The 113,039-nt window shown below is 67.0% G+C and carries 104 protein-coding genes, 1 other RNA gene and 1 pseudogene (2 of these 106 only partly in view); 53 read left to right on the forward strand and 53 right to left on the reverse strand.

What is annotated here, in order from left to right:
• Positions 1-75, reverse strand: partial view of a phosphatase gene (locus tag E3C22_RS10455; protein ID WP_134761975.1) — the 5' end (the start) only. 471 nt of this gene lie to the left of the window's left edge; 75 of the gene's 546 nt are visible here — the first part of the coding sequence; it begins with the start codon at positions 73-75; its stop codon lies off the left edge, out of view.
• 595 nt (positions 76-670) lie between these two features.
• On the opposite strand from E3C22_RS10455, the gene E3C22_RS10460 reads away from it, so the two are divergent.
• From E3C22_RS10460 to E3C22_RS10480, 5 genes are all read left to right on the forward strand, one after another.
• On the forward strand, positions 671-1,555 hold the full coding sequence (locus E3C22_RS10460) for a DMT family transporter (protein ID WP_134761976.1): 885 nt from the start codon (positions 671-673) through the stop codon (positions 1,553-1,555).
• A gap of 298 nt (positions 1,556-1,853) precedes the next feature.
• Complete coding sequence (pyc, locus tag E3C22_RS10465) at positions 1,854-5,315, forward strand: pyruvate carboxylase (protein ID WP_134761977.1); 3,462 nt, start codon at positions 1,854-1,856, stop codon at positions 5,313-5,315.
• A 269-nt stretch (positions 5,316-5,584) separates the two neighbouring features.
• Entirely contained in the window at positions 5,585-6,085 is a 501-nt protein-coding gene (locus E3C22_RS10470) for a cupin domain-containing protein (protein WP_245514910.1), read from the forward strand.
• Positions 6,086-6,330: 245 nt separating this feature from the next.
• Positions 6,331-7,788, forward strand: coding sequence for a peroxidase family protein (locus tag E3C22_RS10475; protein WP_167591728.1), 1,458 nt, complete (start codon positions 6,331-6,333; stop codon positions 7,786-7,788).
• A 144-nt stretch (positions 7,789-7,932) separates the two neighbouring features.
• Positions 7,933-8,829: a sulfotransferase domain-containing protein gene (locus E3C22_RS10480; RefSeq protein ID WP_134761980.1), complete on the forward strand. Its 897-nt coding sequence runs from the start codon at positions 7,933-7,935 to the stop codon at positions 8,827-8,829.
• A gap of 168 nt (positions 8,830-8,997) precedes the next feature.
• On the opposite strand, the gene E3C22_RS10485 is transcribed toward E3C22_RS10480, so the two are convergent.
• From E3C22_RS10485 to guaA, 3 genes are all read right to left on the reverse strand, one after another.
• Positions 8,998-10,683 (reverse strand): SWIM zinc finger family protein, encoded by a 1,686-nt coding sequence (locus tag E3C22_RS10485; protein WP_245514912.1) that lies wholly within the window; start codon positions 10,681-10,683, stop codon positions 8,998-9,000.
• Between the two features lie 11 nt (positions 10,684-10,694).
• A complete protein-coding gene (locus E3C22_RS10490; protein WP_134761981.1) occupies positions 10,695-11,105 on the reverse strand; it encodes a DUF3024 domain-containing protein in 411 nt (136 codons plus the stop codon).
• A gap of 234 nt (positions 11,106-11,339) precedes the next feature.
• Positions 11,340-12,896 (reverse strand): glutamine-hydrolyzing GMP synthase, encoded by a 1,557-nt coding sequence (gene guaA / locus E3C22_RS10495; RefSeq protein WP_134761982.1) that lies wholly within the window; start codon positions 12,894-12,896, stop codon positions 11,340-11,342.
• 163 nt (positions 12,897-13,059) lie between these two features.
• Here guaA and E3C22_RS10500 point away from each other — a divergent pair, with 163 nt between their 5' ends.
• Entirely contained in the window at positions 13,060-13,548 is a 489-nt protein-coding gene (locus E3C22_RS10500) for a YciE/YciF ferroxidase family protein (RefSeq protein WP_134761983.1), read from the forward strand.
• Positions 13,549-13,678: 130 nt separating this feature from the next.
• Here the strand turns inward: E3C22_RS10500 and E3C22_RS10505 are convergent, their stop codons facing one another.
• From E3C22_RS10505 to E3C22_RS10520, 4 genes are read right to left on the reverse strand one after another with little or no spacing between them, the layout of a single operon-like run.
• Entirely contained in the window at positions 13,679-14,326 is a 648-nt protein-coding gene (locus E3C22_RS10505) for a 5'-methylthioadenosine/S-adenosylhomocysteine nucleosidase (RefSeq protein ID WP_134761984.1), read from the reverse strand.
• Positions 14,327-14,338: 12 nt separating this feature from the next.
• Complete coding sequence (locus E3C22_RS10510; protein ID WP_134761985.1) at positions 14,339-14,788, reverse strand: TspO/MBR family protein; 450 nt, start codon at positions 14,786-14,788, stop codon at positions 14,339-14,341.
• Positions 14,785-15,126, reverse strand: a complete 342-nt coding sequence (locus tag E3C22_RS10515) for a hypothetical protein (RefSeq protein WP_134761986.1) — start codon at positions 15,124-15,126, stop codon at positions 14,785-14,787. Before E3C22_RS10515 ends, E3C22_RS10510 begins: the two co-directional genes overlap by 4 nt.
• Positions 15,123-16,427, reverse strand: a complete 1,305-nt coding sequence (locus E3C22_RS10520; RefSeq protein ID WP_134761987.1) for an RsmB/NOP family class I SAM-dependent RNA methyltransferase — start codon at positions 16,425-16,427, stop codon at positions 15,123-15,125. Before E3C22_RS10520 ends, E3C22_RS10515 begins: the two co-directional genes overlap by 4 nt.
• 1,135 nt (positions 16,428-17,562) lie before the next feature.
• Between E3C22_RS10520 and E3C22_RS10525 the strand changes: the two genes are divergently transcribed.
• Positions 17,563-18,087, forward strand: coding sequence for an endonuclease domain-containing protein (locus E3C22_RS10525; protein WP_134761988.1), 525 nt, complete (start codon positions 17,563-17,565; stop codon positions 18,085-18,087).
• A 63-nt stretch (positions 18,088-18,150) separates the two neighbouring features.
• On the opposite strand, the gene E3C22_RS10530 is transcribed toward E3C22_RS10525, so the two are convergent.
• The 8 genes and pseudogenes from E3C22_RS10530 to E3C22_RS24890 all read right to left on the reverse strand — a co-directional run bounded on the left by E3C22_RS10530 (position 18,151) and on the right by E3C22_RS24890 (position 28,156).
• Positions 18,151-18,354, reverse strand: a complete 204-nt coding sequence (locus tag E3C22_RS10530) for a hypothetical protein (protein WP_167591729.1) — start codon at positions 18,352-18,354, stop codon at positions 18,151-18,153.
• A 498-nt stretch (positions 18,355-18,852) separates the two neighbouring features.
• Positions 18,853-19,215, reverse strand: a complete 363-nt coding sequence (locus E3C22_RS10535; protein WP_245514914.1) for a translation initiation factor 2 — start codon at positions 19,213-19,215, stop codon at positions 18,853-18,855.
• A gap of 429 nt (positions 19,216-19,644) precedes the next feature.
• Positions 19,645-20,781 (reverse strand): pyrroloquinoline quinone biosynthesis protein PqqE, encoded by a 1,137-nt coding sequence (gene pqqE / locus E3C22_RS10540; RefSeq protein WP_134761990.1) that lies wholly within the window; start codon positions 20,779-20,781, stop codon positions 19,645-19,647.
• Positions 20,778-21,823 (reverse strand): annotated as a pseudogene (pqqC, locus tag E3C22_RS10550) (pyrroloquinoline-quinone synthase PqqC). The gene pqqE and the pseudogene pqqC overlap by 4 nt, the downstream one beginning before the upstream one ends.
• Complete coding sequence (pqqB, locus tag E3C22_RS10555) at positions 21,820-22,734, reverse strand: pyrroloquinoline quinone biosynthesis protein PqqB (protein ID WP_134762460.1); 915 nt, start codon at positions 22,732-22,734, stop codon at positions 21,820-21,822. Before pqqB ends, pqqC begins: the two are co-directional and overlap by 4 nt.
• A 42-nt stretch (positions 22,735-22,776) precedes the next feature.
• Positions 22,777-22,854: a pyrroloquinoline quinone precursor peptide PqqA gene (pqqA, locus tag E3C22_RS24960; protein WP_134762461.1), complete on the reverse strand. Its 78-nt coding sequence runs from the start codon at positions 22,852-22,854 to the stop codon at positions 22,777-22,779.
• A gap of 290 nt (positions 22,855-23,144) precedes the next feature.
• Positions 23,145-27,398: a peptidoglycan-binding protein gene (locus tag E3C22_RS10565; protein WP_134761993.1), complete on the reverse strand. Its 4,254-nt coding sequence runs from the start codon at positions 27,396-27,398 to the stop codon at positions 23,145-23,147.
• 110 nt (positions 27,399-27,508) lie between these two features.
• A complete protein-coding gene (locus E3C22_RS24890) occupies positions 27,509-28,156 on the reverse strand; it encodes an OmpA family protein (RefSeq protein WP_280987614.1) in 648 nt (215 codons plus the stop codon).
• Between the two features lie 459 nt (positions 28,157-28,615).
• On the opposite strand from E3C22_RS24890, the gene E3C22_RS10575 reads away from it, so the two are divergent.
• Positions 28,616-29,413, forward strand: coding sequence for an NYN domain-containing protein (locus E3C22_RS10575; RefSeq protein ID WP_425364968.1), 798 nt, complete (start codon positions 28,616-28,618; stop codon positions 29,411-29,413).
• Positions 29,414-30,000: 587 nt separating this feature from the next.
• Here the strand turns inward: E3C22_RS10575 and E3C22_RS10580 are convergent.
• Entirely contained in the window at positions 30,001-31,008 is a 1,008-nt protein-coding gene (locus tag E3C22_RS10580) for an asparaginase (protein WP_134761996.1), read from the reverse strand.
• 95 nt (positions 31,009-31,103) lie between these two features.
• Between E3C22_RS10580 and E3C22_RS10585 the strand changes: the two genes are divergently transcribed.
• Entirely contained in the window at positions 31,104-31,850 is a 747-nt protein-coding gene (locus E3C22_RS10585; protein WP_134761997.1) for a DUF3750 domain-containing protein, read from the forward strand.
• 33 nt (positions 31,851-31,883) lie between these two features.
• Here the strand turns inward: E3C22_RS10585 and E3C22_RS10590 are convergent, their stop codons facing one another.
• Both E3C22_RS10590 and E3C22_RS10595 read right to left on the reverse strand, forming a co-directional pair.
• Positions 31,884-32,186 (reverse strand): excalibur calcium-binding domain-containing protein, encoded by a 303-nt coding sequence (locus E3C22_RS10590; RefSeq protein WP_134761998.1) that lies wholly within the window; start codon positions 32,184-32,186, stop codon positions 31,884-31,886.
• 82 nt (positions 32,187-32,268) lie between these two features.
• Complete coding sequence (locus E3C22_RS10595; RefSeq protein ID WP_134761999.1) at positions 32,269-32,448, reverse strand: hypothetical protein; 180 nt, start codon at positions 32,446-32,448, stop codon at positions 32,269-32,271.
• A 134-nt stretch (positions 32,449-32,582) separates the two neighbouring features.
• Here E3C22_RS10595 and gcvA point away from each other — a divergent pair, with 134 nt between their 5' ends.
• Complete coding sequence (gcvA, locus tag E3C22_RS10600) at positions 32,583-33,494, forward strand: transcriptional regulator GcvA (RefSeq protein ID WP_134762000.1); 912 nt, start codon at positions 32,583-32,585, stop codon at positions 33,492-33,494.
• A gap of 7 nt (positions 33,495-33,501) precedes the next feature.
• On the opposite strand, the gene E3C22_RS10605 is transcribed toward gcvA, so the two are convergent.
• Positions 33,502-34,113 carry a thermonuclease family protein gene (locus E3C22_RS10605; protein WP_134762001.1) on the reverse strand — a complete coding sequence of 204 codons (612 nt, stop codon included), beginning with the start codon at positions 34,111-34,113 and terminating at the stop codon, positions 33,502-33,504.
• 177 nt (positions 34,114-34,290) lie between these two features.
• On the opposite strand from E3C22_RS10605, the gene E3C22_RS10610 reads away from it, so the two are divergent.
• Positions 34,291-34,785: a hypothetical protein gene (locus tag E3C22_RS10610; RefSeq protein WP_134762002.1), complete on the forward strand. Its 495-nt coding sequence runs from the start codon at positions 34,291-34,293 to the stop codon at positions 34,783-34,785.
• A gap of 2 nt (positions 34,786-34,787) precedes the next feature.
• Complete coding sequence (locus tag E3C22_RS10615) at positions 34,788-35,159, forward strand: type II toxin-antitoxin system VapC family toxin (RefSeq protein ID WP_167591730.1); 372 nt, start codon at positions 34,788-34,790, stop codon at positions 35,157-35,159.
• 44 nt (positions 35,160-35,203) lie between these two features.
• Here E3C22_RS10615 and E3C22_RS10620 read toward each other — a convergent pair whose 3' ends face one another.
• The 5 genes from E3C22_RS10620 to E3C22_RS10645 form a co-directional block, all read right to left on the reverse strand.
• A complete protein-coding gene (locus E3C22_RS10620) occupies positions 35,204-36,223 on the reverse strand; it encodes a sensor histidine kinase (RefSeq protein ID WP_134762004.1) in 1,020 nt (339 codons plus the stop codon).
• 116 nt (positions 36,224-36,339) lie between these two features.
• The gene (locus E3C22_RS10625) at positions 36,340-36,756 is read right to left on the reverse strand and encodes a response regulator (protein ID WP_206026953.1); all 417 of its coding nucleotides are present in this window, start codon (positions 36,754-36,756) and stop codon (positions 36,340-36,342) included.
• A gap of 26 nt (positions 36,757-36,782) precedes the next feature.
• Positions 36,783-38,270: a sensor histidine kinase gene (locus E3C22_RS10630; protein ID WP_134762006.1), complete on the reverse strand. Its 1,488-nt coding sequence runs from the start codon at positions 38,268-38,270 to the stop codon at positions 36,783-36,785.
• A gap of 185 nt (positions 38,271-38,455) precedes the next feature.
• The gene (pbpC, locus tag E3C22_RS10635; RefSeq protein WP_134762007.1) at positions 38,456-40,549 is read right to left on the reverse strand and encodes a penicillin-binding protein 1C; all 2,094 of its coding nucleotides are present in this window, start codon (positions 40,547-40,549) and stop codon (positions 38,456-38,458) included.
• Between the two features lie 690 nt (positions 40,550-41,239).
• Positions 41,240-46,720 carry an alpha-2-macroglobulin family protein gene (locus E3C22_RS10645; protein WP_245514918.1) on the reverse strand — a complete coding sequence of 1,827 codons (5,481 nt, stop codon included), beginning with the start codon at positions 46,718-46,720 and terminating at the stop codon, positions 41,240-41,242.
• Positions 46,721-46,963: 243 nt separating this feature from the next.
• Between E3C22_RS10645 and E3C22_RS24475 the strand changes: the two genes are divergently transcribed.
• The 4 genes from E3C22_RS24475 to E3C22_RS10665 all read left to right on the forward strand — a co-directional run bounded on the left by E3C22_RS24475 (position 46,964) and on the right by E3C22_RS10665 (position 49,729).
• Positions 46,964-47,182 carry a hypothetical protein gene (locus E3C22_RS24475; RefSeq protein ID WP_167591731.1) on the forward strand — a complete coding sequence of 73 codons (219 nt, stop codon included), beginning with the start codon at positions 46,964-46,966 and terminating at the stop codon, positions 47,180-47,182.
• A 458-nt stretch (positions 47,183-47,640) separates the two neighbouring features.
• Positions 47,641-47,859, forward strand: coding sequence for a hypothetical protein (locus E3C22_RS10655; protein WP_134762010.1), 219 nt, complete (start codon positions 47,641-47,643; stop codon positions 47,857-47,859).
• A gap of 213 nt (positions 47,860-48,072) precedes the next feature.
• Positions 48,073-49,092: a LacI family DNA-binding transcriptional regulator gene (locus tag E3C22_RS10660; RefSeq protein ID WP_134762462.1), complete on the forward strand. Its 1,020-nt coding sequence runs from the start codon at positions 48,073-48,075 to the stop codon at positions 49,090-49,092.
• Positions 49,093-49,273: 181 nt separating this feature from the next.
• The gene (locus E3C22_RS10665; RefSeq protein ID WP_134762011.1) at positions 49,274-49,729 is read left to right on the forward strand and encodes a hypothetical protein; all 456 of its coding nucleotides are present in this window, start codon (positions 49,274-49,276) and stop codon (positions 49,727-49,729) included.
• Between the two features lie 125 nt (positions 49,730-49,854).
• On the opposite strand, the gene E3C22_RS10670 is transcribed toward E3C22_RS10665, so the two are convergent.
• Positions 49,855-51,144: a polysaccharide biosynthesis/export family protein gene (locus E3C22_RS10670; RefSeq protein ID WP_167591732.1), complete on the reverse strand. Its 1,290-nt coding sequence runs from the start codon at positions 51,142-51,144 to the stop codon at positions 49,855-49,857.
• Between the two features lie 578 nt (positions 51,145-51,722).
• Here E3C22_RS10670 and cysQ point away from each other — a divergent pair.
• From cysQ to E3C22_RS10695, 5 genes are all read left to right on the forward strand, one after another.
• Entirely contained in the window at positions 51,723-52,532 is an 810-nt protein-coding gene (gene cysQ / locus E3C22_RS10675; RefSeq protein WP_134762013.1) for a 3'(2'),5'-bisphosphate nucleotidase CysQ, read from the forward strand.
• Positions 52,533-52,614: 82 nt separating this feature from the next.
• Complete coding sequence (gene cysD, locus E3C22_RS10680; protein ID WP_134762014.1) at positions 52,615-53,541, forward strand: sulfate adenylyltransferase subunit CysD; 927 nt, start codon at positions 52,615-52,617, stop codon at positions 53,539-53,541.
• On the forward strand, positions 53,541-55,430 hold the full coding sequence (cysN, locus tag E3C22_RS10685) for a sulfate adenylyltransferase subunit CysN (RefSeq protein ID WP_134762015.1): 1,890 nt from the start codon (positions 53,541-53,543) through the stop codon (positions 55,428-55,430). The genes cysD and cysN overlap by 1 nt, the downstream gene beginning before the upstream one ends.
• Positions 55,431-55,666: 236 nt before the next feature.
• Positions 55,667-56,692, forward strand: a complete 1,026-nt coding sequence (locus E3C22_RS10690; protein WP_134762016.1) for a TAXI family TRAP transporter solute-binding subunit — start codon at positions 55,667-55,669, stop codon at positions 56,690-56,692.
• Between the two features lie 100 nt (positions 56,693-56,792).
• Entirely contained in the window at positions 56,793-58,820 is a 2,028-nt protein-coding gene (locus E3C22_RS10695) for a TRAP transporter permease (protein ID WP_134762017.1), read from the forward strand.
• A gap of 286 nt (positions 58,821-59,106) precedes the next feature.
• Here the strand turns inward: E3C22_RS10695 and E3C22_RS10705 are convergent, their stop codons facing one another.
• From E3C22_RS10705 to E3C22_RS10715, 3 genes are read right to left on the reverse strand one after another with little or no spacing between them, the layout of a single operon-like run.
• Positions 59,107-60,105 carry an Hsp33 family molecular chaperone gene (locus tag E3C22_RS10705; protein ID WP_134762018.1) on the reverse strand — a complete coding sequence of 333 codons (999 nt, stop codon included), beginning with the start codon at positions 60,103-60,105 and terminating at the stop codon, positions 59,107-59,109.
• Positions 60,098-61,051 (reverse strand): ornithine carbamoyltransferase, encoded by a 954-nt coding sequence (argF, locus tag E3C22_RS10710; RefSeq protein WP_425364969.1) that lies wholly within the window; start codon positions 61,049-61,051, stop codon positions 60,098-60,100. Before argF ends, E3C22_RS10705 begins: the two co-directional genes overlap by 8 nt.
• Position 61,052: 1 nt before the next feature.
• The gene (locus E3C22_RS10715; protein ID WP_134762020.1) at positions 61,053-62,264 is read right to left on the reverse strand and encodes an aspartate aminotransferase family protein; all 1,212 of its coding nucleotides are present in this window, start codon (positions 62,262-62,264) and stop codon (positions 61,053-61,055) included.
• Between the two features lie 422 nt (positions 62,265-62,686).
• Between E3C22_RS10715 and E3C22_RS10720 the strand changes: the two genes are divergently transcribed.
• From E3C22_RS10720 to E3C22_RS10735, 4 genes are all read left to right on the forward strand, one after another.
• The gene (locus tag E3C22_RS10720; RefSeq protein WP_134762021.1) at positions 62,687-63,238 is read left to right on the forward strand and encodes a GcrA family cell cycle regulator; all 552 of its coding nucleotides are present in this window, start codon (positions 62,687-62,689) and stop codon (positions 63,236-63,238) included.
• A gap of 142 nt (positions 63,239-63,380) precedes the next feature.
• Positions 63,381-64,520, forward strand: coding sequence for an alpha-D-ribose 1-methylphosphonate 5-triphosphate diphosphatase (locus E3C22_RS10725; RefSeq protein ID WP_134762022.1), 1,140 nt, complete (start codon positions 63,381-63,383; stop codon positions 64,518-64,520).
• Between the two features lie 69 nt (positions 64,521-64,589).
• Positions 64,590-64,865 (forward strand): ribbon-helix-helix domain-containing protein, encoded by a 276-nt coding sequence (locus E3C22_RS10730; protein ID WP_134762023.1) that lies wholly within the window; start codon positions 64,590-64,592, stop codon positions 64,863-64,865.
• A complete protein-coding gene (locus E3C22_RS10735) occupies positions 64,862-65,149 on the forward strand; it encodes a type II toxin-antitoxin system RelE/ParE family toxin (protein ID WP_134762024.1) in 288 nt (95 codons plus the stop codon). The genes E3C22_RS10730 and E3C22_RS10735 overlap by 4 nt, the downstream gene beginning before the upstream one ends.
• A gap of 74 nt (positions 65,150-65,223) precedes the next feature.
• Here E3C22_RS10735 and E3C22_RS10740 read toward each other — a convergent pair whose 3' ends face one another.
• The 14 genes from E3C22_RS10740 to E3C22_RS10800 all read right to left on the reverse strand — a co-directional run bounded on the left by E3C22_RS10740 (position 65,224) and on the right by E3C22_RS10800 (position 79,513).
• The gene (locus E3C22_RS10740) at positions 65,224-66,153 is read right to left on the reverse strand and encodes a S66 peptidase family protein (RefSeq protein WP_342635624.1); all 930 of its coding nucleotides are present in this window, start codon (positions 66,151-66,153) and stop codon (positions 65,224-65,226) included.
• Between the two features lie 10 nt (positions 66,154-66,163).
• Positions 66,164-66,904 (reverse strand): SDR family NAD(P)-dependent oxidoreductase, encoded by a 741-nt coding sequence (locus E3C22_RS10745; protein WP_134762025.1) that lies wholly within the window; start codon positions 66,902-66,904, stop codon positions 66,164-66,166.
• Between the two features lie 265 nt (positions 66,905-67,169).
• Positions 67,170-68,621: an amidophosphoribosyltransferase gene (gene purF, locus E3C22_RS10750; protein WP_134762026.1), complete on the reverse strand. Its 1,452-nt coding sequence runs from the start codon at positions 68,619-68,621 to the stop codon at positions 67,170-67,172.
• A 122-nt stretch (positions 68,622-68,743) separates the two neighbouring features.
• Positions 68,744-69,382 carry a CvpA family protein gene (locus tag E3C22_RS10755; RefSeq protein ID WP_134762027.1) on the reverse strand — a complete coding sequence of 213 codons (639 nt, stop codon included), beginning with the start codon at positions 69,380-69,382 and terminating at the stop codon, positions 68,744-68,746.
• Positions 69,383-69,478: 96 nt separating this feature from the next.
• A complete protein-coding gene (gene radA / locus E3C22_RS10760) occupies positions 69,479-70,879 on the reverse strand; it encodes a DNA repair protein RadA (protein ID WP_134762028.1) in 1,401 nt (466 codons plus the stop codon).
• Between the two features lie 88 nt (positions 70,880-70,967).
• Positions 70,968-71,246 (reverse strand): BrnA antitoxin family protein, encoded by a 279-nt coding sequence (locus tag E3C22_RS10765; protein ID WP_206026940.1) that lies wholly within the window; start codon positions 71,244-71,246, stop codon positions 70,968-70,970.
• A gap of 23 nt (positions 71,247-71,269) precedes the next feature.
• A complete protein-coding gene (locus E3C22_RS24480) occupies positions 71,270-71,422 on the reverse strand; it encodes a hypothetical protein (protein WP_167591734.1) in 153 nt (50 codons plus the stop codon).
• A complete protein-coding gene (locus E3C22_RS10770) occupies positions 71,403-71,801 on the reverse strand; it encodes a hypothetical protein (protein WP_134762029.1) in 399 nt (132 codons plus the stop codon). Before E3C22_RS10770 ends, E3C22_RS24480 begins: the two co-directional genes overlap by 20 nt.
• A complete protein-coding gene (gene alr / locus E3C22_RS10775; protein WP_134762030.1) occupies positions 71,792-72,946 on the reverse strand; it encodes an alanine racemase in 1,155 nt (384 codons plus the stop codon). Before alr ends, E3C22_RS10770 begins: the two co-directional genes overlap by 10 nt.
• Positions 72,947-73,558: 612 nt before the next feature.
• Complete coding sequence (locus E3C22_RS10780) at positions 73,559-75,046, reverse strand: replicative DNA helicase (protein WP_134762031.1); 1,488 nt, start codon at positions 75,044-75,046, stop codon at positions 73,559-73,561.
• Positions 75,047-75,299: 253 nt separating this feature from the next.
• Positions 75,300-76,010 carry a nucleotide exchange factor GrpE gene (gene grpE / locus E3C22_RS10785; RefSeq protein WP_245514919.1) on the reverse strand — a complete coding sequence of 237 codons (711 nt, stop codon included), beginning with the start codon at positions 76,008-76,010 and terminating at the stop codon, positions 75,300-75,302.
• Between the two features lie 163 nt (positions 76,011-76,173).
• A complete protein-coding gene (gene hrcA / locus E3C22_RS10790; protein ID WP_134762032.1) occupies positions 76,174-77,286 on the reverse strand; it encodes a heat-inducible transcriptional repressor HrcA in 1,113 nt (370 codons plus the stop codon).
• 119 nt (positions 77,287-77,405) lie between these two features.
• Complete coding sequence (locus E3C22_RS10795; RefSeq protein ID WP_134762033.1) at positions 77,406-78,638, reverse strand: NAD(P)/FAD-dependent oxidoreductase; 1,233 nt, start codon at positions 78,636-78,638, stop codon at positions 77,406-77,408.
• Positions 78,639-78,766: 128 nt separating this feature from the next.
• Positions 78,767-79,513, reverse strand: a complete 747-nt coding sequence (locus E3C22_RS10800; protein ID WP_134762034.1) for a Uma2 family endonuclease — start codon at positions 79,511-79,513, stop codon at positions 78,767-78,769.
• 69 nt (positions 79,514-79,582) lie between these two features.
• Here E3C22_RS10800 and E3C22_RS10805 point away from each other — a divergent pair, with 69 nt between their 5' ends.
• From E3C22_RS10805 to E3C22_RS10860, 12 genes are all read left to right on the forward strand, one after another.
• Entirely contained in the window at positions 79,583-79,912 is a 330-nt protein-coding gene (locus E3C22_RS10805) for a DUF6364 family protein (RefSeq protein WP_134762035.1), read from the forward strand.
• Complete coding sequence (locus E3C22_RS10810; protein WP_134762036.1) at positions 79,909-80,508, forward strand: hypothetical protein; 600 nt, start codon at positions 79,909-79,911, stop codon at positions 80,506-80,508. The genes E3C22_RS10805 and E3C22_RS10810 overlap by 4 nt, the downstream gene beginning before the upstream one ends.
• A gap of 305 nt (positions 80,509-80,813) precedes the next feature.
• Positions 80,814-81,536: a ribonuclease PH gene (rph, locus tag E3C22_RS10815; protein WP_134762037.1), complete on the forward strand. Its 723-nt coding sequence runs from the start codon at positions 80,814-80,816 to the stop codon at positions 81,534-81,536.
• Complete coding sequence (gene rdgB, locus E3C22_RS10820; protein WP_134762038.1) at positions 81,536-82,180, forward strand: RdgB/HAM1 family non-canonical purine NTP pyrophosphatase; 645 nt, start codon at positions 81,536-81,538, stop codon at positions 82,178-82,180. Before rph ends, rdgB begins: the two co-directional genes overlap by 1 nt.
• A gap of 10 nt (positions 82,181-82,190) precedes the next feature.
• On the forward strand, positions 82,191-83,393 hold the full coding sequence (hemW, locus tag E3C22_RS10825; protein WP_134762039.1) for a radical SAM family heme chaperone HemW: 1,203 nt from the start codon (positions 82,191-82,193) through the stop codon (positions 83,391-83,393).
• Between the two features lie 22 nt (positions 83,394-83,415).
• On the forward strand, positions 83,416-84,180 hold the full coding sequence (locus E3C22_RS10830; RefSeq protein WP_134762040.1) for a sulfite exporter TauE/SafE family protein: 765 nt from the start codon (positions 83,416-83,418) through the stop codon (positions 84,178-84,180).
• A 46-nt stretch (positions 84,181-84,226) separates the two neighbouring features.
• Complete coding sequence (locus E3C22_RS10835) at positions 84,227-84,457, forward strand: DUF4160 domain-containing protein (protein ID WP_134762041.1); 231 nt, start codon at positions 84,227-84,229, stop codon at positions 84,455-84,457.
• Positions 84,450-84,863 carry a DUF2442 domain-containing protein gene (locus E3C22_RS10840; RefSeq protein ID WP_134762042.1) on the forward strand — a complete coding sequence of 138 codons (414 nt, stop codon included), beginning with the start codon at positions 84,450-84,452 and terminating at the stop codon, positions 84,861-84,863. Before E3C22_RS10835 ends, E3C22_RS10840 begins: the two co-directional genes overlap by 8 nt.
• Positions 84,864-84,975: 112 nt before the next feature.
• Positions 84,976-85,440, forward strand: a complete 465-nt coding sequence (locus E3C22_RS10845; RefSeq protein WP_134762043.1) for a nuclear transport factor 2 family protein — start codon at positions 84,976-84,978, stop codon at positions 85,438-85,440.
• A gap of 102 nt (positions 85,441-85,542) precedes the next feature.
• Positions 85,543-86,112: a TetR/AcrR family transcriptional regulator gene (locus tag E3C22_RS10850; protein WP_134762044.1), complete on the forward strand. Its 570-nt coding sequence runs from the start codon at positions 85,543-85,545 to the stop codon at positions 86,110-86,112.
• Positions 86,113-86,196: 84 nt separating this feature from the next.
• Positions 86,197-87,090 (forward strand): 16S rRNA (cytidine(1402)-2'-O)-methyltransferase, encoded by an 894-nt coding sequence (rsmI, locus tag E3C22_RS10855; RefSeq protein WP_134762045.1) that lies wholly within the window; start codon positions 86,197-86,199, stop codon positions 87,088-87,090.
• Positions 87,087-87,479 carry a YraN family protein gene (locus tag E3C22_RS10860; protein ID WP_134762046.1) on the forward strand — a complete coding sequence of 131 codons (393 nt, stop codon included), beginning with the start codon at positions 87,087-87,089 and terminating at the stop codon, positions 87,477-87,479. The genes rsmI and E3C22_RS10860 overlap by 4 nt, the downstream gene beginning before the upstream one ends.
• A 122-nt stretch (positions 87,480-87,601) precedes the next feature.
• On the opposite strand, the gene betC is transcribed toward E3C22_RS10860, so the two are convergent.
• From betC to crtD, 3 genes are all read right to left on the reverse strand, one after another.
• Positions 87,602-89,116, reverse strand: coding sequence for a choline-sulfatase (gene betC / locus E3C22_RS10865; protein WP_134762047.1), 1,515 nt, complete (start codon positions 89,114-89,116; stop codon positions 87,602-87,604).
• A 141-nt stretch (positions 89,117-89,257) separates the two neighbouring features.
• Entirely contained in the window at positions 89,258-90,127 is an 870-nt protein-coding gene (locus E3C22_RS10870; protein ID WP_134762048.1) for a carotenoid 1,2-hydratase, read from the reverse strand.
• Positions 90,085-91,668, reverse strand: coding sequence for a 1-hydroxycarotenoid 3,4-desaturase CrtD (crtD, locus tag E3C22_RS10875; RefSeq protein ID WP_134762049.1), 1,584 nt, complete (start codon positions 91,666-91,668; stop codon positions 90,085-90,087). Before crtD ends, E3C22_RS10870 begins: the two co-directional genes overlap by 43 nt.
• Positions 91,669-91,767: 99 nt before the next feature.
• Between crtD and E3C22_RS10880 the strand changes: the two genes are divergently transcribed.
• The 12 genes from E3C22_RS10880 to E3C22_RS10935 all read left to right on the forward strand — a co-directional run bounded on the left by E3C22_RS10880 (position 91,768) and on the right by E3C22_RS10935 (position 104,271).
• On the forward strand, positions 91,768-92,997 hold the full coding sequence (locus E3C22_RS10880) for a methyltransferase (RefSeq protein WP_134762050.1): 1,230 nt from the start codon (positions 91,768-91,770) through the stop codon (positions 92,995-92,997).
• A 48-nt stretch (positions 92,998-93,045) separates the two neighbouring features.
• A complete protein-coding gene (bchC, locus tag E3C22_RS10885) occupies positions 93,046-93,987 on the forward strand; it encodes a chlorophyll synthesis pathway protein BchC (protein WP_134762051.1) in 942 nt (313 codons plus the stop codon).
• Positions 93,988-94,034: 47 nt separating this feature from the next.
• A complete protein-coding gene (locus E3C22_RS10890; protein ID WP_134762466.1) occupies positions 94,035-95,006 on the forward strand; it encodes a chlorophyllide a reductase iron protein subunit X in 972 nt (323 codons plus the stop codon).
• A gap of 10 nt (positions 95,007-95,016) precedes the next feature.
• Complete coding sequence (gene bchY, locus E3C22_RS10895; protein ID WP_134762052.1) at positions 95,017-96,594, forward strand: chlorophyllide a reductase subunit Y; 1,578 nt, start codon at positions 95,017-95,019, stop codon at positions 96,592-96,594.
• Positions 96,594-98,072 (forward strand): chlorophyllide a reductase subunit Z, encoded by a 1,479-nt coding sequence (gene bchZ, locus E3C22_RS10900; RefSeq protein WP_134762053.1) that lies wholly within the window; start codon positions 96,594-96,596, stop codon positions 98,070-98,072. Before bchY ends, bchZ begins: the two co-directional genes overlap by 1 nt.
• Positions 98,073-98,127: 55 nt before the next feature.
• Positions 98,128-98,355 (forward strand): hypothetical protein, encoded by a 228-nt coding sequence (locus E3C22_RS10905; RefSeq protein WP_134762054.1) that lies wholly within the window; start codon positions 98,128-98,130, stop codon positions 98,353-98,355.
• 89 nt (positions 98,356-98,444) lie between these two features.
• Positions 98,445-98,669 (forward strand): light-harvesting antenna LH1, beta subunit, encoded by a 225-nt coding sequence (pufB, locus tag E3C22_RS10910; protein ID WP_134762055.1) that lies wholly within the window; start codon positions 98,445-98,447, stop codon positions 98,667-98,669.
• A gap of 11 nt (positions 98,670-98,680) precedes the next feature.
• Positions 98,681-98,872, forward strand: coding sequence for a light-harvesting antenna LH1, alpha subunit (pufA, locus tag E3C22_RS10915; RefSeq protein WP_134762056.1), 192 nt, complete (start codon positions 98,681-98,683; stop codon positions 98,870-98,872).
• 117 nt (positions 98,873-98,989) lie between these two features.
• Positions 98,990-99,829 carry a photosynthetic reaction center subunit L gene (gene pufL, locus E3C22_RS10920; RefSeq protein WP_134762057.1) on the forward strand — a complete coding sequence of 280 codons (840 nt, stop codon included), beginning with the start codon at positions 98,990-98,992 and terminating at the stop codon, positions 99,827-99,829.
• A gap of 13 nt (positions 99,830-99,842) precedes the next feature.
• Entirely contained in the window at positions 99,843-100,826 is a 984-nt protein-coding gene (pufM, locus tag E3C22_RS10925) for a photosynthetic reaction center subunit M (protein ID WP_134762058.1), read from the forward strand.
• A complete protein-coding gene (pufC, locus tag E3C22_RS10930) occupies positions 100,823-102,496 on the forward strand; it encodes a photosynthetic reaction center cytochrome PufC (RefSeq protein WP_134762059.1) in 1,674 nt (557 codons plus the stop codon). The genes pufM and pufC overlap by 4 nt, the downstream gene beginning before the upstream one ends.
• A gap of 401 nt (positions 102,497-102,897) precedes the next feature.
• Complete coding sequence (locus E3C22_RS10935) at positions 102,898-104,271, forward strand: TrkH family potassium uptake protein (RefSeq protein WP_134762060.1); 1,374 nt, start codon at positions 102,898-102,900, stop codon at positions 104,269-104,271.
• Positions 104,272-104,338: 67 nt separating this feature from the next.
• On the opposite strand, the gene E3C22_RS10940 is transcribed toward E3C22_RS10935, so the two are convergent.
• The 7 genes from E3C22_RS10940 to E3C22_RS10970 form a co-directional block, all read right to left on the reverse strand.
• Complete coding sequence (locus E3C22_RS10940) at positions 104,339-106,132, reverse strand: Do family serine endopeptidase (protein WP_134762061.1); 1,794 nt, start codon at positions 106,130-106,132, stop codon at positions 104,339-104,341.
• Between the two features lie 196 nt (positions 106,133-106,328).
• The gene (locus E3C22_RS10945; RefSeq protein WP_134762062.1) at positions 106,329-106,514 is read right to left on the reverse strand and encodes a DUF2065 domain-containing protein; all 186 of its coding nucleotides are present in this window, start codon (positions 106,512-106,514) and stop codon (positions 106,329-106,331) included.
• A gap of 9 nt (positions 106,515-106,523) precedes the next feature.
• On the reverse strand, positions 106,524-107,726 hold the full coding sequence (hflC, locus tag E3C22_RS10950; RefSeq protein ID WP_134762063.1) for a protease modulator HflC: 1,203 nt from the start codon (positions 107,724-107,726) through the stop codon (positions 106,524-106,526).
• Positions 107,726-108,862, reverse strand: a complete 1,137-nt coding sequence (hflK, locus tag E3C22_RS10955) for an FtsH protease activity modulator HflK (RefSeq protein ID WP_134762064.1) — start codon at positions 108,860-108,862, stop codon at positions 107,726-107,728. The genes hflC and hflK overlap by 1 nt, the downstream gene beginning before the upstream one ends.
• A gap of 178 nt (positions 108,863-109,040) precedes the next feature.
• Positions 109,041-109,607, reverse strand: a complete 567-nt coding sequence (locus tag E3C22_RS10960) for a dihydrofolate reductase (protein ID WP_134762065.1) — start codon at positions 109,605-109,607, stop codon at positions 109,041-109,043.
• Positions 109,600-110,463, reverse strand: a complete 864-nt coding sequence (locus E3C22_RS10965; RefSeq protein WP_167591735.1) for a nucleotide-binding protein — start codon at positions 110,461-110,463, stop codon at positions 109,600-109,602. Before E3C22_RS10965 ends, E3C22_RS10960 begins: the two co-directional genes overlap by 8 nt.
• 29 nt (positions 110,464-110,492) lie before the next feature.
• Positions 110,493-111,287 (reverse strand): thymidylate synthase, encoded by a 795-nt coding sequence (locus E3C22_RS10970; RefSeq protein ID WP_134762067.1) that lies wholly within the window; start codon positions 111,285-111,287, stop codon positions 110,493-110,495.
• A gap of 273 nt (positions 111,288-111,560) precedes the next feature.
• Here E3C22_RS10970 and ssrA point away from each other — a divergent pair.
• The 4 genes from ssrA to E3C22_RS10990 form a co-directional block, all read left to right on the forward strand.
• Positions 111,561-111,927: a transfer-messenger RNA gene (gene ssrA / locus E3C22_RS10975) on the forward strand.
• 65 nt (positions 111,928-111,992) lie between these two features.
• On the forward strand, positions 111,993-112,556 hold the full coding sequence (locus E3C22_RS10980) for an SspB family protein (protein WP_134762068.1): 564 nt from the start codon (positions 111,993-111,995) through the stop codon (positions 112,554-112,556).
• Positions 112,557-112,568: 12 nt separating this feature from the next.
• Complete coding sequence (locus E3C22_RS10985) at positions 112,569-112,841, forward strand: DUF4169 family protein (protein ID WP_134762069.1); 273 nt, start codon at positions 112,569-112,571, stop codon at positions 112,839-112,841.
• On the forward strand, positions 112,838-113,039 hold the 5' portion of the coding sequence (locus tag E3C22_RS10990; RefSeq protein ID WP_425364970.1) for a ribbon-helix-helix domain-containing protein. The gene runs 56 nt beyond the window's last position; only the first 202 of its 258 coding nucleotides appear in the window; it begins with the start codon at positions 112,838-112,840; its stop codon lies beyond the right edge, outside the window. The genes E3C22_RS10985 and E3C22_RS10990 overlap by 4 nt, the downstream gene beginning before the upstream one ends.

The raw sequence follows: 113,039 nt of genomic DNA on the forward strand, positions 1-113,039 counted from the left end.
GACGATCGAGACGACATGGGTCGGAGCGAGGTCGGCATAGAAACGCCGTGCCTCCGACTGGCCGCAGATCAGCATGCGACAGGGCCATCCGTGAGGATGTGCATCCGCTTTCGCAAGGGAATGGTACGTCGCGACCAAAACACCCTCCAGAGGCTCCGCCGGACGATTGCGTCGCAGCAACTATGCACCCCGGAGGACGGCCGCGCCAAGACCGAAAAGCCTCGCTCGGTTAAAATCGGTTCTTGGGACCCGATCGCGACAACGCGTCAGGCTGCCCGCCTCGCCATCATCCACCTGCCGCGGCGATCCCGTCAGAGCGCCACGGCGCCGTGGAAGGAGGCTCCCGGGCCAGCTCGAAAATTTTCTGAAAAAAAATGTTGTGCCCACGGAACCGCTTCTTCGCCGGCGCATTATTCAGGCACCCCCAAGCGATCATCCCCCCTCGATCGCGACATGCAGACGAAAAAGGGCAGCTCCCCCTCGCTGCCCTTTTTCGTGTCTGGGCTCCGGAACGACATCCTCTCTCCCCTGCAGCTCGGACAGCCGGCCGCAATTCCACCGATCGTCTCCGGCGACGGATGGTCGCCGATCGCGCTTCCTTGTTGCATCGGCGGAGCGGCTGGCCTATCGGGCTGCTTTCGCCCCTCTCCGGACATCGTCGAACATCGTCATGCAGGCCGGCATCATCCTGGCGTTCGCCGCCTATTTTTCCTATGCCCTCGGCGACTCGGTGCTGAAGGCGCTGGGGCCCCATCTCGGCATCTTCGAGATCGGCTTCTTCGTCTCGATCTTCGCCTTCATTCCGGTGCTCTTCACCAAGCGGCCGGAGGACAATTGGGGGAATATCGCCCGGCCGACCCGGCCGGGACTGATCGCCCTTCACATGGCGACCGGCGCCGCCTGTTCGATCACTGCCGTCGTCGCCTTCACCAGCCTGCCTCTGACCGAGGCCTATGCGCTGATCTTCCTGCTGCCGCTGATCGTCACCGTCCTGTCCGCCGTCTTCCTCAAGGAGCCGATCGGAAAGAAGCGATGGTGCGCCGTGGTTCTCGGCTTCATCGGCGTCCTGCTGGTGGTTCGCCCGGGTTTCCGCGAGCTGCAGTTCGGCCATCTCGCGGCGGTGGCGACGGCGGTCTTCGGCGCCAGCCAGGTGCTGATCCTGCGTGCGATCGGCCGCAGCGAGCGGCGCATCACCATCCTCGGCGCACTTCTCGTCGCGACGATCTCGGCCAATGCCGTGCTGATGCTGGGCAGCTTCGCCATGCCCGAGGGCTCGATCTGGTGGCTCCTCGTCGGCGGCGGCATCCTGATGGGCCTCGGCCATGTCGGCCTTGTCTTCGCCACCCGCCTTGCCTCGGGCGCCACCGTCGCCCCCACCCATTACAGCCAGATCGCCTGGGCGGTGATCCTTGGCTATCTGTTCTTCGACGAGGCCCCGGATCTTTTCACCATCCTCGGCATGATCGTCGTCGGCGCGTCCGGGCTTTTCACCTTCCTGCGCGAGAAGGAAAAGACCGTCTGGCCGCAGAAGACACCGCTGGTGCGCAACCGCTAGCGGTTCGATCCCGCCATTTGCGTCCGTCCTCATCAGCTTCGCGGCGAATGTCGGAATCAAAGAACCACTCGGTAAAACTCTGTTTCGAACGGAGCTTTCGAATTCGACATCTGTTGCGAAGCCCAAATCGACCGGGACTCGAATGTCGAATTCGCTCCACTGGACTTCAACGACCTCGCCGCATCGCGGAAGTCTCGCTTCGCACTTGCGAAAATAGTCGAACAGCCGCAATCTTGTGCGTCCGTGCCGACGATCTGGTCATCGGCCGCGCTTATTGACCTGCAGGGAGGAACGCTCCGTGGCCATCCGCAAGATTCTCGTCGCCAACCGCTCGGAAATCGCCATTCGCGTCTTCCGGGCCGCCAACGAGCTGGGCCTTCGGACCGTGGCGATCTGGGCGGAAGAGGACAAGCTGGCGCTGCACCGCTTCAAGGCGGACGAGAGCTATCAGGTCGGTCGCGGAGCGCATCTCGAAAAGGATCTCGGGCCGATCGAGAGCTATCTGTCGATCGACGAGGTGATGCGCGTCGCCAAGCTCTCCGGCGCCGACGCCATCCATCCGGGCTACGGGCTTCTTTCAGAGAGCCCGGAATTCGTCGAGGCCTGCGTCGCCAACGGCCTGACCTTCATCGGCCCGTCGGCCGAGACGATGCGCCGGCTCGGCAACAAGGTCGCCGCCCGCAACCTCGCCGTCGAGGTCGGCGTGCCCGTCGTCCCGGCCACCGAACCGCTGCCGGAGGACATGGCACGGGTCCGCGAGATGGCCGCAGAGGTCGGCTTCCCGGTGATGCTGAAGGCTTCCTGGGGCGGCGGCGGCCGGGGCATGCGGGTCATCCGCGCCGAAAAGGACCTCGAGCGCGAGGTCACCGAGGCCAAGCGCGAGGCGAAGGCCGCCTTCGGCAAGGACGAAGTGTATCTCGAAAAGCTGGTCGAGCGGGCCCGCCATGTCGAGGTGCAGATCCTCGGCGACACCCACGGCACCGTCGTCGACCTCTTCGAGCGCGACTGCTCGATCCAGCGGCGCAATCAGAAGGTCGTCGAGCGCGCCCCTGCCCCGTATCTCTCCCACGAGCAGCGCCGCGAACTCGCCGCCTATGCCCGCAAGCTCGCCGACGCGACGAATTATGTCGGCGCCGGCACGGTCGAGTTCCTGATGGACGCCGATACCGGCGCCTTCTACTTCATCGAGGTCAATCCGCGCATCCAGGTCGAGCACACCGTCACCGAGGAGGTGACCGGCATCGACATCGTCAAGGCGCAGATCCACATCCTCGACGGCGCGGCGATCGGCACGCCGGAATCCGGCGTTCCCGCCCAGGCCGACATCAAGCTCAACGGCCATGCCCTGCAGTGCCGGATCACCACCGAGGATCCCGAGCACAACTTTATTCCCGATTACGGCCGCATCACCGCCTATCGCGGCGCCACCGGCTTCGGCATCCGCCTCGACGGTGGCACCGCCTATTCCGGCGCGGTGATCACCCGCTACTACGATCCGCTGCTCGAAAAGGTCACCGCCTGGGCGCCGACGCCGCAGGAGGCGATCGCCCGCATGGACCGGGCGCTGCGCGAGTTCCGCATCCGCGGCGTCGCCACCAACCTCACCTTTCTCGAAGCGATCATCGGCCATCCGAAATTTCGCGACAATTCCTACACCACCAAGTTCATCGACGAGACGCCGGAGCTGTTCCAGCAGGTCAAGCGCCGCGACCGGGCGACGAAGCTCCTGACCTATCTCGCCGACGTCACGGTGAACGGCCATCCCGAGACCAAGAGCCGCCCCCGCCCGCCGGAGGACCATGCGGCGCCGGTGCCGCCGCTGTTCTCCGCGCCGATCGAGGCAGGCACCCGTCAGAAGCTCGACGAGCTCGGGCCGAAGGGCTTTGCCGACTGGCTGCTCGTCAAGCCCGAGGTGATGATCACCGATACGACGATGCGCGACGGCCACCAGTCGCTGCTGGCGACCCGCGTGCGCACCCACGACATCGCGGCGATCGCCGAGGCCTATGGGCGCGGCCTGCCTCAGCTGCTTTCGCTCGAATGCTGGGGCGGCGCGACCTTCGACGTCTCCATGCGCTTCCTCACCGAAGATCCCTGGGAACGGCTCGCTCTGGTGCGGGAAAAGGCGCCGAACATCCTGTTGCAAATGCTGCTCCGGGGCTCGAACGGCGTCGGCTACACCAACTATCCCGACAATGTCGTGAAATATTTCGTCTCCGAGGCAGCCAAGGGCGGCGTCGACCTCTTCCGGGTGTTCGACTGCCTGAACTGGGTGGAGAACATGCGCGTCGCGATGGATGCGGTGCTGGAGACCGGCAAGCTCTGCGAGGGCGCGATCTGCTATACCGGCGACCTGTTCGATCCGGACCGGGCGAAATACGACCTCAAATACTACGTCGCCATCGCCAAAGAGATGGAGGCCGCCGGCGCCCACATCCTGTGCCTCAAGGACATGGCGGGGCTTCTGAAGCCCGCCGCCGCGCGGGTCCTCTTCAAGACGCTGAAGGAGGAGATCGGCCTGCCGATCCACTTCCACACCCACGACACCTCGGGCGTTTCGGCGGCGACCGTGCTTGCCGCGGTCGAGGCCGGCGTCGATGCCGTCGACGCGGCGATGGATGCCTTTTCCGGCAACACCTCGCAGCCCTGCCTCGGCTCGATCGTCGAGGCGCTGAAGGGCTCGGAGCGCGCGCCGCAGCTCGCCTCCGACGCGATCCGGCGGATTTCCTTCTACTGGGAGTCGGTGCGCACCCAGTACGCCGCCTTCGAGAGCGACCTCAAGGGTCCGGCCTCGGAGGTCTATCTCCACGAGATGCCCGGCGGCCAGTTCACCAACCTCAAGGAACAGGCCCGGTCGCTCGGCCTCGAGACCCGCTGGCACCAGGTCGCCCAGACCTATGCCGACGTCAACAAGATGTTCGGCGACATCGTCAAGGTCACCCCCTCCTCCAAGGTGGTCGGCGACATGGCGCTGATGATGGTCAGCCAGGACCTCACCGTCGCCGACGTCATGGACCCGAAGAAGGACATCGCCTTCCCCGAGAGCGTCTTTGCCATGCTGCATGGCGATCTCGGCCAGCCGCCCTCGGGCTGGCCTGCCGACATCCAGAAGAAGATCCTGAAGGACAAGGAGCCGATCACCGTCCGGCCCGGCTCGCTGATCCCCGAGGCGGATCTTTCCAGGGAGCGCGAGACCATCGAGACGAAGATCGACCGCAAGGTCAGCGACGCGGAATTCGCCTCCTATCTGATGTATCCGAAGGTCTTCACCGACTTCGCCCTCGCCGCCGATCTCTACGGCCCGGTCTCCATGCTGCCGACGCCGAACTATTTCTACGGCATCGAGCAGGACGACGAGGTGCTGGTCGACATCGAGCGGGGCAAGACCCTCGTCATCCGCTGCCTCGGCTTCGGCGAGACCGACGAGAAGGGCATGCGCACGGTGTTCTTCGAATTGAACGGCCAGCCGCGCCGGGTGAAGGTGCCGGATCGTGCCCACGGCGCCGCCGGCAGCGGCGTCAAGGCCAAGGCCGATCCGGCCAACCCCAACCATGTCGGTGCGCCGATGCCGGGCGTCGTCTCGACCCTCGCCGTCGCCGCAGGCCAGGAGGTGAAGGCCGGCGACGTGCTCCTTTCGATCGAGGCGATGAAGATGGAAACCGCGATCCACGCCGAGCGCGACGGTAAGATCGAGGCGGTGCATGTCTCGGCCGGTTCGCAGATCGACGCCAAGGACCTGCTGGTCACCTATGCGGGGTGATCCGACGACCGGAATGCCGATCCTTTCAATCTGAGGGGCACCCTGGCGGTGCCACCTTGGCCGGGCCATCGGGAAGAAGCGATTTTCGGAAAGCACGCTTCGTAGAAGCTATGACTCCGGGCGTCGTTCGCTTGTCCCATTGGACGATCCGCGCGCCGAGCGCGGAGGATTTCGCGAACCGCCGCCGATGCTCGACATCAGCGATTTGCATTGGTCGCGGCCCTCGCCGCCGGCTACGCTTATCCCGTCACCGACCCGGGAGAAGCGCCGTGGCCATCAAGCCCATCGTCAGACCGACCGAACTTCCGCTCTCACTCCAGACCCATGGCGAAACCTTCGAGGCGCGCTTTGCCGCCGTCGCCGCACCGCTCGGGTCAAAACGGCTCGGGTCGCGCTATGTCGAGATCCCGGCCGGCAAGAAGGGCTGGCCGCTGCATTGCCACCATGCCAATGACGAACTCTTCGTCATCCTCTCCGGCCGCGGCACGCTGCGCTTCGGCGACGAGACCTATTCCGTCACAGCCGGCGACGTCGTCGTCTGCCCCGCCGGCGGGCCGGAGACAGCGCATCAGCTGATCGCGGCGGACGACGCGCCCCTCGCCTATCTCGCCGTCTCGACGATGAACGAGCCCGACGTCATGGAATATCCCGACAGCGGCAAGCTCACCATCTTCGCCGGCGCGGCCCCCGGCGGCGACAAGGCCGCCCGCCGGGTGGCGATCACCGTCAAGGCGGACAGCGGCGTCGACTATTGGGACGGCGAGGACTGACGAGGCGGTGAGGATGCGACGTCAATGCGAGGACGTCGGCACTCTGAAACAAAATATGGTCAAACTATCAAGACGATGATGATTCCGCTTAACGCCGTCTCGAATCGCAACAATAGCATGAACAACATATGCAATTTTAGCCTTCCATCACGATCGCGTGCAATTCGAAAACTATGTTTCCCCTACGTTAGATTGGATTTATTCTACCCTTCATTGACGAATATCGATCGATGAAAGGTGGGATCATGCGCGCTCTTCACGGAATGTCACGCTTCGACCGGTTCATGAAGGAATGCGTCGAGGGCAAGGCGGTCAATGCGCAGGATGTCCTGCCGCAGATCTTCGGATATCTGTTCGAGGAAAACCCGATCACCGGCAATCTCAGCCAGAAGACCATCATCGACGGCTTCGCGGCGCTGGTCGACTCGATGAAAAAGGACGACAACGCCGACGGCCCGGCCGAGGCCGGCATGACCTTTCTCGGCCAGTTCATCGACCACGACATCACCCATGATGCGACCAGCGTGACGGGAACCCGCATCGATCCGCGGTCGATCCGCAACGTCCGCACCCCCAATCTCGATCTCGACTGCGTCTATGGCGACGGGCCGGACGCGACGCCTCACCTCTACTCCCAGAAGCACGAGGGCTACATGCTCTTCGGGCGGCAGGACAATCCGCTCGACCTGCCGCGCAACAGCGATGGCCGCGCGCTGATCGGCGATCCGCGCAACGACGAGAACATCATCGTCAGCCAGATCCAGGGCGCCTTCATCTGCCTCCACAACATCCTGATGTCGAAGTCGAAGAGCGACAAATCGATCGGCCAGGCCGTCGCCGACTGTGCCTCGATGGGCATCCGCAAGAAGGCCTGGGACGAGGTCCCGACGGACAAGATGCGTTTCGAACAGGTCCGCCGCTTCATCCGCCTGCACTATCAGTGGCTGGTGCTGAACCACTTCCTGCCGGCCTTCGTCGACGATAAGATCGTCGGAAAGACCCTCGAGACCGACCCTTTCCACGACAAGGGACCGGTCATGCCGGTGGAATTTTCCGTCGCTGCCTATCGCTTCGGCCACGCGACGGTGCAGTCCACCTACACGCTCTACGAGGACAAGACGGTCAAGCTCTTCGACATGCTCGGCTTTCAGCGGCGCGGGCCGGAGGCGACGGTCGAGATGGCGCGCTTCTTCGGCCATGGCGGCCAGAAGGCCCGCCCCGTCGGCACGACGATGGCCTCGACGCTGTTCGAACTGCCCGACAATGTCGCCAAGGGCACCATTCGCTGGGACGACTTCGAGATCCCGGAGGCGCTCGCCAAGCGGCTCGCCTTGCGCAACATCCTGCGCGACAGGCTGTCTCTGCATCTCGTTTCCGGGCAGGACGCGGCGCGTCGTCTCGGTTTCGAGGTGATCCCCGCGCCAAAAGCGCTGACCGACCATCACATCACCAAGACGCCCTTGTGGTTCTACTGCCTGCAGGAAGCCCAGGAGAGCGGCAAGAAAAAGCTGACCGGCGTCGGCGGATCGATCGTCGCATCGGTGATCATCCGCCTCCTCAGGCTCGATCCCGCCAGCGTGCTCAACACCCACAGCTTCACCCCCTGGGAAGGCTTCGGCGGCGATTTCAACATGGCGGCTATGATGGCCTATGTCGAAAAGGAGCGCGGCAATGTCGAGAACAAGGAAGATCTCTACTGCTGAGTTCGGACGGCTTCTCCGGGGCAACACCAGTAGACGCCATTGAGACGGCACCTCGTCATGCAATGTCGACCCGGCAATACCATTTTGAGTTGACGCGGCGAGTGATTTCCGCCTCTCTAAAGTTCTGCACGCTAGAGGGGAACGATGTCAGCCAGGATCCCAGAGTTATTTCTGATCGCCGGGGCGCAGAAGGCCGGCACCAGCTGGCTTTACAATCGCCTTTCCCATCATCCTGAAATCGTGACCGCGCACCGAAAGGAAATGCACTATTTCAATGCCGTTCACTCGTCAGGTCGTCTGGGCACATTGTTCAAGGCAGAAGCCATCAAGGCTCTTGCCAATCAGCGATTGAATGATGTGGCCGCATACTTCCAGGCGCAGGTGCAGGGTCACAAGAGCCACGGTCCGGTTCATCAGGCCCTCCGGCCAATGGATGACGGGTGGTATATCGATGCTTTTCGAGGCCATGGCCGATGGGCGATCGATGCGACGCCGGAATATGCCAGTTTGCCAGACGCCGGCCACGAACACATCAAGCGCATCTCGCGAAGGCAAAAGATCTTGTTCGTCATGAGGGAGCCGACAGACCGTGCACTGTCGGCGGTCCGGTACCATTTCAAGACGCGCAATCAGGATATTCGCACTGCTGACGAAGCAAGCATTGCAGAGGTCGCACGCAATTCATTCATCGTCGGAATGTCCCGCTACCTGCCGACCATAGCGATGCTTCGCAAACATTACGAGCCAGACGATGTGATGATTCTCGTATATGAGAAAATCATGTCACAGCCTCGACGTTCGCTGGCGCAGATTTGCCGCTTTCTGGAGATTCCAAGGCGCTATATCGACGAAATTCCGGACGACGTGGTGGAACGCCGCGACAATGCTACCGATCGCTTCGACATGCCCGCCGCAGTGGTGAAGATGATTGCCGACGCTTTGGAAGCCGATACGGCAGTTCTCGTTGACCGGTACCCGGATGCCCGAGCTTTCTGGCAAAGGAGCGCCGACCAAGCCAACGAACATCCGGTCCGGATGTGATGACCGGGGTCAGAGCGCCGTGCGTCCGAATGGACGCACAAAGGTCGCTCCAATTTATTGAATCACCGCATCACTCGGGCCGATGCTGTGGAATTCAAAGGCAATTGCTGCAAGTTCGGTGATCGCCAAAAGCGATGGCCCTTCTTGGGAGGCCCTTGCAGACGTATCTCATCCCAAAAGCTGCATGAGATTGCGCTTGCGACCGTGGCGCGCCTTCAACGCCTCCAGATAGGCCGCATGCTCGGTTGCCTTGCGCAGCGGACGCATCCGCGCGATCAGCGCCGCAGCCTCCTCATAGGCCGGATTGCCGCCCGCCTGGGCAAGTTGTTCGACGCCCTCCTCGAACACCTCGAGCGCTTCTCGCGGATGGCTCGTTTCGCTCGCCGGCGCAAGAGTTTCCTGCGCGCCGCGAGAGGCGCCATGGTCGCGAATAACCTTCCACGCCTCGTCGAACATCCGTTCCGCGACCATCACGCGGACGACGAGGTCGGCGGGAAAATGCCATCGCGTCGACCGGGCACCCTCGAGCCTCGTCATAAGATGATCGACGGCTCTCAGCCCGGCATCTTTACCGCCGAGCTCGCGCAGCCGATCATAGAGGGCAACGCTCGGGTCTTTCTCGAAGGCGCGCCACAGATGGGCCTTTGCTGGCTCCTTGCGGCCGAGGCTCAGCGACAGATCGACGGTGAAGAACACCAGACGCTCGTCCGGACGATCGTCCTCGAACAGCCAGAGGCCCTCCTCGGCATAGCCGAGCGCCCGTTCGTCAAGGCCGTTGTCTCGGCAGAACTCTGCCAGTTGCAGATAGTGCCATTGCGATTTCCCGTCCTTGGCGCGCAGAGCGATGCGTTGTTCCAGATCGCCGTCGCGCTCGGCGAAGAAATCGAGGATCGAGGTCAGACGCCATGCCTCGACACTGAAGCTCGGCCGCTCGCCACTCCGCCCGCGGCGCGGCGGCAGTGCATCGAAAGCCTCGTTTGCCAGTCGACGATATTCGGCGAGACCCTCCTCCCCCAATACGTCTTCATAGATCGCCGCCGCGCCGGTGAACGGATCATATTCGCCCTCGGTCTCGCGCAAGAACAGAAGCCGGGCGAGCGCTTTCGGTTCAGGCCGGGCAGCCTTGCAGGCTTGCAGATGGATCTCCTGCGCATGGGCAAGAAGTGCGGAACCATGACCGTCGGAATCGTCGATCATCGCGATCGCCGCTTCGATCGTCTCGATCGCATGATCCGCAAGCTCGATGACGGCGGCGGCGTGCGGGCCGGAAGCAGCGTCCGCAAGCCCATCCAGGGCCGCATTCACGCCGGCCGCCCAGCCGCGCACCCGCCGATACTCGACGAAGTCGCGCGTTTGCGTGGCGGCGTCGATCGCCTGACGCATCCGTTTGACGAAGGTCTTCGGGTCGTCGCCCGACGCTGCGGCCGCGACCTCCAGCTTGCGCATGAGAGCGGCATCGCTTTCCGCCAGATCGACGATCATCTCGACCAGCGCCCCGACGGATTTCTTCGCGAGATAAGAACGGATCTCGGCGAGCGGCCCTGCGACCACGCCCTTTCCTGACACGAGCGCGGCGTTCGCAGCCAGCGCGACTGCCACCATGTGTTTGCAGACAGCGTCCCGTTCGAAGGCCGGACAGGAACACTCGCCGCCGATCGCCTCGTCTTCGCCGCAAACGACCGTGCGATAGTCTTGCGTGCCCGCAACCCGCGCCACCACGCGCGTCTTCTCGGTGGCGATGATTTCGACCGCTCCGGCAAGAAAATAGTCCATTCCGCGGGCAACGACCTTGTCGCCTGCCGTTGCCATCAAGGCGTCGGGATCGAACTGTGGCGAGGATTTTTTCTTCATCATGCCGCTCGACTTCAGATCACCGGCTGCAGCAACTCTTCGGTGGCCATGAGCTGCAGCGCCTCATCCAGCGTGACATTGGAATGTAGCCGCCACCACTGGCCGGTGTGGCGGTGCCACATGACGTCGAAGCGTGTCTCGTCGAAGCATTCCTCGAGGTGATCGAGCCGCGTGAAGGCCATATCGAATTCTTCGCCGCGGTTTTCGGCAAAGCCGGACCGATAACGGGTGATGAAGCTGTATTTCGAGCCACGCCATTTGCCGAAGATGTCGACGGGATAGTTGAACGGCGTCTCGCGGATCGCGGGGAGGAACCGCGGCTTCAGCGCCTCTGCGACGAAAGTCTCGCAGAGCGTGGCGATATCCGCCTTCTCCTCTTTGGTCAGCGGCTTGACCCTGACCCAGCGATACTCCCGCTTCGCCATGCTCCGCCCGTGCCTTTTCGAAGAACCGATGACCGGCGAAGCATCATAGGCGCCGCGCCATGGCGGGTCCATGGGCCTGCCGGCGCTGTCACGGGCGCTGATCGCCCCTTTGCGCCACCGGCTTCAGCGCATTCGGCCAACCCAAAGGAACACGCGTCCTTGCGTCGCTGCGCTCGGCGGCGATCGATTGCCGCCCGCGTTGCAATCAGTATGCGACGCAAGCCGCCGCCCCGGTCACTCCCACTCGATCGTGCCCGGCGGCTTCGACGTGACGTCGTAGACGACGCGGTTGATGCCCTTGACCTCGTTGATGATGCGCGTCGCGGCCTGGCCGAGGAAGTCCATGTCGAAGGGATAGAAATCCGCCGTCATGCCGTCGACCGACGTGACGGCGCGGAGCGCGCAGACGAATTCGTAGGTGCGCCCGTCGCCCATCACGCCGACGGTCTGGACCGGCAGGAGCACGGCAAAGGCCTGCCAGATCGCGTCGTAGAGCCCGGCCTTGCGGATCTCGTCGAGATAGATGGCATCCGCCTCGCGCAGGATGCGCAGCTTGTCCCGCGTCACGCCGCCCGGGCAGCGGATGGCAAGGCCCGGCCCCGGAAAGGGCTGGCGGCCGATGAAATGCTCCGGCAGGCCGAGTTCCTTGCCGAGCAGGCGGACCTCGTCCTTGAAAAGCTCGCGCAGCGGCTCGACGAGCTTCATGTTCATCCGCTCGGGCAGCCCGCCGACATTGTGGTGCGACTTGATCGTCACCGAGGGACCGCCGGAAAAGGAGACGCTCTCGATGACGTCGGGATAGAGCGTCCCCTGGGCGAGGAAATCTGCCCCGCCGAGCTTCTTCGCCTCGGCCTCGAAGGTCTCGACGAACAGCCTGCCGATGGTCTTGCGCTTGACCTCGGGATCGTTCTCGCCCTCGAGCGCGTCGAGGAAGGTGTCCTGCGCCTGAACGTGAACGAGCGGGATGTTGTAGTGGTCGCGGAACATCGTGACCACCTCCTCGGCCTCGTTCATCCGCAACAGGCCGTGGTCGACGAAGATGCAGGTGAGTTGGTCACCGATCGCCTCGTGGATCAGCACCGCCGCGACCGAGGAATCGACGCCGCCCGACAGGCCGCAGATCACCTTGCCGTCGCCGACCTTGGCGCGGATCTCGGCGATCGCCTGTTCGCGGAAGGCGGCCATCGTCCAGTCGCCCGAAAGCCCGGCGACGCGGTGGACGAAGTTGGAGAGGAGCCGCGCGCCGTCCGGCGTGTGGACCACCTCGGGATGGAACATGATGCCGTACATGCGCCTCGTCTCGTCGCCGAAGACGGCATAGGGGGCGCCGGGCGAGCGGGCGAAGATCTCGAAGCCCTCGGGCATGTCGATGACCCGGTCGCCATGGCTCATCCAGACCTGGTGGCGGGTCCCCTCCGGCCAGATGCCGTCGAACAGCGCGCAGTTCTTCTCGATCTCGAGGAAGGCACGGCCATATTCGCGATGGGTCGAGGGTTCGGCCTTGCCGCCGAGCTGGACGCACATGGTCATCTGGCCGTAGCAGATGCCGAGCACCGGGATGCCGGCCTCGAAGATCGCCTGGGGCGCCCGCGGCGCGCCGATGTCGCCGGTGGAGGCGGGCGAGCCGGACAGGATCACCGCCTTCGGCTTTAGACGATGAAAGCCCTCTTCCGCCGACTGGAACGGCACGATTTCGGAATAGACGCCGGCCTCGCGCACGCGCCTGGCAATCAGCTGCGTGACCTGGGAGCCGAAGTCGATGATGAGGACGGTGTCGGGGTGCGCTGTCATGGCGAGGCTTTAGGCAAGGTGCGGGCGATTGTCCAGAACGCCGGCGCGGCTATTTTCGCCCATCGCTAGCCAACTGGTAATTCTCACTGACTGCAACCTGGAACGAGGCGGTGCGCATCTCATTGAAGCGGAACGGCAAGCCCGCCGTTACGGAGCAACGACCATGAGCGTCACCAGCCTCGAAGACCTGTTCCTGCATACCCTCAAAGACATCTATTACGCCGAAAAGCAGATCGTCAAAGCCCTCCCCAAGATGGCCAAGAAGGCTGGCTCGGCCGAGCTGAAGGCCGCCTTCGAATCGCATCTGGAAGAAACCAGGGGTCACGTCACCAATCTCGAGAACGTCTTTTCGGCGATCGGCAAGAAGCCCTCTGCCGTCAAATGCGACGCTATCGTCGGCATCCTGCACGAGGCGACGGAGTTGATGGACGAGGTCGAGGACGAGGCGACCCTCGATGCGGCGATGCTCGCCGCCGCCCAGGCCGTCGAGCACTACGAGATCGCCCGCTACGGCTCGCTGATCGCCTGGGCCGGCGTTCTTGGCCACAAGGATGCGGTCAAGCCGCTGCAGGACACGCTGGCCGAGGAAAAGGCCGCTGATGCGAAGCTCTCCAAGCTCGGCAAGAGCGCGGTCAACAAAGAGGCAGCCTGAGCCGCACCTGCTCTGCGGATCGGTCCCGCTTTGGTCCGCCCCCTCACCCGGGCGGGGTCAGCCACCCCGCCCGGTATGCGGCGGCGGCGACATCGTGGTCTTTCCGCGCCGACCCGCTCCGGGCGCCGCCTCAGCGGCGTTCGGCTTCGAAAAGCCCTGCAGACATCGCCGCCTCCAGACCGTCGATCGCCGCCGCGAGCCTTTCGTCGACGACATGGAGCAGTGTCGTCCAGTCGTCATAGTGGTGAAGGTCCGCCGCTCCGTCGGAAATGCCGCGAAGGCCGATCAGCGGCAGGCCGAAGCGCTGGCAGGCGCGCAGCACGGCGAAGGTCTCCATGTCGACCATGTCGGCGTCGATAGCATCATAGGCAAGCCCGGTGACGATGTCGGAGCCGGTTGAAAGCCTTGCCGCCGGCACGCCGTCGATCGGCGCCGGCAGCGGCGTTTCGACCGGATGGTCGAGAAACGGCGTGACGCCCTTGACGAAGCCCAGCGGCGACGCGTCGATGTCGCGCCAAGACACCGAGGCGACCTGATAGACCTCGCCCTGTTCCAGCGTCCGCGAGCCCGCCGAGCCGAGCGACACGACGAGGTCCGGCAGCGCGCCGGCGGCCTTCAGTTCGCCGAGCGCGACGCCGGTGTGGAGCGCCGCCTCGATCGGCCCGACGCCGGTCATCAGCGGGCGGATGCGGGCCTTCAGCCCGTCGCCATATTCGGCATGGGCCGCCATGACGAAGAGGATGCGCCTGCCGCCGAGGCTTTCGATGGCGTGGTCCATGCTCGCTTTCCCCTAATTCAGCTGCCAGAGCGCGGCGTTGAGCAGCGTCGCATAGGCGATCCAGGCGAGATAGGGCAGGAACAGCAGCGCGGAGACCCGTTCGATGCGCCAAGCCGCGACGACGAAGGCCGCGACCGCAAAATCGAGGACCAGAATGACGCCGAGAGCCGCGCCCAGCATATGCGCGGCGAAGAAGACCGGCGGCCAGGCAAAATTCAGCACCAGCTGCAGCCACCAGAGCTTCTGCAAAGTGCGGAGCCCGCGCCGCCAGACCCGCCAGCCGGCGATGCCGATGAGGATGTAGAGCGTGCCCCAGACCGGCGCGAAGACCCAGTCGGGCGGGTTGAAGCTCGGCTTTTGAAGCGCCGCATACCAGCCGCCGGTCTCGACCGTCATGCCGATCAGCCCCCCGCCGCCGACCGTGAGCAGCAGGAACAGCGGCAAGGCGAGGTAGCGGGTCATCCGTCGTCTTCATCCCGCCAACGGCGCGCGACGAACGCGCATTCATCGCCTTCCGTGAACGAGATCTCCCCTTCGATCACGCCGTCCTCCCGCAGTTCGGCAAAGCCATCTCCGGCGACTTCCATTCCCTCATCAGAGCCGGAAAAGTCAAAATGAACCATGGTCTTCGAGAAGCCGCAGTCGAGGGATAGTTCCATGACGATCAGCCGGGCCTCGCCCTGCCGCTCTCCGAACAGGAAATAGGCCGGACCGCATTCGTCGAGGGCCGCCCGGTCCCACATCTCGGTCGAGAGAATCCGCCACTTCCCGACCAGCGGCCAGTTCGGCTCACGGCTCATCCCGCCCGCTCCAGAGCCGCGAAGAAGAACCCGTCGGTGCCGGTGAGCTTCGGCGTCATGGTGATCACCGAGCCGCCGGCGAGCGCACCGATGCGGCAGCGCCCCTCCGCCTGCGGCAGCAGCGCGTTCCACCTTGCGCCGGCGTCGGCGACGGCAAAGCCCTTGTCGCCGTGGCGGGCGAGAAAGGCGGCGATGCGATCGGCATTCTCCTCGGCGACGAGCGAGCAGGTGACATAGGCGAGCCGGCCGCCGGGCCTGACGAAGCGGGCGGCACGATCGAGCACATCGTCCTGTTCCTCCATGCGCTTTTGCAGCGCCGCCTCGGACAGCCGCCATTTGGCATCGGGCCGCCGCCGCCAGGTGCCCGAGCCGGTGCAGGGCGCATCGACGAGCACGAGGTCCATCGCGCCGAAGAGCCCCGCCATGTCGTCGCGCGGATCGCGGACCTGGACGTTGCGGCAGCCGGCGCGCTTCAGCCGATCATGGATCGGTGCGAGGCGCTGGCGGTCGGCATCGGCAGCATGGATCTGGCCGGTGTTCTCCATCGCCGCCGAAAGCGCCAGCGCCTTGCCGCCCGCCCCGGCGCAGAGATCGAGCACCTGTTCACCGGGCATGGGCGCGGCGAGACGCGCGGCGAGCTGCGAGCCCTCGTCCTGCACCTCGAACCAGCCCTTCTGAAAGCCGGCCTCGACCTGGACGTTCGGATGCCGCCCCGCCCCTTCGATGGCGGCGATGCGGATGCCGTCGGGCGCAAGGTCGGCAGGCGCGGCACCGAATGGCGCCAGTGCCTTCAGAACCTTGTCGCGGCCGGATTTCAGCGTGTTGACGCGAAGGTCGAGCGGCGGGCGGGCGGCGAGCGCCGCGGCCTCCGCCACCCAGTCCTCGCCGAGCGAGGCCTGCAGCTTTCCGGCCAGCCAGTCCGGCAGGTCGGCGGCGACGGCGTCGGGGGCGGCCGAGAGATCCGCCGCACCGAAACGTTCCAGCTGTCCGGCGTTCGGCAGCTCGGGGGCGAAGCGATCGCCGGCGAGCGCCGCGGCGAGCTCCTGCGGCGCCATCGCCAGGCCGTCGATCACCGCAGCGAAGCCGAGCGCCTGCGCACCGTCGTCGCCCATCCTGAAGCCGTAGGAGCGCTTCTTCCTCAGCGCGTCATAGACGATGTTGCCGATCGCCGCCCGGTCGCCGGAGCCGGCGAAGCGATGCGACAGGCCCCAGTCCTTCAGCGCGTCGGCAACGGGCCGGCGCCGCGCCTCGACGTCCTCCAGCACCTCGATCGCCGCTGTGAGCCGCCCGCCTAGACGCATGGGCGGGTCTCGGTCTTTGTGCTGGAATGTGAGGTCATGGCCGGCGGTCCTGTGGATGAAAGCGGCAGGCTCTACCATTCGAGGCGCCGGGCCGGCAAATCGCCTCCCTCTCCGGCCGTCATCCTCGGGCCCCGTCCCGGGGATCGCGTTTCCCACCCTCGGCGCCGTCCCATGCCCCTCGGTCGTTTGCGGCAACCGCCCCTGGATTCTCGGGACGGGGCCCGAGAATGACGAAGCGGGGAGGATAGCGGCCCTTCCTGCGGGCGTCGGCGCCCACGGTTTCGCGTTCCCGCGCCGCGCTGCGGCCGGGGGGTGTTCTCTGTCCCGCCCTTAAGCTTCGGCCTTCGGCCTTGCTGGCGAGTCCCTGTCTGTCCCACCCTCAAGCTCCTCGCAGAGCTCGTCGCTGGTGGGCCGGATTCTCTGTCCCACCCTTAAGCTCCTCGCGGAACTCGTCGCTGGCGGGTCCCTGTTGCCGCCCATCGTGCCGATGGCACTCGGGCGGCGGTGCACCGGAGGCAAGCCCTCCGTGGTAGTCACACGTTTCCGGCTCGCCTCCGGCGCACCGCGCGGCTCTTTTCTGCCTCCCATGGACCGTCGCCCGCCTGATCGACGGGGTCCGATGGCGGCTGGCTCTTCACCCGCCAGTGCCTTTTCAGCACGGCGGCCTCAAGCGGACCGATCCGCGCCCGCGCCGTATTACGCGAGGGACCAGCGGCACCAGGAGGCCGTCCGGGACGCCCCGCCTCCGGAAGGCAGGACGGCGCGGAGACCGCATCGCCGGCCCGCGAACGCTCCCGGTGAGCGCCCGTGCCCGGTTCCCGTCGACTGGTGTCGGGTGGACCGGCGATGGGGGGGAGTATGGGGGTGTGATGAGGGGCGGGGATAAGGTTTTTGGGGAGGGTGAGGGAAATCAGAGGGTTAGGAGGAAACCGGGACCGAGATATCTGTGGCGGCCGATCGAGGCGCCCTCTCTCCCCCTTGCGGGAGAGAAAGCGATTTCATCGTCTTGGCGAAGCCAAGCGATAGAAATCGCAAGAGAGGGGTTTCACCGGGTTCGTGTTGGTTGCTGAGGGGACGCTGCTGCTTCGGTCGACCTGTCCGCGTCTGCGGCGGCGTTAACGGGGACGCCCCTCTCTTGTCATTCTCAAGGTTTGGATCTCGCACGCTCGGCCCAACTCCTTGGAATGACTTTCTCTCCCACAAGGGGGAGAGAGGGCGCGCGTGCCGAAGGCGCAGCGACGCATTGCAATCGATGCCGTTCTGGGTTGCACCTCTCTTCATGGCAACGCATGCACCCATCGATCCAAAGCATCGCCGTTTTGCGAAGCGGATGCGACTTGATGCGACACCGGCGGAACGGGCGTTCTGGCATGGCGTCAAGGCGGGACGGCTCGGCGGGCTGAAATTTCGACGGCAGGTGCCGATGCTCGGCTTCATCGTCGATTTCGTCTGCCATGAGGCGAAGCTGATGGTCGAGATCGACGGCTGGCAGCATGATGGGACGGTGGCGGCGCGTTCGCGCGATACGCGGCGGGACGCGGCCTTTGCGGAAGCGGGATATCTCACCCTGCGCTTTGCAAACGAGACGGTGCTCGACGATGTCGACAAGTTGCTTGCGACGGTGCTTGTCGCCGCTCGATCGCGGATCGAAAGGCGCTGACGGCAGCGGCGAGGCGCCCTCTCTCCCCCTTGCGGGAGCGAGGGGCGCCCAGTTTTGCTGGCCTTACCGACCCGGCCTCTTGGTATTGGTCGGGCGCGGTGCCTTAAGATCTTCATCGCCATCGAGATGGACAGCCCCGATCGCCTGATAGAGGTCGAACAGCCGCTGGTGGATATCTGCCGCCCTGGCAGACCAGTCGCCATTCGCCTTGATCGCTTCGGCCTCGATGAGTTCGCGCTCGACAAGATCCATAATGACCGACGCCATGTGCAGGGCCTCGTGGTGATGGAAGGTGTCGGGGATCGTCGGTCGGCTCGGCTTCGGCATGTTACCGCCCCGGCCGGCCGGTCTTGCCGGGCCGGCGTTTGCGCTTCTGGCCGGCGTTCGGACTTGCCGAAGATTCACCGGATCTTCGGCTCCGGCTCTGCGAGCCGGACCAGTCCTCACGCTCGTAGGAGCCGCGGCCGATGCGTTCGCGGCCGATGGGGGCGGGGCTATCGTCGGGTGTCGAGCGTGGCGCGCCCCCCTCTGTCCTGCCGGACATCTCCCCCGCAAGGGGGAGATCAGGCCACTCTCACCGACCAGCAGCGGCTTCGAGCGATTGGCCTCGCCAGACACCCCGTTTGATCGCCTCATCGCGATCCCCACTGTCCTGTCGGCACAGCCTTTTCCTCTCGTCGGAAAGTCCCCGCTCCCGTCGCAGTCGTGATCGCAGCGGACGCGGCACCGCGCCCTCTCCGGCGTCACCTCCCGGGTCGAAAGGGCTCAGGAGACCGGCGCGGCCTCGTCATCCTTCCGCTCCTTTCCGGTACGAACCGGGATCTGCGGCACGCCATCCGGTTCGAGCACGATGTTGACCGGGTTCGGCGTGTGGTCGAGCACGGCGCCGGTGGCGGCGTCGACGCCGATGCCGATCACCCCGCCGGCGAGGATGTTGCCCGCCATGCCGGCGGCGCCGCCGCCGGAGACCTCGGTGGTCACCTGGACCATTTCTGTCTGATAGCCGGGCTTGCTGGCGGTGATGGTGAAGGTGTCCTTGCGCGGGATCTTCAGAACGCAGGACGTCTGGCACTGATAGCCATTGGAGGTGCGGATGTCGGTCCCCTCCGGCCTGGCGTTGATCGTCACGTCCTCGGACGTTCCGCGCGTTATGGAGCCGCAGCCGGACAACAGGCCGACAGACGCGGCCGCAATCAAAAATCGAATCATCATCCCCCCTCTTCCGTAAGGAGAACGAATGAACCGACCCGCAGCGGTTGAGTCAATATGGCGAAACCGTGGCCGGCTGCCGTTGGGCGAAGCGGATAATGCGCTCGTGGCCGAATCATGTGGAGGGGAATACCCCCCTCTGCCTGCCGGCATCTCCCCCTCAAGGGGGGAGATCGATGCTTATCGGCTGGTGCATCTCCGGTCCGCCCCTGCAGCCGGCACCGCCTTTGATTGGCTGGCACAGCGGCAAAGCCGCTGATCTCCCCCCTTGAGGGGGAGATGCCGGCAGGCAGAGGGGGGTGCATAGCCCGGATGTAGAGTTGCGGCCAAACGCTGCCGTCGAGCGCCCTACCCCGCCCGGAACCCGCGATAGGTCGCGGCGCCCGGCTCGGCGACGGCGGATTCGGTGGTGGCCATCGCCCCGATCGAGTCATGCAGCGGCGACTTGATGCAGACCGGGTCGGTGTTGGCGGCATCGCCGGTCAGCGCAAGGGCCTGGCAGCGGCAGCCGCCGAAATCGACGTGCTTCCTCTCGCAGGAGCGGCAGGGCTCCTTCATCCAGGACGTGCCGCGATAGGCCGTAAAGGCCGGGCCGTCATACCAGGTTTCGGCGAGCGAGTGATCGCGGACGTTCCAGAAGTCGAGATGGGTGATGGTCTCGGCGGCGTGGCAGGGCAGCACCTTGCCCGACGGCGTGACGGAGAAGGTGCGGGTGCCCCAGCCGCCGTTGCAGAGCTTCGGATAGCGGGCGTAGTAGTCCGGGAAGACGGCGTCGATGACGAGGGTGCCCTTCAGCCGCTCACGGGCGGTCTCGACCTCCTCGATGGTGCGGTCGACATCCTCGCGGGCCGGCATCAGCTGCGCCCGGTTCTTCAGGGCCCAGCCGTAATATTGCGTGTGGGCGATCTCGAGCCGCTTGGCGCCGAACTCCACCGCCTTTTCGATCATCAGAGGCACCTGGTGGATGTTCATCCGGTGGATGACGGCGTTGAGCGTCAGCGGCACGCCTCTTTCGACGACGGCCCGGGCGAAGTCGTGCTTCTTCTCGAAGGCGCCCCTGTTGCCGCCGACCGCCTCGGTGATCGCGGCGTCGGCGCCCTGCATCGACAGCTGGATATGGTCGCAGCCGGCATCGATGATCGCGTCAAGCTTCTCTTCGGTGATGCCGATGCCGGAGGTGATGAGGTTGGTGTAGAGGCCGACCTCGGCGGCATGGCGCATCAGCTCGACAATGTCGCGGCGCGCCGTCGGCTCGCCGCCGGACATGTGGAGATGGATGACGCCGAGCTCGGCGGCTTCCGAGAAGACGCGCTTCCAGGTGTCGGTGTCGAGCTCCACGGACTTCGGATCGAGCTGCAGCGGGTTCGAGCAATAGGTGCAGCGCAAGGGGCAGCGATGCGTCACCTCGGCGAGAAGGCCGAGGGGCGGCTGCGGGCGCGGGGTGACCGCCTCTGTCGGGCGGTCGGCAAGAAGCGTCTCGCTCATAGGGTCACCATCTGCTTGTCGGCGAGATCGGTCAGAAGCGCCTCGACATCCGGGCGGATCGTCGCCTCGTCGGCGGTGAAGAGTTCGGTGAGGCGGGTGAGGATCGCCTTGAAGCTGCTCCTGCCGTCGATCAGCCTGAGGATTTCGGTCGCCACCGGATCGGCCTCGAAGATGCGTTCGGGCCCGAGCAGAACGTAGCGGCCGCGGGCCTTATCCTCGCGGAATTTTACGCCTCGGGGAAGCGCGGGGACGGCGTCGTCGGCGATGGCAGGCATCAGGCCGCCTCCCGGCCGGTCTCCGCCTCGCCCGGGCGCCAGGCATCGGGCGGCGTCAGCGCCGGATCGACATAGGAGAAATAGAGCGCGTCGAGCTGCGCCCAGAGAACTTGGCACTTGAAGCGCAGCGCCTCGACCACCTGGTCCTGCTTCTCGCGGGTATCGGCATGGTCGAGGCAGTAGGTCAGGGCGAAATCGCTGTCGCGCTTGGCCTGCACCGGGCGCTTGTCGAAATAGGCGAGCGTCTCCTTGGAGATGAAGTCGTAATGGGCGAGCATGCCCTTGGTGCGAACGCCGATGACGGAGGGCGAGAACAATTCGGTCAGCGACGAGGCGATGGCCTCGAGCAGCGAACGGTCGCGGACGAAATGGACATAGGCGTCGACGGCAAAGCGCGTGCCGGCGAGGATGCCCTCGCCCGATTCGACATAGGCGCGGTCGAGGCCGACACCGTCGGTGAGCGCGATCCACTTCTCGATGCCGCCGCGCTCGGTCTCCGATCCGTCGTGATCGAGGATGCGCTGGCGCCATTCCCGGCGGAGCTCGACGCTGCCGAGCCGGGCGAGGATGATCGAATCCTTCACCGGAATGTTGGCCTGATAATAGTAGCGGTTGAGCGCCCAGGCCTGGACCTGCGGCCGGGTGAGCCGGCCCTCCTGCAACAGCGTCTGGAACGGATGGAGCGAATGATAGCGGGTGGCGCCGATCTCGCGCAGCGCGGCTTCCAGCTCGTTGCGGCTCATCAGTTCCTTCGAGCGAGAGGTCATAGCGCGATCTCCATCCCGTCACGGGTGACCGTCCAGCCGGCGGCCTCGACGGTCAGGCGTTGGTCCGAACCATCGATCAGGATCGGGTTCGTATTGTTGATGTGGATATAGGCCTTGCGGGCGATATCGAGCCCGTCGAAGGCGTCGAGGCTGCCGCCCTCGCCGGTGATCGGCATGTGGCCCATGCGCCGGCCGGTCTTTTCCCCGACGCCGGCGTTCTTCATCTCCTCGTCGACAAAGACCGTGCCGTCGAAGAGCAGCGCGTCGGCGCCCCTCACCCGGGTCTTCAGCGCATCCGGGACATGGGCGCAGCCGGGGATGTAGAAAGCGGTCCGGCCATGGGCCGAAAGCTTCACGCCGACGGTCATCTCGCTCTCCTCGCCGACATCGACCTCGCCCGTCTCCATGAACAGCGGCACCTTGCCGGGGACCGAGAAGATCTCGACTGTGAGGCCCGGGAGCGGCTCGAAGGCTTGACCGACCTTCACCGGCCGCTGGTCGACGAAGGCCGGGTCGAGCACCTTGAAGACCGGGCTTTCGTTGACCATGCCGAGGACGCCGGACGTTCCGTAAAGCGGAAAGCGCTGCTTTTCGCGCAGCGTCAGCAGGCCGGCGATGTGATCGACGTCGCCATTGGTGACGAGCACGGCGGAAATCGGCGTCGCGCGCCTGTCGGCGTCATCGGCATGGGCGCTGGGGGCGAGCCGCGGCGAGGCGATGATCTGCTGGCGAAGGTCCGGTGAGGCGTTGAGGAGCAGCCAGTTGCGACCGTCGGCCGAGGCGGCGATCGACGATTGCGACCGCGCCTCGACCCGCCCGTCGCCCGTCCAGAAAAGGCGGCAGACATCGCAAAGACAGTTCCACTGCGGGTAACCGCCGCCGGCAGCCGAGCCCAAAACAAAAAGCCGCAGGCGGTCGTCCCGCCCGCGGCCCAGATCGGTGTGCATGACCGATTAGAATTCGACGGGCATGTAGCCGTTGATTTCCATCGCCATGCAGACTTCGGTCATGATCGGCTTGTTCCAGGCCATGTGCTCTCTCCCAGTTTCGGTTGGCTTGCGCCGGCAACGAAACGACGGTGAAACCGCTTCATTCCGGCATCAACACGTTCAGTGATATAAAGGCTTTGACCCCATCCGTGAAGCGCTTCCCGGCCGTTCGGGCGATATCGGGAAGAGTTCCCAGACGCGTGAAGGCGCGGCGATTGCGGAGCGCGGCGGCCTGGCGCACCGAGGCGGACGGGAGACGGCGGATCGGCCCCGGCGAGCGGCCGTGACGCGGCCGGATCAGGGTGCCGGCCAGCCGGCTGCAAGGCAACGGTTCAGAACAGCGCGAAGTCGCCGATCATCTGGTTGCGGGCGATCCACGGCGTCTGGCGCCCGTCGGTCCTTTCGACGACCGCCCGCTTGATGGCGCCGTAGAGCTCGGAGATCTCGATGGCGCCATTGCCGTTGCGGTCGGTGGCGGCGCGCTCCGTCGTCAGCGCCGCCTCGATGGCGCGGGTGAAATAGCCGCCCTTGGCCTGATCGCTCTCGACTGCCGCCTGACGCCCCTTCGAGGCAGCGAAGACGACGACGCCGGAGGGCGCGGCATCGAGGATCGAGCCGACCGCGGCGTCGTTGGCGGCAAAGAGGTCGGAGCCGGCAAAACCCGACTGGCAGGCGTCGATGAACACCGCGACGCGGGTCTTCGCTCTTGCGACGACTGCGGCGAGCTTCGACCAGGCGATCGCGGTCGAGCCGAGATCGGCGACCTTCGCCGTGCTCGGCACGAGGTAGTAGCGGCCGTCCTTCGCCTGCAGGCCGTGACCGGCGAAGAACAGCGCGATCGTCTCGCCCTTCGGAACATCGGCGACCAGCTTTTCCAGTTCGGAAAGGATGCGTTCGGGGCTGGCCTCGCGATCGGTGAGGAGGGTCTCGGAGGCGATCTGCACCGTCGCACCGCCTGCCGAGGCAAGCTGTTTCAGGGTCGAGGCGAAGGTCGCCGCGTCCTCCGCCGGCCCGTCGAGCGCCGGGATCCTCGGATCGTCGAAGCGCTCGATGCCGATCGAGAGGACGTGGATCCGCCGTCTGGCGCCGGCGCCGATGTCGCGGCCTATCGGCAGGCTGACGACCGAGGCGGCGTCTGTGGCAACGAGGGAGAGCCAGCGGGTTCCGGGCAGCCTCTCGATGTCGCCGGACCACTCGGCGGTTCCTGCCTCGGTTTCGATCGGGATCGTGTCGGTGAGGAGGCCGTCCTGGAAGACCTGCATGCGGGCGACGGGCTCCGTGCCGCGCGCCGAAGCTGTGACCGTCACCGCCCCTTCCGCTGCGGGCTCGATCGTCGCGGCGAGGTCCGGCGGCGGGGACAGGGCGATCGGGCGCTCGTCGAGCCCGCCGGACAGGACCTTGTCGACGAGGCCCGGAACACGAAGCCTCGCATCGAACTGCTGGAAGGAATATTCGCCGATCCGGCCGGGAAAGCGGAATGACACGAATGACGCGCCCTCGGACGTCGCGTCGAAGCGGCCGTCCGGCACCCAGACGACCACCTCGTCGTCGGCATAGCGGCCATTGAGCGCGATGCCGCCGTCGGCGACCCGCAGGATCAGGAACTGGCCGTTGGCGAAGGTGACGAGGACGTGCCGGCGGTCCTTCAACAGATGCGCGCCGTCGATGATGTCGCCCTGCGGGATGCCGAAACGCTTCATCCGCATGGTGTCCGTCGCGATGTCATAGACGCCGACGCCGTTCGCCTCGGACGACCAGATGACGAGATCGTCGCCGAAGACGGCAATGTCGAAGCGGCAGGCGTCGAGGGACATCGGGCAGACCGTGCCGATATCGGTGGATTCGTCCTTGAGGCGCTGGGAGAGCTCGATCCTGCGGCCGCCTGCGACCGAGACGTGGAGCTGGGTGAGCGGGTAGAGGAAGCCTGCGGAGCCCTCGGCACATCCGTTGGTGGTCAGCCAGGCGACGCCGCTTCCCGACGCCCATCGCCAGGCGCGCGTCATGAACAGCGGCGTGTAATTCGCGTCCTCCGAATAGTCGATCTCGCCGGTCGTCGGGTCCTCGAAGAGGGAGCAGCCCGACAACTTGCGGAAGCCGTCCCGCGGCAGGCCGGTCTCGTTGGCGATCCGGTTGGTGAAGCGGCGGCGGATTTCGGCAACCCGCCGGTCGTAAGCGTCGAAGCCCGCGCGCCGCTCCTCCGTGGTGGCCTCGTCCGCAAAGGTCGGCTGCGACACCTTCTCGGCATCCATGTCGGCCGCCTCGAAGGTTGTCGCCGGCAGCCTTTCTGCGGTTGCGATGCCGAAGTCGGAAATCCGGGCCAGCAACGATCCGCCCTGGTGGCCTTTGCTCGTGGCGCCGACCTGCCGCCGCCAGTTGAGGACCTGCGTCTTGGTCGGGTCCCCGGCGGCGAGGTCCGGCGCCGGTGCAGCGAGCGAAGCCTCCTTCGACGGCTCCTCGGCTTCCCGCGAGTCGGCTTCGAGGCTGGCGGCGGCTTCGACGAGCGGTGCCGCCGGAGCGACGCGTCCATCGGCCAGGGCCCGCGTCACGCCCGTCGCCGAGCTGGCAAGGCGCGCAGCCGAGCGGGCGTCGGTGGCCGGGACGCGCTCTTCCGTCGTCAGGCCGGCGACGACAAGTTCGCCTTTTCGCCGGCTCCCGGACGTCTCCGTGTCGGTCAAGACGAGGTAATTGTCCTCGAGGCTGACAGCAAAGCCCTTGAAAGGGTCGAAACCGCATATCCGGCAGGTCGCCATCTCGACATCGGCGAGAAGGCTGCGGCCGCTGGTCGGATCGAAGATCGAGGTCAGCCCCCAGCCGCCCCAGTTCACCGCCAGCAAACTGTCGGCATTGTACCAGCCGCCGTTCCAGTACTGGGTGAACAGGATGCGCCGGCCATCCAGCGCGTCGACGACCAGCAGACCGTCGATGATGCTCGTCTGGTCGTCGAGGTGGTCCCTGCGATCCTGCGTCTTCACCGTCACGAAGCGCCCGGTCGGCGAAAAGCGCGGGTCGGTGCCGGCGCGCTCCAGAAGCTCGGCGCCGGTCGCCGTATCGAGCAGCCTGAAGCGATCCTTGTAGACGACGATGCGGCGCGTCCCGTCCGGCGAGGCGAGCACGCCGTTCGGCGTGCCGAGATCGGTCGGGTCGTTGACGACGATCTGCGGTTTTCCGGCGGCGCTGACCCTGAGGATAGCCCTGCCGCGACCCTCGGGCGCCTCGCGGATATTGCAGCCGTCATAGCCGACGACGGTCCAGTCGACGGCGACATCGCCGGCAAAGAGCGGCGCGACGGCGAGGGTTCCGGAGGTCGGCACCTTGCGCCCGAACAGCGGCACCACCGCCCGTGTGCGATCGCGGTTCCAGGCGATGTCGAAGGCCGCGCGGGCATTCGGGAGGAGGCCGTAGAAGGCTTCGCCGCCGAGCCGCACCGGCTCGCTGAAGGAGACCATCAGGAACACCGGCTCGCGCTCGGGAAACCGGCCCCTGGCCCAGGCGATGCTCGCCTTGTCGCCGGCGGCGATCGCGTCCGTGCCAAGGCTCATCCTCATGTCGCGGCCGAGCCTGTCGATGATGTCGCGGCGGTCGGAACAGGTCTTGCTGCTGGCGAGACGCCATTTGCCGGTGGCAAGGAGATCGCGCGGACGCATGGCGACGTCCACCGGCTCGTCCTGCGCCGGCGCATCGGCCTGATCTCCCGCGGTGTCCCGCGGTTCATCCTCTGGCGCAGCGTCGTCAGCTGCAACGGCAGGCGGGTCGTCAGCCGGCTCGACAGGCACGCGGCCGGCCGCGGCGACGGCCAGGACGAAGGCCTCGCGCTGCCCGACCCCCTCCGGGTCGCGGCCCTCGCTTTCGACGAAGGCGGCGATGGCATCGGCCGTCGCCGGGCCGAGCCTGCCATCCGGCTTTCCCGCCGCAAAGCCGAGCGTGTTGAGCGCTTGCTGATATGCGGCGATCTCGGCCCTTGTCAGTGGCTCGTCGTCTTCGCCGGCAAGGTCCTCGGGAACGAGGTCTTGCCGGGCCGGGTCTTGCCGGGAAGAGTCTTGGCCGGCCGTGTCCTCCCGGGCAAGGTCGCCGGCCTCGGCCGGCCGCTCCTGCCCGGCCAGCGCCGTTTCGCCAAAATCGATCGGCTCGCCGGCGGCTGCCGGGCCCGGCTGCTCCGGTTCGGACGCGCGGGCCTCCGTGACCGTATCGAGCACTGCGGCAACAGCCATGGCATAGGCCTGGCGGCGCGGCGTGGTCGCCGGGTCGAGGCCACGGCTCCTGACGAAATCGGCGATCGCCCGGCCCGTCATCGGCCCGAGGTGTCCATCCGGCTCGCCGGCCGCAAAGCCGAGCGCATTGAGCGCCCGCTGATAGGAGACGATCTCGCTGCGGCTGAGGCTGTCGGCATTGCGCAAGACCGGAGCCTCCTGCCGGCGCGACGGCGCGCGGTGGCGATGACGCGGGCGGCGGCGGTCGAGCTCGTTCTGCAGCACCCGGGCGCCGATGCCGAGGATCGCCCTGAACGTCCGATCGCCGGCCGAGGCGGGCAGCACAGGCAGGGCCATCAGCACCGCAAGGAAGACGGCAAGGGCACGAAAACATCGCATCGTTCGGCCACTCCCCCTGTGGACCCCCGGTCAGGCCGGACGAGAAAACTGCCACCGTGCCGGACGGGCGATCCCGGCTCCCCGGCAGCCGTGCCGGACGCCGACCCGGCTCACTTCAACAAGACGATCTGCACCCGGCGGTTTTCCGCCGCCAGCGGGTCGACGCCGTTCTTCAGGTCGCTCTCGCCGCGGCCGGCGACGATGAAGCGCTCCTCGCCCTCGCCGCTGAGATCGACCAGCCGGTCGCGCACGGCGGCGGCCCGCCGCGTCGACAGCGCCTGATTGTATGCGTCGCTGCCGGCGGCATCGGTATGGCCGATGACGACGAAGCGATCGCCGGAAAAGCGCGGATCGGCCACCGCTTCGGCCAGCGCCTGCAGCTCGCCGCCGGAGGCCGGCAAAGGGTCGGCCGAGTCGCTGGCAAAGAGGATTTCGACGTCGATCGATGGCAGCGGTTCGCTGTCGTCCTCCTCGACGATGAGCAGGCGGGAGCGCTCGCCGGCGCGCATCGAGCGGCTCTTGCCGAGCGTCGGCTCGCAGGCCTCGCCGTCGGCGATCTTCAGGTCGCAGAGTTCGCTTCGGCTGAAGGTGCGGGCTGCCTCGGCTGCCTTGCCGCCGCAGCCCTCGGCCTTGCCGGCGAGGCAGTCGCCGAGGCTTGGGGATTGGCCCAGATATTCGTCGAGATCGACGGCCTTCAGCTGTTCGCTCGAACCGGCAAGACCGGCCGAGGCACCGGAGACGACAAAAACCAGAGCCATGCCGGCAGCGCGCAGGGGGGCGGCCAGCCGCGCCGCCGCGCCTCTTAATCGCCGGTCCCGGACGCTGCCCAGGAAGGCCGCGTCTGCCCTTTCGGTTCGTGCCATGACGCTCATGCCATCTCACCCATCTTCGCCCGGCGGGCAGCCTTGCTTTGCGACCGATGCCGGAGAATGCGACCCGAACGCCCGACAACCGGGCCGGGAAGTTCCGTAGGGTCAGACTATCCGGCCGGGCGGTGCTGTCAACCGGCGCATCGTTGCCTTGGCGCGGCCCCGGAAATCTCCGCAGGCCGCCCGGTTTTCACTGGAAGGACGAGAGCGATTTCTGCCCGCTGGAGCCGGCGCAGCCGCCGCTTTCGCAGTGCCTCGACGCGGCAAACGCCGGGCGACGGGTGAAAGACTGCGGCGGCGGCCTATGATTGGTGCGACGCTCATGCCGAAAAGGACAAAGGAATGTCGATGACCCGTTCCGACCGCACGCCGCGCCTCGCGGTGCTGATCGACGCGGACAACGCCTCGCCGAAGATCGCCGATGGCCTCTTCGAGGAAATCGCCAAGATCGGCGAGGCGAGCGTCAGGCGGGTCTATGGCGACTTCTCCACCAGCCGGTCGAAGGGCTGGGTCGACATTCTCGCCCGCCACGCCATCGTGCCGCAGCAGCAGTTTCCCTATACGATCGGCAAGAACGCCTCGGACATCACCCTCGTCATCGACGCGATGGACCTTCTGCACAGCGGGCGCTTCGAGGGCTTCTGCCTGGTCTCCTCGGACAGCGACTTTACCCGCCTCGCCTCGCGCATCCGCGAACAGGGCATCGACGTCTACGGCTTCGGCGAGCAGAAGACGCCGGAGAGTTTTCGCCAGGCCTGCCGGCGCTTCATCTACACCGAGAACCTCCTGCCGGACCGCGCCGACCCGGAACGCGGCACGGACAGCCGCCGGGCCAAGCCGCTGGCCGGCCAGGAAGAGGCGACGCGGCTGATGCTGCGGGTCATCGCCCAGATGGACACCGAGGACGGCTGGGCCAATCTCGGCAGCTTCGGCAAGCAGATCCTCAACCTCGCGCCGGACTTCGACCCGCGCACCTACGGCTTCAAGAAGCTGAGCGACCTCGTCCGGGCGACGCAGGAATTCGAGGTGCGCGAAGGCGAAGGCCGCGGCATCGACATCCGCGAAGCGCCGAACAAGCCGCGCAGGCGGAGCACGACCCGCGGATCGCGGCGCTCGCCGGCCAAGACGGTGGCGAAGTCGGGCTGACTACGGAAGGCACGGGAACGTGGTCTGGTGATTTCGTCGCCAACCGGCGGGGCGGATCCTGCGGTCTTGCGGCCGGCGCCGGGGAGCGCCTTCGGGCCGCACACCCATGAAGATTGCAACAGTATAAATCGTCTCAGAAATGGTTATAGGCGCAATGCCACAAGCAAAACCCACCTGACGACGCCCTCTCGGGCGAGGAGCGCAGGCGGGTCAGACGATATCCATGTCAGGCGAAAAGCATTTCCGGAGGCGGCGAAAAGTCGAGCCTGTTCAACGGCTCCCGCGGCTCGTAGGCCGCCTCCCGAAATCCGACAGTCCGTTGCCGCTGGACAAGGCCCCGTGCGTCAAGCCTTGGCGTCTAAGCGGCGACCTGCTGAGGTGGCTCCAATTCAACCTCCCGGCTTGGTGGATGCGACAAAACGAAGACTACGCCCATCAGCGAAAACGTCAAGCATCAATCGTCATTTACTTGGAATTTGACTATACGTGCGACAGACGGTGCCGGCGTCGAATGACGGGGGGCCATGCGGCGAACGGCTCGCGCGCGGCGTCTCGGAGGCGCCCGTCGCTGGCGAGCCCCGGCCGCGTCACAGATCCGGCAGCACCGCCCGCACCTCGCCGGTCAGCGTGCCGCGCTTGTTTTGGAGCGGCGCCGTGGCCATCGCCGAAAACACGCCCGAGAGCTCGGCATCGGCGGTTTCGAGCGCCTTTGCCAGCACCGCCGCGGCGAGCGCCTCGCTCGCCCGCTTCGCCCCGTCGTCGATCTTCAGCGCGAAGCCGAGGCCGAGCTCCGGCAGTGCGCCGCAGAAGACGCCCTCGGCGCCGGTCTTGACGAAGACCCTGCCAGGCGCCGCCTGCATCATCGTCATGCAGGCCCGGCCGGTGCCGGACATTTCGAAGGGCTCGGCCATGCAGGCGCGCATCAGCGCCTGGCCGGCCTCGGCCCGCTGCGGCTCGATGCCACGGCCGGAGACGATTTTGGCGAAAGCGCCGGCGAGATCGCGCAGCGGCGTCGCATAGGTCGGGATGGAGCAGCCGTCGGTGCCGCAGACATCGACATTGAGGCTGTGGCCGGTGAGATCCTCGAGCACCGCCTTGACACGGATCTGCGCCGGATGGTTCGGCCCGACATAGCCGGCCGCCGTTTCGCCGCGGTGGACGGTGGTGAGCAGAAAGCCGGCATGCTTGCCGGAGCAGTTGTTGTGAAGCTGGCAGGGGGTTTCGCCGCGCCGCGCCATGTCGCGGGAGATTTCCGGCTCGCCCGGCCATTCCGGGCCGCATTCGAGCGCCGTCTCGTCGAGACCGGCCTTCGCCAGCATCGCCGCGGCGCGGCGCAGATGCTCCGGCTCGCCGGAATGGGAGGCACAGGCGAGCGACAGGTCCTTGTCGGTCAGCCCGAAGCGCGCCGCAGCGCCCGTTTCGATCAGCGGGATCGCCTGCAGCAGCTTGACCGCCGAGCGCGGAAACACCGGGCGGTCGAGATCGCCGACCCCGGCGACCAGCCGGCCCTCGCCGTCGACGAGGGCAAAGGCGCCGCGGTGGCAGCTCTCGACGAGTTCACCACGCGTGACTTCCACGAGAACGGGGTTTTGCATAATTTCGACCTGACAGACGGTTGATGCTGAAACAGCGAGATAGGGCACGGGGCTGCGGCTGGCACCGCCCGCCTCGATGGACTGCCAGAGGGACGATGCGCATTTTCAAATTTCTCGCAATCGGCTTCGTCGCGATCTTCCTGATGCCGGCGGCCGCCTCGGCGGCGCTGTGGTATCTCGGCGACCACGCCACCTCCTGGCGGACCGCCGACTGGTCGTCCTCCGGCGTGCTGGCGCCGGCGCCAAGCGTGCCGCAGGCCTTCGTCGCGATCCTGTCGGCCCGCACCGGCGGGCTGAAGGGTGCGGTGTCGGAACATTCCTGGATCGTCGTCAAGGAAAAGGGCGCCAGCGCCTACGAGCGCTGGGACAAGGTCGGCTGGGGAACGCCGGTGCGGCGCAACGAATTTCCGCCCGACGGGCGATGGTATTCGAACACGCCGCATTTCGTCTTCTCGGCCGAGGGGGACGCCGCCGAGCGGCTGATCCCGAAGCTTCGCGCGGCGATCGCGGCCTATCCCTTTTCCCGTCGCGGCGGCTATCACATCTTCCCCGGGCCGAACTCCAACTCCTTCGTCGCCTTCGTCATGCGGCAGGTGCCGGAGATCGACGTCGCTCTGCCGCCGGTCTCGGTCGGCCGCGACTATCCGACCGACGGGCGGCTCGCCTTTCTCGATCCGGACGGGCGCGATGCGCATCTGTCGCTGTTCGGCTATGCCGGGATTTCCGCCGGCTGGAAGAGCGGCTTCGAGTTCAACCTCCTCGGCCTCGTCGTCGGGCTCGACGTCAGGCGGATCGGCATCAAGGTGCCGGCCTTCGGGACCTTCGCGCTGCTGGATGGCTGAGCCGGCGACTGGCGTGGCGGGCGGTGTGGGCGGTCAGCAGCCGATCTGCGCGCGGATGGCATCGACCTCGCGTTTGGAATGGCAGACGTTCTCGCAGGGGATGCCGTCGTGGTCGCCATCGGCTCGGGTATAGCCGCCGCACCACAGCCACACCGCCTCCTCGCAGCTCGACACGGACTTGCAAGTCCGGCGCTGGGCAAGCAGCAGATCGAGCGTCCGGGACGGGTGGGGCAGAGTGCCGGCGTCGTCATTCGAGGGAGCCGGGAGCGCCGGGGCGGGGCCGAGGAAAAACGAGACGGCAAAGACGGCGAAGAGAGCGGGGGCGGTGCGAAACATCGCCCGCCCCTACACGCAGTGGGAGCAAACTCCAAACGCCTTCACCACCTGAAATAGGCAGCCGGCTTTCAATCTCGCGTCGTCAGCGGCGCCTGCAGCCGCGCTCGGCGCCATCGCGGCCGTCGAGCAGGCCGATGTCGCGCAACAGGCTCGGCGGCGTCGAGCCAGGCGACAGGACGATGCGCTTCTTGCGGTGGCGGGCGGAAACCATCCTTTCGACGGCGCGCAGCATCGCGCGCCCGGCCAGGCTGAGCCAGGTCATGAAACCTCCCAGGCGCAGCGCCCGCAGGCGCCGCTATCGAGTTCATTCGGAAGCTCTTTTCTGCGCCGTGAAGGGCTTGCACACCAACCAAAGCTCGATCAGCATGCATAAGGTCAGCTTATGCCGGAGGACGGATGCGCCATCGCGACCTGCCGCCGCTCGCCGCGATCCGCGTCTTCGAGGCGGCGGCGCGCCATGCGAGCTTCACCCGCGCCGCCGAGGAGCTCGGCATGACCCAGGCGGCGGTCAGCTATCAGATCAAGCTTCTCGAGGAGCGGCTCGGGGCGCCCTTGTTCCTGCGCCGGCCCCGCACGGTTGAACTGACCCCCACCGGCCGGCAGCTGGCGCCGGCGACGAGCGAGGCGCTGGACCTTCTCGCCTCGGCCTTCGCGGCGGCCCGCAAGGATGCCGGCAGCGTGCTGACGGTCAGCGTGCTGCCGACCTTTGCGGCCCACTGGCTGGCGCCGCGCATGGGCCGGTTCCAGATGAAGCATCCGGAGATCGCCGTGCGCATCACCGCCACCCGCGCGGTCGTCGACTTCCGCCGCGAGGATGCCGACGTCGCGATCCGCAGCGGCCTCGGCGAATGGGAGGGACTGACCGTCCATCCGCTGTTTCCGGTCGCTTTCGCGCCGATGCTGAGCCCGAAGCTTCTCGAACGGCACGGCCCGTTGACGAGCCCCGCGGACCTTCTCGACATGCTGCTGATCGATCCGGGCGATCGCTGGTGGTGCCTCTGGTTCGCGGCGATGGGTATCGAGGGCTTCGAGCCCGCCGGCCATCCGGACGCGCGGATGGGCGATCAGCATCTCGAGGCGCGGGCGGCGATGGGCGGGCATGGCGTCGCCATTCTCACCCCCGGCTTCTATCGCCAGGAAGTCGAGATCGGCCTCTTGGCGCAGCCCTTTCCGGCGATCTCGGAGACCGGCCAGAACTATTTCCTCGTCTATCCCGCGGCGCGCCGCAACGTGCCGAAGGTCCGGGCCTTTCGCGACTGGCTGCTCGACGAGCTGGAGGCGGACGAGCAGACGAGGGATAAGGCTTGACGGTTTTTCAGAGGCACCAGGGATTGCCGCTGTTCGGCCAGCGCTGCGCCAGCCCCTCGTCGAGGAGAACCGCGCCGGCATCGCGCCCGTCGGCCACGGTCACGGAGACGATGGTACGGCCATAGTGGCCGGTTCCCTGACGCCTCAGCGAATAGCCGGCCGACATCAGGCTACGCAGCCGGTCCCGGGCCTGCCGGCCGACCCTCTGCTCACGGGAGCAAGCCGGACTGGAAATCTCCGGTGTGTCGATATCGGCCATGCGCCACTTCTCGCCGTCGAGCCAGCCCGTGTCGCCGTCGACGATGCAGGTCACGCGGCGGGCCGCGCGGTTCGGGCCCGAGCAGATCCCGATCGGGCCGCGATGCTCCGGCACGGCGGCGCGGGCCGGCGACAGCCGGACGAGGTCACCGAGCGCAGGAATATCTTGTCGCGAGAGCCAGTCGGCGACAAACGGCGTTGCAAAAGCCAAGGCACAGCTTGCGGCGAGGATGACGCCGAAGCCGCCTCGTGCGGGCCTCTGGCGCTCGAAGCGGTCCTGCCGCGCCGCGCGAAGCGGCGCCACATCCGCGTTCCAGCCATCGGCGCGGGAGCGCCGGATATTCGAGCGGGCCTGTCTCATGCCGCAACCGTAAGGCGTCAGCGGCAAACGGCCGGTTAAGCGGATCGCTCGAATTTGTATGAGGCCCGGTGGCGGACGAGCCGTAAACGGCCTGCCCGAGGTTGCGAAGAATATGACAGTCGCAGGACACAGTAATCATGTATAGATGACGGCAGAACCTATACATGGAGACAGACCATGTCCAAGGCCGGCAAGCCAGTTTCATCGCCATCCAAGGCCTCCAAGACGAGGCGCGTGTGGGAGATCGCCGGCTCGCTCAGCGAGCGGACGGGCCGCAGAGCCGAACGCAAGGCGGTGATCGACGCCTATGTCGAGGAAGGCGGCAATCCCAACACCGCCTCCACCCAGTATGCCTACTGGAAGCAAGCCTATGACGCGGATCGCGCCGATCGGCCGGAGATGCCGGGGACCGTTGCGGCAACACGGCTGACGGTCGGCAAGGACGGCCGCCTCCTCATCCCCGCGCGGATGCGGGACGCGATGCTGCTCGGCGAGGACGAGGCCGTGAGCGCCGAGGTCGTCGATGGCGAATTGCGCATCCTCTCGGCCAAGGCCGCCGTTCGCCACGTCCAGGCAATGGCAAAACGCCTCGACAAGGGGAACGGCTCCGCCGTCGACGAGCTGATCGCCGAGCGGCGCGAAGAGGCGCAGCGCGAGAGCCGGCCGAAATGATCGTGCTCGATACCTCTGCGCTTCTTGCCCTGATCTTCAACGAGCCGGGCTCGAAGACCGTCGAGCAATCGCTTTCGGACGCGCGGCTGTCGGCCGTGAGCCTGTCCGAGGCGATTTCGAAGCTGATCGACCGGGGCTTTACTCTCGACCAGGCCCGCGCGACGATCACCAAACTGCCTCTGGCGATCGTCGCCTTCGACACCGAACTGGCTCTCATCGCCGCCTCGTTTCGTCCAGCGACGAAACGACTGGGCTTCTCCTTCGCCGACCGGGCCTGCCTTGCGCTCGCAAGGCATTCCGGCGCCACCGCCTTAACGGCCGATCGCGCATGGGGAGACGTCGATCTCGGCGTCGTGGTGACGATCGTCCGGTAAGTGGCCAGGGATCGCGGCGGTCAGATCAAAGACCGACCGCCCCCTCACAGCGCGGCGGTGACGCATATCCGGGCGCCGGGGCCGTTGCCGTGGTCGATCTCGGCATTGAGGCTCTGGGCCATCGCCCGGATCAGCCGCGTCCCGACGCCGGTTCCCGTCGGCTTCGCCTTCGGATCATAGCCGGGGCCGTCGTCCTCGACGCTGAGGCGGAACATCGGCTTCTCTTCGGCAAGGCGGATGCGCACCTCGCCCGGCTCCGCGCCGACATAGGCATATTTGCAGGCATTGCCGACGAGTTCGGTGACGATGATGCCGACCGAGACCGCCTTGTCGGTGGGAAGCCGCACGGGATCGGCCTTGACGGTCACCTTGCGCGGCGAGGTCGGCGTCGACCAGGTCGCCGCCAGCTCCTCGGCGAGGGGCTGCAGATATTCGGCCATGTCGATGCTGGCGATGTCGTCGGAATTGTAGAGCCTACGGTGGACCTGGGCGATCGCGGCGATCCGCTGCTGGGTGTCCTTCAGCGCCGACTTCGCCTCGTCGCTGGTGACGCCCGCCGCCTGGAGGTTCACGAAGGCAGAGAGGATCTGCAGGGAATTGGCGACGCGGTGGTTCGCCTCCTTCACCATCGCCGCCAGCCGCTCGTTGGAGGCCCTGAGCGCCCGCTCCGCCTCTTCCTTGGCGGCGACCAGCGCCCGGCGCTCGAGCGACTGGTGGAAACTCGAGGCGAGGAGATCGAAGAACTCCTCGCCGACGGTCTTCACCACATAGTCCGAGGCGCCGGCCTTCAGCGCCGCGATGGCGACCGCGGTCTCGTCGGAGCCGGTGACGAAGACCACCGGCGGCGGCGCGGCCAGCGCCGCGATGACCGACAGCGCTTCGAGCCCGGTCTTGCCTGGCATGTAGTGATCGATGGCAACGAGATCGAAGTGGCTTTCGACGAGACGGCTGACGCCGCTGTCGGCGTCGCCGGCCGTCTCGACGTCGAAGCCCCGCCGGCGCAGCGCCCGGCTGGTCAGCACTCTCAGCGCCTCGTCGTCGTCGATGTAGAGAACACGCGGCATCGGCCCCGATTTCAAACTGGCGGAAGCGCCCGGCCGTCGCGGTGTCGCGACAGCGGCGCTCTCGGCCTCAAACAATAAGGATTGCGGCAGGCAGGCTCGGCATCGCGATCACCGCCTCAGTCGGCTTCCGGATCGGGCACCTGGATCACCGACAGGAACAGGCCGAGCTGGCGGATCGCCTGGGCGAAGGTCTCGTAGTTCACCGGCTTGGTGATGTAGACATTGGCGCCGAGATCGTAGCAGCGCTCGATCTCCACCTTGTCGTCGGTGGTGGTGAGGACGACGACCGGCGTGCGCCTCAGCGGGCTGTCGGGCGCCTTCATCTTCTGCAGGATGTCGATGCCGCTCATGTCCGGCAGGTTGAGATCGAGGAGCACCAGCGCCGGGCCGTTGCGGGCCGGCCCGTCCGGCGCGTCGAACAGATATTTCAGCGCCGCCGTCCCTTCCAGGAAGTGGCGGATGGCATTGTTGACGCCGGCCCTGCGGATGTTCTTCTCGATCAGCCGCGCATGGCCCTCGTCATCCTCGATCATCACGATATTGACGGTCTGGTGTGCGCTCACGTCTGAGCCCCCTGTTGCGGTGCGAGTGCCATCGGCAGAGAGAGGCTGAAGGTCGCCCCCTGGTCGAGGGAAGACTCGCAGCTGATCGTTCCTCCCAATCGGTATGCCAGAGCCCGCACATGGGCAAGTCCGATGCCCTCCCCGGGCTGATCCTGCGCGCCGGAGCGGCGGAACAGGTCGAAAATGCGTTCATGGTCCTTCGGATCGATGCCGCGACCATTGTCCTCGATTTCGACGATAACACGTCCGCCGGTCTTGCGGCCACGGATCGTGATGCGGCCCGGGCGGTCGGGTTTCAGATATTTGAGCGCGTTCTCGACGAGATTGGAGACGATCTGCTCGACGGCGAGCCGGTCGGTGACGACGGTCGGAACCGGTTCGGTCTCGACGGTCACCCCGAGTTCGTCGATCCGATGCTGCAGACTGTCGACGACCGAGACGGCAAGAGCGTTCATGTCGACCGCCTCGAGGGCCAGCACGCGCCGGCCCTCGCGCGACAGCCTGAGGATAGCGTTGATCAGCCGATCCATCTTTTCGGTCGAGGTGCGGATGAAGCCGATCGCCTCCGGCAGGTCCTCGCGCACGGCGAACTTCGTCTCTTCCTCGACGAGATCGGGCGCGGCTTCCTCGACCCTGTCAATCAGCTCGCCGAGCGGCTTGATCGCGGCGTCGAGCTCGGCGGTGAAGCCCATGACATTGACCAGCGGCGACCGGAGGTCGTGAGAAACGATATAGGCGAAGCGCTGGATCTCGGCATTCGCCCGCTGCAGCTCGGCAGTGCGCTCGGCGACGGCGGATTCCAGATCCTCATTGAGGCCCTGCAGCTGGATGCCGGTGGTGGTCAGCGCCCGCAGGGTCCGCCGCGTCGCCCAGATGGTGCCGACGGCGACGAGCACGAAGAGGCAGCCGGCGACGCCGGCGACGATCGTCGAGACATAGACGCTGCGGTGCTCAGCCGCCTCCCGCGCGATCAGAAGGCGCCGCTCGGCGATGCTCATCTCGTCGGAGAGGTCGCGCAGCTGCTGGACGACCGTGATGTCCTCCTCGTCGAGGAGGCTCTGCGCCTTGACGCCGGTGCCGCCGGCCTGCTTGTCGGCGACCGATTCCCTGAGCAGCCCAAGATAGCGGTCCGTCAGGGTGCGGAAGCGGGACAGCCGGGCGACCTGATCGGGATTGTCCGAGGTGAGTTCGGAAATCCGCTCGATCTGCACCGGGATCTGCGCCGCAGTCTTCTCGAAGGTTTCGAGGAAGCGGGGATCGTCTTCCAGGAGGAAGCCGCGCCGCGCCGCCTCGATCCGCTCGTTGAGGCGATTGAGATCGGCGACCGCCGCTTCCACCTCGATCGTGTGGGAGACCAGTTGGCCGTAGTCCTGCGAGCGCTGATACGCCCAGACCACCGCGACGGCCGCGACGCCCAGCATCAGGAAGCCGGCGGCGACGGCGAGGAAGATCGCACGGTTGGCGCGACGTTGCGAATTCTGCATCGGGTCGGTCGGGGCCCGTGTGAAGCGGGCGCCCGGCCCTTGTGGATCGAGGGGAGCGGCCGCGCTGATCGCTCGACTGTGTGGAAGAACGATGGGTTTGCGTTGCGAGAGGGTCTAGCCCGGCCTTTGCCGCCGCTCAAGTGCCTGCCGGCCAGGGCGCAAGGAAAGCGGTGGAGGAACGCCGGCTATTTGACGAAAACCTCGGCGCTCGCCGCCGCACCGGCCGCGTCGACAACCGAGATCGCCAGGAAGCCGGGCTCCTTCGGCCGGAAGCTCGACTGGCGCAAGAGCTGGCCGCGATCGACGGGCAAGCCGTCGACATACCAGGTGAAGGGCGGCCGGCCGTTCCGGACCTTCAGATAGAGCGGCGCCATGGCGTCCGGCGCGCCCGCTCCCAGCGGTCCGTCGAGGCCGGCGAGCTCGATGCGGCTTTTGTCGGGGGGATAGACGATCTCCGGCTTCAGCCCGGCCTCGCGGCGCTCGGCCGCCCGGCCGACCCGCTTCAGCGGCGGCGGCAGGCCGGCCCCGGCCGAGGCGAGGATGCCCGGCGGCGGCCCCGGCAGGCGGGAGACCGGCCCGATCCGCGCGAAGACGTCGTGCATCACCGGCACGGCGGACTCCTGGCCGACGAGGCCGAGCACCGGTGCGCCATCCGGCCGGCCGAGCCAGACGCCGACGACATGCCGGCCGTCATAGCCGATCGTCCAGGCGTCGCGATAGCCGTAGGAGGTACCGGTCTTGTGGGCGATCTCGCCCGGCGAGCCCTTGGTGGTCGAGGTCGCGCCGGCGAGGATCGAGGTGACGTACCAGGCCGCCTGTTCGGACAGGACGCGGCGGCGCGGCTGCGGCTCGGCGGCGGCCTCGACGTGCAACGGCATCGAGACGCCGCCATTGGCGATCGCCGCATAGAGCCGCACCAGATCCTCCAGCGTCAGGCCGAGGCCGCCGAGACCGATGGCAAGCCCCGGCAGCGACCGGTCGCCGAGCTCCGGCGCCGCCCCGGCACGGCGGATCCGCTGGACGAGGCGGCTCGGCCCGACTTCGGACAGGAGCTCGACCGCCGGCAGGTTGCGCGACAGCTGCAGCGCCCTTCGCGCGGTGATGACGCCCTCGAACTCGTGGTCGAAATTCTGCGGCGTGTAGCCGGCAAAGCCGCCAGGGGAATCGTCGACGAGGCTTTCGGGATGGGCGACGCCGCGCTCGAAGGCGAGGCCGTAGATCAGCGGCTTCAGGGTCGAGCCCGGCGAGCGCTCGGCCTGGGTCAGGTCGACGAAGCCCTGGCGGGAGCGGTCGAAGAAGTCCGGCGAGCCGATTTCGGCGAGGATTTCGCCGCTGGAATAGTCGGCAACGACGATGGCGAGCGACAAGGGGCTCTTCAGCGTTTCGGCCTTCTCCCGCGCATAGGCCTCGAGCCGCTCCTGCAGGCGGCCGTCGAGGGTCAGGTTGACCGGGCTCTCGGTGGGATGGGCGGCATGCAGGCGCTCGGAGAGATGCGCCGCGAGGAGCGGCATCTGCCGGCGCGCCTGCGGCATCGGCTCGCGCAGCGCCCGGCGCATCTCCCGGGCGTCGAGAACGCCGAGTTCGGCCATGCGGGCGAGCACCCGCCCCCGCGCCGCCTCGGCCCGGGCGGGAAAGCGGTCCGGCCGATAGCGCTCCGGCGATTGCGGCAGCGCCACCAGGAGCGCCGCCTCGGCGGCGGTGAGGCGGCGCGGCTCCTTGCCGAACAGGCTGAGCGAGGCCGCCCGCACCCCTTCGACATTGCCGCCATAGGGCGCGAGCCGCAGATAGAGCGACAGGATCTCCGCCTTGTCGTAGCGGCGCTCCAGCGCGACCGCCGTCAGCATCTGCTCGGCCTTCGCCGCAAACGAGCCGGTCGGCAGGTTGCCGAGCATGCGGGCGACCTGCATCGTCAGGGTGGAGCCGCCGGAGACGATGCGGCCGTGGCTGGCCGACTGCCAGGCGGCGCGCAGCAGCGCCCGCGCATCGATGCCGCCGTGATCGAGGAAGCGCTTGTCCTCCCAGGCGAGCAGCATCGTCAGGAAGCGCGGGTCGACGTCGCCGCCGGAGGCCGCGAGGCGCCAGCGGCCGTCGGCGACCGGAAAGGCCCTGAGGATGCGGCCGTCGCGGTCGACCACCTCGACGCCCGTCTCGGGCTCCGTCAGCGCGGCGATTCGGCGCGCGACCGCCGCCTCGAAGGCCGAATAGGACCAGAGGCCGGCAATCAGCAGGATGAGGAGGGCGGTCAGGCTCGTCTGGGCAAGCCGGCGGCGGGGCGACATGTCAGGCGGGCCTCGCAGGTGGGTCGGTCGGCCTTTGGTGTGGATGGTTTGCGGCGCCGTGGCCAGTCGGGCCGCGGCGAGCGACGTGGTTCGCCCCGTCGATCAGACCCTGCCTCGGAACCCGTATCAGTGTTGACGCGGGGCAGAGGGATCCGCGGTGTACCCCCCTCTGTCGGCTTCGCCGACATCTCCCCCTTAAGGGGGGAGATCGGCGGGAGCTGGTTTCGATGACGGGCGGAACCGGTATCAGTGTTGACGTGGGGGTCGTGGTGGCGCCGTGCACCCCCCTCTGCCCTGCCGGGCATCTCCCCCTCAAGGGGGGAGATCGGTGGGAGCCGGTTTCGATGACGGGCGGATTGGTTGTCAGCGCCTTCGTTGTCATGAAGAGCGCCTTGGTTTTCGAGAGCGTAGTCGGGCGGTGAGCTCGATGAAGGCCCGATCTCCCCCCTTGAGGGGGAGATGCCCGGCAGGGCAGAGGGGGGTGTGCCGCAGAAGCCCCTCGCCCTTCGAGGCTCGCCGTCGCTGCGCTCGGCTCACACCTCAGGATGAGGGGGCTTCCGTTCACCGACGCGGCGACCGTGGACGCGTCTGCTGCGCTCGGCTCACACCTCAGGATGAGGGGGCTTTTGCCAACTGCGGCAACGGCCGCCAGCGTCGCGCTCGCAGCGCCCGCCGCAGGGCTGCCCTGCCTCACTGCAGCGGACCGATCACCGTGACGCGGCCGGCGTCGGTGCGGCCGCGGCGGGACGGATCGTACATGTTCTCGACGCTCGCCGCCGGATGGGCGAAGTCCCCCGGCGCGACGGCCCGGACGATATAGGCAAAGCGCCGGGTCGAGGCGTCGTTGAGGCCCTGGTCGAAGGCGGCGAGGAAACGGTCGGAGCGGAACTCCGTATGCGCCGCCTGGCCGGTCAGCGACAGCCAGTCGAGCGCCGCGACGTCGCCGGAGCGAAGGATCGCCGGATTGTCGATCGCAAAGCCCGCCGGCAGCGGATCGTCCAGCATCAGCCGGGCCGGGCCGCGATCGACCGGCGTCACCTCGTCGACCACCACCAGCCGATCGCCCTGGCCGATCTTCGCCGGGTCGGCCGGCTTGCCCTCCAGCGTGTAGTAGCTGCGCGCGACGGCATAGCCTTCGCTGGAAGCCGGCGGCGCAACCTCGGGAACGCCGCGGATCGTCACCTCCGCCCCGACGGGCGCCGCCGCGCGGTTGGCGATGTCGATGCCGGCCGCAAGGTCGGCCTCGTCGAGCGAGGCCGAATAGGGACCGTCGATGTTTTTGCCGGCGACGGTCAGCTTCGGCGGATTGCGGCCGAGCAGCGCATGGGCGGCGAGCAGCGACCAGGCGTCTTCCTGGGTGGAGGTGTAGCGCTGGTTCTGGCGGGCGGCATTGACCTTCTCGACCAGCCCCTCGAAGGAGACCCCGTCGACCGCCGTCTCGAGACCGAGGGTCAGCACCGCCGCGTCGTCGCGCAGCGCCGTGCCGTAGTCGGAGCGCCCGGCATTCGACTGCGGCTCCATCGACGCGTCGATCGCCGCGCGGAACACCGTCTCGGCCCGCGAGCGGTCGCCATAGAGCGCCAGCGCGGCCGCCATCTGCGCCTTGGACAGCGCGGTCGGCAGGCTGGCGAGTTCGTTGTCGACATAATAGCGCAGGTCGCCGATCGCGGCCCGGCCGTTGCGGGCAAGGACGTAATAGGCATAGGCGACCGGCCGCCAGTCCGGCTTCTCCGGCAGATAGGCAAGACTGTTCCTGAGATTGTCGACGGCCAGCGTGAAGCCCTCGTCCGGCACCTCGTAGCCGGCCTCGCGCGCCCGGGTGAGGAAGTCGGTGACATAGGCGTCGAGCCAGAGATCGCCGTAGTCCGGCTGCCAGAGGCCAAAGGAGCCGTTGGAGGCCTGGTTGGCGAGGACGCCGGAAATCGCCTCGTTCACCCGCTTCTTCACGTCCTCGCCACCGCCGAGCCCGGCCGAGAGGATGGTCTGGTCGAGATAGACCAGCGGCATCGCCCGGCTCGTCAGCTGCTCGGTGCAGCCATAGGGATAGCGGTCGAGGGCGCGCACCACGCCGGCGACATCGAACTCCGCCGCGCCGGTAATCGAGACGGTCGCGGACGCCGTCCCCTCGACATAGCCGGCGAAAAGCTGCGGATCGAGGCCGAGCTTGCCGCCATTGGCGGCGATGGTGAGCCGCGTCTTGGCGACATCCTTCGGCGCGTTGGAGCGCACCGGCAGGACGACGGTCTTCCTCAGCGTTTCGCCGGAAGGCGCCGCGAGCGCCACCTCGATGGTCGCATCGCCCACCGCCTCGCCGGTGACCGGGATCAGCACCCGCTCGCGGCCGTTTTTGGCAAGGGTCAGCTTCGTCTCGGCATCACTCCCGAGCGAGACGATGGTGCCGCCCCCCTTGAGCGACAGCGTCGCCTCGCCGGCAGGGCCCTCGACATGGGTGACGTCGACGGCGAGGCGCGAGGTGTCGCCCGGCGAAAGGAAGGCCGGCCGCGAGACGGCGATGACGATCGGGTCGCGCACGATCATCTCGCGGTCCGCCTCGCCGACCGCCGATTTCGACCAGGCGATGGCCATGAGTTTCAGCGTGCCGTTGAAGTCCGGGATATCCAGCGCGACGGTCGCCTTGCCGTCCGCGCCGACCGCGACGGGGCCGGAATAGAGCGAGACGAGCTGATCCATCGGCGGCGGGCTGTCGAAGCTCGCCCCGGCATCGCCGCCCGAACGCACCGTGCCGGGAGCGCCGGCCATGCGGTCGATCAGCCGGGAATAAAGGTCGCGGATCTCGACGCCGAGCCGCCGCTGGCCGAAATAGTAGCCTTTCGGCGAAGGCGGCTTGAAGCCGGTGACGTTGAGAATGCCGACATCGACGGCGGCGAGCGTCACATAGGCGGTCTCGCCCGCAGCAACGCCGCCGATGGCAAGGCCGATCTCCTGGGTCCGGCGCGGCTCGATCTTTTCCGGCGCATCGATGGAGACCTCCAGCGCGCGATCGCCGGGCTCGACGCTGACATGGGCGATGCCGATCGCCCGGCCGGGCATGCGCTTGGCGCCAAGGTCCATCGGCCGGTAGACGACGGCCGCGACATAGGCGCCGGGCCCCCAGTCGCGGGTGACCTTCAGATCGACGCTGCCGCCGTCGGCAGGGATCTCGGCGGTGGTGCGGTCGATGATCCGCTCGTCCATGACGAAGATCTCGGCCTTGCCGGCAAAGCGCGGCTCGATCCGCACCTTCGCCGTGTCGCCGACCTTGTAGGAAGGCTTGTCGAGGGAGACCTGGGCGACATCCGGCGTCTCCAGCGAGGCCGCCGAGACATACCAGCCGGCGTCGAAGGAGACGCTGGCGGGCACGGCAGCGCCGGCCGGATCGACGACGGAGAGTTCGTATTCGCCCCATTCGACCGGCATCGACAGGCTCGCGGGCTTGTCCGCCGAGACCTCGAGCGTGCCGCTGGCGACCCGGGTCGAGGTCTTCACCGGCTCGTAGTTCCAGGAGCCGGAACTCGAATACCACTGGAAATCGACGCGGACCTTCTTCAGCTCCCATTTCAGGCCGGCCGCTGCGATCGCCTCGCCCGACGGGCCGACGGCGAGGATGTCGAAGCTTGCCTCAGACCCTTCTGGCACCGAGCCGTCGAAGCCGGGCTTGATCCCGATACGCGGGCTCGTCGCCGCCACCGGCAACGCCTTCGTCCGCTCGACCGGGCTGCCGGCGGCGTCGATCACCCGGAGCTGCAGTTCGGCCGAAAGCGGCCTCGTGGTCGCCGGCGGCTCGAAGGCCGCCATGGTCAGTTCCGCCTTGCCGTCCTCGTCGGTGCGCACCGCGTCGAAGGACTGGCGGGTATCGGTCACCTCGTCGCTCGAAAGGCCGAAGGAATAGCCCGGCCAGGCCGCGATGGCAGCCGAGGTGCTGAGGACTGCCTCGCCATTCACCTCGAGATCGCCGGCCGGCGCGCCGAAGAGATAGCGGGCATCGACGGAAACGCTGGGCGGCGACGCGGGATCGAGGCTTTCGGCGTCCGTCGCGATGTCGAAATCGATCTTCTGCGGCTCGAAGTCTGCGACCAGCACGCTGGTCTCGGCGAGCGCCGGCTGCTTCGGATCGGTGTGGAGCGCCACCTTCCAGACGCCGCGCATCGCGCCCTCGGGCACATCCAGCTGAAAGGCATAGCCGCCGGCGGCAAAGTCCGACACCGACTGGCGCTGATATTCGACGCCGTCCGGCCGCTTGACGATCTCGGTCAGCGACAGGCCGGGCATGGCAGCGCCCGCGCCATCGCGGGCGAGCGCGTTGAAATGCACCGTGTCGCCGGCCCGGTAGATGCCGCGATCGGCGGTCAGATAGACGTCGATCGGCCCGGCCGGTGCACGGCCGCCGACGCCGCGATCGGTGAGGTCGAAGGGCGAATCCCCGACATTGAGGAAGACGAAGTCGCTGCCCTTGCGGGCGACGATCAGCGCCGGGCGGTCGCCGCCGGTGCCGCGCATCAGCCCGGCGGAAAGTCTCAGATGGCCGGCCGCGTCGCTCGAGCCCTGGCCGAGGACCTGGTTGTTGGCGGCGACGAGATCGACCGAGACGCCGGACAACGGCTCGGCGCTGCCGAGCGAGCGGGTGACCACGTGAAAGCCGTCGGCGGCCGAGAAGGTGGTGAGGCCGATATCGGAGACGACGAACCACTGGGTCGCCAGCTGGTCCTGATATTGCGGGCCGTTCTTCGCCTTGGCCGAGAGGACGTAGACCCCCGGCTGCATGTCGGGCACCATCTCGGCGACGGGGATCGCCGTCGTCACTTCGGCATTGACCTCCCGCTGGACCGAAACCGTGCCGGTCCAGACGTCCTCGCCCGTCTCGCCGGTGATCTGGTCGACCTGCCACTGGGACAGCGACTTCAGGAAGCCACCCTCGGACAGCGCGCCGGCAAGGCCGCGCTCGCCGATCCGCTGAACCTTCGCCTCGACCGTATCGGCATTGACGGTGACGACCGGCACCGTGGCGTTGCCGCCGGCGGGAAGCACATAGGCGTTGGTGGCAAAGCGCACCGACGGATCGCGGTCGCGGACATAGACGGAGACGTCGGCCTGTTTCGCCAGCTTCTCGCCGTCGATGGCGGCGATGCCGGCGCGCGCGACGATACGGTAGCGCTCGCCGTGCTTCACGCCGTCGATGCAGATCTGCGAGCCCTCCGCCGAAACCGGCAAAGTGTCGCCGCCCTCGACGCTGACATAGTCGCCGGGATTGTCGGAGGTGGTGAGCGCGCGCGACAGCTGGTCGGAAAAGGTCAGGCAGATGCGCGGATTGGCGGCGTTGTTGTCGACGGTGTTGCCGGTGATGCGGAAGCCGTGGGTGGCGACGGCGGTCTCCAGCCGCGTCGCGACTTCGGGATCGTCCTTGGCGGCGATGCTGCGCCGATAGGCGCGGATCGCCAGCTTCCAGTTCTCCTCGGCCTCGTAGCTGCCGGCAATCGCCGCCAGCGCCCTGGCCTTTTCCGCATCGCTGGCGGCGGTGAGAAAAGCGCCGATGGCGGCGTCCTTGCGCAGGCGGGCATTCTCGCGCTGCTCGGAATATTCGCTCGGCTGGAAGGCCAGCGCCGCATCGGCGAGCCCCTGCCAGGCGGCCTGATCGAGCGGCTGGCGCTTCAGCACCTCCTGCCAGAGGCGGATCGCGTCTGGAAAGGTCAGCGCCGATGCGGCCTGGCCGGCGAGCGCCTCGAGGCTCGTCGAAGCGAGGTCCTTGTCGCGCTCGGCGCCGGCCAGCTTCAGGCGGAGGCGACCCGCCGCCTCGACGCTCGATGCGGGCAGGAAATCGAGCTCCTTCGCCCGTTCGATGAGGCTCGCCTCGTCGACCGGCGGCGGCGCGACGATCTCGCCGGAAACGGCGCCCGCCACCCTGCGCAGTTCGCCGACGCCGTCCTTCAGGAAGCACCAGCGGGTGCGCTCGTTGAGGGTGAAAGCCTTGCAGCGATCGTCGCCCTTGCAGGCGGCGGTGCAGGCATCGAGGTCGACGTCTTTGAGGATGTCGTAGTCGCGGCCGAAATAGTCGGCATTGCGGGTGATGACGACGCTGGTCTCGCCGCTCGCCTGCGCCATCGCCGCCGAGGAGGAGACGGCGAGCGCGCAGAAAATCGCCAGAGCCTTCAGACCAAACCTGCCGAACCTGCCCATGGATCGACCCCCGTATCTGCCTTGCCCCATGGGCACCCTTACGACGAAGGAGAAGCCCCGGCTAGTCGGGTCGGACAAAAGATTCGGTGATCGGAGAGGCATGTCCGCAAAGGCTGCGCCTGGCCCTCCAATCCCCCGCGCCCGACGATTTCCGCCAGCCGCCGGGCGGAAATCGCTCTGGCGGTTTCACTCTCCCGGCATCGGTCGGAAAGACCTGCCATTCAACCCGAGGAGAGACCCGTCATGATCCGCAACGCCATCATCGCCGCCGCCACCGTCGTCACCGCCGCCGCCGCCCTCGCCGCTCCGGCCAGCGCCCATGGCTACAAGTCCTACGGCTACGACTACGACACCGTCCGCTACGAAAAGGTCTGCCACATCGAGAAGCGCAAGGTCTTCGCCGGCTACGACGAGTGCGGCAACAAGCTCTGGGTCTGGAAGCGCGTCCGCTCCTGCCACTGAGCCGCCGTCCCGGGCCGATCCGGCCCGAACACGCCCGAACCCTCCCCCGCTGTCCGGCCGCCACGCCCCTGGCTCCCCCTCCGGACAGTTTCAGGAAAACCGCCCCGTCCTCCCCGGGGCGGTTTTCTCCGTTTCGGGCGTGCCAGTCTCGCGGGCTGCGGCCGGGCGGCAAGCCGATGCGGTCGTTCACCCGTGACGTCCCGTCTTCGGGCCTCCGCTGCGGGACATGCCCGGCCGGGAAGCCGCGCTCCTGTATCAGGCGGAGGCTTTCGCGCAGCCGGCCAAGAGGATTTTCCAACGCCCGGCGCCGCGCGTCTTGCGGGGCAGAAGCCTCGCCTCTTCCGGTCCCGGAGAACTTTTTTTCGATCGGCCGTCACGCAAATCGCTCTGGCGGTTTCACTCCCCCGGCATCGGTCGAACGGACCAGCACCCCTCAGAACCCGAAGAGAGAGAGACCCATGATCCGCAACACCATCATCGCCGCCGCCACCATCGTCACCGCCGCTGCCGCCCTCGCCGCGCCGGCCAGCGCCAAGAGCTGGCACAAGCCGCATTACGGCTATGACAGCGTCCGCTACGAGAAGGTCTGCCACATCGAGAAGCGCAAGGTCTTCGCCGGCTACGACGAGTGCGGCAACAAGCTGTGGGTCTGGAAGCGCGTCCGCTCCTGCCACTGAGCGCCCTTTCCTCAAGCCTTCCGGCGCCCCTCCCCGCCGGACGGCAGTCAGGCCGCCGACAAAACCGCCCCGCTTCGCCGGGGCGGTTTTTCGTTGCCGCAAGCGCGCAGCCGGCGGGCTTCGCCGGGCGACGGCGCTGCCGGGGCTTTCCGCACCCGCAAGCTTTTGCCATAGATCACCGGACCGGTCATGGCGGAGGCATCGCAGGCATTCGTGGCGCAGAGGGTGAAATTGTCGACCATCGGAGAGGCGCTCGGCCTTTCGACCGCGACCGTGTCGCTGGCGCTGAGGGACAGCCCGCTGGTCGCCGACGTCACCCGCGAGCGGATCAAGGAGGCGGCCCGCGAACTCGGCTACATCTACAACCGCCGCGCCGCCTCGCTTCGAACCTCGCGCTCCGGCATCGTCGGCGTCTGCGTCCACGACGTGATGAACCCGTTCTACGGCGAGATCCTCAAGTCGATCGAGAGCGAGCTCGACCGGCACCGCCAGACCTTCATCCTGTGCAACCATCACGACGACCTGTCGAAGCAGCGCTCCTTCACCGACACGCTGCTGCAGCTCGGCGCCGACGGCGCCATCCTCTCGCCCGCCCTCGGCACGCCGGCCGCCGACATCCGCCTCGCCGAGGAAAACGGCCTGCCGGTGATCCTGATCGCACGAACGATCGAGGGGGCCGGCGTCGAGGGTTTTCGCGGCGACGACGCCTATGGCATGGGCCTCGCGGTCGATCATCTGGTGTCGCTCGGCCACCGCTCGATCGCCATGATCGGCGGCACCCGCGCCACCTCGACGGGCCGCGAGCGCGAAGCCGGCTATCGCGCCGGGCTCGAGCGCGGCGGCATCGCGTTCCGGCCGGAATGGCGGATCGAGGGCCCGCGCGACCGCCATTCCGGCTTCGCCTCGGCGAGCGAATTTCTGGCGCTGCCCGAACGGCCGACGGCGATCGTCTGCTTTTCCGACCTTGTGGCCCTCGGGGTGATGTACGGCCTTGCCCGCGGCGGCGTCAGGCCGGGCATCGACGTCGCCGTCGTCGGCTATGACGACATCGAGGAGGCCGAGATCGCCATGCCGCCGCTGACCACGGTGTCGAACGGCCAGAGCGAGGTCGGCGAGCGCTCGGCGAGCGCGCTTCTGCAGCGGCTGCAGGGCGTCGAGGCGGCGGAGCGCACGACGCTGATCGAGCCGCAATTGCGGGTCCGCCAGTCCTGCGGGGCGCCGCTGCCGCGCTGAGCGGTCGTTATCGGCGCGAGGGCTTTGCGTTCACCCCGGACGTCCCATGGCAGACGGACGGTGCCGCTGAAGCTTGCGCGAATTCATAATGAAATCTGACCATCTGGCGCCGCCGTCAACGTTCGCTTAAGCTTTCCGGGACGATAATCGGCTTCAGTCAATTTTAACGGATCTGCGCCCGATGAACTTCACGGCCACCGTCCTCGGCACCGCCGCCGCCGCCCTCCTCGTCATCGCCAAGCTCCAGGCGGCCCCCGAACCCGGCCGCGATCTCGGCAACAGCTTTGCCGGGACGAACGTCGTCTCCCTCGATCGCACCACCACCGGCTCGATCCGGGAGACGGGCGCAACGCCCGCCGCCGTCCGGCTGATCGATCTTCGCTCCGGCGCGAGCTGCAAGGTGGCGGGCAGCCAGCCGGCACCGGGCGGCTTCGAGCCGGTACCGCTCGGCACCGACTGCGCCGCCTCGCCGGAGCTTTCCAAGGTGTCGCAGTGGCGGGCGACCGGCGACGGCACGCTGGAGATGGCCGATGCCAAGGGTCGCACGGTGATGCGCTTCATGCCCGGCGACGGCGTGCTCTACGAGAGCGTCTATCCGCGCGACGCGCTGGTGACGATCGTTCCCGCCCGCAGCTGACGCCCCGCTCGCGGCGATCCAGTCGCCGTTTCATTCCGAAATCATCTAATCGGACGTGCCGAAGCCGCGTGACGACATGCGGCGGCGCGCATGCCTGCGCCGCATGGCGTTTCGCGTGCGGCCGGCTACTTGGCCAGGCGATCCGACAGGATGCTGACGGTGCTGACCGCGCTCAGCGTCGGGGTGACGACGCCACTGAGTGCGTCCACCGCCTGCTTCACCGGGACGTATGGCGCGGTGGCGACATAGATCATGTCGCCGGAATGGATGCGGAAGTCCTGGGCGTAGATCAGCCCGGACGGCTCGCGCAGATTGAAGCGGTAGATCACCGGCACGTCGCCGGACAGCCGCGTCGCGCCCGGCTCGCCCGGCGCGGTCCGCTCGAAGGCGGCGCCCTCGTAGCGCGCCAGCATCTCCGGCCCCGGCTCGCGGCGAAGCACGAAGACGCCCATCGGATTGGCAAGGGTCGGGTTGAGGCCGCCGACCTGCGCCAGCGCCTCGGCAAGGCTCATCTCGTAGCCCTGCAGCGGCAGCTGGTCGCTCTTGCCGGTCGCCCCCAGCGCCACATAGGTGCGCGGCTGGCGGGTCAGAAGCACGACGTCGCCGGGGCGGACATAGACGTCCTCTTCCGGGTTGTTGACGAGTTCGGAGAACGGCATCTGCACCGTCCTGCCCGAGCGGGTCAGCGACACCGCGGTCTCGTAGATCGGCGTCTTCGGGCCGCCGACCCTGGCGATCAGGTCGAGCAGCTTCAGCCCGGAGGTCGGGATCGGCACCGAGGCGCCGGTCACCGCGTCGCCGGTCACCGTCACCGCGGTGGAATTGCCCTGCGCCACGGAAACCACCGCCTGCGGCTCGATGGCGCGGTCCCTCAAGGCGGCGACGATGCGCTTTTCCACCGTCGAGGCGGTCGATCCGGCGACCTGCACCCGGCCGGCATAGGGAATGGTGATCGAGCCGTCGCGGGCCACCTGCTGGGCCGGCAGATGCACCGAGGAGGAGCCCTGGCCGCCGGCATTGAGCGAAGAGAACAGACCGCCGACGCCGGCCTCGAACAGCGTCACGTCGACCACGTCGCCAACGCCGATGCCGGTGTCGGAAGGCAGCGAGCGGCTGGCGATGGCGCGGAAGGTCGGCCGCGGCTCTTCCTGCTGATAGGCGAGCACGGTCGGATCGACCGGGACGAGGAGATAGCCGTCGCGCCACTGGACGGCAGTCTCGTCGACATTGCCGACGAAGGCGCCGGCCGTCGGGCCGGCGGCCGGCAAAGCGGCGCAGCCGGACAGGAGCCCGGCCATCAGCGCCGACAGAGCGACGCCGGCAACCCGCCGGCGCTGCGGCTCCCCACGCCGATCAGCGCCGCAAGCCGCCGCCGTCCCGCAGGTCTCGTTCCGTCCAGTCGCCGTCGACCCCATCCAAATCCCCCCTGCGGGTGCGAATGACCCGAGGCATACAACTTCGCGCCCGAACGCCCGAGAGACGCCGCTCCCCCGAACGGCCTCCGCATCGAGCGCCTTTCGGCGCTGCCGAGATGGCGGTGGAGCGCCCTTCGGACACCGCGCCGAGCCCCGAAGAACCGGGCTTTGCGGCATCGAAGGTGAATCACGCCAGCCGACCACCAGTGGGCGAGAGTGCTAAACCAGAAGGATTGACGAGAACTAGCGATTTGCCGCAACGCCCGTCGTTAGATCGTCGCTGTGGACATTCTGCAACAGTTGTTGCCGTTGCAACGAAGGCTGCGCCGCAGGGTGCGGTGGGGTTTCCACTGCTCTCATGACGTCGATCGACCGCCTTTTTCGGGTCGAAACCGGGATCGCTGCACGGGGCGGCAGCGCTGGACCCTCGCGGCTTGCATGGCCATGATCATCTGCTATGCGTGCTGCAGAGCAACATCGGCAGTCTTTCGCATCATCGGGAAGACTGCCCGAGGCATCGCGAGGCGAAATTCCGATAAGGAAGCTTTCGCCCCACCGTAGAGACGAGTGATTCTGATTTGACCCTCTCCGAGCTGACCGCCATCGCCCTTCGGGGCGGCGAAGAGATCCTGAAGATCTACGCGACGGCCTTCGATAGCGAGACCAAGGCGGACTCCTCGCCGGTAACCGAGGCCGACATCAATTGCGAGGCGGTGATGAAGCCGCTTCTGGCGAGGCTCGCGCCGGACGTGGTGATCGTCGCGGAGGAAGCGGTCTCCGCCGGCGACGTGCCGGCCGAGGCGAAGCGGCTGTTCCTCGTCGATCCGCTCGACGGGACCAAGGAATTCATCAATCGCAACGGCGATTTCACCGTCAACATCGCGCTGGTCGAGAATGGCGTCCCCGTGGCAGGCGTCGTCTACGCCCCGGCGATCGGCACGCTGTGGGCCGGTTCCGCCGAGGAAGGCGCCTTCAAGGCCACCGTGAAGGACGGCCAGATCGGCGAGCGTCAGGCGATCGCCTGCCGCAATGCGCCGGAGAGCCTCGTTGCCGTCGGCAGCCGCTCGCACGGCTCGGCGGCGACCGAGGAATGGCTCAAGCGCTACACCGTCGAGCGCTTCGTCTCGCGCGGCTCGTCCCTGAAATTCTGCCTCGTCGCCGAGGGCGAGGCCAACGTCTATCCGCGGCTCGGCCGCACGATGGAGTGGGACACGGCGGCCGGCGACGCGGTGCTGCGAGCCGCCGGCGGCATCGTCACCACCCTCGACGGCCGGCCCCTCGCCTATGGCAAGCGCCAGCAGGAAAACGACGTCGATTTCGCCAATCCGCACTTCGTCGCCTTCGCCGACCCTCTCCTTGCCACGAAATTGGCACAGGATGCAGGCTGATCGCCTGAAGCGACCCGAACAGGACGCGATGAAACTGAAATGAGCGGCGCCTCTTTCCCGAACCGTAAGGACTGATCGACCGATGTCGGCATCGCCAGCCACGCAGACAAGAGAACTCACCCATCTCCAGCGCCTCGAGGCGGAATCGATCCACATCATGCGCGAGGTGGCGGCCGAGTTCCGCAATCCGGTGATGCTCTATTCGATCGGCAAGGACTCCTCGGTCATGCTGCATCTGGCGAAGAAGGCGTTCTACCCTTCGCCGCCGCCCTTCCCGCTGCTCCATGTCGACACGACCTGGAAATTCCGCGAGATGATCGCCTTCCGCGACCAGGCCGCCAAGGACGCCCGGATGGACCTCATCGTCCATACCAACCAGGAGGGCGTGCGCGACGGCGTCACCCCCTTCACCCACGGCTCGTCGGCCTACACCAACATCATGAAGACCGACGCCCTGAAGGAGGCGCTGACCAAGTACCGCTTCGACGCGGCCTTCGGCGGCGCCCGGCGCGACGAGGAGAAGAGCCGCGCCAAGGAGCGCATCTTCTCCTTCCGCACCGAGAACCACGGCTGGGACCCGAAGAACCAGCGACCGGAGCTGTGGAACGTCTATAACGCCCGGGTCCGCAAGGGGGAATCGATCCGCGCCTTCCCGCTGTCGAACTGGACCGAGCTCGACATCTGGCAGTACATCCTAAAGGAAGCCATTCCGATCGTGCCACTCTACTTCGCGGCCAAGCGCCCGGTGGTGGAACGCGACGGCATGCTGATCATGGTCGACGACGAGCGGCTGCCGCTCGCCCCCGGCGAGACGCCGGAGATGCGGCTGATCCGCTTCCGCACCCTCGGCTGCTACCCGCTGACGGCGGCGATGGAGTCGCCCGCGGCGACGCTTCCCGAGATCGTCCATGAAATGCTCATCGCCCGCACCTCGGAACGGTCCGGCCGGCTGATCGACCACGACGAGGCCGGGTCGATGGAGAAGAAGAAGCGCGAGGGTTATTTCTGATGGACGCTTTCGATCCCGCGGCCTTCGCCGAATATCTCTCCCGCCAGGAGCGCAAGGACCTGTTGCGCTTCCTCACCTGCGGCTCGGTGGACGACGGCAAGTCGACGCTGATCGGCCGACTGCTCTACGACACCAAGCTGCTCTTCGAGGACCAGCTGGCGACGCTGCAGAAGGACAGTGCCAAGCACGGCACGGTCGGCGAGGACATCGACTTCGCGCTGCTCGTCGACGGGCTGGAGGCCGAGCGCGAGCAGGGCATTACCATCGACGTCGCCTATCGCTTCTTCGCCACCGAAAAGCGCAAGTTCATCGTCGCCGACACGCCGGGCCACGAGCAGTACACCCGCAACATGGCGACCGGCGCCTCCAACGCCGACCTCGCGATCATCCTGATCGACGCGCGCAAGGGCGTCCTCACCCAGACGAGGCGCCACTCCTACATCGCCTCGCTGCTCGGCATCAAAAACGTCGTCCTGGCGATCAACAAGATCGACCTCGTCGGCTATTCCAAGGACGTCTTCGAGAAGATCCTCGCCGACTACAATTCCTTCGCCGACGAACTCGCCTTCGACAACATCCAGCCGATCCCGATGTCGGCGAGGTTCGGCGACAACGTCACCCAGCGCGGCGAGAACCTTTCCTGGTACGACGGCCCGACGCTGCTCGAGCATCTGGAAAGCGTCGACATCCGCGGCGACGAGATCGACCGGCCGCTGCGCATGCCGGTGCAGTGGGTCAACCGGCCCAATCTGGACTTCCGCGGCTATTCCGGCACCATCGCCTCCGGCACCGTGTCGGTCGGCGAGGAGATCGTCGTCGCCGGTTCGGGGCGGTCCTCGACCGTCAAGTCGATCGTCACCTATGACGGCGAGCGCGACCGCGCCATCGCCGGCGAGGCGGTGACCGTGACGCTCGCCGACGAGATCGACATCTCCCGCGGCGACCTTCTCTGCGACGCCAACCAGCGCGCCGAGGTGGCCGACCAGTTCTCGGCGCATCTCATCTGGATGCATGACGAGGCGCTGGTCCCCGGTCGCAACTACCTCTTCAAGATCGGCTCGAAGACGGTGTCGGGCTCGGTCACCGAGATCAAGTACAATGTCGACGTCAACTCGTTCCAGCATCTGGCCGCCAAGAAGGTGGCGCTGAACGAGGTCTCGGTCGTCAACCTGTCCTTCCGCGAGCCGATCGCCTTCGATCCTTACGGCGACAACCCCGCCACCGGCGGCTTCATCGTCATCGACCGGCTGTCGAACCTCACCGTCGGCGCCGGGATGATCGACTTCGCGCTGCGGCGCGCCGCCAACATCCACTGGCAGGCGGTGGACCTCGACAAGCACCGGCGCGGCGAGGCGATGGGCCAGCGCCCGGCGGCGATCTGGTTCACCGGGCTTTCCGGCGCCGGCAAGTCGACCGTCGCCAACCTCGTCGAGAAGCGCCTCTTCGCGCTCGGCAAGCACACCTATCTGCTCGACGGCGACAACATCCGCCACGGCCTCAACCGCGACCTCGGCTTCACCGAGGCGGACCGGGTGGAGAACATCCGCCGCGTCGGCGAGACCGCCCGGCTGTTCGTCGATGCCGGCGTCATCGTCCTCTGCTCCTTCATCTCGCCCTTCCGCTCCGAGCGGCAGATGGCGCGCGATCTCCTGGAGCCGGGCGAGTTCGTCGAGGTGTTCGTCGACACGCCGCTGCACGTCGCCGAAAAGCGCGATCCGAAGGGCCTCTACAAGAAGGCGCGGGCCGGCCGGATCAAGAACTTCACCGGCATCGACAGCCCCTACGAGCAGCCCGAGCGCGCCGAGATCACGCTCGCCGGCGGCATGGCCGCGCCGGAGGATCTCGCCGACCAGGTGATCGAATATCTGCGCGATCACGGCTACATCTGATCGGGGAACCGACCCGTCCGGCAGGCCCGCTCACGTGGCGGGCCTGCCGACACGCCGCATGACGCGCCGGCCGACAGTTTGAGGCGCGTAGCGCCGCACGAGAGGCTCTGCCCCGCGCCTTGAAAAATGTGGGCGAACCTTACCGAAACGTCATCGAGGCTTCCGGCTTCGGGCAGAGCTGGTTATGGTCCCTTTCGCCGAATTTCCCGCCTCGCGGCCAGAAAGGACCAGATCCCATGCGATTTTCCCTCAAGAAGACCCTGATTGCGGCCGGCGCCGTCGTCACCGTCGGCGCCCTCGCCGTCGGCGGCTCCTTCGCCCAGGACATGAAGTTCTTCCGCATCGCCACCGGCGGCACGGCCGGCACCTACTTCCCGATCGGCGGCCTGCTCGCCAATGCCATCTCCAACCCTCCGGGCTCGCGCGCCTGCGATGAGGGCGGCAGCTGCGGCGTGCCCGGCCTCGTCGCCACCGCCATTGCCTCGAACGGCTCGGTCGCCAACGTCAACGCCATCGGCTCGGGCACGATCGAATCCGGCTTCTCGCAATCCGACGTCGCCTATTGGGCGCAGACCGGCACTGGCGTCTTCGAAGGCAAGGGCAAGGTCGAGAAGCTGACCGCGATCGCCAATCTCTATCCCGAGAGCATCCATCTCGTCGCCAAGGCGGATTCCGGCATCAAGTCGGTCGCCGACCTGAAGGGCAAGCGCGTCTCCCTCGACGAGCCGGGCTCCGGCACGCTGGTCGACGCACGGCTGATCCTCGAGGCCTATGGCATCACCGAGAAGGACATCGAGCCGGAATATCTGAAGCCCAACCAGGCCGCCGACCGGATGCGCGACGGCGCGATGGACGCCTTCTTCTTCGTCGGCGGCTTCCCGGCCGGCGCCATCGTCGAGCTTGCCTCGAACACGCCGATCACCATCGTGCCGATCGCCGGCGACGAGGCGAAGAAGGTCACCACCGACTACGAGTTCTTCGCCAAGAACACGATCCCCGCCGGCACCTATGACGGCCAGGAGGGCGACGTCGAGACGCTGTCGGTCGGCGCCCAGTGGGTGACCAGCGCCGACCAGCCGGAAGATCTGATCTACGAGATCACCAAGGCTCTGTGGAACGACAACACCCGCAAGCTGCTCGATGCCGGCCATGCCAAGGGCAAGGAGATCACCAAGGAGACCGCGCTCGACGGCGTCGCGATCTCGCTGCATCCGGGCGCCAAGAAGTTCTACGACGAGGCCGGCATTACCGCCTCGAAGTAACCGCTCCAGGATTGCCGGCCGCCTTTCGCCATGCGCGGGGGGCGGCCGGTCCGTTTGTTCCGATCCTCTCAGCCATGATCCCCGCGACACCGTCCAGCCGATGAACCAGACCGCCGAGTTCGATCCCGACAAGACCAAGGAGCTGGAAGAGCGCTTCGACCCGGAAGTGCGCTTTCGCCCGCTCGGCAAGGTGGCGGCCTTCATCGCCGCGCTGCTGCTCTTCGCGCTGTCGCTGTTCCACTACTACACGGCGGGCTTCGGCCTGCTGCGCGAGGCGACCCATCGCGGCGTCCACCTCGCCTTCGTCCTGTCGCTGATCTTCATCGTCTTCGCGGCGACGCCGAAGGGCCAGGAAAGGCTCTACCCGTCGTCGCTCCTGCGGCCCTTCGGCCTGCCGATCCTCGACTGGCTGTTCGCCATCGCGGCGGCGGTCTCGGCGCTCTACGTGCCGTTCATCTTCGACGACCTTGCCTTTCGCGTCGGCAATCCGCTGCCGATCGACGTCGTCATGGGAACGGTCCTGATCGTCGTCCTCCTCGAGGCGACGCGCCGCTCGATGGGCTGGCCGCTGGCGGCGATCGCCGTGGTCGTCATGGCCTACGGCCTCTTCGGCCAGTATGCGCCGGGCGTCCTCGTCCATCCGGGCGCCGACTGGAAGACCCTCGTCAACCATCTCTACCTCACCAGCCAGGGCATCTACGGCCTGCCGGTGGGCGTCGTCGCGACCTATGTCTTCCATTTCGTGCTGTTCGGCGTGCTGGCGACGCGGATCGGCCTCGGCCGGCTGTTCATCGACCTCGCCTCGGCGCTGGCCGGCCGCTTTTCCGGCGGCCCGGCCAAGGTGTCGGTGTTCTCCTCCGCGCTGCTCGGCTCGATCTCCGGCTCGTCGATCGCCAATACGGTGACCACCGGCTCGCTGACCATCCCGGCGATGATCCGCATCGGCTATCCGCGCCACTTCGCGGCAGCCGTCGAGGCAGCGGCCTCGACCGGCGGGCAGATCACCCCGCCGGTGATGGGCGCCGCGGCCTTCCTGATGATCGAATTTCTCGGCGTTTCCTATACGACGATCATCACCGCGGCGATCGTGCCCGCCTTCATGCATTTCTTCGGCGTCCTGGTACAGGTGCATCTGGAGGCCAAGCGCCTCGGCCTGCGCGGCCTCACCAAGGAAGAGCTGCCGAAGGTCGGCGCCGTCCTGAAGCGCGACTGGCCGACGGTGGTGCCGCTGATCCTCCTGATCGCCATCCTGATGCAGGGCTATACGCCCTATCTCGCCGCCTTCTGGGGCATCACCGCCTGCATCGTCGTCGGCCTCGTCAATCCGCTCAACCGGATCGGCCCGCGCGACGTCTTCGACGCCTTCGTCCTCGGCGCGAAATACGCCCTAGCAGTCGGCGCGGCGGCGGCGACCGTCGGCATCATCATCGGTGTCGTGACGCTGACCGGCGTCTCCTTCAAGATCGCCTACATGGTCACCTCCACCGCCGGCGGCTGGGCGGCGGCGGTCGCGCCGTTCATCCCCTTCGACGTGATGGGCGTATCGACGCTGACGCTGCTGATCACGCTGCTCCTGACAGCGATCGTCTGCATCGTCATGGGCTGCGGCATCCCGACGACGGCGACCTATCTGATCATGGTGTCGGTGGCAGCGCCCGTCCTCGGCCTGCTCGGCATCGCGCCGCTGGTCGCCCACTTCTTCGTCTTCTATTACGGCGTCCTTGCCGACGTGACGCCGCCCGTCGCGCTCGCCGCCTATGCCGGCGCCGGCATCGCCAATGCCAACCCGTTCAAGGCTGGCAACACCGCCTTCCGGCTGTCGATGGGCAAGGCGCTGGTGCCTTTCGTCTTCGTCTTCGCGCCATCGCTGCTGCTGGTGACCGACGGCTTCACCTGGCAGGCCTTCGCGCTGGCCTTTTCCGGCACGATCGTCGGCATCACGGCGCTGTCGGCGGCCTTCGCAGGCTGGCTCGCCGGGCCGCTCTACGCGGCCGAACGCTGGCTGCTGGCGGCAGCGGCGATGCTGCTCGTCGCGCCGGAACTCGTCTCGACGCTGATCGGCCTTGCGATCGTCGCGCTGGTGATCGCGCGGCAGACGCTGATGCCGAAGGAGGCCGCTGCCGTGTGAGGGACAGAGGATACGGGTGCCGCAGTGGGCTCGGCCGCCATGGTTTGAGCGGATGCATGTGCACCCCCCTCTGTCCTGCCGGACATCTCCCCCTCAAGGGGGGAGATCGACCTGCATCGATGCCACTGCTACCAGGCAACAATGCGCAGCTTGCACAGCGAATGATGGGAGCGGGCCGTACCTCGAAACCTCCGATCTCCCCCCTTGAGGGGGAGATGTCCGGCAGGACAGAGGGGGGTAGGAAGCTTCGCAAAAGCGGAAGAGCGATCGCGTCAGAGCCCGTCGATCAGTCCTCGCGGAAATCGCCGGGGTCGAATTCGTACTGCGTGCCGCAGAATTCGCAGGTGACCTTGATCACCCCGTCCTCGACGCTCTCCTCGATCTCCTCGGCGGTGAAGCTCGACAGGACGCCGCCGATCTTCTCGCGCGAGCAGGAGCATTCGTCGATCACCCGGTCGGCCGGGAAGACCCGCACGCCGCGCTCGTGGAACAGCCGGAACAGCAGCCGCTCGACGCCGATCTCGGGATCGGTGAGTTCGGAGGCGTCGACCGTGTCGACCAGCGCCCGCACCTCGAGCCAGGCGTCGTCGAACTCGTCGCTCTCGTCGTATTCCTCGGCGCCCTCGGGAAGGTCGCCGCCCGGAAGGTCCGGAAGCCGCATCCGCTCGGCGGATTCGGGCAGGAACTGCGCGAGCAGCCCGCCGGCCCGCCAGCTTTCAACGAAGCCGTTCTCGCCGCGCCGGGCGATCTTGGCGACGGCGAGCTTCACCGTCGTCGGAATCTGCTCTGACTGGCGGAAATAGGTCTCGGCGACGGCTTCGATGTCGGCGCCGTTGAGCTCGACGATGCCCTGATAGCGCTGGGTGTAGCTGCCCTGGTCGACGGTCAGCGCCAGCGTGCCGTTGCCGAGCAGTTCCTCGGAGCTGGTGGCGCCACTCGCCACAGCCTCCGCCAAGGCCGCGTCGTCGTAGCGGGCATAGGCGCGCACGCTGGAGGGCGTCGAGAAGTCGACGACGAGCAGGTCGACAGGCCCGTCGGTCTGGGTCTGGACGATGAACTTGCCCTCGAATTTCAGCGAGGTGCCGAGCAGCACGGTGAGGACGATCATCTCGGCCAGAAGCCGCGACACCGGCTCCGGATAGTCGTGCCGGTCGAGGATCTGGTCGAGCATCGTGCCGAGCTGCACGCCGCGCCCGCGCGCGTCGAGAGTCTCGACCGCGAAGGGCACGACGGCATCGTCCCCGGCGAGGTCGCCGAGGGACAGGATGCGCTCGTTCTCAGCCATGGGCGGAGGTTCCGCGGGCCGCCTCGCCGAAGCACCAGGCGAGAATGGCCTTCTGGGCATGCAGGCGGTTCTCGGCCTCGTCGAAGACCACCGACTGCGGCCCGTCGATCACCCCGTCGGTGACCTCCTCGCCGCGATGGGCCGGCAGGCAGTGCATGAACAGCGCCTCCGGCTTGGCATTCGCCATCAGCCGCTCGTTGACCTGGTAGGGCATGAAGACGTTGTGGCCGCGCGCCTGCTCCTCGCGGCCCATCGACACCCAGGTGTCGGTGACGACGCAATCGGCGCCGGACACCGCCTTCACCGGGTCGGTGGTGGTGACGATCGAGGCGCCCTCGCCGCGGGCCCAGTCGATGTAGCGGCCGTCGAGATCGGAGCCTTCCGGCGTCGCAATCCTGAGCTCGAAGTCGAAGCGGGCCGAAGCCTCGGCGAAGGAGGCGAGCACGTTGTTGCCGTCGCCGGTCCAGGCGAAGACCTTGCCCTTCACCGGGCCGCGCTTCTCCTCGAAGGTCATCAGGTCGGCCATGATCTGGCAGGGATGGGTGTCGTCGGTCAGCCCGTTGATCACCGGCACGGTGGCATGCTCGGCCATTTCGAGCAGCCGGTCGTGGGCGGTGGTGCGGATCATGATCGCATCGACATAGCGCGACAGGACGCGGGCCGTGTCGGCGATGGTTTCGGAGCGCCCGAGCTGCATCTCGGCGCCCGACAGGAACAGCGTCTCGCCGCCGAGCTGGCGCATCGCGACGTCGAAGGACACGCGGGTGCGGGTCGACGGTTTGTCGAAGATCATCGCCAGCATCTTGCCGGCGAGCGGCTTGTCGCCCGCCGGAAGCAGCTGCTTGCGCCGCGAGGCATCCTCGATGATCAGCCGGAGATCGGCCTGCGACACGGCCGCGATATCGAGGAAGTGCCGCGGATTTGCGGAGTTGTTGGTCATCGTCATCTCATGCGCTGGCGCGCTGCGGCGTCGAAAGGCTCGAAGCGGCGCCCTCGATCCGCTCCATGGCGTTGCGGATCTCGTCCTCCGTGATGTTCAGCGGCGGCAGCAGCCGCACGACGTTGTCGCCGGCCGGCGCCGCCAGCATGCCCTCGCCGCGCAGCGCGGCGATCATGTCGGTGTTCGGCACGCGCATCTTCAGGCCGATCAGCAGCCCGTCGCCGCGGATCGCCTCGACGACATCCGGATAGCGGTCGGCGAGCGAGGCGAGCGATTGCTTGAAGAACAGCGCCTTGCGCCGGACCTCATCGAGAAAGCCGTCCTCCAGGATCACGTCGAGAACGGCGTTGCCGACCGCCATGGCGAGCGGGTTGCCGCCATAGGTGGTGCCGTGGGTGCCGGGCGTCATGCCCTTGGCGGCTTCCGCCGTGGCAAGGCAGACGCCCATCGGAAAGCCGCCGCCGATGCCCTTGGCCGAGGCCATGATGTCCGGCGCGACGCCGGAATTCTCATAGGCATAGAGGCGCCCCGTGCGCCCGACGCCGGTCTGCACCTCGTCATAGATGAAGAGCAGGCCATGGGCGTCGCAGAGCTCGCGGATCAGCTTCAGGAACGGCGTCGGCACCGGGCGGATGCCGCCCTCGCCCTGGATCGGCTCGATCAGGATGGCCGCGACGTCGGCGCCAGCCGCCGCCGAGCGAAGCGCCGCCTCGTCGCCGAAGGGCAGCTGGTCGAAGCCCTCGACCTTCGGCCCGAAGCCCTCGAGATATTTCGCCTGGCCGCCGGCGGCGATGGTCGCCAGGGTGCGGCCGTGGAAGGCGCCCTCGAAGGTCAGGATGCGGAAGCGCTCGGGATGGCCGGAGACGTACTGGTAGCGCCGCGCGGTCTTGATCGCGCATTCCAGCGCCTCGGCGCCGGAATTGGTGAAGAAAGCGCGGTCGGCGAAGGTGTTGGCCGTCAGCCTCTCGGCAAGCCGCGTCTGGCCCGGCACCTCGAAGAGGTTCGAGGTATGCCAGAGCTTCTCGGCCTGATCCTTCAGCGCCGCGACGAGATGCGGATGGGCATGGCCGAGCACGTTGACCGCGATGCCGCCGGACAGATCCATGAACCGTCGGCCTTCGCGCGTCTCGATCCAGACGCCTTCGCCGCGCTCGAAAGCGAGCGGCGCGCGGGCATAGGTCTGATAGAGCGGCGATTTGTCCTGAAGATTCTGGTTCATGGGTTTCAACTCGTCTGGGAGCGGCCTTGTTCAAAGCTCCTGAAAACGTCAAAGCCTGCCGCAGGGCAGGCTTTTCAGGCGTCTCCGATTTCTCGGAAAGGCCCATATATCATGTCGTCCGCGCCGGCGCGAGGCAGGAGACGGCCAAATTTCGCATCGCCGCAATATCAGTGACGCTGCGTTACGTGAAATTGCTGCCGATCGACCCCATATTGGCTGGGGAAAAACACCGGAACGGACATTTCCCGTATCCCCGACTCTTGTCACCGAGTCACGCGATACGGTAAATTCCGGAGCTAGATACTAGACTTCGAGCGGCGGACCTAGTCTCACCATACATCTTGTATCCTCCTCCGTGTGCCATGCTGCACGGACGGTGAGTGGATTCCGGCCGCCGCTTCCTTTGAGAAGGAGCAAAACCAATGGGTTGGACGGACGAACGCGTGGAGATGCTGCGGCAGCTCTGGACCGAAGGGCACAGCGCCAGCCAGATCGCCGACAAGCTCGGCGGCGTCAGCCGCAACGCAGTAATCGGCAAGGTCCATCGCCTCAAGCTGGAATCCCGGATGAAGACCGAGGCCAAGCCCGCCATCGTGGCGGAGCCGGTGGTCGCTGCCGCGCCGCGCGTCGTCGCGCAGCCGGTCGCAACGCCGCAGGTCGTCGCGGCGCAGGTCGTGCAGACCAGCCGGCCGGTCGCCCGCACCATGGGCGCGACGGCACTGAAGGTCGAGATTCAGCACGAGATCGAGGAAGAGGCCGCGCCGGTCGCCCGGCAGAGCGGCGAAGTCGTGCCGATGACCCGCAAGCTGTCGCTGGTGCAGCTGACCGAGCGGACCTGCAAATGGCCGATCGGCGATCCGCTGGCGCCGGACTTCCATTTTTGCGGCGACCATTCCGGCGACGGCACGCCCTATTGCGCCTTCCACGCCAAGCTCGCCTTCCAGGCGGTGACGGAGCGTCGCCGGGCCCGCTGACGCTGCCCCGACATCGCCGGACGTGCCCCCAAAAGCCCGCGGCTCCGCGCCACGGGCTTTTCGTTTTTTTTCAGATCGCCGCCGGCTGCGGCCGCAGCCGTCCTGACCGCATTTGTAACGTCGAGCCCCGGTAGCAGCCGCCATGACCGAGCCAGCGATCCTCGCCAACGCCCGCATCGTCCTTGCCGACGAGATCGTCAAAGGCGCCGTCGTCATCGAGGACGGGCTGATCGCCGAAATCCGGCCCGGCCGCATGGATGGCGGCACCGACATGGGCGGCGACTATGTCCTGCCGGGTCTCGTCGAGCTCCACACCGACCAGATCGAGGGACACCACCACCCGCGTTCCGGCGTCGTCTGGAACGAGATGGCGGCGATCCAGGCCCATGACGGGCAGGTCGCGACCTCCGGCATTACGACGGTCCTCGATGCCATGCGCGTCGGCACCGACGAGAACACCCGATCGAGCAGCGAGGACGTTGCCGCGCTGGCGACGACGCTCGACCGGGCGATGAATGATGGTCGCCTGCGCGCCGAGCACTTTTTGCATCTGCGCTGCGAGGTTTCCGCCGACGACGTCCTTGAAGGTTTCCGGCTCATCAAGGACCAGCCGCGGCTGAAGCTCGTCTCGCTGATGGATCACGCGCCGGGCCAGCGGCAGTTTCACGACCTGGCGGCGCTGAAGGCCTATCTGACCGACAAGTTCAGGATGAGCGAAGCCGATTTCGAGGCCTTCGCCGCGGCGCGCATCGCCCAGTCGGAAAAGAACGCCGCGCCGCATCGCCGGGCGATCGCGGAGGAATGCCGCGGGCGGGGCATCGCGCTCGCCTCCCATGACGACGCGACGCTGGCGCATGTGGAGGAGTCGAATTCGCTCGGCACGCAGATCTCGGAGTTCCCGACCTCGATCGCGGCAGCGCAAGCCTCCCGAGACGCCGGCATGAAGGTGCTGATGGGGGCGCCGAACGTCGTGCGCGGCGGCTCGCATTCCGGCAATATCTCGGCGCACGACCTCCTGCGCGCCGGCCTGCTCGACATTCTCTCGTCGGACTATGTGCCCTTCAGCCTGATCCAGTCGGTGTTTGCGCTGGCCGAGACGGGAGACGCCTCGCTGCCGGCGGCCGTGCGGCTTGCCAGCGCCAACCCGGCCGCCGCCGTCGGCCTGACCGACCGCGGGACGATCGCAGAAGGGAGGCGGGCGGATCTCGTGCGGGCCGCGCACAAGGCCGAAGAGCCGCCGGTGGTACGGAGCGTCTGGCGCGAAGGGCGAAGGGTGGCGTGAGCGTTCGGGACGGCGACTGTCGGGCCGCGGCCAGTGTGATAAAGTATGTGCGCGTAGCCGGAGCCGCCGATGTCCAGGATTGAACGCATGACCATCGCCCTGCCCGCCGAAATGGCGGCGGATCTGAAGGCCGCCGTCGCAGAGGGTCGATATGCCTCGACCAGCGAAGTCGTGCATGAAGCCTTGCGCGAGTGGACCAGAGCCCGCGATGTCCAGCGCCACGAACCCGCAGCGGTGCACGAACTGATCCGTGCCGGCGACGAAAGCGGCCCGTCGATCCCGGCCGAAGATGTCTATGCGGAACTGCGCGCGCTTGTCGCGGCAAGGCGGGCGGGCAGCGCTTGAAGCGGCTCGCATACTCACCTCAGGCCCTGGCGGATCTCCGCGACATCGCAATCTACATCGCCGAGGATGATCCGGACCGTGCGATCAGTTTTGTGGCGGAACTTGAACGAAAGGCGGTGCTTGCAGCCGTCCGCCCATCGAGCTTCAGGGAGCGATCCGATATATCAGCCGGCCTGCGAATGATGATCCACGGGCGCTATTTGATCTTCTTTCGCGAACTGGCCGACGAAGTTCGCATCGTCCGGTTTCTACACGGCGCCCGAAATCTCGGCGACTTGTTTTAATCGTGACACGACCATCGATCCTGCCCCTGCCAGATTGCCGAAATGGAGAGCAGCAACATCATATTCGGAAAGGATTACTCGACCTTCAGCAGACCGCGATCCGCGTCGAGTTCCGCCATGCCGCCGGTCCTGATCGCTACGGTCCCGGGCCCATGACCAACGGGCAGTCCACCCAGCACCGGGACATCGAAACGTGCCAGATGACCGGCAAGGATCGCGCGCAGCATTGCGTTGCCCTTGTCCGAATGGCCAGACAGACGTCCAATCGCGAAGCCGGCGACCCCGTGCAGATGGCCGCCCTTCACCAGCATCGTCAGCGGGCGATCGACCTCGCCGGGATGCTTGTCGACGCATTCCAGGAGCAGGATCGCACCACGCAGGTCGGGCAGCGCCCAGCCGGCCGCCGTCGCGATCAAATCGAGATTGCCGCCGATCAACCGTCCCCGAGCGGTGCCGCGACTGGTGAGTTGGCGCGTCGGCTCCTGCGCCAGGCTGGCGATGCAGAGAGGTTCGCCGCCTATCAGGATCTTTCGCAGACCGCTCGCATGAGCCTCGACAGGCGTGCCCTCGAAGTGCCAGGCCACCGCGCCATGGGCGCAGACGAGGCCGCAATGGCGCTGGAGAGCCAGTTGCAGGATGGTGATGTCGCTGAAGCCGACCAGCCACTTCGGATCGCGGCTCATCGCATTGAAATCCAGCTGGTCGGCGATGCGGTAGGAGCCCTTGCCGCCGCGCGTTGCGATCACCGCCCGCACATTCGGATCCCGGAAGGCCGCATCGAGATCGGCGAGGCGCTCGCCGTCCGAGCCGGCGAGATAGCCGGAGCGCGCGAGGACGTGGTCGGCGAATTCGACCTGCAGATCCCATCCGGACAGGATTTCCGCCGCGCGGTCGAGAACCGCCTGTGATACGGGGCTTGCCGGCGAGACCAGCCGAACGACGTCGCCTCGACGGAGGAGTTGCGGGCGGATGATTGGCGGAAGGTCAAGGCTTTCCACCATCATCACCCTTCGCTCAGGCGGGGTCCTGATAGGTCAGGAACCGGTTCTCCCGGACGTCGAAGATCTTGCCCGTCTCGGTCACGTCGTCAAAGGCGAGCGGCAGGATCTTGGCCGCCACCTCGCGGGCGGTCGGCAGCGATTTCGGATCTTCGCCCGGCATCGCCTGGGCGCGCATGCCGGTGCGCGTCGCGCCGGGATTGACGGCATTGACCTTGAGTGGCGTGTTCATCGTCTCGTTCGCCCAGGACCGCACCATCGCCTCGCAGGCCGCCTTGGTCGCGGCATAGAGCGACCAGTAGGCCTTGGCGGAATGAGCAGCGCCCGACGACATCACGATGGCCCGCCCGGCCTTGGAGGCGCGCAGCAGCGGATCGACCGAGCGGATCAGACGCCAGGTGGCGGTGACGTTCACCGTCATGGTCTTTTCGAAGACCTTCGCCTCGATATGGCCGATCGGCGAGAGGACGCCGAGCATGCCGGCATTGGCGACCATCACGTCGAGGCTGCCCCAGCGCTGCTTGATGGCGCCGCCGAGCCGGTCGATGCCGCCCATGTCGGTGAGGTCGAGGGGGACGAGTGTGGCGCTGCCGCCGGCCGACTTGATCTCGTCGTCGAGCTCTTCGAGCCCGCCGACGGTGCGGGCGAGCGCGATCACATGCGCGCCCTCGGCCGCCATCTGCTTGGCGAGCTGATAGCCGATGCCGCGCGAGGCGCCGGTTACCAGCGCGGTCTTGCCTTCGAGCCTCCCAGACATCGAAGTCCTCCCTGGCTGTCGGTTGTCGTTTCGCGGCTTCTTACCGGATCACGGTTGGATCGGAAAACCGGTTCCCGCTTTTCCGGATCATCGCTTCTGATCGGAGCATGATCTCACCGAAAAACCCGGTTCACACTTTTCCGGATCATTGCTTCTGATCTGAGCATGATCTCACCGGAAAACCGGTTCCCACTTTTCCGGATCATCGCTTCTTATCGGAGCATGATCTGATCGGAAAACCGGTTCCCACTTTTCCGGACCATGCTCAGCCCGCGCCGCCGAGAAGCGACAGCTGGCGGACATTGTCCTGGCCGTCCTGATCGGTCAGCGAGGTCGGATAGTCGCCCGTGAAGCAGGCGTCGCAGAACTGCGGCGAGATCTTCGAGCGGCCGGTCTCGCCGCAGGCGCGATAAAGCCCATCGATCGACAGGAAGGCGAGCGAATCCACCTGGATGAACTCCGCCATCTCCTCGATTGTCATCCGAGAAGCGAGGAGCTTGGCCTTTTCCGGCGTATCGACGCCGTAGAAACACGACGCGGAAGTCGGCGGCGACGCGATCCGCATATGCACCTCGCTGGCGCCGGCCTCGCGCACCATCTGGACGATCTTCTGGCTGGTGGTGCCGCGCACGATGGAATCGTCGACGAGGACGATCCGCTTGCCCTCGATCATCTTGCGGTTGGCATTGTGCTTCAGCTTGACGCCCATGTGGCGGATGGAGTCGGTCGGCTGGATGAAGGTGCGGCCGACATAGTGGTTGCGGATGATGCCGAGCTCGAAGGGAAGCTTCGCCTCCTGGGCATAGCCGATCGAGGCCGGCACGCCGGAATCCGGCACCGGCACGACGACATCCGCATCGACATGGCTCTCCCTGGCAAGCTCGATGCCGATCTTCTTGCGGATGTCGTAGACGTTGCGGCCTTCGACATTGGAGTCCGGCCGGGCGAAATAGACATATTCGAAGATGCAGAAGCGCGGCCGGCGCGACTGGAACGGAAAGATGCTCTCGACGCCGCTCTCGGTGACGACGGCCATCTCGCCGGGCTCGATGTCCCGCACGAACTCGGCGCCGATGATGTCGAGGGCGCAGGTTTCGGAGGCGAGGATGAGCGAGCCCTCGAATTCGCCGAGGACCAACGGCCGGATGCCGAGCGGATCGCGCACGCCGATCATCGAATTCGCCGACAGCCCCACCAGCGAGAATGCGCCTTCGAGCCGCGACAGGGCGTCGATCAGCTTGTCGACGAAGGCCCGCGCGCCGCTGGTGGCGACGAGATGCAGGATTGTCTCGGTGTCGGAGGTCGAAGAGAAGATCGAGCCGCGGCGCTGCAGCTCGCGCTGCACGGTGAGCGCATTGGTGATGTTGCCGTTATGGGCGACGGCGAAGCCGCCGGCCGACAGCTCGGCAAAGAAAGGCTGGACGTTGCGAAGGCCGCCGCCACCGGTGGTGGCGTAGCGGGTGTGGCCGATCGCCGAGTGGCCCGGCAAGCGCTCCAGCACCGAAGCCTTGGTGAAGGTGTCGCCGATCAGGCCGGCGTGCCGCTCGACATGAAACTGCGTGCCGTCATGGGCGACGATGCCCGCGGCCTCCTGACCGCGATGCTGGAGCGCGTGCAGCCCCAGCGTCACCACGGCGGCGGCGTCCGTCCTCTGGAAAATGCCGAAAACGCCGCATTCTTCATGCAGCGTGTCGTCGCCGAATGGCGTCTCGTCCATGGCTTGAATGCGTTCCGCTGGCTGGTGGTCGGTTGGCGCTTATATAGTCCGTGTCGGCGAAACACGCGAGTCACGCCTCGCAGACGAGCCGTTCACGGCGAATGCTTCGTTTCGTCCGGCCGTCAATTCGTCGAGCCGCTGTCGGTGTCCGGCGCCGGATTGGCGGGATCTGCACCCTGGATGGCGCCCTCGACCGAGGTCGGCTCGTCACTCGCCGGCTGCTGGCCCTCGCCCGGCTCGCCGCCCTCCTTCAGCTTGTCGATCTGGTCCATGATCAGACCTTCCGGATTGTCCGGAAGCGCGGCGACCAGCTGCTTGCCGAGATCGTCGAGATAGGGCTTCGAGGCGGCATTGGCGATCCAGGTCGGCTGGTTCTCCGGCGCCAGCCAGTTGAAGAACAGCATGGCGACGACGACGAGCAGCAGCCCGCGCACCGCGCCGAAGATGAAGCCGAGCACCCGGTCGACCGCGCCGATTCGGCTGTCGATGATGAAATCGGCGATCCTGAGCGTGATGTAGGAGACGATGATCAGAGTGACGATGAAGATCGCCGCAGCCGAGGCCGCCATCGCGACGGTGCGCGAGGAGATGTATTGCTGCGCATAGGGCGTCAGGTCGGCATAGAACATGAAGGCGACGATCGCCGCGACGGCCCAGGCGACCACCGACAGGACCTCGCGCGAGAAGCCGCGCACCATGGCGAGCAGCGCCGAGACCAGCATGATCGCGACGAGGATCGCATCGAGAAGTGTGACGGACATCAAATACGCTTCCAGGATCGATGGTTCGGCTGCGCGGCGCGCGACACCCCATTACCGTTTTGCGACGGGATTTTCACTAAGAGATTCGACAAATCCTCAAGTCTCGTCGCCGGACCGCGGGATCGCGCCGCCGGCGACCTTGGCGACGAGGTCCGGCAGCGCCTCGACATCCTCGACGCGCATGCCGTGGGATTTCGGCAGATCGCTGCTCGCGGCCGGCAGGACGGCTCTGGAAAAGCCGAGCTTTTCCGCCTCCTTCAGCCGCTGCGCGGCATGGGCGACGGGGCGCACCGCACCGGACAGCGAGACCTCGCCGAAATAGACCCCGTCGGCGGGCAGCGGTGCCCCGGAGAGCGAGGAGACCAGCGCCGCCGCGACGGCGAGATCGGCCGCTGGCTCCGAGATCCGGAAGCCGCCGGCGACGTTGAGATAGACGTCGTGCTGGCCGAGGCGCACGCCGCAATGGGCGTCGAGCACCGCCAGCACCATGGCGAGCCGCGGCTGGTCCCAGCCGACGACGGCTCGACGCGGCGTGCCGAGCGCCGAAGGGGCGACGAGGGCCTGGATCTCGACCAGCACCGGGCGCGTACCCTCCATGCCGGCGAAGACGGCCGCGCCCGGCGATTTGGCATTGCGCTCGCCGAGAAACAGCTCCGACGGATTGCCGACTTCCCTGAGGCCCTCGCCGCCCATTTCGAAGACGCCGATCTCGTCGGTCGGGCCGAAGCGGTTCTTCACGGTCCTCAGGATGCGGAAATGATGGCCGCCCTCGCCTTCGAAATAGAGCACCGCATCGACCATGTGCTCGACGACGCGCGGACCGGCGATCTGGCCGTCCTTGGTGACGTGGCCGACGAGGATCACCGCGGCGCCGGACGACTTGGCATATTTCACCAGCGCCTGGACGCCGGCGCGCACCTGGGTGACCGTGCCGGGCGCCGATTCGGCGAGGTCCGACCAGAGGGTCTGGATCGAATCGATGATCAGGAGGTCGGGCCGGCGGCCCTCGGCGAGGGTGGCAAGGATGTCCTCCACGTTCGTCTCGGCCATCAGCTGGACGTCGGTGTCGGCGGCGTTGAGCCGCTGGGCCCTCAGCCGCACCTGGGCCACCGCCTCCTCGCCGGAGACGTAGACGACCGAGCTCTTGCGCCGCGACAGCGCCGCCGCCGCCTGCATCAGCAGCGTCGATTTGCCGATGCCGGGATCGCCGCCGATGAGGATCGCCGAGCCGCGGACGATGCCGCCGCCGGTGGCACGGTCGAGCTCGCCGATGCCGGAGACGATGCGCGGCGCCTCCTCGATCTCGCCTGAAAGAGGCAACAACGCCGAGGGGCGGCCCTTGCGCCGGGCGCCGCGCTGCGGCCCGCCGCCGATGCCGCCCGAGGCGTTCTCCTCGACGATGGTGTTCCACTCGCCGCAGGCGTCGCACTTGCCCTGCCAGCGCGTATAGACCGCGCCGCAGGCCTGGCAGATGAAGGTGAGCTTGGATTTCGCCATCAGCGGGGATTAGCGGATGGGCGGCGCGGACGGAAGGGCCGGCTGAGCCGACTCCGCGCGACCTGGCGCTGTCCGATGTCCTGTGATGCTACTGCTCGAGCCACTCCCTCAGGACGCTATTGACGCGCGTCTGCCAGCCCTTGCCCGACGCCCTCAGAGCCTCGGCGACATCGTGGTCAAGGCGCAAGGTGACCCGTTGCTTGGGGTGATCGAGCGCGTGGCGGCCCGGCCCTTTCGTCAGCGTCCCAGTCGCTGGCTCCAGGACGGCGCCGTTCTCGGCGATTTCTGCCCGCGCAAACTGCTCGTCTGTCCATGCAGGTGCGTCGTCAGGATCGACCGGTCCCGGTGATAGCTCTGCCATATGCATTTACCCGCATCGCCTGTGTGTCTTCAGTTGAGCGACTTCAACAAAAGCTCCGTCGCATACATCAAACCCACTACGCCGAAGCCGACGATCAGGGCCTCAAGGCCGTTATGGCGCATGTAAACGAGCACTTCGTGAAACGCCTCGCCCCAAGTCTCTTCACTGCGAGGATTTTCCAACCCAGCCTCCTGAAAATGCCAGACTGACTGCCGTCACGACGCCCGGAATATAGACTTGGATCACACCACTATCAATTTTCGCCTTCTGGCTGCCCGCAACGAGGATGACGCATAGAATGAAGCAGGCAGAGGGAACGATCGCGTAGACGGTGACGTCCTTCTTGTCGACGACGGATTGAGAAAGCAGAGCCGTGGCGCCAAGGATGAAGGCCGTGACGATGAATTCGATCCAGGCAGGGCGGAGATAGACTTCGTAGAAATGATCGAGCAGATCGTCCGACGGCTGGTCTATCAGGGCGAATTTGAGACCGACCCCGACCACAAGAGGCAGAAACGGCAGAAGTCCGCGGCCGATCGTGCCCGTATTGATCAACGCCACACCCTCTCCACCCGTCTCCCCAGCCCCGTCAAAAGCTCGTAGGCGATCGTCCCCGCGGCATCCGCGACGTCGTCGATCGCGACATTCGGGCCGAAGAATTCCACCCGCGTACCCGGCTCCACTAGCTCCGCCGGCACGTCGGTGACATCGATGAGCGTCATGTCCATCGACACCCGGCCGAGCACCGGCACGGAATGGCCGGCGACGAAGGCCGTGGCGCCGGGCCGCATCTCGCGGAGCGGCACGCCGGCACCGGAGGCGGCGCGCAAATAGCCGTCGGCATAGCCGAGGCCGACGGTGGCGATGCGGGTGTCGCGCGAGAGCCGTCCGGCCGCGCCGTAGCCGGCCGCCTCCCCGGCCCTCGCGCCACGGACCTGCAGGACGGCTGCGGTCAATGAGGCGACCGGCTTCAGCCTTCCCTCGGACGGCGCACCGGCGCGGCCGCCATAGAGCGCAATGCCCGGCCGCGTGAGATCGAAGGTGAAGTCCGGCCCGAGAAACGATCCGGAGGAATTGGCGAGCGAGCGCGGCACGCCGGGAAACGCCTCGGCCATGGCGAGGAACACCGCCCGCTGCTCCTCGCGCTGGCCGGTCTCCTCGTCGGCGCTGGCGAGATGGCTCATCACCAGGGCGACGTCGAGCGTGCCGCCGGCGACGGCGGCCCTGACGATCGGCAGATCGGCCGCATCGAGGCCGAGACGGTTCATGCCGGTCTCCAGCTGCAGGGCCGCCGGCGCCTTCGTTCCGGCGCGCTCGAGCCCCTCGCACCAGGCGGCGATCTCGGCAAGGCTCGACAGGACCGGAACCAGACGCGCCGCAAGGCAGGCCGGAACGTCGGGCAGCCAAACACCCTGCAGGACGTAGATCGTCGCATCAGCAACACCGGCCGCATCGAGCGACTCGCGCAGGGCGACGCCCTCCTCCGGCCAGGCGACGAAGAAGTCCCGGCAGCCCGCCTCGTAGAGCGCCGCCGCGATCCGCCCGGCGCCGAGGCCGTAGCCGTCGGCCTTCACCGCCGCGCCGGTGCGCCCGGTAACGTTCAGCGCGTCGAGGGTGCGCCAGTTGGCCTTCAGCGCCGCGGTGTCGATCTCGACGCGGGGCATGCGGGACCGGTCGATCGGCGTTGCGGGAGTGGATGCTGCCATGATGTGCCCTGCGGGATGGTCGTGCCTTCGACCGGCCGCCTCCCCTCGCCCGATCGCTTGCCAGAGCGTAGCAGAGATTGGGGCCCATGCGCCAAGTCAAGGTCGGACGCGGGCATGTCCATGCATCGATTTTGCAATGGTGCTGAAATCGCGTGCGGTCGCGTCCCAGGGACGGACATCCGCCCCTCCGCGGCGTCAGCCTCGGGCTTGTCCTGAGGATCTACTGTGGGTTGATCGTCGGACCGTCCGCGGGCGGAAGGGCATTCTGTGTGGATTCTGGTGCGGCGGCGGCAGCAGATCCTCGGGACAAGCCCGAGGATGACGCGATTTCAATGGCTTCGCCTGAGTCTCGGCAGCCGAGACGGGTCGTGCGGGATCGTCGCCGCCCCCTCGACGTCACCATGCATGCGGCAATACGCTTGATGAAGACGACGGTGCCGAGGTCGCGGTACAAATAGTGGCCCTCATGGTGAGCCTGTCGAACCACGAGGGCGCTCGGCGCATAATGGAGCCATTTCCCTGGTGGTGCGACAGGCTCAGCATGAGGGAATGGTGAAGCGACGCTTCCCGGCTCCCGGGGGCGTTGTAGTTTCGTATCCGCCCCCGCACACTCTACTCGAAGCGTTCCGGCAGATAGGCCTCCTCGGCGAGATCGGTGAAGCGGGTGTATTCGGCCTGGAAGGCCAGCGGCACGGTGGCGGTCGGGCCATGGCGCTGCTTGGCGATGATCACCTCGGCCTTGCCTCTGGCGTCGTTCAGCGCCTGTTCCCACTTCAGATGCTCGTCGGTGCCGGGCTTCGGCTCGCGATTGGCGAGGTAGTACTCGTCGCGATAGACGAAGAGGACGACGTCGGCATCCTGCTCGATCGAGCCGGATTCGCGCAGGTCGGCGAGCTGCGGGCGCTTGTCGTCGCGGGCCTCGACCTGACGCGAGAGCTGCGACAGGGCGACGATCGGCACCTGCAGCTCCTTCGCCAGCGCCTTGAGGCCGGTGGTGATCTCGGTGATCTCCTGGACGCGGTTCTGCGACGAGGCCTTGGACGAGCCCTGCATCAGCTGGACATAGTCGATCACCATCACGTCGAGGCCGCGCTGGCGTTTGAGCCGCCGCGCCCTTGCGGCGAGCTGGGCGATCGAGATGCCGCCGGTCTGGTCGATATAGAGCGGCAGCTTCTGCATCATCTCCGAACAGGCGATCAGCTTGGTCAGCTCCTGATCGTTGATCTGGCCGCGGCGGATCTTTGAGGAGGAGATCTCGGTCTGCTCCGAAATGATGCGGGTGGCGAGCTGCTCGGCCGACATCTCCAGCGAGAAGAAGCCGACGACACCGCCGTTCTTGGCCTTGAAGGAGCCGTCGGCCTGCTCGGCCGGCTCGTAGGCGGCGGCGATGTTGAAGGCGATGTTGGTGGCAAGCGAGGTCTTGCCCATGGCAGGGCGGCCGGCGAGGATGACGAGGTCGGAGGGCTGCAGGCCGCCGAGCCGCCGGTCCATCGCGATGATGCCGGTGGAAATGCCGGAAAGGCCGCCGTCGCGGTCCTTCGCCGCCGTCGCCATCTGGACGGCAGCGGTCACCGCGTCGGTGAAGGACTGGAAGCCGCCGTCGTAGCGGCCGGTCTCGGCGAGGGTGAATAGGCGGCGCTCGGCCTCCTCGATCTGGTCCTTCGGCTCCATGTCGAGGGGCGCGTCGAAGGCGAGATTGACCATCTCCTCGCCGATGCCGATCAGCGAGCGGCGGAGCGCCAGGTCGTAGACCGCACGGCCGTAGTCGAGGGTGTTGATGATCGTCGTCGCCTCGGCGGCGAGGCGCGCGAGATACTGCGCGACGGTCATCTCGCCGATCTTGTCCCTGGCGGCGAGGAAGGTCTTGATCGTCACCGGATTGGCGATCTTGCCCATCCGGATCATCTCGGAGGTCTTTTCGAAGATCTCCTTGTGGATCGGCTCGAAGAAGTGGTCCGGCTTCAGGAAGTCGTGGACGACGTAATAGGCGTCATTGTTGACGAGGATCGCGCCGATCAGCGCCTGCTCGGCCTCGATATTGGCCGGAGCCTCGCGATAGAGCGCCTGCTCTTCCTCGAATTTGCGCGCAGGCTCCGCCATCGCCGTCCCTCGTGACCACGGCATCGGCCAACGGATCGGATGCGATCTCCGGTCGGCGAGATGCGTGGAATCAAACTGTCGGAGCGTCTGTCACACGTCCTTTAAGGACACGGCGCTCCGGGTGTCGAAAGCAGATGCCCTACACCAAGCCGCGATTCGTCACAAAGGAAAGACGCCGCCCGGATCGGACGGCGTCTCTCAGGCCGGGAGAAACCCGGATGCTCTGGATAACTGCGGGGATAACCGCAAAGGCCTATTCCCCGGCCTCGCTCTCCGCCTCGGCGGGTTTTGCCGGCGAAGCCTTCGGGCCGCCCTTGGAGACGCCGACCATTGCCGGCCGCAGCACCCTGTCGCCGATCGCATAGCCGGCCTGGACGACCTGCAGCACCGTGCCGCTCGGCACCTCGGCATTTGGGATCTCGAACATCGCCTGATGGAAGTTCGGATCGAAGCGCTGGCCCTCCGGCTCGAGCTTCCTGACGCCATGCTTTTCCAGCGTCGAGATCAGCCCCTTCTCGGTCATCTCGACACCCTCGATCAGCGCCTTGAGGCCGGAGCTCTCGTCTGAGCGATGCTCCTCCGGGACGGCGTCGAGCGCGCGCGCCAGATTGTCGGCGACCGACAGCATCTCCCGGGCAAAGCCGGTCACCGCGTAGGTGCGCGCGTCCTTGATCTCGCGCTCGGTGCGCCGGCGCAGATTCTCCATGTCGGCGGCGAGCCGCAGCAGCCGGTCCTTGACGTCGGCGTTCTCGGCTTCGAGCGCGGCGATCCGCTCGGCATCGGCGGAACGGGCCGCCGCCTCGCCGGCATCGCCTGCCGCCTCGCCATAGGCGGCACCCGCGCCCCACTGGGAAGACTGGGGCGTCGCCGCGCCGGCTTCACCCGTCGCGGTCTCGGTGGCCCCGGTTTCGGGACCCTTGCTCTCGGTGGCGTTGCCGTCGTTCCTGCCGGTCTCGCTCATCATCCCTCTTTCATCCCGTTCGTCGGCGCCATGGGTCGCGTCGGATGCGACTGGCGCGATGTTCTGCCGCAAGCCGGCCCGGCCGCCGTTCGATCAGAAACCGCGACTGAAGGCCGATGCACGAATGCGTTATCGCAGCGGCATATCGAATTGCAGGGCGTGAAAATCAAGCCTCGGAATCGCCCGAGCGGTTCTGCAGAAGCCGCGAGACGATCCGCGCCGTATAGTCGACCATCGGCACGACGCGGCGATAGTTCAGCCGGGTCGGCCCGATGACGCCGACGGCGCCGACAACGCTTTCCGTTCCCCCGCCCCCTCCCCCCATGTAGGGAGCGACGATCAGCGACGAGCCGGAGAGCGAGAACAGCTTGTTCTCCGAACCGATGAAGATCCGGACGCCGTTGCCCGCCTCGGCAAGGCCGAGCAGCTCGATCATGCCGTTCTTGGTTTCGAGATCGTCGAAGAGCAGCCGCAGGCGATCGATGTCCTCGCTGGCGGAGATGTTTTCAAGAAGGTTCGCCCGGCCGCGGACGATCAGCTGCGCCGGCTGGTCGGCCGCGGCGCCGGACCAGATCGCCAGCCCCTGATCGACGAGTGTCTGGGACAGAAGATCGAGGGCCGTCGCCGTCTCCTTCTGGAGCTTCGCGATCCGCTCGCGCGCCTCGCCGAGGGTGCGGCCGACGACATGGGCGTTGAGGAAGTTCGCCGCCTCGACGAGCTGCGAGGCCGTCACCCCGGCCGGCAGGTCGAAGATGCGGTTTTCCACCTCGCCGTTCTCGCCGACGAGGACAGCGAGACCGCGGGTCGGCTCCAGCCGGATGAACTCGATGTGCTTGAGGCGGAGGTCCGACTTGGTGGTGACGACGATGCCGGCGCCGCGTGACAGACCCGACAGAAGGTTGCTCGCCTCGGTGAGAAGGTTTTCCACCCCCCGACCGTCGCCGACGAGGCGCACCTTCTCCTCGATCTCGTCGCGCTCGGAAGCAGCGAGATCGCCGACTTCCAGAAACGCATCGACAAAGAATCGGAGGCCGATTTCGGTCGGCAGCCGGCCGGCCGAGACATGCGGGGCGTAGATGAGGCCGAGCGCTTCGAGGTCGCTCATGACGTTGCGCACCGAGGCGGGCGAGAGCGACGAGGTCAGAAGCTTCGACAGCATGCGCGAGCCGACCGGCTCGCCCTGGTCGAGATAGCTCTCGACGATCAGGCGGAAGATCTCGCGGGCACGCTCGTCGAGCGGCGGAACCTGGACGCGGGCAAGATCGCTGACGGACATCATCGGACGAGGAATGCGGTGTGAACCATGGCCCTACTATAGGTGCGCGCCGGCCGCGATGAAAGTCGCGGCAGAGGGCCGCGCACCCCTTCTTCTGCTGTCACGGCATCCGCCGATCCGGCTCATGCAAAACGCGCCGGCGACAGCGCCTCCAGCACCGGGTCGCCATTGCCGGCCATGAGCTCGGCAAGAAGGACGCCGGTGGTCGGCCCCAGCGTAAACCCCTGGTGGCCATGGCCGAAATCGAACCACAGCCCGTCATGCTTCGGGGCCTTGCCGAGCACCGGGAGCATGTCCGGCATGCAGGGGCGCGTGCCGTGCCAGGGCTGGTTCTCCACCGGGCCGCCGAAATCCAGGACTTTTCGCGCGCCTTTTTCGGCTTCCTCCAGCTGACGCAGGTTCTGCGTCGCGGTCATCGCCGTGAGCTCGGCGCCGGTGGTGATGCGCATGCCGAGCTTCATCGGCACGAACACCGCGCCGACCGAGGCGTCCATCAGCGGCTTGTCGAGCGGATTGTTCTGGAAATGCTGGTGATAGCCGCGCTTCCTGACCATCGGGATCCTGTAGCCGAAGCGCTTCAGCAGCTTCGGCGACCAGGCGCCGAGGCAGACGACGACGTCCTTCGCCGAAACCTTTCCCTCGGCGGTATCGACCCGCCAGCCGGCCCCGTCCGCAGCGAGCGTCTCGGCATCGCCGTCGAGGAGCCTGCCGCCGCGCTTCACGAAGAGGTCGCCATAGGCCTGGGTCAGATCGCCGGGGCTCGAGCAGCACCAGGAATCGGTCCAGTGGATGGCGCCGGCAAAGCCGGGCTTCAGGGCCGGCTCGGCGGCCATCAGCCCGGCGGAATCGAGCGCCGCAAAGCCGACGCCGAACTCGGCCTTCACCCTTTCCGCCTTGGCGACCGCGGCCGCGAGCTTGGCTTCGTCGCGATAGGCCTGGTGAAAGCCATCGCGGCGGATCAGCCCGTCCGCGCCGGCATCGTCGATGTAGCGCGCGTGGTCCTCCCGCGAGCGGCGGATCAGCCTGCCCCAGGTCCCGGTGATCCGCCGGTAGCGCCCCGGCTGGGAGTTGCGGAAATAGGCAAGGAGACTACGGACCTCGGCGAGGATCGATTCGACATTCCATTCGACGTCGTTGGTGCGCTTCAGCGCGATGGCGACGAGAGAGGGAATGTCGGTCGGCATCGCATAGGGCTCGACGGCCTCGGCCTGGATGATGCCGGCATTGCCATAGCTCGTCTCGCCGGCAAATTTCGGCTTGCGATCGACGATGACAACGTTCCTGCCTTGCTCCTGCAAGGCCAGCGCGGCACCCACCCCCGCCATGCCGGCGCCGAGAACGATCACGTCGGTCATGGGGCAGTCCTTTTGTCTACGCAGGTCACCAACGGGAGGTTAGTCGGCTGGTGGCCAAGGGCAAGCGAATTTTGCAGTGCAAAATCGCCGTTGAGAGCCACCTCGCCCAAAACATGTCTGGCTCGCGATCAGGGTGCCGTATCGACGAGTCTCAGATGAGGCGGTGGCAACGGCTCGAGCGATTCGTAAATCGCACCCATCATCAGCACCGCCCCTATCTCGGCGAGATCTATGGTCTGATCCAGGTCATCAAACTTCTCGACGCTCCACCCGCCTCTCAGGTTCCGCCGGTACAGCTTTACCGAGATCACGTCGGGATCGACGAAGCGGATCAGCCGGATGTCGCCATGGGACCGGTACTCGTCGAGCTTGTCGGTCGCGTCGATCGCCGAGGTACCCGGGGATGAGACTTCGACGACCAGCGTTGGTGTGGAGGCTTCCAACGCTTCGGGATTGCCCGGTCCGCAGTCGACCACCACGTCGGGATTGCGGATCGTTACCGGCCCCGTCCTGACTGCGGTATCGCTGGCAGTTGTCCGGCAGCCGTTGCGCCTTGCATGCGGCAACAGCGCCGCGAGAGTGTCAGCGGCAACGACGTTGTAGCTCTGCTTACTGGCAGTCATCATCCGGACGACCCGACCGTCGACGAGCTCGAACCGCTCCTTCTGGGTCGCCGCCCATGCGAGGAACGCGTCTGCGGAAACCAGCTCCTTTTCCGGAGAAGCCATTGTCACCCTCTCCTGACGACGCCATCGGGGCAGCATATTGGCGAGCGGGTGGCCGGGCAATGGCGGCGGCACGCAGAGACTCACACCGCATATGCGGCCCACGGCAGAAAACGACCCCGGCACGTCCACCGCGTTCGGCAGCGCCATCGCCCAGATTGCCGAGCATCTCGCTATCACATATATATGTGATCATACTGCAGCTCAGAGGCGCCGACCGTGCAACGCAACACGACGTTCAATCTGCCGGATGCGTTGGTGCAGAAAGCCAAAGCCTATGCCGCCGCCAACGGAACCACGATGACCGCGATCGTCCGTTCGCATTTGGAGGCGGTGACGAGCGACGGCTCCTCGCCGCCGGAGGACGATCCGCTGCTGGCCTATTCCGAAGGGCGGCTTTCGCGCAGGGAAGCGATCAGGCTCATGGGGTTGAGGGACTATAGCGAGCTCCTCATCCAATTGGGCGAGGCCGATCTGCCTATCCCGCGACCGGCGCCCCATGAGATCGAGAACCAGGCGCTCCTCTTCGAGAAACTCTGGAAATCATGAAGCGGTGCACGCTCGTCATGGCGGATGCCGGGCCCTTCAACAGCCTCTGGGTGGCGGGTCGGCTGGACCTTCTGTTGGCGCTCGACATGCGCGTCGTGGTGGTCGATGCCGTCTACGACGAGCTCACGAGTGACCCGGTCTACCTCAAAGATCGCGAGGTAAAGGCCTTTATCGACAACAACCGCCCCCCCTTCCTCATCGAGCCAACCGACATCGGGCAAATGGAGCGGGAGAAGCGAGCCAGAGGCGGAAAACTGAAAAGAAACGCCGGTGAATTGGCCATGGTCGACTTCATGACGTCGGACAACGGCTTGCCATCGTACACGGCTGCCGGAGATCCGGTGGCCATTCTGTTCGAGGACGCGGGGATACGGGTCATCAACAAGCCTCCGAACCTCCACCTGCTTTCCACGATCGGCATGCTTTACGGGCTGGAGCGGGTCGGGATCATCCCGTCGGCGGAGGACATCGTCCGTGAGATGACGCATCCGACATTGCCCGGGCGAAAATTGTCCGACGCGCGAAAGTTCACCGATTTGCCCGAGGGCATCGACGATCCCGCGGCCATCGGAAGTTCTTGGACGCCTGGATCGTAAGGCCAGCCCGCGGGCTCCATCATCGAGAATGGCACGATCCTTCGGTTGGCGATGGCTGCCGGATGGCACTGCTTTCCGGATCGAATCTTAGCTACGTCGATGAAGCCCTGATCCCCGTCTATCCCGATAGCGAAGTAGACGGGGTGTCGCCTTTATCACGGGCCCGGGTTGCAACGAAGAATGTCCGGCGCGCGGCGGAAACATCGCCGGCGAACCCTTTGCGTGCCCGCAGCTTTCCCGATACAAGCCCGGCGCAATAACACTCCGTTAACCATTCAAATTCGAAGCAAAAGCGAGCCACCGCCATGCGCCCATCGAAACGCCCCAACGACGCCATGCGCGACGTGACCATGGACACCGGCGTCTCGCGCCATGCCGAGGGCTCCTGCCTCGTGCGCTTCGGCAACACCGAGGTGCTCTGCATGGCGAGTCTCGAAGAGCGGGTCCCGCCGTTTTTGAAGAACACCGGCAAGGGCTGGGTGACCGCCGAATACGGCATGCTGCCGCGGGCGACCGGCGATCGGATGCGCCGCGAGGCGGCCCAGGGCAAGCAGTCCGGCCGGACCCAAGAGATCCAGCGGCTGATCGGCCGCTCCTTGCGATCGATCGTCGACCTGCAGGCGCTCGGCGAGCGGCAGATCACCGTCGACTGCGACGTCCTGCAGGCCGACGGCGGCACCCGCACCGCGGCGATCACCGGCGGCTTCGTGGCGCTGTCGGAGTGTCTGAAATGGATGGAGGAGCGCTCGATGGTGAAGCGCCACGACGTCCTTCTCGGCCATGTCGCCGCCGTCTCCTGCGGCATCTACAAGAACGAGCCGGTGCTCGACCTCGACTATGCCGAGGATTCCACTGCCGAGACCGACGCCAATTTCGTCATGACCGGTGCCGGCGGCATCGTCGAGATCCAGGGCACCGCCGAGGGCGCGCCCTTTTCGGAAGACGAGTTCCTCAACCTCCTAAAGCTCGCCCGCAAGGGCATTGGCGAGCTCGTCGAGACCCAGCGCCAGGTTCTCGGAGAGCACTGATGGCGCTGCTTTCGCCGGAAGTCGGGCCGCTGCTCGTCGCCAGCCACAACAAGGGCAAGATCTGGGAAATCCGCGAGCTGATGGAGCCCTTCGGCTTCGAGGTGACCTCGGCGGCCGACAAGGGCCTCGACGACCCGGAGGAGACCGGCACGACCTTCGAGGCGAATGCCGAGATCAAGGCGCTGGCGGCTCTGAATGCGACAGGCCTCGCCTCGCTGTCGGACGACAGCGGTATTGCCATCGAGGCGCTGAACGGCGACCCTGGCATCTATTCGGCCCGCTGGGGCGGCCCGGACAGAGACTTCGCCATGGCGATGCGCAATGTCGAGGAGAAGCTCCAGGCCGCCGGCGCGACGACGCCCGACAAGCGCCGCGCCACCTTCGTCGCCGTCCTGTGCCTCGCGCGCCCTGGCCATGAGCCGATGTTCTTCCGCGGCGAGGTGGACGGCACGATCGTCTGGCCGCCGGTCGGCGACAAAGGCTTCGGCTACGACCCGATCTTCCTGCCCGACGGCGAGAGCCGCACCTTCGGCGAGATGATGTCGGCCGAAAAGCATGCCTGGGTGCCCGGCCAGAAGACCGCCCTCTCCCACCGGGCCCGGGCCTTCCAGAAATTCGCCAAGCTCGCCCTCGGGGTGGAATGAAGGGGACGGGATGAACCTGATCGCGCCGCACAAGCCTTCCGACGTCCTGCCCTTCGCCAAGGCGCCGGCCCTGCCGGGGTTCGGGGTCTATATCCACTGGCCGTTCTGCGCGGCGAAATGCCCCTATTGCGACTTCAACAGCCATGTGCGGCGCTCCCCCGTCGACCAGCCGCGCTATGTCGCGGCCTTCGAGCGGGAGCTGAAGGAGGCGGCGCGGCGCTCGAAGGGCGAGACCGTCACCTCGATCTTCTTCGGCGGCGGTACGCCGAGCCTGATGGCGCCCGAGACCGTCGGGGCGCTGATGGATGCCGTGGCGGCAAACTGGACGATCGCGCCGGACGCCGAGGTGACGCTCGAAGCCAACCCCTCCAGCGTCGAGGCCTCGCGATTCCGCGGCTACCGTGCGGCGGGGGTCAACCGCGTCTCGCTCGGCGTCCAGGCGCTGAACGACCCGGACCTTCGCCGGCTCGGCAGGCTGCATGACGTGAATGCCGCGCTGGAAGCGATCAGGCTGGCCCGGGAGATCTTTCCGCGGCTGTCCTTCGACCTGATCTATGCCCGGCCGAACCAGACGGTGGAGGCCTGGGAGGCCGAGCTCAATCAGGCGATCGATCTCGCCGCCGACCATCTGTCGCTCTACCAGCTGACCATCGAGATGGGGACGCCGTTCTTCGACCTTTACAAGGCCGGCAAGCTGAAGGTGCCGGACGGTGAGCTCTCGGCCGAACTCTACGAGGCGACGCAGCAGCTGACGGCCGTCCGCGGCCTGCCGGCCTACGAGATCTCCAACCATGCGGTGCCGGGGGCGGAATCGCGCCACAACCTCACCTATTGGCGCTACGGCTATTATGCCGGCGTCGGCCCGGGCGCCCATGGGCGCCTCAAGGGCGAGAACGGCCATCGCCATGCGATTGCCAACGAGCCGCTGCCGGAGACCTGGCTGAAGATGGTCGAGAGCTGGGATTCAGGCGCCACCACCGACGAACCACTGAGCCTCGAGGAACAGGCCGACGAACTGCTCCTGATGGGGCTTCGCCTCACCGAGGGCATCGATCTCGCCCGCTGGCGCAAGCTCGCCGGCCGCGACATCGACCGGGCGAGCGAGGCGGACCTTGCCACCCACGGCATGATCGAGCGGCTCGGTCCGGACCGCATCCGGGCGACGCCCGCCGGCATGCTCGTGCTCGACGCGGTGGTGGCCGACCTCGCCTGAGGATCATCGGAGCGGCCCGCCGATGTTCGATCTCCTGCCGGCCGGGCTGACGCAATCCGGCCTCCTCTTCATCGTCGCGACCGCCTTCGTCGCCGGGCTTGCCCGCGGCTTTTCCGGCTTCGGCGCAGCGCTGATCTTCGTGCCGCTGGCGAGCGCCATCGTCGGGCCGAAGCTGGCGGCGCCGGTGCTTCTGGTGATCGACGCGGTGGCGGCGCTCGGGCTCCTTCCCGGCGCCCTGAGGAAGGCAGAGGCGCCGAGCGTCGCCGTCATGGCGATCGGCGGCGCCATCGGCGTGCTGCTCGGGACGCTGCTGCTGACCGTCGCGAGCCCGCTCGCCGTCCGCTGGTTCATCGCCTCGGTCGTCGTCATCCTGCTGGTGCTGCTCGCCTCGGGATGGCGCTATCACGGCCGGCCCAAAACGCTGCTCACCATTGCGGTCGGCACGGTCTCCGGCGTCTTCAGCGGCGCCGCCGGCACCGGCGGGCCGCCGGTCGTCGCCTACTGGCTCGGCTCGCCGCGGGCCGGCAAGGTGGTGCGTGCCAACATCGTTGCCTATTTCGCCGTCTCGACGGTCTTCACCGTCGTCAGCTACGCCGTCGGCGGCCTGTTCATCCGGGCGCTGCTGCCGCTGATCGTCGCGACGGGCCCGCTCTATGCGGCAGGGCTCTTTGCCGGCACGCGGCTGTTCGGCCTTGCCCGCGAGAGCGTCTTCCGCTGGGCCTGCATCGCGCTGATTGCGGGGTCCGCGCTGGTCAGCCTGCCGATCCTCGATCCGATCCTGCGGTGAGTTTTTCCCCCTTCAAAAACCCAACTAGACGGGTTAGTTTCGTGGCATGGTCACGGTACTTCGCCACGGCGCTCTGCGCGTCGTCATCTTCAAGGACGATCACTCGCCCGCCCATATGCACGTGTTCGGCGATGGCGAAGCGAAGATCGACATATCTGGACCCGCGCCGCGACTGATCCTCAGCACGATGCGCCGAGGCGAATTGCGCAGGGCAAGCGCGTTGGTCGCGGGCCATCAAGCGTTTCTGCTCGACGAATGGAGGAAGCATCATGGCTGATTTCGAATTTCCGCCGGCGGAGGTCGAAGCCGCGATGGAGCGCGCCGAGGCGGACCGGGCCGATCGCCCCATGCCCAAGACCGTCCAATACGACAGGGCCTCCGGACGGATCGTCGTGGAGTTCACCAACGGCTCGGCCTTCATGGTGCCGGCAAGGGCACTCGAAGACCTCGAGGATGCGGCAGACGAGGACCTCGCCGAAGTCGAGTTGCTCGGCAGCTACGGGCTGCACTGGGAAAAGCTCAATGTCGACTTCACAATCCCCGGTTTGATGGCGGGCATCTTCGGCACCGCCGGCTTCATGAGAGAGGTCCAGTCCAAGGGCGGACGATCACAATCACCGGCAAAGGCCGCTGCGGCCCGAGCCAACGGCAGGAAGGGCGGGCGCCCCCGCAAGACGGGCTGACGGGTGACCTGACATACGCCCCGGCCGGCACGCCCGGCGCGCCCGATTGACAGCTCCGATCCATCTCTGTACCGATCGGTCAACACTCATCCGATCGGTACAGGACCGCGCCATGGCTCGCCCGCCCCTTCCGCCCTTCACCGCCGAGACCGCCGCGCAGAAGGCCCGCGCCGCCGAAGACGCCTGGAATTCCCGCGATCCGGAGCGGGTGTCGCTCGCCTATACCGAGGACTGCGTCTGGCGGAACCGCGCCGAGTTCATCCGCGGCCGGGCCGAGATCGTCGCCTTCCTCACCCGCAAATGGGCCAAAGAGCTCGATTACCGGCTGATCAAGGAGGTCTGGGCCCATGACGGGAACCGGATTGCCGTGCGCTTCGCCTATGAATGGCACGACGACAGCGGCCAGTGGTACCGCTCCTACGGCAACGAAAACTGGGAGTTCGACGATGAGGGCCTGATGCAGCTGCGCTTCGCCTCCATCAACGACCTGCCGATCCGCGAAGCCGACCGCAGGTTCCACTGGCCGGCGGGGACGAGACCGGCGGATCATCCCTCGCTGAGCGACCTCGGGCTCTGACATGGGGCCCGCTTTGCCGTTGCCTCGTCTCGATCCCCTCATCCGGTCGCGCGACATCGCCCGGGGCGTCCCGTCGTCGCCCCTTCGGCGTGTGGCCTGAAAATGGCGCGGACCGTCGCCGAACGCAGCGACGCCATCGCGCCGCTCGCCGAAGTGTTTCGCGAACATGGCTACGAGGGTGCTAGTCTGTCGCTGATCTCCAAAGCGACGGGGCTCGGCAAGGGCAGCCTCTATCACTTCTTTCCCGGCGGCAAGGAAGAGATGATGGCGGCGGTCCTCGCCGACATCGACCGCTGGTTCGAGAGAAAAATCTTTGCCCCGCTCGAGGCGACGGACGAGGCGGAGGCGGCTATCGCGGCGATGCTTGCGGCGGTGACGGCCTATTTCCGCACCGGCCAGCGGGTGTGCCTCGTCGGCGCACTCGGCCTGTCGGAGAGCGGCAACCGCTTCGCCGCGACGCTCTCTGGCTATTTCGCCCGATGGATCGACGCTCTGGTGGCCGCTCTCGTGACGGGCGGCGTGCCGCCTGCTCTTGCCCGCGATCTTTCCGAGGATGCCGTTGCCGGCATTCAGGGCGCGATCGTCCTGTCGCGCGCCATGGGCTCGCCGGCCGTGTTCGAGCGGGTGGTCGGGCAGATCGCGCAGCGCCTGGCGGTTGCTCTTCGACGGTGACCGGCTCCCGCATTGCTCACGGACCGGCAAAGAGTGAGTGGAGTCGTTTCGCATCCGACTACGGCTTCGTGTAAGCCTAGCGCCATGACCGCTCCCTCCTCCCCGCCGATCTACACCCTCTTCGGCACCGTCCGACCCGCTCCGAAACCCGAGCCGGGGCTCTATCTCGTCGCAACGCCGATCGGCAACCTCTCCGACATCACCATCCGGGCGCTGGAGATCATCGCCGGCGCCGACCGGCTCGCCTGCGAGGACACGCGGGTGACCGGCAAGCTCTTGCAGCGCTTTGCCATCGAGCGGCGGATGACGCCCTATCACGAGCACAATGCAGCCGAAGCAGGGCCGGCACTGATCGAGGCGGTGGCAGCGGGGGAATCCGTCGCGCTGGTCTCCGACGCCGGCACGCCGTTGGTGTCAGATCCCGGCTACCGGCTGGTGCAGGAGGCCTATGCGGCAGGGGTGAGCGTGGTGCCGATCCCCGGCGCCTCGGCGGCGACGACGGCACTGGTCGCCTCCGGCCTGCCCTCGGACGCCTATTTCTTCGCCGGTTTCCTGCCGCAGAAGGAAAAGGCCCGCGGCGAGCGCCTCGAAGCGCTGATCCGGGTGCCGGGCACGCTGATCTTCTTCGAGGCGCCGCACCGGATCGCCGCCAGCCTCGCGGCGATGGCAGAGGTCTTTCCCGATCGGCCGGCTGCGGTCTGCCGCGAACTCACCAAGCTGCACGAGACGGTCTATCGCGGCACGCTACCGGAGCTTGCCGCGGAATTTGCCGCGATGGCCGAGGTGCGCGGCGAGATCGTCGTCTGCATCGGACCGCCGGCCGAGGAGACCGTGGCCGCGGGAGAAGACGCCGACCAGATCCTCGCCGGCCTGCTCGGCGAGATGAAGCCGGCCAAGGCCGCCCAGGAGGCGGCGCGGCTCACCGGCCTTCCTCGCCGCGATCTCTATCAGCGCGCCCTCGACATGAAGGGAAAATGATCCGCCGGCGCCCGCCAGCGGAAGCGGGGGCCGCGCGGCGGCGCCGGCTTCTCTCCCGCGGCCATCGCGGCGAGACACTGGCGGCGTGGGCACTCCGGCTGAAGGGCTATCGCATCATCGCGCGGCAATACCGCACCAAGCTCGGCGAGATCGACATCATCGCGAGGCGCGGCGATCTCGTCGCCGTCGTCGAGGTGAAGGCGCGGCCGACGCTGATCGAAGCGATGGAGGCCGTCGGCCCCCATGCCCAACGGCGAATCGAGGCCGCCGCCGACATCTGGCTGTCGCGGCAGAGGGATTTTTCGCGGCTGTCGGTGCGGTTCGATATTGTCGCGGTCATGCCCCGGCGCTGGCCGGTGCATGTGAAGGACGCCTGGCGGGGGCGATAGAGCGACGCGCGTCCAACCGGACGCTCGAAGCACGCTCTGCGTCATCGACTCACAGCATCTGCCGGGCCGGCGCAGCCTTTCGAGAGTAGCGGGGGACGGTGATTTCCTGCCGGCCCGAAGCCTCACTCCCCGCGCGGGAAGCGGGCGTTTTCCTCAACGACGTTGAGATCCATGTGGTTGCGCATGTAGCGCTCCGATGCCTTCTTCAGCGGCTGGTGATCCCAGGGATAGTAGGCACCGTTTCTCAGCGCCTCGTAGACGACCCAGCGCCGGGCCTGGCTCTCACGCACCTCGGCATCGAAGCGGGCCATGTCCCATTGCGCCCGCAGCTTCTCTTCGAATGCCATCAGCGTCTTGGCATGGGCCGGATCGCCGGCGAGATTGGTCAACTCGCGGGGATCGGCCTCGATGTCGAAGAGTTGCGGCGCGTCGATCTCGCAGTGATTGAACTTCCATTTGCCTTCCCGGATCGAGACCAGCGGCGCATAGGAGCCTTCTGCGGCATATTCCATATAGACCGGCTCGGGCCGTCCGTCGCCGTTCACCGTCGGCTTCAGCGAGTGGCCGTCGGTCCAGGGCATGATCTCGCTCATGTCGATGCCGGCGAGATCGCAAAGCGTCGGCGTCATGTCGATGGTGGAGACCGGATCCTCAACAAGGCGCGGGTCGAGTCCAGGCGCTGCGATCATCATCGGCACCCGGGCCGACCCCTCGTAGAAGCACATCTTGAACCACATGCCGCGCTCGCCGAGCATGTCGCCATGGTCGGAGACGAAGGCGACGATGGTGTTCTCGTCCATACGGGTGCGCTTCAGGACGTCGAGGATCGAGCCGATCTTCTCGTCGAGATAGGAGAGATTGGCGAAATAGCCGCGCCGCGCCCGGCGGACGTTCTCGGCCGTGATCTCCGACTTCGCCGCGTCGTTGGCGGCGTAGAGGCGCCGCGAATGGGCGTCCTGCTCGTCGAGCGGGATCGGCGCCACCTCGGGATCGAGATGCTCGCAGTCCTCGTAGAGATCCCAGAATTTTTTCCGCGCGACGTAAGGATCGTGCGGATGGGTGAAGGAGACCGTCAGCGCCCAAGGTCGCTGGTCGTGGCCGCGCGACAGGTCGTAGAGCTTCTGCTCGGCGTTGAAGGCGACCTCGTCGTCATATTCCATCTGGTTGGTGATCTCGGCGACGCCGGCACCGGTGACCGAACCGAGATTGTGGTACCACCAGTCGATCCGCTCGCCTGGCTTGCGATAGTCCGGCGTCCAGCCGAAATCGGCGGGGTAGACGTCGGTGGTCAACCGCTCCTCGAAGCCGTGCAACTGGTCCGGACCGACGAAATGCATCTTGCCGGAAAGGCAGGTGTGATAGCCGGCGCGGCGAAGGTGGTGGGCGTAGGTCGGGATCGCCGACTGGAATTCGGCGGCGTTGTCGTAGACCCGCGTGCGCGACGGCAGCTGGCCGGACATGAAGGAGGCCCGCGCCGGGGCGCAGAGCGGGCTCGCGGTATAGCTGTTGCGGAATCTGGTCGAGCGCTTCGCCAGCGCTTTCAGATGCGGCATGTGAAGAAAATCCGCCGGCCCGTCCGGAAACAATGTGCCATTGGCCTGATCGACCATGATGATGAGGAAGTTCGGGCGGGCCATGGCGGATCGTCGTTCCTTGCGGCTGGAGAGTATCGGCAGTGTCGCTCCCCTGCGGCATAACGCGTCCGGGAGGGGCGCGACAATGGGGGCCGCTTCCCGCGCCGATCACCGAAGCCGACCGCCCGCGGACCGTGCCGTTTCTCAGACGAAGCGGCGTGGCATCCTGAAGGGCAGCATCGCCTGGACCACCGGATTGGCGAAACGGTCGAGATCGACGCTCTCGTGGATCGCGGTGACGTCGCGCCCGAGGAGCCGGGTGGCGACGACCGAGCGGGTGTAGAAGGGCGAATCCTCCAGCGTCTCGATCACCCTCGCCGTCACCCCCCGCTCGCAGCGGGTGGAGCGCCGCATGCCCCAGAAGCTCTTGTCGAGCCGCGCCGGCGGCGGCGCCTCGAAGTCGCTGACGCCGGTCCTCGGATCGAAGCGGATCGCCAGCGAACAGGACTGGTCGTCCCGGTCGAGGAGATCGTAGAGCACGATGGTGCCCTCCGGCCCCCCTGCCCGGCACCAGTTCCAGCGGTGGAAGCTTTCTTCCAGCGGCACCTCGCCGGTGTTGAAGTCGAAATAGCCGCTGCCGGACCAGGCGAGCGCCGGTTCTTCGAGATCGACCTCGACACGGGCGCAAGGGGCGATCGGCCACCAGCAGTGGCGCGCCTCGGCATCGAGGGCGACCGGGTGGTTGACGACGGCTTCCGGATAGAGCCGGACGGTGCCCTTCACCCGCCGCGGGATCAGCGGTGTCACCTCGTCGATCTCGGCGGTGAGGCCGCTGCCGTCCCAGCGCATGGTGCTCGGGCCGACGCGAAGGGTGCCGGCATCGCGGTGCAGCAGGCCGCGCCTTCGCTCGGTCATCGTCCAGCGCTTCGCCGAGGGGCCGGTGAGCGCGACATTGATCGAGACGTGGTCCTCCGGCGCCCGGCGCCCGGCCAGCCGGTAATAGGGCGAGAAGACGCTGCCGACGAAGCCGATCAGCGTGAGGGAATGCCGGCCGTCGGCAGAAAGCGCGTCCACATACCACCAGGCGTAGCCGCCGGGCGGGACCGTCTGGTCGAAGCGCGGTCCGCCAGGATGGCCTCGGCCGCGATCCTGCCCGACAGCGCCGCCATCGGCAGGCCAGCCCCGGGATGGACGCTGCCGCCGCAGAGATAGAGGCCCGCGAGCTTCGTTCTGGCGCCGGGACGCCGGAACGAAGCCGTCGACCCATGCGAGGCCCGCCCGTAGAGCGCTCCGCCCGTCGCCGGAAAGCGCGTCTCGAAATCTGAGGGCGTCGAAAGCCTGATCGCCGGATCGTCCGGCCGGTCCACCCGCAAGCCCGAAGCCTTGAGCCTGGAGAATGCCGCGCTCACGCATCGCTCGACCTCCTTTGGGGAAAAGCCCGCCCCGTCGCCATCGGCCGGCGCGTTGATGATCAGAAAGAGCCGCTCGGCGCCGCGCCGCGCGGCCTCGGCCGAAAGGACGCCGCGATCGTCGCGATCGGAGGCGCAGACATAGACGGTTGGATCGCTCGGCAGCCGGCGCAGCTCGAGGATCTCGTCGAACTCGCGGGCGTAGTCGGCCGAGAAGAAGACGTTGTGGCGCAACAGCGCCATGCCGCGCACCGGCGCCTCGAAGGCCATCGTCAGCGCCGAGAGCGAGCGCTCGGGGCGCTTCAGCGGCGGGTCGACGGCCGCTTGCGCCGCCGGGCCGAGCCTGCCGGCCGCGAGCGCTGCGACGTCGGCGTTGGAGAGGACGACGTCGGCGGCGATCCGCTCGCCGCTGGCAAGACGCACGCCGCAGACCCGGCCGCCTGCAGCCTCGACCGCGGCGACGGGCGCGCCGAAGCGCAGCGTCGCGCCGCAGCGTGCCGCAAGGGCGGCCAAAGCGTCGGCGAGGCGCTTCATGCCGCCATCGACCAGCCAGACGCCGGATTTTTCCACCTCGGCAATGAGCATCAGGGTTGCCGGCGCGAGGAAGGGCGAAGAGCCGTTATAGGTCGAATAGCGGGCAAAGAGCTGGGCAAGGCGCGGGTCTGAAAACGCCTTGGACAGCGACTTCCACAGCGTCGTTTCGGCGCCGATCCTGAGGATCGCCGGCAGGCCAACGGGCCCGGCCCGCGCCATCAGGGCCAGCGGGCCGGAGGGGCGCTCGGCGCGCATGAAAATCGGCGACAGCGTTTCGCAGACATCGCTCGCCCGCCGGCAGAAGGCGCGATATTCCCGCGCCGAACGCTCGCCGGAAAAGGCCGCGACCGCCGCCTCGGAGCGCGCCGCATCGGCAAAGAGATCGAGCCGTGATCCGTCGGCGAAGACATGCCGGGCGATCGTCTCGGAGCGTATCAGCTTCAGGTGATCGTCGAGGCGCTCGCCGGCGCTCGCGAAAACGTCATCGAAGACGTCGCGCAGGGTGAAGACCGTGGGACCGACATCGACCGGACGGCCGGCGACCGTCTCCTCGCGCAGCTTGCCGCCGGGGTTCTGACCGGCTTCCAGAAGCGTCACCGCGAGCCCGCTGGCGGCGAGCCGCACCGCAGCTGCCAGCCCTCCGACCCCGGCGCCGACGATCGCAACATGCATCTGTCCATCCTCGGTACCACCGCAAGCGAGATTGACACGGGCGCAATCTGGTTGTCCAATAAATTTGACAGATAGACCTGTCCAAAAGGATTGACGTTCATGTCGACCACAGGATCCGCGACGCCTCTCTCCCACCGACCGTCCGGCTGGGCGGCGCCGATCCGGGAACTTCGACGCTTTTTCAGGCCGAGCCGGGACCGCTGGCGCGACTTCCGCAACCGCAAGCTGGCGGATCCGGCCTTCCAGCAGGGCGCCGCGCGGTTCTGGCTCACCCGGCCCTTCGCCAGGCGGAGTTCGCGGCGGCTGTTCGATCTCGTCGCCGGCTTCGTCTATTCGCAGGCGCTCGCAGCGGCCGTCGAACTCGGCCTGTTCGACCGCCTGAAGCGCGGCCCCCGCACCCTGCCCGAGATCGCCGCGGCGACGGACCTTGCCCCCGAGGCTGCCGAACGGCTCCTGCGGGCGCTTGCCGCCATCGATCTCGTCGAGATCGACGACAGCGAGGAGGAGGTCGTCTACGGCCTCGGCCCGCTCGGTGCGGCGCTGGTCGGCAATCCCGGCGCCGAGGCGATGATCCGCCATCACAAGGACGTCTATCGGGACCTCTCCGACCCGGTGGCGCTGCTGAAAGGCAACGGCCCGCCGACCCGGCTGTCGAAGCTCTGGCCCTATGCCGCAGCGCCCGGCGGCACGCCGCCCGGGGACGGCGACGTCGCGGCCTATACCGACCTGATGGCGGCCAGCCAGGACATCGTCGCCGAGGAGGTGCTCGGCTCCTACGACCTCTCCTGGGCAAAGCGCATGCTCGATCTCGGCGGCGGCGACGGCCGCTTCCTGCGCAGGGTGGCGGCGCGGCATCCGGATATCGAACTGCATCTGATGGAACTGCCGGCGGTCGCCGAAATCGCCCGGCAGCGCATCGGCGACACCCGCTTCGGCCGGCGCATCACCGTCCATCAGGGCGACTTCTTCACCGATCCCTTTCCAGAGGGCGGCTTCGATCTCGTCACTCTCGTGCGCATCCTGCACGACCACGAAGACGCCGAGGCACTGAAGCTGCTCACCCGGGCCCGCGAGGTGCTGCGGCCTGGCGGCGTCGTGCTGGTCGCCGAGCCGATGGCCGGATCGGACGATTCGGCGGCGATCGCCGATGCCTATTTCGGCTTCTACCTGCTCGCCATGGGCCGCGGCCGGCCGCGCACGCCCCGCGAGATCGGCCGGCTGATGAGCGAAGCCGGGCTTAGCCGCATCCACGAGGTGCCGACGGCTCTGCCGGTCGCCACGGGCATGGTGCTCGGCGAGATTCCGCGCCGCAATGTCGCTTTTACTTGACAGTTTGAAGTGTCAATTTAAACTGACAGTCAAGCGAGGAGTTCTTCCGTGGTCACGCAATCCGACGCCATCGTCTTCGACCAGCCCCGCCAGCTCGGCATCAAGCGGCTGGCACTGGCGGCGCGGCAGCCCGGCGACGTCGTCGTCGAGATCGAGGCCTCGGGCATTTCCACCGGCACGGAACGGCTGCTGTGGTCCGGCGAGATGCCGGCCTTTCCCGGCATGGGCTATCCGCTGGTGCCGGGCTACGAGGCGGTCGGCCAGGTCGTCGACGCAGGCGAGGCCCGCCGGCTGAAGGCGGGCGACCGGGTCTTCGTCCCGGGCTCCAACGGCTTTGCCGGCGCCAGGGGCCTGTTCGGCGCCTCCGCCTCGCATGTGCAATTGCCGGAAGGCCGGCTCGTTCCGGTCGCAGAGTTCCTCGGCAACGAGGCGGTGCTCCTCGCGCTTGCCGCAACGGCGCATCATGCGGTGCGCGCCTCCGGCCGCGACCTGCCGGAGCTGATCGTCGGCCACGGCGCCCTCGGCAGGCTTGCCGCCCGCATCGTCGTCGGCCTCGGCGGCCAGCCGATCGTCTGGGAGACCGCCAGGGCCAGGCGCGGCGCCGCGAGCGGCTATGCCGTCATCGATCCCGAGGAAGACGAGCGGACGGACTATCGCCAGATCCTCGACGTTTCCGGCGATTCGGCGATTCTCGACAGCCTGGTGCCGCGGCTCGGCCGCGGCGGCGAGATCGTGCTCGCCGGATTTTACAAGAAGCCCGTCTCCTTCGCCTTCCCGCCCGCCTTCATGCGCGAGGCACGGATGAAGATCGCCGCGGAATGGCGGCCCGAGGACATGGAGGCGGTAACGCGGCTCCTTGCCGACGGCCGGCTCTCCCTCGACGGGCTCGTCACTCACACCGGCCGCCCGAGCGAGGCCAAGTCCGCCTACCGGACTGCCTTCGAGGACGCCGAGTGCCTCAAAATGATCCTGGACTGGAGAACGATGTGACCAACGCGCTGCGACATCTCGAAAGCGCGACGGGACCGGCCGGCGCCATGGCGGAGCGGCTGCGGGCGGAAGCTGCGGCAGAGCCCGACGCCGTCGCCACCGGCCCGGTCACCAAGGAGACGCAGATCATCGCGATCTACGGCAAGGGCGGCATCGGCAAGTCGTTCACCCTCGCCAATCTCAGCTACATGATGGCGAGCCAGGGCAAGCGCGTGCTGCTCATCGGCTGCGACCCGAAGTCCGACACCACCTCGCTGCTCTTCGGCGGCAAGGCCTGCCCGACGATCATCCAGACCTCGTCCGCCAAGAAGGCCGCCGGCGAGGAAGTCGACATCTCCGACGTCTGTTTCAAGCGCGACGGCGTCTTCGCCATGGAGCTCGGCGGCCCCGAGGTCGGCCGCGGCTGCGGCGGGCGCGGCATCATCCACGGCTTCGAGCTCCTCGAAAAGCTCGGCTTCCACGAATGGGGCTTCGACTACGTCCTCCTCGACTTCCTCGGCGACGTGGTCTGCGGCGGCTTCGGCCTGCCGATCGCCCGCGACATGTGCCAGAAGGTCATCGTCGTCGGCTCGAACGACCTGCAGTCGCTCTACGTCGCCAACAATGTCTGCTCGGCGGTCGAATATTTCCGCAAGCTCGGCGGCAATGTCGGCGTTGCCGGCATGGTGGTGAACAAGGACGACGGCACCGGCGAGGCAGCCGCTTTCGCCAAATCCGTGGGCATTCCGGTTCTGTCGGCGATCCCGGCTGACGAGGACATCCGCCGCAAGAGCGCGAACTATCAGATCGTCGGCATGCCCGGCGGCCGCTGGGCGCCGCTGTTCGAGACGCTCGCGACCAATGTCGCCGAGGCGCCGCCGCTCCACCCGACGCCGCTCGATCAGGACGGGCTGCTGGCGCTGTTCTCCGACGAGGAGACCGGCCGCGAGGTGACGCTCCAGCCGGCGAGCCTTGCCGACATGATGGGCCGGCCAATCGCCGCGCGCCCGTCCCTCGAAGTCGTCTACGACAACGCGTGAGGACCGGGCGATGGACTTCTCCGACATCGACCTGAAGCGCGGCGAGGCTGGCGGCACGACCACCGATGGCGACACGTCGGCTGCCGGGCCGGCGCCCCGCGAGGGCGATGCCTCCTGCCATGGCGGCAAGGCGGAGATGCGCGCCGCGGCGGCGAAGGCAGGACAGAGCGAGATCCTCGAGCGCTATGCCAGGGACTATCCGGCCGGGCCGCACGACCAGCCCCAGTCGATGTGCCCGGCCTTCGGCTCCCTGCGCGTCGGGCTGAGGATGCGCCGCACGGCGACGGTGCTGTCCGGCTCGGCCTGCTGCGTCTACGGCCTCACCTTCACCTCGCATTTCTACGGCGCCCGGCGCACCGTCGGCTACGTGCCGTTCAATTCCGAGACGCTGGTCACCGGCAAGCTGTTCGAGGACATCCGCGAGGCGGTCCACCAGCTCGCCGATCCGGCGCTCTACGACGCCATCGTCGTCACCAATCTCTGCGTCCCCACCGCCTCAGGCGTGCCGCTGCGGCTGCTGCCAAAAGAAATCGACGGCGTCAGGATCATCGGCATCGACGTTCCCGGCTTCGGCGTGCCGACCCATGCCGAAGCGAAGGACATCCTCGCCGGCGCGATGCTCGCCTATGCAAGAGGCGAGGCCGAACAGGGGCCGGTGGCAGCGCCCGCGGCGCCGCTGAGCGACAAGCCGAGCGTCGCGCTGCTCGGCGAGATGTTCCCCGCCGACCCGATGGTGATCGGCCGGCTCGTCGAGCCGATGGGGCTTGTTGCCGGGCCGGTGGTGCCGACCCGCGAGTGGCGCGAGCTCTATGCGGCGCTCGACTGCACCGTCGCAGCGGCGATCCATCCCTTCTACACCGCGTCAATACGCGAATTCGAGACGGCCGGCCGGCCCGTGGTGGGCTCCGCCCCGGTCGGGGTGGAAGGCACGGCGGAGTGGCTGTCTCGGATCGGCGAGGCCGCCGCCGTGCCGGCGAGCCGCGTGGCCGCCGCCCAGAACGCCATCCTCCCGGCGATCCGTGGCGCGCTCGCCGGATCGCCGATCGACGGACGGATCACCCTCTCCGGTTACGAGGGATCGGAGCTGCTCGTCGCGCGGCTGCTCGTCGAGAGCGGCGCGGACGTGCGCTATGTCGGCACGGCCTGCCCGAAGACGCCGTGGTCGGCCGCCGACCGCGAATGGCTCGAGGCGAAGGGCGTCACGGTGAAGTTCCGCGCTTCGCTGGAGGACGATCTCGCCGCCTTCGAGGCTTTTTCGCCGGACCTTGCCATCGGCACGACGCCCGTCGTCCAGAAGGCCAAGCAATCCGGCACGCCGGCGCTCTACTTCACCAATCTGATTTCCTCGCGGCCCTTGATGGGGCCGGCCGGCGCCGGGTCCCTCGCCGAGGTGATCAATGGTGCGATCGCCTCGAAATCGCGCTTCGACACGATGAAGGCCTTTTTCGAGGGCGTCGGCGAAGGCTATTCCGCCGGCGTCTGGGAGAACGTTCCCAACAAGCCTGCCGCGCCGAAGCGCCGGGCCGACGTGCCGGTGCGCGCCACCGGCAAGACCGCCGCCTATGATACCGGGATGGGGGACGCCTGATGCTCGTCCTCGATCACGATCGTGCGGGAGGCTACTGGGGCGCGGTCTATGTCTTCACCGCGGTGAAGGGCCTGCAGGTCGTCGTCGACGGCCCGGTCGGCTGCGAGAACCTGCCGGTGACCTCGGTGCTGCACTACACCGACGCGCTGCCCCCGCACGAACTGCCGATCGTCGTCACCGGCCTGTCGGAGGACAATCTCGGCCAGACCGGCACCGAGGGGGCGATGAAGCGCGCCCACGGGACGCTCGATCCGGCCGAGCCCTCGGTGGTGGTCACCGGGTCGATCGCCGAGATGATCGGCGGTGGGGTGACGCCGGAGGGCACCAACCTCAAGCGGTTCCTGCCGCGCACCATCGACGAGGACCAGTGGCAGTGCGCCGACCGGGCGCTGAAATGGCTCTTGACCGAATACGGCCCGAAGAAGGGAAAGATCCCGGCGCCGAGGGAGCGCAGGGAGGGCGAGAAGCCGAAGATCAACATCATCGGCCCGGCCTATGGCATGTTCAACATGCCCTCCGACCTTCACGAGATCCGCCGGCTGATCGAGGGGATCGGCGCCGAGGTCAACCTCGTCTTCCCGCTCGGCTCCCATTTGCGGGACATCCCGAAGCTCACTCTCGCCGAGGCGAATGTCTGCCTCTACCGCGAATATGGCCGCCAGCTCTGCGAGGCGCTGGAGCGGCCCTATCTGCAGGCGCCGATCGGGCTGCATTCGACGACGGCCTTCCTGCGGAAGCTCGGCGAGATGCTCGGCCTCGACCCCGAGCCCTTCATCGAGCGCGAGAAGCACACGACGATCAAGCCGCTCTGGGATCTCTGGCGGTCGGTCACCCAGGACTTCTTCGGCACGGCGAGCTTCGCCATCGTCGCCAACGAGACCTATGCCCGCGGCGTGCGGCACTTCCTCGAAGACGAAATGGGCCTTCCCTGCCGCTTCGCGGTCCCGAGGCTCTCCGGCAGGAAGACGCTGAACGACGACGTCCGGCGGATGGTCAGGGAGACCCCGCCCCTCGTTCTCTTCGGCAGCTACAACGAACGCATGTATCTCGCCGAAGCCGGCGGGCGCGGCACCTTCATCGCCGCGTCCTTCCCCGGCGCGGCGATCCGGCGGCACACCGGCACCCCCTTCATGGGCTATTCCGGCGCGACCTGGCTCGTTCAGGAAGTCTGCAACGCCCTGTTCGACGCGCTCTTCCACATCCTGCCGCTCGGCACCGAGATGGACAAGGTCGCCGCGACGCCTGCGAGAGGCCGCTCCGGCGGCGCTGCGCGGGCCGAGGAACTCGCCTGGTCGCCCGGCGCCAACGACATGCTGCAGGCCGCGCTGGAGCGCGAGCCGGTGCTGGTGCGGATCTCCGCCGCGCGCCGGCTGCGCGACGCCGCCGAAGCCGAGGCAAGGCGGGCCGGCTCCGCCACCGTCGAGCCGCGCCACATGGCGGCAATCGCGCCGGACATGGCCGCGGAGACCGCGCCATGACCGCCCCCTCTTCGATGCCAGACCGCAATGCAGGAACAGCCAGGGAGAACCCGAAATGAGCCTCGTCGAACGCCACGGCCTGTCGAATTTCCGGGCCGACCAGCAGGAATACCGGATCCTCTTCGCCGTGACCTATCCGATCTTCCTCGCAGTCGCGCTCGTCTCGCGCCTCTTGCCGGCTCGTCTGCGGCCGGTGCCGACGGAGCGCGGCGGCGTCTTCGCCGTGTTCCGCGACGCCAGGGCCGCAGCCAACTCCGTCCTCCCCTTCGCCTTCATGCGATAGCGCCGTCGAGGACAACGAAGCTTCGGAGCCGCCCGCGCCTGCCAAGCCGCGGCCGGCCCGGAGATCCCGGGAAACAAGGAGAAAGGAACATGGTAGACCCCATTACCGGCCGGGAGGCGGGAACGCTTTCCGGTATGACCGAGAGGGAGGCGCAGGAGTTCCACGGACTCTTCTTCACCTCCTTCCTGGTCTTCACGGCCGTCGCGGTCGTCGCGCACATTCTCGTCTGGATCTGGCGCCCCTGGCTTCAGACCCCCGAGGTGAGCTCGGCGAGTCTCGAGGCGGTCAAGCCACTTCTCACGATGCTCAGCTAGGAGATCGAACCATGTGGAGAATGTGGCTGCTCTTCGATGCGCGCCGGGCCCTGATCGGCCTGTTCACCTTCCTGATGGTGCTGGCGCTGCTGATCCACTTCATCCTCTTGTCCACGGCCCGTTTCAACTGGCTGGCCAATCCGAACCCGCCGGGCGGCGGGGCGCAGACCAGCCAGATCGAAACGCCGCTGCGCATCGGCTGAAGCAGAGATCACGACCAATCGGGACGGCGTCCTTCGCCGTCCCGGATCCGCCGGGCTCCCGCCGGAACCCGGTCGGGGCACGGCCCGAATCCGGCCTGACGAGATGGGACAAACGCCATGGCGATGCTGTCGTTCGAACGCAAATATCGGGTGCGCGGAGGCACGCTGATCGGCGGCGACCTCTTCGACTTCTGGGTCGGTCCCTTCTATGTCGGCTTCTTCGGCGTGACGGCGGTGTTCTTCGCGCTGCTCGGCTCGCTGCTGATGTTCTACGACATCAGCCAGGGCGACGCGACCAACGTCTTCGCCTTCTCGGTCAACCCGCCATCGATCAAATACGGGCTGGGCCTTGCGCCCCTCGACGAGGGCGGCACCTGGCAGCTGGTCACCATGTGCGCGGTCGGCGCCTTCGTCTCCTGGGCGCTGCGCGAGATCGAGATCTGTCGCAAGCTCGGCATCGGCTGGCACGTGCCGATCGCCTATTCCTTCGCCGTCCTCGCCTATGTCTCGCTGGTGGTGATCCGGCCGCTGCTGCTCGGCGCCTGGGGCCACGGCTTTCCCTACGGGATCATGTCGCATCTCGACTGGGTGTCGAACGTCGGCTACCAGTTCCTGCACTTCCACTACAATCCGGCGCACATGCTGGCGGTGACGTTCTTCTTCACCACCACGATGTTTCTCGGCCTCCACGCCGGCGTCATCCTCGGCGCGGTCAATCCCGGCAAGGGCGAGAGCGTGAAATACGGCGAGCACGAGAACGCCTATTTCCGCGACTACATCTGCTACTCCGTCGGCCCCTACGGCATCCACCGGCTCGGCCTGTTCTTCGCCCTGAACGCCGGTTTCTGGAGCGCGGTCTGCATCATCATTTCCGGTCCCTTCTGGGACAAGGGATGGCCGTACTTCTTCGACTTCTTCCTGAAGACCCCTGCCGCCATCGGCAACATCGCTTACTGAGGGAGGCGGCACGATGGGTTCCTATGCTTCGATCTACAACCGGATCCAGGTTCGCGGACCGTTCGATCCCGGGGTGCCGCTGAGGCACTCCTCGGACACCCGCATCCAGGCCAAGAGCTTCTCCTACTGGCTCGGCAAGATCGGCGATCCGCAGCTCGGGCCGCTCTATCTCGGCTGGTCCGGGGCCGCCTCGCTGGCCTTCGGCTTCATCGCCATCGAGATCATCGGCCTCAACATGTGGGCCTCGGTCGACTGGGACCCCTACGCCTTCGTGCGCAACCTCGCCTTCCTGTCGCTCGATCCGCCGCCGGCGAAATACGGGCTGAACCCGCTGGTGCCGCTCGGCGACGGCGGCTGGTGGATCCTCGCCGGCTTCTTCCTGACCACCTCGATCCTTCTTTGGTGGGTGAGAAGCTACACCCGCGCCAGAGCGCTCGGCATGGGCACCCACACCAGCTGGGCCTTCGCCTCGGCGATCTTCCTCTATCTCTCGCTCGGCCTGTTCCGGCCGATCCTGATGGGATCGTGGTCGGAGGCCGTGCCCTTCGGGATCATCACCCATCTGAACTGGACGGCCTCGGTCTCGGTGCTCTACGGCAACTGGTACTACAACCCGTTCCACATGCTCTCGATCGTCTTCCTTTACGGCTCGACGATGCTCTTCGCGATGCATGGCGCGACCATCCTCGCGGTGTCGCGCTTCGGCGGCGAGCGCGAGGCCGAGGAGATCGTCGACCGCGGCACCGCGGCTGAGCGCGGCGCGCTGTTCTGGCGTTGGACGATGGGCTTCAACGCCACCTTCGAATCGATCCACCGCTGGGCCTGGTGGTTCGCGGTGCTGACCACCTTCACCGGTGCGATCGGCGTGCTCCTCACCGGCACCGTGGTCGACAACTGGTATCTGTGGGGCGTCAAGCACGGCATCGCGCCGAGCTATCCCTCCGTCTATCCGTCCTTCCCGATCCCCGACGAAGCCGCTCGGAGTGTGATCCAATGACCCGGAAACACGTCCGCTCCAGCCCGATGATCGTCGGGATCCTCGCCATCGTCCTGGTGCTACTCGGGCTGACGGTGCCGCCCTGGGTGCTGCCGCCGATCGAATCCATCGAGACCGGCCCCGCCGCGATCGAGATGGTGCAGTTCAAGGATGCCGATCGCCAGCTGCCCTACAGCCGGCGCCCGGAGCCGCTGGAAGCGGCGGACAACGAAGGCAGCCCGAAGGCCAGCGAGGTCTATCAGAACGTCCAGGTGCTCGGCGGCCTGACCGACGCCGAGTTCACCCGGCTGATGCTGGCGATCACCGAATGGGTCTCGCCCGAACAGGGCTGCGAATACTGCCACAACCTCGAATCCGACGAGGGCTTCGCCAGCGACGACCGCTACACCAAGGTCGTCGCCCGCAAGATGCTGGAGATGGTCCGGCACATCAATTCGAAGTGGCCCGAGCACGTCGCCCCCTCGGGCGTCACCTGCTACACCTGCCACCGCGGCCAGAACATCCCGCCCTGGACCTGGTACGAGCAGAACGAGCCCTCGAGCGACCGCTTCATGGGCAAGCGGCGGCCATGGCATCTCGAGGCCAAGACGATCCGGCAGTTCTTCCCGGACGTTCCCTACGACAAATATCTGATGGACGAGCATGCCAGCGCCCAGATCCAGTCGAGCGATCCGCTCGTCGCGGTCGGCGGCAAGGCCGAGGTCGCCCAGGAGCAGGACGCCGAGAACCTCTATCTCTTCATGATGCAGATGGCGAACTCGATGGGCGTCAACTGCACCTACTGCCACAACTCCCGCGCCTTCCGAGACTGGGAGCAGTCCACCCCCTACCGCTGGATCGCCTATTGGGGCATCCGCATGGCCCGGGACGTCAACACCAACTACATCGAGCCCTTGAAGACGGTGTTCCCGGACAATCGCAAGGGACCGCTCGGCGACCCCGCCAAGGCCCATTGCGGCACCTGCCATCTCGGCAACAACAAGCCGCTCGGGGGCTACAAGCTGCTCGACCACTATCTCGTCGGGCTGACCGAGGACGGCAAGGCGCCGGATCCCGGCCCGAAGCAGGCGATCCTCCTCGGCGAGGCGAAGCCGGCCGCCGTCACCGGGCCGGACCAGGATGCCGCCCAGCCGGCGCCATCCGCCGCGCCGGTCTCGAAAGAGGCGATCGGCCAGTCGGTGGCGCCCGGCGGCAAGGACGGCGGCGCCGAATACAAGTCGCAGGAGCAGCCGGCCGGCACCGGAAGCGAGGATCTCGGCGGCACCGTCCAGCCGGTCCCGCAGTCGGAGGACACCGGCCCCTCGCCGCCGCCGACCGGGGCGAACGCCCCGCAGGGCTCGGAGCCGGCCGAGATGTCGCCCGGCTCGCCGATGGAGCCGAGCGAGGGAAAGGACGCCGTCGAGGGCACCGCCAACGCCCCTTCGACCGGCCAGCCGCCGAGCAACCCGCCGGCCAGCGGCGACGCGGCGACGCCCGACAAGGCCGAGCCCGCGGACAAGGGCGCGGCCATGCCCGAGCCAAAGGGTTCGAGCGACAGCCAGCCGGCGGCCGGCGGCGATGCGGCCGGCGGCCAGGCCGCCCCGGCGTCGGGCGCAACCTCCGGCAGCGGCCCGACCTCGATCCCGGCCAACAAGGGCCCGGCGCAAGGCACCACGACCCGCTTCAACTGAGCGCGGGCGGCGGGCCACCGACGGGCATTCTGCGGGCGGGCGTCTCGAAGGCGGGCTGGCCCGCGACAGCGTCGGCCCGAAAATCGAAAGCGATTTTCTGAAAAGCACGATGCGGTGATTCAATAAGTTGGAGCGTCCTATGCGGCGTCCATTCGGGCGCACGGCGCTCTCGCGGACGCGAGGCCATCGGCCTGCAACGGCCGGGCTCCCTTCGCCCGGCCGAGTCTTTTTCGCCGCGGCCGCGCCCGCCGCAATGGTCGAGCCTTGCCGCCCCCCTATGATTGCGACCATGCGTCCGGCAGGTGCGGAACCGGCGCGTCGCCACACCGCCCGTGCCCGTTTGCCGCAAGGCTCCGGGGGCGGGCGTTCGACGTCATGCTCGCTGCCGGAAACGCCTGCCCATGGATCTCCAGAAATCGCTTCAGTCGCTCAAGATCGCCGTCGGCGTCGAGAAGTCGCCGGCGGAGGTCTCCCGCGAGCGGGCGGGGCCGGCGAAGCTGCTGCTTCTCGGCTATCTCTCCTACATCGTCGCCGGCTGGGTCGGGCTCTCCTTCGGCTTTGCCCAGGCAAAGCCGCTGTCGGCGCTCGACACGCTGTTCACCGCCGTCTCGGCGGTCTCGACCACCGGACTTTCCACCATCGACACCGGCACGAGTTACACGTTCGCCGGGCAGATCGTCGTGCTCCTGCTGATCCAGTTCGGCGGCATCGGCTATATGACCGGCAGTTCCTTCCTGTTTCTGTCGCTGCGCGACCATCTCAGCGAAACCCAGGAGAAGACGGCGAAAACCGCCTACTCCCTGCCGGATTCGATCACCCCGGCGCTGTTCATCCGCTCGGTCATCCTGTTCACCTTCGCCTGCGAGGCAGTCGGGGCGGCGGTGCTCTATCCGATCCTCGAGACCGGCGGCGAGACGCGGCCGCTGTTCAGCGCCATCTTCCATTCGGTCTCGGCCTTCTGCACCGCCGGCTTCAGCCTCAGGTCGGACAGTTTCGCGCCCTATGTCGCCGACGTGCCGCTCAACCTGACGCTCTCGGCGCTCAGCATCATCGGCGCCATGGGCTTCATCGTCGTCACCGACATCGTCAGAAGGATCGCCGGCAAGGCTCGCCATTTCGCCTTCGCCACCAAGGTCATCGCACGGATGACGGCACTGCTCCTCGTGGTCGGGACACTGCTGATCTTCCTTGCAGAGCCGTCGATCGCCGGCATGCCGGCCTGGGAGCGGCTGCAAGCGGCGTTCTTCCAGGCGATGAGCGCCTCGACGACGGTCGGCTTCAACACCATCGACATCGGCAGCGTCTCGCGGGCGACGATCGTCGTCCTGTTGTTCCTGATGTTCGTCGGCGCCTCGCCCGCCGGCACCGGCGGCGGCCTCAAGACGACGTCCTTCGCGGCGCTGATCGGGCTGGTCCGCTCGACGCTGAAGGGACGGAATTCGGTGCGCTTCTTCAAGCGCGAGGTGCCACCGGCGCAGCTTCAGGCGGCGACCACCTCGCTCGCTTGCTATTGCGGTGCGCTGGCCGTCGCGGTGTTCCTGCTCGGCCTGTCCGAGCCGGCAGCAGCCTTCGACAAGCTGGTGTTCGAAGCGGTCTCGGCGATCGGCACCGTCGGCCTGTCGATGGGCCTGACGAGCGAGCTCAGCGTCATCGGCAAGCTGGTGATCATCGCCCTGATGATCGTCGGCCGTCTCGGCGTCCTCACCTTCGGGCTCGCCACGGCGATCCCCGACGAGAGCCCGGACGAGGAGGCCGACAACGACCTCGCCGTCTGACGCCGAAGCGACCGGCACGACATGAGGCGGCGCAGGTCTCGGCGCGGTGCAGTCAGGGCGCGACGGCTCAGTCGATCGGCACCACGACGAAGCGCACGTCGCCATTCGTCGCGGTGAGCAGCAGCAGCGCGTTGCGGCGGCCCTCGTCCTTCAGCTTGGCGATCTTATCCTTCACCTCGGCAGCGCTCGAGACCGTCTCCTGGGCGACCTCGGTGATCGTCATGCCGACCTCGACGCCCTTTTCCGCCGCAGGGGAATTCGCCTTCACCGCGGTCACCACCGCGCCGGCGACGTCGTCCGGCAGGTCGAACTTCTTGCGCGCCGCATCGTCGATGTCGGACAGCGACATGCCGAGCGCCTCGACGCCCTCGCTCGACTTGTCTGCGGCATCCGGCTGCGGCTTCGGGCCGTCCTCGGTCTCGGCCATCAGCTTTTCGCCGTCCTCGAGCCGCCCGAGAGTGATCTCGACCGTCGAGGGCTTGGCAGGCGCCGAAACCTGCTCCTTGCGCAGGATGCCGATCCGAACCTTCTTGCCGACCTTGGTCTCGGCGACCATGCGCGGCAGGTCGTTGGAACCCTCGACCTTGCGGCCGTCGAAGGAGACGATGACGTCGCCGACCTTCAGCGTGCCGTTGTCGGACGGGCCGCCCGGCACGATGCCCATGACGACGGCGCCCTGATGCTGGTCGATGCCGAGGCCCTTGGCGATGTCCTCGTTGAGCGCCTGCAGCCTGATGCCGAGCCAGCCGCGGCGGGTCTCGCCATATTCGCGCAGCTGGTCGATGACGTTGACCGCGAGGTTCGACGGGATCGAGAAGCCGATGCCGATCGAGCCGCCGGTCGGCGAGATGATCGCGGTGTTGATGCCGACGACATTGCCGAACATGTCGAACAGCGGGCCGCCGGAATTGCCGCGATTGATCGCCGCATCGGTCTGGATGAAGTTGTCGTAGGGGCCGGCATTGATGTTGCGGCCCCTGGCCGAGACGATGCCGATCGACACCGAGCCGCCAAGGCCGAAGGGATTGCCGATCGCCATCACCCAGTCGCCGATCCGCAGATCCTCCGAATCGCCGAAGTTGACGAAGGGTAGCGGCTTGTCCGCATCGACCTTGAGCAATGCGAGGTCGGTCTTGGAGTCCTTGCCGAGCAGCTCGGCATCGAGCTGGTCGCCATTCGGGAAGTTCACGGTGATGGTGTCGGCGTCGCCGATGACGTGGTTGTTGGTGACGATCAGGCCGGAGGGGTCGATGACGAAGCCGGAGCCGAGCGACTGGACGCTGCGCTCGCCGGGGCCGTCCTTCTCGCGCAGGAGATCGTCGAAGAAATCCTGCAGCGGCGAGCCTTCCGGCGCCTTCAGCGGCGGAACGCCGCGGCCGGGCTGCTCCACCCCTTGCGACGTCGAGACGTTGACAACGGCATCGAGCAGCCGGTCGGCGAGATCGGCGACGGAGGTCGGGCCGTAGCGCGTCGGCCGCGAGGCGGTGGCGGCGGGCGCCTGGGTTTTCGTCGTCGCGCCGCCCTCGGTCGGCGGCACCGGCAGCGCCGGCACCTTCTGTTCCGAGGTGGCCGGCGCGTCCGGCTGGGCCGGAGCGGCAGGCGCGGCGTTCTGGGCGTTTTCGGCAGCGCCTGGCGTCCCGGCCCCGGGGGCCTGGGCGGCAGGTGCCTGGGTGTCGGGCACCGGGATGTCGGGCTGCTGCGCGTCGGGCGCCTGAATTTCCGGCACAAGGGCCTCGGGCGCCTCTGCCTTCGGCGCCTCGCCGCCGGTCGTCTGGGCGGCGGCACCACCCAAGGGCGCGCTGCCGGCCAGAAGGGCGATCAGCAGGACGGGAAATAGGGTCTCAACGCGCTTCGCTGTCATTGCAGGTCCTTGAGGGTCTGGCGTCGATCGCCTCGGGGTGACGAGTCGCGCGGCAATGGCAGGAGCGGAGCGGAGAATTCCGACTTAATCAAGGGGATCACCGGCAGTTGGTGAAATGGTGATCGCTCCGCCGCCCCGCCGGTGGCGCTTGCCGGCCGCCCCGAGCGGCATTCCCGCGCCCGGCGACGGACAAGGCCTACATCCGCGCCAGCCAGACGATCGCAAGGCCGAGGCAGACGGCGGCCAGACCGCCAAAGCGCAGCCTGTCGGGCGGCGCGGCGATGGCCGCTTGCGCGAGCCGCTTGGCGAGCAGCGGAAACAGGCAGTAGACGACGCCCTCGATCACCAGAAGCAGACCGAGGGCATCGAAGAAGTCCATCATCAGCGCGGCCTACCGGACCGTCGTCGCGGCGCCCGGCAGGGCATCGGCGCTGTCGGCGGTCGAGGGTGCCCCCGGCTGCTGCGCCGGCGCGGCCTGGCCGGCGGTGTTGGCCGCCGGCGCCGCCTCGGCGTTCGAGGCCTGCCCGTCGCTCTGCGAAGACGCATTGCCGGAAGCCGCGCCGGACGCCTCGCCTCCGAACGGCTGCGTCGCGGCCGCGGAGCCGTTGGCGCCGCCGGCATTGCCGGGTGTCTCGCCGGCGTCACTCGACTGATCCGACGGCGGTGCGGCGCCTTCGGGCGCTGCCGGTGCGCCCTCTCCTTCGCCGGAAATGCCCTGCCCGCCCTCGCGCTTGAAGTAGCGGAAGAACTCCGAATCCGGCGACAGCACCATGGTCGCGCCGGTGTTTTCCAGCGCCGTGCGATAGGCCTGCATCGAGCGGTAGAAGTCGAAGAACTCCGGATCGGCCTTGTAGGCCTCCGCGAAGACCTTGCTTCGCTCGGCGTCGCCCTGACCCTTGATGATCTCGGAGTCCTTGCGGGCGGTCGCCACCGTCTCGGTGACCTCGCGGTCGGCGGCGGCGCGGATCTCGCGGGCGGCCACCTGGCCGCGGGCGCGCAGCCGCTCGGCCTCGGCGAGACGCTCGGCCTTCATCCGCTCGTAGGTCTGCTGCGAGACCTCCTGGGTGAGGTCGGTGCGGCGGATCCTGACGTCGTCGATGGTGACGCCGAGGCTGGCGGCGTCGGGGCGGATCTCGTCGCGCACCTGCCGCATCATCTCGGTGCGCTCGTTGGAGAGCGCCGCCTCGAAGCCGCGCAGGCCGTAGACCCGGCGAAGCGCCGCGTCGAGACGGGTGCGCAGCCGCTGCTCGGCCTGGACGATCGAGCCAGACACCGTCTGGCGGAATTTCGCCGCGTCGGAGATGTTGTAGACCAGGAAGGCGTCGACCTCGTAGAACTTGCCGCCCGAAACCTGGACGCGTATGTTGTCGAGGTCGAAGCGCAGGAGCCGGTCCGGCAGCATCTGGACGTTGTCCGCCCCCGCGAAGGAGAAGGGCAGCTTGAAGTAGAGGCCCGGCTCGTCGATCACCCGTCGGATCTCGCCGAAGCGCAGGACGATCGCCTGTTCCTTCTCGTTGACGACGAAGACGGCATTCCAGAGCAGGAGAACGGCGACGGCCAGTCCGATCAGGAAGGCATAGAAGCGATTGGCCATCAGTTGTTCGCTCCCTGGCTGGCTTTGCCGCTCTGGCCGGCGGGCCGATTGCGGGTGAGCTCGTTGAGCGGCAGGTAAGGCACGACCCCCGGCCCGTTGCCGTTGGCGTTCTGCTCGAGGATCACCTTGTCGGAATCGCGCAGCACGCCCTCCATGGTCTCCAGGAACAGCCGCTTGCGGGTGACGTCCGGCGCCTTCTGGTACTCGTCGAGAACCGAGGTGAAGCGCTGGGCCTCACCTTCCGCCCCTTGCACGACGCGGCTCTTGTAGGCGCTCGCGTCCTCGCGGATCTGCGCCGCCTCGCCGCGCGCCTGGCCGAGCTGCTGGTTGCGGTAGCGGTTGGCCTCCTCGACGAAGCGATCCTCGTCCTGCTCGGCGCGCTGCACCTCGTCGAAGGCATCGGCGACCTGCGAAGGGGGCGCCGCGTCCTCGATCGAGATGGCGTTGATGCGCACGCCGGCGCCGTATTCGTTGAGCGTGTCCTGGGTGATCTTGCGGACTTCCTCGGCAATGCCCGCACGGTCGTCGCGGAAGACGTCCTGCACCGGCCGGCGGCCGACCACCTCGCGCATGGCGCTTTCGGAAACCTGCTGCACCATCGACACCGGGTCGTCGACGTTGAAGAGGAAATGCGTCGGATCATCGACCTGGTAGAGAACCGCGAACTGCACGTCGACGATGTTCTGGTCGCCCGAGAGCATCAACCCCGAGCTGTCGCCCCGCTGGCTGGAGCCGAGGGTGATCTGGCTCTCGACAACGGGAACCGTGTCGACCGTCTCGAATGGCCAGAACATGAAGTGCAGGCCGGGTTCGGACAATTCGGTCTTCGGCTTGCCGAAGAGCATCTCGACGCCGACCTCGTCCGGCTGGACGGTATAGACGCACTTGAACATCCAGAGCACGGCGCCGACGATCAGCACCAGGAACACCCAGCCAAAGGCCGCCGTCCCACCGCTGCCGCCACCGCCCGGCATCGCCCGGCGCAGCCGATCCTGGCCGCGGCGCAGGATGTCTTCCAGATCCGGCGAATTCCCCCCGCCGCCCGAAGGCCGTGGCCCCTGCGGACGCTGGCCCCATGGGCCGCCGCTTCCGCCGCCTTTCCAGCCCCCGTTGCCGGTCTGATTGCTCCAGGGCATCGATGTCCTTTCAAAATACCGGGAAATCGCGGGCCGATCCCATCGCGCCCCGCGTGTGGCACGTCTCAGCCCTTATAAGAACTGGAAAATTGGCTTTCAACGCATCCGCGACCTTTTCGCCCGTCGCTTTGTCACCGTGGTTGCGAAGCGATGACCGGCCGCGAGCCGCAAAAGCGGCTCAGCCGCGGGAAGCGATGCGCCGATAGACGGCAAAACCGGTGGCTGCACTGTCGCGCTCTTTCTGCACCGACCTTTCCCGCGAGACCTCCTCGAAAACGGCGGGATCGATCACCGGGAACCGCGCATCGCCGTCGGGCGCTTCCATGACCTCGGTGACATAGAGCCTCTCCAGCCGGTCGAAGAACAGCTCGTAGATCTCGCCGCCGCCGGCGATCACGATTTCGCCCGCATTGCGTGAGGCGGCGCAGACCGACGCGATGGAGAGCGCCTCATCGGGCGTTCCGGCAAGGCGCGCGCCTTCGAAGGGCACTTCGCCGGAGCGCGTCAGGACGATGGTGTCGCGGCCGTCGAGCAACCGGCCGATCGACTGCAGCGTCTTGCGACCCATGATCATCGGCTTGCCCATGGTCAGCCGGCGATAGCGTTTGAGATCGCTCGGGATCGACCAGGGCATGTCGCCGTCGCGACCGATCACCCGGTTTTCGCCCATGGCGACGACCGCGACGAGCCTGACCTCCGGCGGACGGACATTCCTTTCCCGCTCGGCAACAAAGGCCTCAGACATGTCTGTTGCTCCACCGCGACGCGACGATTCCGATCTGAGGAAGAGGATCCCAAGCATCTGCAGGATCGATCTGTCCGGCAGGAAGCCAAGTCGTGTAGATGTAGCTCCAGAAGGACGTCAACGCTTCCCCAAACTGTCGTCGAGCTCCCTCTTCGTCCACGACGCCGGAAAGAACTGCATCGGACAGGCTCTCGAAGAACGCGTATACAGTCTTGAGTGCCGGGCGTCGGGCCTCGAAGTCTGGATCCCGGGGATCGGCGGGAATCGATCGAACCATCGACCGCGCGTCTTCCACGGCGTTCGAAGTCCATAACTTCTCATAGAAAGCAAGATCTCGGCCTCGAGCATCGCCGGACTGCACCTTGGCGTCCACTGGCGCCTGAGGGCGCCGCAGCCCCATCTCGCGAAACATGCGACGCAATTGATTGCAGGCCGCACCGACGCCTGCAAGCAAATTGCGGTCTGACCGGTCAGCATTATAAGTCAGTGGCACGAGTCCCAGCAAATCCGTTGGAAGCCGCAGGCTCTTCACATGGCGAGGCAGCAGAAAACTACATCTTCTGCGGCCCAACGCGCCGCAGAAAAGACCGAACTCGAACACGACGTTATCTCTGACGGCGGAGAATCGACCCGCCCGTATTTCCAGCGTATCGTCGGGGGAGAATATGAAGCTGGCAAAATCGAACGTGTTAGCCGTGGCCTCCAACTCACACATCGTTGTTTCGTTGGGCTTGAAGATGCCCTGCGGCCAGACTGTCACTTCTGCATCGAAGTCGAGAGATTCCTGAACCGCGTACGCAATATCCAGCCCCTCTGTTGAAGATCCGATGAAAAGACGTGCTGCCGGTCCGGACAATGATGGACTCCGCTTAGTTTGCGTAACGGCTACTTCGATACAGTTGCCGGTATGTGCGGATGCGCCTCGTAGCCTTCGATGGCGATGTCCTCGAAACGGAAGGCGAAAAGGTCGTCGATCTCAGGGTTGAGCCGCAGCTTCGGCAGGGCCAGCGGCTCGCGGGTCAGCTGCAGCCGGGCCTGGTCGAGATGGTCGTTGTAGAGATGGGTGTCGCCGAGGGTGTGGACGAAGTCGCCAGGGGCAAGGCCGGTCACCTGCGCCACCATCGCGGTCAACAGCGCATAGGAGGCGATGTTGAACGGCACGCCCAGAAACACGTCGGCCGAGCGCTGATAGAGCTGGCAGGAGAGCCGGCCGTCGGCAACGTAGAACTGAAACAGGCAATGGCAGGGCGGCAGCGCCATCTCGTCGACCAGCGCCGGATTCCACGCCGAGACGATGAGCCGGCGCGAATCCGGCGTCTGGCGGATCGCCTCGACGACCTTGGCGATCTGATCGATATGGCCGCCGTGATAGTCCGGCCAGGAGCGCCACTGCGCGCCGTAGACCGGGCCGAGATCGCCGTTCTCGTCGGCCCACTCGTCCCAGATCCGGACGCCGTTTTCCTTCAGATAGGCGATGTTGGTATCGCCCTTGAGAAACCACAGGAGCTCGTGGACGATCGAGCGGATATGCAGCTTCTTCGTCGTCAGGAGCGGAAAGCCCTCGGCGAGATCGAAGCGCATCTGATGGCCGAACAGCGAGCGTGTGCCGGTGCCGGTGCGGTCGCTCTTGGCGACGCCCTCGGCGAGCACGCGGTCGAGAAGGTCGAGATACTGCCGCATCGTCTTCCCCGGCTAACAAGTGGCGATCACCGCGTCTGGCGGCCGCGGACCCTTCGAATGGCGAAACGCCGGCCGAATGTCGACAGCGGCCGATCGAATCCCCAGATATTTGACCGGAAGGTGAGCCGCGGGTCGGGCTGGGAGATCGGCATGATGCGCACCTTGCCGCAACCCCAGAGGGCGAAGCCGGCTCGTCGCCTTGCGGCGACGCGGCAACCGTCGCCGCGGGACTTCGCCTCTATTTTCACCACAAATGCCCTGCGCTGCGCCATCACCCTTTTCACGCGGCTGCAACATCCTTATATTCGAGGCGTCGGGCATTCGTCCGACTATGGCGATAAACGTTCGTTGGAATAAGCCTTTCGGACCCGGGGGCGGTACCCGGCGCCTCCACCACATGCCACGACGCCCAGCGGCGGTCCTGGCATGTGGCGGGGGCGAAATAGGATCGACGAGGGTGTAAAGATCGAATTTTCGCTCGGAATGGTACCGCCGTTATCGGGCCGTAAAAATAGTTGCCAACGACAACTATGCGGAAGCTCGTCTCGCTGCGTAAGCAGCGCGAACGCTTCAATTCAAGTCCTGGGGGTTCGCACTTCTAGGCGGGGCTCGGAGGCGCCTGGCAACAGAAGCCTCCACTTTCATGTGTACCGATGGTATGTCCGCTAGCGCGGGATGGTGAGTGAGGGGGATCGGAACGCCGGAATGGGCCAGGATCTTATTCGATACGATGTTCTCGCGCAGGAGGCGCTTCGCGGCGTCATCCGCAAGGTTCTGAGCGAGGTCGCCAAGACCGGCCTGCCGGGCGAGCATCATTTCTTCATCACCTTCCTGACCTCGGCGCCGGGCGTGAGGATCTCCTCGCGGCTGCGCGAGAAATATCCCGAGCTGATGACCATCGTCATCCAGCACCAGTTCTGGGACCTGCAGGTCACCGAGGCCAACTTCGAGGTCGGGCTGTCCTTCTCCGACATCCCCGAACGGTTGCTGGTGCCATTCGCCGCCATTCGCGGCTTCTACGATCCGGCGGTGAATTTCGAACTGGAATTCGACGTCCAGAGCGCGACGGCGGCAAACAGCCAGCCGGACACCGACGAGCCTGCCCCGGCACCGACCCCGCTGCCCAAGCCCGCGAGTTCCTCCGGCCGCAAGGCGGGCAAGGGCAAGGAGCCGGCCAAGGTCGACGGCGAGGAAGCCGACGAGGTTGCCGAGGCCGAGCGCAAGGACGCCGAGGTCGTGTCGCTCGACGCCTTCCGCAAGAAGACCTGAGCCTCTTCGCCGATGGGCGACGTCGTCAATCTCCGCCGGTTCCGCAAGCAGCGTCTGCGCGACGAGAGGGAGCGCAGCGCCGGCGAAAACCGGGCGCGCAGCGGTCGCAGCAAGGCCGAGAGGACAGCCGAGCGGATCGAGACGGAACGGGCGAAGGCTCTGCTCGACGGTGCGCTGGTCGGCCAGCAGGACGCCGGCGGGGCCGGCCCCCGCGAGAACGAGCCTGAAGCAACACGATCGGCCGGCAACGACACCGAGACGCCCGGCAAGCCGCGGCAGTCGTGACCATCCTGAAACGCTCCGTCTCGATCAGCGGCCATCCGACTTCGATCAGCGTCGAGGAGCGGTTCTGGCAGTGCCTGCGCGCCATTGCCGAGCGCGACGGCCTTCCCATCGCCCGGCTGATCGCCCGCATCGACGCCGACCGCGAGCCGGGCGGCAACCTCTCCTCGGCGATCCGTCTCTTTGTCCTGGAAGACGCTC

The sequence above is a fragment of the Jiella endophytica genome, assembly GCF_004519335.1.
Taxonomy (GTDB): Bacteria; Pseudomonadota; Alphaproteobacteria; order Rhizobiales; family Rhizobiaceae; genus Jiella; species Jiella endophytica.

Excerpts from the sequence above, each read along its gene's own strand:
- E3C22_RS10460 (WP_134761976.1), top strand. The coding sequence starts at position 671 with ATGCAGGCCGGCATCATCCTGGCGTTCGCCGCCTATTTTTCCTATGCC.
- E3C22_RS10475 (WP_167591728.1), top strand. The coding sequence starts at position 6,331 with ATGCGCGCTCTTCACGGAATGTCACGCTTCGACCGGTTCATGAAGGAA.
- E3C22_RS10480 (WP_134761980.1), top strand. The coding sequence starts at position 7,933 with ATGTCAGCCAGGATCCCAGAGTTATTTCTGATCGCCGGGGCGCAGAAG.
- E3C22_RS10485 (WP_245514912.1), bottom strand. The coding sequence starts at position 10,683 with ATGATGAAGAAAAAATCCTCGCCACAGTTCGATCCCGACGCCTTGATG.
- E3C22_RS10490 (WP_134761981.1), bottom strand. The coding sequence starts at position 11,105 with ATGGCGAAGCGGGAGTATCGCTGGGTCAGGGTCAAGCCGCTGACCAAA.
- guaA (WP_134761982.1), bottom strand. The coding sequence starts at position 12,896 with ATGACAGCGCACCCCGACACCGTCCTCATCATCGACTTCGGCTCCCAG.
- E3C22_RS10500 (WP_134761983.1), top strand. The coding sequence starts at position 13,060 with ATGAGCGTCACCAGCCTCGAAGACCTGTTCCTGCATACCCTCAAAGAC.
- E3C22_RS10505 (WP_134761984.1), bottom strand. The coding sequence starts at position 14,326 with ATGGACCACGCCATCGAAAGCCTCGGCGGCAGGCGCATCCTCTTCGTC.
- E3C22_RS10510 (WP_134761985.1), bottom strand. The coding sequence starts at position 14,788 with ATGACCCGCTACCTCGCCTTGCCGCTGTTCCTGCTGCTCACGGTCGGC.
- E3C22_RS10515 (WP_134761986.1), bottom strand. The coding sequence starts at position 15,126 with ATGAGCCGTGAGCCGAACTGGCCGCTGGTCGGGAAGTGGCGGATTCTC.
- E3C22_RS10520 (WP_134761987.1), bottom strand. The coding sequence starts at position 16,427 with ATGCGTCTAGGCGGGCGGCTCACAGCGGCGATCGAGGTGCTGGAGGAC.
- E3C22_RS10530 (WP_167591729.1), bottom strand. The coding sequence starts at position 18,354 with ATGGCGTCGGTCATTATGGATCTTGTCGAGCGCGAACTCATCGAGGCC.
- pqqE (WP_134761990.1), bottom strand. The coding sequence starts at position 20,781 with ATGAGCGAGACGCTTCTTGCCGACCGCCCGACAGAGGCGGTCACCCCG.
- pqqA (WP_134762461.1), bottom strand. The coding sequence starts at position 22,854 with ATGGCCTGGAACAAGCCGATCATGACCGAAGTCTGCATGGCGATGGAA.
- E3C22_RS10565 (WP_134761993.1), bottom strand. The coding sequence starts at position 27,398 with ATGCGATGTTTTCGTGCCCTTGCCGTCTTCCTTGCGGTGCTGATGGCC.
- E3C22_RS24890 (WP_280987614.1), bottom strand. The coding sequence starts at position 28,156 with ATGGCTCTGGTTTTTGTCGTCTCCGGTGCCTCGGCCGGTCTTGCCGGT.
- E3C22_RS10575 (WP_425364968.1), top strand. The coding sequence starts at position 28,616 with ATGACCCGTTCCGACCGCACGCCGCGCCTCGCGGTGCTGATCGACGCG.
- E3C22_RS10580 (WP_134761996.1), bottom strand. The coding sequence starts at position 31,008 with ATGCAAAACCCCGTTCTCGTGGAAGTCACGCGTGGTGAACTCGTCGAG.
- E3C22_RS10585 (WP_134761997.1), top strand. The coding sequence starts at position 31,104 with ATGCGCATTTTCAAATTTCTCGCAATCGGCTTCGTCGCGATCTTCCTG.
- E3C22_RS10590 (WP_134761998.1), bottom strand. The coding sequence starts at position 32,186 with ATGTTTCGCACCGCCCCCGCTCTCTTCGCCGTCTTTGCCGTCTCGTTT.
- E3C22_RS10595 (WP_134761999.1), bottom strand. The coding sequence starts at position 32,448 with ATGACCTGGCTCAGCCTGGCCGGGCGCGCGATGCTGCGCGCCGTCGAA.
- gcvA (WP_134762000.1), top strand. The coding sequence starts at position 32,583 with ATGCGCCATCGCGACCTGCCGCCGCTCGCCGCGATCCGCGTCTTCGAG.
- E3C22_RS10605 (WP_134762001.1), bottom strand. The coding sequence starts at position 34,113 with ATGAGACAGGCCCGCTCGAATATCCGGCGCTCCCGCGCCGATGGCTGG.
- E3C22_RS10610 (WP_134762002.1), top strand. The coding sequence starts at position 34,291 with ATGTCCAAGGCCGGCAAGCCAGTTTCATCGCCATCCAAGGCCTCCAAG.
- E3C22_RS10620 (WP_134762004.1), bottom strand. The coding sequence starts at position 36,223 with ATGCCGCGTGTTCTCTACATCGACGACGACGAGGCGCTGAGAGTGCTG.
- E3C22_RS10625 (WP_206026953.1), bottom strand. The coding sequence starts at position 36,756 with ATGATCGAGGATGACGAGGGCCATGCGCGGCTGATCGAGAAGAACATC.
- E3C22_RS10630 (WP_134762006.1), bottom strand. The coding sequence starts at position 38,270 with ATGCAGAATTCGCAACGTCGCGCCAACCGTGCGATCTTCCTCGCCGTC.
- pbpC (WP_134762007.1), bottom strand. The coding sequence starts at position 40,549 with ATGTCGCCCCGCCGCCGGCTTGCCCAGACGAGCCTGACCGCCCTCCTC.
- E3C22_RS10645 (WP_245514918.1), bottom strand. The coding sequence starts at position 46,720 with ATGGGCAGGTTCGGCAGGTTTGGTCTGAAGGCTCTGGCGATTTTCTGC.
- E3C22_RS24475 (WP_167591731.1), top strand. The coding sequence starts at position 46,964 with ATGATCCGCAACGCCATCATCGCCGCCGCCACCGTCGTCACCGCCGCC.
- E3C22_RS10655 (WP_134762010.1), top strand. The coding sequence starts at position 47,641 with ATGATCCGCAACACCATCATCGCCGCCGCCACCATCGTCACCGCCGCT.
- E3C22_RS10665 (WP_134762011.1), top strand. The coding sequence starts at position 49,274 with ATGAACTTCACGGCCACCGTCCTCGGCACCGCCGCCGCCGCCCTCCTC.
- E3C22_RS10670 (WP_167591732.1), bottom strand. The coding sequence starts at position 51,144 with ATGGGGTCGACGGCGACTGGACGGAACGAGACCTGCGGGACGGCGGCG.
- cysD (WP_134762014.1), top strand. The coding sequence starts at position 52,615 with ATGTCGGCATCGCCAGCCACGCAGACAAGAGAACTCACCCATCTCCAG.
- cysN (WP_134762015.1), top strand. The coding sequence starts at position 53,541 with ATGGACGCTTTCGATCCCGCGGCCTTCGCCGAATATCTCTCCCGCCAG.
- E3C22_RS10690 (WP_134762016.1), top strand. The coding sequence starts at position 55,667 with ATGCGATTTTCCCTCAAGAAGACCCTGATTGCGGCCGGCGCCGTCGTC.
- E3C22_RS10695 (WP_134762017.1), top strand. The coding sequence starts at position 56,793 with ATGAACCAGACCGCCGAGTTCGATCCCGACAAGACCAAGGAGCTGGAA.
- E3C22_RS10705 (WP_134762018.1), bottom strand. The coding sequence starts at position 60,105 with ATGGCTGAGAACGAGCGCATCCTGTCCCTCGGCGACCTCGCCGGGGAC.
- argF (WP_425364969.1), bottom strand. The coding sequence starts at position 61,051 with ATGACGATGACCAACAACTCCGCAAATCCGCGGCACTTCCTCGATATC.
- E3C22_RS10715 (WP_134762020.1), bottom strand. The coding sequence starts at position 62,264 with ATGAACCAGAATCTTCAGGACAAATCGCCGCTCTATCAGACCTATGCC.
- E3C22_RS10720 (WP_134762021.1), top strand. The coding sequence starts at position 62,687 with ATGGGTTGGACGGACGAACGCGTGGAGATGCTGCGGCAGCTCTGGACC.
- E3C22_RS10725 (WP_134762022.1), top strand. The coding sequence starts at position 63,381 with ATGACCGAGCCAGCGATCCTCGCCAACGCCCGCATCGTCCTTGCCGAC.
- E3C22_RS10730 (WP_134762023.1), top strand. The coding sequence starts at position 64,590 with ATGTCCAGGATTGAACGCATGACCATCGCCCTGCCCGCCGAAATGGCG.
- E3C22_RS10740 (WP_342635624.1), bottom strand. The coding sequence starts at position 66,153 with ATGATGGTGGAAAGCCTTGACCTTCCGCCAATCATCCGCCCGCAACTC.
- E3C22_RS10745 (WP_134762025.1), bottom strand. The coding sequence starts at position 66,904 with ATGTCTGGGAGGCTCGAAGGCAAGACCGCGCTGGTAACCGGCGCCTCG.
- purF (WP_134762026.1), bottom strand. The coding sequence starts at position 68,621 with ATGGACGAGACGCCATTCGGCGACGACACGCTGCATGAAGAATGCGGC.
- E3C22_RS10755 (WP_134762027.1), bottom strand. The coding sequence starts at position 69,382 with ATGTCCGTCACACTTCTCGATGCGATCCTCGTCGCGATCATGCTGGTC.
- radA (WP_134762028.1), bottom strand. The coding sequence starts at position 70,879 with ATGGCGAAATCCAAGCTCACCTTCATCTGCCAGGCCTGCGGCGCGGTC.
- E3C22_RS10765 (WP_206026940.1), bottom strand. The coding sequence starts at position 71,246 with ATGCATATGGCAGAGCTATCACCGGGACCGGTCGATCCTGACGACGCA.
- alr (WP_134762030.1), bottom strand. The coding sequence starts at position 72,946 with ATGGCAGCATCCACTCCCGCAACGCCGATCGACCGGTCCCGCATGCCC.
- E3C22_RS10780 (WP_134762031.1), bottom strand. The coding sequence starts at position 75,046 with ATGGCGGAGCCTGCGCGCAAATTCGAGGAAGAGCAGGCGCTCTATCGC.
- grpE (WP_245514919.1), bottom strand. The coding sequence starts at position 76,010 with ATGATGAGCGAGACCGGCAGGAACGACGGCAACGCCACCGAGAGCAAG.
- hrcA (WP_134762032.1), bottom strand. The coding sequence starts at position 77,286 with ATGATGTCCGTCAGCGATCTTGCCCGCGTCCAGGTTCCGCCGCTCGAC.
- E3C22_RS10795 (WP_134762033.1), bottom strand. The coding sequence starts at position 78,638 with ATGACCGACGTGATCGTTCTCGGCGCCGGCATGGCGGGGGTGGGTGCC.
- E3C22_RS10800 (WP_134762034.1), bottom strand. The coding sequence starts at position 79,513 with ATGGCGCTGCCGAACGCGGTGGACGTGCCGGGGTCGTTTTCTGCCGTG.
- E3C22_RS10810 (WP_134762036.1), top strand. The coding sequence starts at position 79,909 with ATGAAGCGGTGCACGCTCGTCATGGCGGATGCCGGGCCCTTCAACAGC.
- rph (WP_134762037.1), top strand. The coding sequence starts at position 80,814 with ATGCGCCCATCGAAACGCCCCAACGACGCCATGCGCGACGTGACCATG.
- rdgB (WP_134762038.1), top strand. The coding sequence starts at position 81,536 with ATGGCGCTGCTTTCGCCGGAAGTCGGGCCGCTGCTCGTCGCCAGCCAC.
- hemW (WP_134762039.1), top strand. The coding sequence starts at position 82,191 with ATGAACCTGATCGCGCCGCACAAGCCTTCCGACGTCCTGCCCTTCGCC.
- E3C22_RS10830 (WP_134762040.1), top strand. The coding sequence starts at position 83,416 with ATGTTCGATCTCCTGCCGGCCGGGCTGACGCAATCCGGCCTCCTCTTC.
- E3C22_RS10835 (WP_134762041.1), top strand. The coding sequence starts at position 84,227 with ATGGTCACGGTACTTCGCCACGGCGCTCTGCGCGTCGTCATCTTCAAG.
- E3C22_RS10840 (WP_134762042.1), top strand. The coding sequence starts at position 84,450 with ATGGCTGATTTCGAATTTCCGCCGGCGGAGGTCGAAGCCGCGATGGAG.
- E3C22_RS10845 (WP_134762043.1), top strand. The coding sequence starts at position 84,976 with ATGGCTCGCCCGCCCCTTCCGCCCTTCACCGCCGAGACCGCCGCGCAG.
- E3C22_RS10850 (WP_134762044.1), top strand. The coding sequence starts at position 85,543 with ATGGCGCGGACCGTCGCCGAACGCAGCGACGCCATCGCGCCGCTCGCC.
- rsmI (WP_134762045.1), top strand. The coding sequence starts at position 86,197 with ATGACCGCTCCCTCCTCCCCGCCGATCTACACCCTCTTCGGCACCGTC.
- E3C22_RS10860 (WP_134762046.1), top strand. The coding sequence starts at position 87,087 with ATGATCCGCCGGCGCCCGCCAGCGGAAGCGGGGGCCGCGCGGCGGCGC.
- betC (WP_134762047.1), bottom strand. The coding sequence starts at position 89,116 with ATGGCCCGCCCGAACTTCCTCATCATCATGGTCGATCAGGCCAATGGC.
- crtD (WP_134762049.1), bottom strand. The coding sequence starts at position 91,668 with ATGCATGTTGCGATCGTCGGCGCCGGGGTCGGAGGGCTGGCAGCTGCG.
- E3C22_RS10880 (WP_134762050.1), top strand. The coding sequence starts at position 91,768 with ATGTCGACCACAGGATCCGCGACGCCTCTCTCCCACCGACCGTCCGGC.
- E3C22_RS10890 (WP_134762466.1), top strand. The coding sequence starts at position 94,035 with ATGGCGGAGCGGCTGCGGGCGGAAGCTGCGGCAGAGCCCGACGCCGTC.
- bchY (WP_134762052.1), top strand. The coding sequence starts at position 95,017 with ATGGACTTCTCCGACATCGACCTGAAGCGCGGCGAGGCTGGCGGCACG.
- bchZ (WP_134762053.1), top strand. The coding sequence starts at position 96,594 with ATGCTCGTCCTCGATCACGATCGTGCGGGAGGCTACTGGGGCGCGGTC.
- E3C22_RS10905 (WP_134762054.1), top strand. The coding sequence starts at position 98,128 with ATGAGCCTCGTCGAACGCCACGGCCTGTCGAATTTCCGGGCCGACCAG.
- pufB (WP_134762055.1), top strand. The coding sequence starts at position 98,445 with ATGGTAGACCCCATTACCGGCCGGGAGGCGGGAACGCTTTCCGGTATG.
- pufA (WP_134762056.1), top strand. The coding sequence starts at position 98,681 with ATGTGGAGAATGTGGCTGCTCTTCGATGCGCGCCGGGCCCTGATCGGC.
- pufL (WP_134762057.1), top strand. The coding sequence starts at position 98,990 with ATGGCGATGCTGTCGTTCGAACGCAAATATCGGGTGCGCGGAGGCACG.
- pufM (WP_134762058.1), top strand. The coding sequence starts at position 99,843 with ATGGGTTCCTATGCTTCGATCTACAACCGGATCCAGGTTCGCGGACCG.
- pufC (WP_134762059.1), top strand. The coding sequence starts at position 100,823 with ATGACCCGGAAACACGTCCGCTCCAGCCCGATGATCGTCGGGATCCTC.
- E3C22_RS10935 (WP_134762060.1), top strand. The coding sequence starts at position 102,898 with ATGGATCTCCAGAAATCGCTTCAGTCGCTCAAGATCGCCGTCGGCGTC.
- E3C22_RS10940 (WP_134762061.1), bottom strand. The coding sequence starts at position 106,132 with ATGACAGCGAAGCGCGTTGAGACCCTATTTCCCGTCCTGCTGATCGCC.
- E3C22_RS10945 (WP_134762062.1), bottom strand. The coding sequence starts at position 106,514 with ATGATGGACTTCTTCGATGCCCTCGGTCTGCTTCTGGTGATCGAGGGC.
- hflC (WP_134762063.1), bottom strand. The coding sequence starts at position 107,726 with ATGGCCAATCGCTTCTATGCCTTCCTGATCGGACTGGCCGTCGCCGTT.
- hflK (WP_134762064.1), bottom strand. The coding sequence starts at position 108,862 with ATGCCCTGGAGCAATCAGACCGGCAACGGGGGCTGGAAAGGCGGCGGA.
- E3C22_RS10960 (WP_134762065.1), bottom strand. The coding sequence starts at position 109,607 with ATGTCTGAGGCCTTTGTTGCCGAGCGGGAAAGGAATGTCCGTCCGCCG.
- E3C22_RS10970 (WP_134762067.1), bottom strand. The coding sequence starts at position 111,287 with ATGCGGCAGTATCTCGACCTTCTCGACCGCGTGCTCGCCGAGGGCGTC.
- E3C22_RS10980 (WP_134762068.1), top strand. The coding sequence starts at position 111,993 with ATGGGCCAGGATCTTATTCGATACGATGTTCTCGCGCAGGAGGCGCTT.
- E3C22_RS10985 (WP_134762069.1), top strand. The coding sequence starts at position 112,569 with ATGGGCGACGTCGTCAATCTCCGCCGGTTCCGCAAGCAGCGTCTGCGC.